The 115,343-nt window shown below is 71.5% G+C and carries 94 protein-coding genes, 2 pseudogenes and 1 riboswitch (2 of these 97 running past the window's edge); of the genes and pseudogenes, 69 read left to right on the forward strand and 27 right to left on the reverse strand.

Annotation, left to right across the window (positions count from 1 at the left end; all coding sequences use genetic code 11):
* Positions 1-208: the 3' portion of a GlxA family transcriptional regulator gene (locus ACWC94_RS21475; RefSeq protein WP_450798408.1), read on the forward strand. It extends 839 nt beyond the left edge of the window; 208 of the gene's 1,047 nt are visible here — the last part of the coding sequence; its start codon lies beyond the left edge, outside the window; the stop codon is at positions 206-208.
* Positions 209-365: 157 nt separating this feature from the next.
* On the opposite strand, the gene ACWC94_RS21480 is transcribed toward ACWC94_RS21475, so the two are convergent.
* Positions 366-644, reverse strand: coding sequence for an antitoxin (locus tag ACWC94_RS21480; protein WP_450798409.1), 279 nt, complete (start codon positions 642-644; stop codon positions 366-368).
* Positions 645-667: 23 nt separating this feature from the next.
* Positions 668-961 (reverse strand): hypothetical protein, encoded by a 294-nt coding sequence (locus ACWC94_RS21485; protein ID WP_450798410.1) that lies wholly within the window; start codon positions 959-961, stop codon positions 668-670.
* Positions 962-1,144: 183 nt separating this feature from the next.
* On the opposite strand from ACWC94_RS21485, the gene miaA reads away from it, so the two are divergent.
* The 6 genes from miaA to hflX all read left to right on the forward strand — a co-directional run bounded on the left by miaA (position 1,145) and on the right by hflX (position 9,721).
* Entirely contained in the window at positions 1,145-2,083 is a 939-nt protein-coding gene (miaA, locus tag ACWC94_RS21490) for a tRNA (adenosine(37)-N6)-dimethylallyltransferase MiaA (protein ID WP_450798411.1), read from the forward strand.
* A 107-nt stretch (positions 2,084-2,190) separates the two neighbouring features.
* Positions 2,191-2,817, forward strand: a complete 627-nt coding sequence (locus ACWC94_RS21495) for a hypothetical protein (RefSeq protein WP_450798551.1) — start codon at positions 2,191-2,193, stop codon at positions 2,815-2,817.
* 46 nt (positions 2,818-2,863) lie between these two features.
* A complete protein-coding gene (dapF, locus tag ACWC94_RS21500; protein WP_450798412.1) occupies positions 2,864-3,733 on the forward strand; it encodes a diaminopimelate epimerase in 870 nt (289 codons plus the stop codon).
* A gap of 284 nt (positions 3,734-4,017) precedes the next feature.
* Positions 4,018-6,288, forward strand: coding sequence for a RelA/SpoT family protein (locus tag ACWC94_RS21505; RefSeq protein ID WP_450798413.1), 2,271 nt, complete (start codon positions 4,018-4,020; stop codon positions 6,286-6,288).
* A gap of 131 nt (positions 6,289-6,419) precedes the next feature.
* Positions 6,420-8,072: a M1 family metallopeptidase gene (locus ACWC94_RS21510; protein ID WP_450798415.1), complete on the forward strand. Its 1,653-nt coding sequence runs from the start codon at positions 6,420-6,422 to the stop codon at positions 8,070-8,072.
* A gap of 158 nt (positions 8,073-8,230) precedes the next feature.
* The gene (gene hflX, locus ACWC94_RS21515; RefSeq protein ID WP_450798417.1) at positions 8,231-9,721 is read left to right on the forward strand and encodes a GTPase HflX; all 1,491 of its coding nucleotides are present in this window, start codon (positions 8,231-8,233) and stop codon (positions 9,719-9,721) included.
* Between the two features lie 120 nt (positions 9,722-9,841).
* Here the strand turns inward: hflX and ACWC94_RS21520 are convergent, their stop codons facing one another.
* Positions 9,842-11,065 carry a trypsin-like serine peptidase gene (locus ACWC94_RS21520; RefSeq protein ID WP_450798418.1) on the reverse strand — a complete coding sequence of 408 codons (1,224 nt, stop codon included), beginning with the start codon at positions 11,063-11,065 and terminating at the stop codon, positions 9,842-9,844.
* A gap of 445 nt (positions 11,066-11,510) precedes the next feature.
* Between ACWC94_RS21520 and ACWC94_RS21525 the strand changes: the two genes are divergently transcribed.
* The 4 genes from ACWC94_RS21525 (at position 11,511) to ACWC94_RS21540 (ending at position 18,377) form a co-directional block, all read left to right on the forward strand.
* On the forward strand, positions 11,511-12,947 hold the full coding sequence (locus tag ACWC94_RS21525) for a diaminobutyrate--2-oxoglutarate transaminase family protein (protein WP_450798419.1): 1,437 nt from the start codon (positions 11,511-11,513) through the stop codon (positions 12,945-12,947).
* Positions 12,948-13,242: 295 nt separating this feature from the next.
* The gene (locus tag ACWC94_RS21530) at positions 13,243-15,198 is read left to right on the forward strand and encodes an IucA/IucC family protein (protein ID WP_450798421.1); all 1,956 of its coding nucleotides are present in this window, start codon (positions 13,243-13,245) and stop codon (positions 15,196-15,198) included.
* Positions 15,199-15,265: 67 nt separating this feature from the next.
* Positions 15,266-16,066, forward strand: coding sequence for a GNAT family N-acetyltransferase (locus tag ACWC94_RS21535; RefSeq protein ID WP_450798422.1), 801 nt, complete (start codon positions 15,266-15,268; stop codon positions 16,064-16,066).
* Between the two features lie 319 nt (positions 16,067-16,385).
* On the forward strand, positions 16,386-18,377 hold the full coding sequence (locus ACWC94_RS21540; protein ID WP_450798424.1) for an ATP-dependent DNA helicase: 1,992 nt from the start codon (positions 16,386-16,388) through the stop codon (positions 18,375-18,377).
* Positions 18,378-18,551: 174 nt separating this feature from the next.
* Here ACWC94_RS21540 and lexA read toward each other — a convergent pair whose 3' ends face one another.
* Complete coding sequence (lexA, locus tag ACWC94_RS21545) at positions 18,552-19,331, reverse strand: transcriptional repressor LexA (RefSeq protein WP_055710152.1); 780 nt, start codon at positions 19,329-19,331, stop codon at positions 18,552-18,554.
* A gap of 565 nt (positions 19,332-19,896) precedes the next feature.
* On the opposite strand from lexA, the gene nrdR reads away from it, so the two are divergent.
* Together nrdR and ACWC94_RS21555 are read left to right on the forward strand one after the other, a co-directional pair.
* The gene (gene nrdR / locus ACWC94_RS21550) at positions 19,897-20,448 is read left to right on the forward strand and encodes a transcriptional regulator NrdR (RefSeq protein WP_450798426.1); all 552 of its coding nucleotides are present in this window, start codon (positions 19,897-19,899) and stop codon (positions 20,446-20,448) included.
* A gap of 165 nt (positions 20,449-20,613) precedes the next feature.
* On the forward strand, positions 20,614-23,508 hold the full coding sequence (locus ACWC94_RS21555) for a vitamin B12-dependent ribonucleotide reductase (protein WP_450798428.1): 2,895 nt from the start codon (positions 20,614-20,616) through the stop codon (positions 23,506-23,508).
* A 51-nt stretch (positions 23,509-23,559) separates the two neighbouring features.
* Here ACWC94_RS21555 and ACWC94_RS21560 read toward each other — a convergent pair whose 3' ends face one another.
* A complete protein-coding gene (locus ACWC94_RS21560; protein ID WP_450798429.1) occupies positions 23,560-24,087 on the reverse strand; it encodes a TerD family protein in 528 nt (175 codons plus the stop codon).
* A 153-nt stretch (positions 24,088-24,240) separates the two neighbouring features.
* On the opposite strand from ACWC94_RS21560, the gene ACWC94_RS21565 reads away from it, so the two are divergent.
* From ACWC94_RS21565 to ACWC94_RS21575, 3 genes are all read left to right on the forward strand, one after another.
* Complete coding sequence (locus ACWC94_RS21565; protein WP_450798431.1) at positions 24,241-24,846, forward strand: YdbC family protein; 606 nt, start codon at positions 24,241-24,243, stop codon at positions 24,844-24,846.
* A gap of 171 nt (positions 24,847-25,017) precedes the next feature.
* Complete coding sequence (locus tag ACWC94_RS21570; protein ID WP_450798433.1) at positions 25,018-25,677, forward strand: histidine phosphatase family protein; 660 nt, start codon at positions 25,018-25,020, stop codon at positions 25,675-25,677.
* A gap of 12 nt (positions 25,678-25,689) precedes the next feature.
* Entirely contained in the window at positions 25,690-26,595 is a 906-nt protein-coding gene (locus tag ACWC94_RS21575; RefSeq protein WP_450798434.1) for an ADP-ribosylglycohydrolase family protein, read from the forward strand.
* Positions 26,596-26,898: 303 nt separating this feature from the next.
* Here the strand turns inward: ACWC94_RS21575 and ACWC94_RS21580 are convergent, their stop codons facing one another.
* The gene (locus tag ACWC94_RS21580; RefSeq protein ID WP_450798436.1) at positions 26,899-28,446 is read right to left on the reverse strand and encodes an MFS transporter; all 1,548 of its coding nucleotides are present in this window, start codon (positions 28,444-28,446) and stop codon (positions 26,899-26,901) included.
* A gap of 185 nt (positions 28,447-28,631) precedes the next feature.
* Here ACWC94_RS21580 and ACWC94_RS21585 point away from each other — a divergent pair, with 185 nt between their 5' ends.
* The 3 genes from ACWC94_RS21585 (at position 28,632) to ACWC94_RS21595 (ending at position 30,739) form a co-directional block, all read left to right on the forward strand.
* Positions 28,632-29,255 (forward strand): TetR/AcrR family transcriptional regulator, encoded by a 624-nt coding sequence (locus ACWC94_RS21585; RefSeq protein WP_450798437.1) that lies wholly within the window; start codon positions 28,632-28,634, stop codon positions 29,253-29,255.
* An 81-nt stretch (positions 29,256-29,336) separates the two neighbouring features.
* Positions 29,337-30,038: a ribonuclease HII gene (locus ACWC94_RS21590; RefSeq protein ID WP_450798438.1), complete on the forward strand. Its 702-nt coding sequence runs from the start codon at positions 29,337-29,339 to the stop codon at positions 30,036-30,038.
* A 68-nt stretch (positions 30,039-30,106) separates the two neighbouring features.
* On the forward strand, positions 30,107-30,739 hold the full coding sequence (locus ACWC94_RS21595) for a hypothetical protein (protein ID WP_450798439.1): 633 nt from the start codon (positions 30,107-30,109) through the stop codon (positions 30,737-30,739).
* Positions 30,740-31,208: 469 nt separating this feature from the next.
* On the opposite strand, the gene ACWC94_RS21600 is transcribed toward ACWC94_RS21595, so the two are convergent.
* Together ACWC94_RS21600 and ACWC94_RS21605 are read right to left on the reverse strand one after the other, a co-directional pair.
* The gene (locus ACWC94_RS21600) at positions 31,209-31,829 is read right to left on the reverse strand and encodes a hypothetical protein (RefSeq protein ID WP_450798440.1); all 621 of its coding nucleotides are present in this window, start codon (positions 31,827-31,829) and stop codon (positions 31,209-31,211) included.
* A 269-nt stretch (positions 31,830-32,098) separates the two neighbouring features.
* Positions 32,099-32,984, reverse strand: a pseudogene (locus tag ACWC94_RS21605) (recombinase RecQ); the annotation flags it as partial.
* A 150-nt stretch (positions 32,985-33,134) separates the two neighbouring features.
* On the opposite strand from ACWC94_RS21605, the gene ACWC94_RS21610 reads away from it, so the two are divergent.
* The 6 genes from ACWC94_RS21610 (at position 33,135) to ACWC94_RS21635 (ending at position 41,459) form a co-directional block, all read left to right on the forward strand.
* The gene (locus ACWC94_RS21610) at positions 33,135-35,294 is read left to right on the forward strand and encodes a RecQ family ATP-dependent DNA helicase (RefSeq protein ID WP_450798441.1); all 2,160 of its coding nucleotides are present in this window, start codon (positions 33,135-33,137) and stop codon (positions 35,292-35,294) included.
* A 405-nt stretch (positions 35,295-35,699) separates the two neighbouring features.
* Entirely contained in the window at positions 35,700-37,964 is a 2,265-nt protein-coding gene (locus tag ACWC94_RS21615; RefSeq protein WP_450798442.1) for a hypothetical protein, read from the forward strand.
* Entirely contained in the window at positions 37,954-39,123 is a 1,170-nt protein-coding gene (locus ACWC94_RS21620; RefSeq protein WP_450798443.1) for a hypothetical protein, read from the forward strand. The genes ACWC94_RS21615 and ACWC94_RS21620 overlap by 11 nt, the downstream gene beginning before the upstream one ends.
* Before the next feature lie 11 nt (positions 39,124-39,134).
* Positions 39,135-39,971, forward strand: coding sequence for a hypothetical protein (locus ACWC94_RS21625; protein ID WP_450798445.1), 837 nt, complete (start codon positions 39,135-39,137; stop codon positions 39,969-39,971).
* 29 nt (positions 39,972-40,000) lie between these two features.
* Positions 40,001-40,648 carry a hypothetical protein gene (locus ACWC94_RS21630; protein WP_450798446.1) on the forward strand — a complete coding sequence of 216 codons (648 nt, stop codon included), beginning with the start codon at positions 40,001-40,003 and terminating at the stop codon, positions 40,646-40,648.
* Between the two features lie 202 nt (positions 40,649-40,850).
* On the forward strand, positions 40,851-41,459 hold the full coding sequence (locus tag ACWC94_RS21635; protein WP_450798448.1) for a CATRA conflict system CASPASE/TPR repeat-associated protein: 609 nt from the start codon (positions 40,851-40,853) through the stop codon (positions 41,457-41,459).
* Positions 41,460-41,463: 4 nt separating this feature from the next.
* Here the strand turns inward: ACWC94_RS21635 and ACWC94_RS21640 are convergent, their stop codons facing one another.
* Entirely contained in the window at positions 41,464-42,726 is a 1,263-nt protein-coding gene (locus ACWC94_RS21640; RefSeq protein ID WP_450798450.1) for a macro domain-containing protein, read from the reverse strand.
* Between the two features lie 157 nt (positions 42,727-42,883).
* Here ACWC94_RS21640 and ACWC94_RS21645 point away from each other — a divergent pair, with 157 nt between their 5' ends.
* Together ACWC94_RS21645 and ACWC94_RS21650 are read left to right on the forward strand one after the other, a co-directional pair.
* A complete protein-coding gene (locus ACWC94_RS21645) occupies positions 42,884-43,720 on the forward strand; it encodes a hypothetical protein (RefSeq protein WP_450798452.1) in 837 nt (278 codons plus the stop codon).
* A gap of 60 nt (positions 43,721-43,780) precedes the next feature.
* Positions 43,781-44,791: a M48 family metallopeptidase gene (locus tag ACWC94_RS21650; RefSeq protein ID WP_450798454.1), complete on the forward strand. Its 1,011-nt coding sequence runs from the start codon at positions 43,781-43,783 to the stop codon at positions 44,789-44,791.
* Between the two features lie 278 nt (positions 44,792-45,069).
* Here the strand turns inward: ACWC94_RS21650 and ACWC94_RS21655 are convergent.
* Positions 45,070-45,361 (reverse strand): annotated as a pseudogene (locus ACWC94_RS21655) (recombinase RecQ); the annotation flags it as partial.
* A gap of 134 nt (positions 45,362-45,495) precedes the next feature.
* Between ACWC94_RS21655 and ACWC94_RS21660 the strand changes: the two are divergent.
* From ACWC94_RS21660 to ACWC94_RS21690, 7 genes are all read left to right on the forward strand, one after another.
* The gene (locus ACWC94_RS21660; protein WP_450798455.1) at positions 45,496-47,046 is read left to right on the forward strand and encodes a DUF4192 family protein; all 1,551 of its coding nucleotides are present in this window, start codon (positions 45,496-45,498) and stop codon (positions 47,044-47,046) included.
* Positions 47,047-47,512: 466 nt separating this feature from the next.
* Entirely contained in the window at positions 47,513-49,696 is a 2,184-nt protein-coding gene (locus tag ACWC94_RS21665) for a glycogen debranching N-terminal domain-containing protein (protein ID WP_450798456.1), read from the forward strand.
* Between the two features lie 130 nt (positions 49,697-49,826).
* Positions 49,827-50,585, forward strand: a complete 759-nt coding sequence (locus tag ACWC94_RS21670; RefSeq protein ID WP_450798458.1) for an NUDIX hydrolase — start codon at positions 49,827-49,829, stop codon at positions 50,583-50,585.
* A gap of 144 nt (positions 50,586-50,729) precedes the next feature.
* Positions 50,730-53,735 carry an ATP-binding cassette domain-containing protein gene (locus ACWC94_RS21675; RefSeq protein ID WP_450798459.1) on the forward strand — a complete coding sequence of 1,002 codons (3,006 nt, stop codon included), beginning with the start codon at positions 50,730-50,732 and terminating at the stop codon, positions 53,733-53,735.
* A gap of 162 nt (positions 53,736-53,897) precedes the next feature.
* Positions 53,898-54,785: a FadR/GntR family transcriptional regulator gene (locus ACWC94_RS21680; RefSeq protein ID WP_450798461.1), complete on the forward strand. Its 888-nt coding sequence runs from the start codon at positions 53,898-53,900 to the stop codon at positions 54,783-54,785.
* Between the two features lie 435 nt (positions 54,786-55,220).
* Positions 55,221-56,762 carry an RNA polymerase sigma factor gene (locus ACWC94_RS21685; protein WP_450798463.1) on the forward strand — a complete coding sequence of 514 codons (1,542 nt, stop codon included), beginning with the start codon at positions 55,221-55,223 and terminating at the stop codon, positions 56,760-56,762.
* A gap of 120 nt (positions 56,763-56,882) precedes the next feature.
* The gene (locus ACWC94_RS21690; protein ID WP_450798465.1) at positions 56,883-57,743 is read left to right on the forward strand and encodes a serine protease; all 861 of its coding nucleotides are present in this window, start codon (positions 56,883-56,885) and stop codon (positions 57,741-57,743) included.
* 101 nt (positions 57,744-57,844) lie between these two features.
* Here ACWC94_RS21690 and ACWC94_RS21695 read toward each other — a convergent pair whose 3' ends face one another.
* Positions 57,845-58,075, reverse strand: a complete 231-nt coding sequence (locus ACWC94_RS21695) for a DUF7455 domain-containing protein (protein WP_450798467.1) — start codon at positions 58,073-58,075, stop codon at positions 57,845-57,847.
* Positions 58,076-58,513: 438 nt separating this feature from the next.
* On the opposite strand from ACWC94_RS21695, the gene ACWC94_RS21700 reads away from it, so the two are divergent.
* The 6 genes from ACWC94_RS21700 to ACWC94_RS21725 all read left to right on the forward strand — a co-directional run bounded on the left by ACWC94_RS21700 (position 58,514) and on the right by ACWC94_RS21725 (position 66,144).
* Positions 58,514-60,637, forward strand: a complete 2,124-nt coding sequence (locus tag ACWC94_RS21700; protein ID WP_450798469.1) for a DNA gyrase/topoisomerase IV subunit B — start codon at positions 58,514-58,516, stop codon at positions 60,635-60,637.
* A 941-nt stretch (positions 60,638-61,578) separates the two neighbouring features.
* Entirely contained in the window at positions 61,579-62,100 is a 522-nt protein-coding gene (locus ACWC94_RS21705; protein WP_450798471.1) for a DUF1453 domain-containing protein, read from the forward strand.
* Entirely contained in the window at positions 62,097-63,248 is a 1,152-nt protein-coding gene (locus ACWC94_RS21710) for a sensor histidine kinase (RefSeq protein ID WP_450798472.1), read from the forward strand. The genes ACWC94_RS21705 and ACWC94_RS21710 overlap by 4 nt, the downstream gene beginning before the upstream one ends.
* On the forward strand, positions 63,245-63,934 hold the full coding sequence (locus tag ACWC94_RS21715) for a response regulator transcription factor (protein WP_450798474.1): 690 nt from the start codon (positions 63,245-63,247) through the stop codon (positions 63,932-63,934). Before ACWC94_RS21710 ends, ACWC94_RS21715 begins: the two co-directional genes overlap by 4 nt.
* Before the next feature lie 69 nt (positions 63,935-64,003).
* Positions 64,004-64,555, forward strand: a complete 552-nt coding sequence (locus ACWC94_RS21720; protein WP_450798476.1) for a DUF485 domain-containing protein — start codon at positions 64,004-64,006, stop codon at positions 64,553-64,555.
* Positions 64,552-66,144, forward strand: coding sequence for a solute symporter family protein (locus tag ACWC94_RS21725; protein WP_450798478.1), 1,593 nt, complete (start codon positions 64,552-64,554; stop codon positions 66,142-66,144). Before ACWC94_RS21720 ends, ACWC94_RS21725 begins: the two co-directional genes overlap by 4 nt.
* 242 nt (positions 66,145-66,386) lie before the next feature.
* Here the strand turns inward: ACWC94_RS21725 and ACWC94_RS21730 are convergent, their stop codons facing one another.
* Entirely contained in the window at positions 66,387-67,079 is a 693-nt protein-coding gene (locus ACWC94_RS21730; RefSeq protein ID WP_450798480.1) for a response regulator, read from the reverse strand.
* A gap of 157 nt (positions 67,080-67,236) precedes the next feature.
* Here ACWC94_RS21730 and ACWC94_RS21735 point away from each other — a divergent pair, with 157 nt between their 5' ends.
* From ACWC94_RS21735 to ACWC94_RS21745, 3 genes are all read left to right on the forward strand, one after another.
* On the forward strand, positions 67,237-68,052 hold the full coding sequence (locus ACWC94_RS21735; protein WP_450798482.1) for an ABC transporter ATP-binding protein: 816 nt from the start codon (positions 67,237-67,239) through the stop codon (positions 68,050-68,052).
* Positions 68,042-68,917: an ABC transporter permease gene (locus tag ACWC94_RS21740; protein WP_450798483.1), complete on the forward strand. Its 876-nt coding sequence runs from the start codon at positions 68,042-68,044 to the stop codon at positions 68,915-68,917. Before ACWC94_RS21735 ends, ACWC94_RS21740 begins: the two co-directional genes overlap by 11 nt.
* A gap of 86 nt (positions 68,918-69,003) precedes the next feature.
* The gene (locus tag ACWC94_RS21745) at positions 69,004-70,062 is read left to right on the forward strand and encodes an ABC transporter substrate-binding protein (RefSeq protein WP_450798485.1); all 1,059 of its coding nucleotides are present in this window, start codon (positions 69,004-69,006) and stop codon (positions 70,060-70,062) included.
* A gap of 32 nt (positions 70,063-70,094) precedes the next feature.
* On the opposite strand, the gene ACWC94_RS21750 is transcribed toward ACWC94_RS21745, so the two are convergent.
* The 4 genes from ACWC94_RS21750 to ACWC94_RS21765 all read right to left on the reverse strand — a co-directional run bounded on the left by ACWC94_RS21750 (position 70,095) and on the right by ACWC94_RS21765 (position 74,956).
* Positions 70,095-70,775, reverse strand: a complete 681-nt coding sequence (locus ACWC94_RS21750; RefSeq protein WP_450798553.1) for a response regulator — start codon at positions 70,773-70,775, stop codon at positions 70,095-70,097.
* Positions 70,775-72,457: an ATP-binding protein gene (locus tag ACWC94_RS21755; RefSeq protein WP_450798487.1), complete on the reverse strand. Its 1,683-nt coding sequence runs from the start codon at positions 72,455-72,457 to the stop codon at positions 70,775-70,777. Before ACWC94_RS21755 ends, ACWC94_RS21750 begins: the two co-directional genes overlap by 1 nt.
* A gap of 120 nt (positions 72,458-72,577) precedes the next feature.
* Positions 72,578-73,519 carry a sucrase ferredoxin gene (locus ACWC94_RS21760; protein ID WP_450798489.1) on the reverse strand — a complete coding sequence of 314 codons (942 nt, stop codon included), beginning with the start codon at positions 73,517-73,519 and terminating at the stop codon, positions 72,578-72,580.
* A gap of 177 nt (positions 73,520-73,696) precedes the next feature.
* Positions 73,697-74,956, reverse strand: a complete 1,260-nt coding sequence (locus tag ACWC94_RS21765) for a citrate/2-methylcitrate synthase (RefSeq protein WP_450798491.1) — start codon at positions 74,954-74,956, stop codon at positions 73,697-73,699.
* A 112-nt stretch (positions 74,957-75,068) separates the two neighbouring features.
* Between ACWC94_RS21765 and ACWC94_RS21770 the strand changes: the two genes are divergently transcribed.
* Positions 75,069-76,235, forward strand: a complete 1,167-nt coding sequence (locus tag ACWC94_RS21770) for a citrate synthase (protein ID WP_450798492.1) — start codon at positions 75,069-75,071, stop codon at positions 76,233-76,235.
* 117 nt (positions 76,236-76,352) lie between these two features.
* The gene (locus tag ACWC94_RS21775) at positions 76,353-77,435 is read left to right on the forward strand and encodes a CobW family GTP-binding protein (protein WP_450798494.1); all 1,083 of its coding nucleotides are present in this window, start codon (positions 76,353-76,355) and stop codon (positions 77,433-77,435) included.
* Here the strand turns inward: ACWC94_RS21775 and ACWC94_RS21780 are convergent.
* Positions 77,432-79,891 carry a DNA gyrase/topoisomerase IV subunit A gene (locus ACWC94_RS21780; protein WP_450798496.1) on the reverse strand — a complete coding sequence of 820 codons (2,460 nt, stop codon included), beginning with the start codon at positions 79,889-79,891 and terminating at the stop codon, positions 77,432-77,434. The two genes, ACWC94_RS21775 and ACWC94_RS21780, sit on opposite strands and share 4 nt — an antisense overlap.
* A gap of 279 nt (positions 79,892-80,170) precedes the next feature.
* Here ACWC94_RS21780 and ACWC94_RS21785 point away from each other — a divergent pair, with 279 nt between their 5' ends.
* The 4 genes from ACWC94_RS21785 to ACWC94_RS21800 all read left to right on the forward strand — a co-directional run bounded on the left by ACWC94_RS21785 (position 80,171) and on the right by ACWC94_RS21800 (position 84,962).
* Positions 80,171-81,562: a M16 family metallopeptidase gene (locus ACWC94_RS21785; protein ID WP_450798498.1), complete on the forward strand. Its 1,392-nt coding sequence runs from the start codon at positions 80,171-80,173 to the stop codon at positions 81,560-81,562.
* Complete coding sequence (locus ACWC94_RS21790) at positions 81,559-82,947, forward strand: M16 family metallopeptidase (protein ID WP_450798499.1); 1,389 nt, start codon at positions 81,559-81,561, stop codon at positions 82,945-82,947. Before ACWC94_RS21785 ends, ACWC94_RS21790 begins: the two co-directional genes overlap by 4 nt.
* A gap of 214 nt (positions 82,948-83,161) precedes the next feature.
* Positions 83,162-83,322: riboswitch (cyclic di-AMP (ydaO/yuaA leader) on the forward strand.
* Positions 83,323-83,334: 12 nt separating this feature from the next.
* A complete protein-coding gene (locus ACWC94_RS21795; RefSeq protein WP_450798500.1) occupies positions 83,335-84,078 on the forward strand; it encodes a M23 family metallopeptidase in 744 nt (247 codons plus the stop codon).
* A 197-nt stretch (positions 84,079-84,275) separates the two neighbouring features.
* Positions 84,276-84,962, forward strand: a complete 687-nt coding sequence (locus ACWC94_RS21800; RefSeq protein ID WP_450798502.1) for a GntR family transcriptional regulator — start codon at positions 84,276-84,278, stop codon at positions 84,960-84,962.
* Positions 84,963-85,101: 139 nt separating this feature from the next.
* Here the strand turns inward: ACWC94_RS21800 and ACWC94_RS21805 are convergent, their stop codons facing one another.
* The gene (locus ACWC94_RS21805) at positions 85,102-85,383 is read right to left on the reverse strand and encodes an HPr family phosphocarrier protein (RefSeq protein ID WP_003993478.1); all 282 of its coding nucleotides are present in this window, start codon (positions 85,381-85,383) and stop codon (positions 85,102-85,104) included.
* A 177-nt stretch (positions 85,384-85,560) separates the two neighbouring features.
* On the opposite strand from ACWC94_RS21805, the gene ACWC94_RS21810 reads away from it, so the two are divergent.
* The 5 genes from ACWC94_RS21810 to ACWC94_RS21830 are packed head-to-tail and all read left to right on the forward strand — an operon-like array spanning position 85,561 to position 91,379.
* On the forward strand, positions 85,561-88,455 hold the full coding sequence (locus ACWC94_RS21810) for a bifunctional acetate--CoA ligase family protein/GNAT family N-acetyltransferase (RefSeq protein ID WP_450798504.1): 2,895 nt from the start codon (positions 85,561-85,563) through the stop codon (positions 88,453-88,455).
* Between the two features lie 18 nt (positions 88,456-88,473).
* Positions 88,474-88,887 (forward strand): hypothetical protein, encoded by a 414-nt coding sequence (locus ACWC94_RS21815; RefSeq protein ID WP_450798506.1) that lies wholly within the window; start codon positions 88,474-88,476, stop codon positions 88,885-88,887.
* A gap of 10 nt (positions 88,888-88,897) precedes the next feature.
* On the forward strand, positions 88,898-89,485 hold the full coding sequence (locus ACWC94_RS21820) for a DUF5998 family protein (RefSeq protein WP_450798508.1): 588 nt from the start codon (positions 88,898-88,900) through the stop codon (positions 89,483-89,485).
* Positions 89,485-90,675, forward strand: a complete 1,191-nt coding sequence (locus ACWC94_RS21825) for an alkaline phosphatase family protein (protein WP_450798510.1) — start codon at positions 89,485-89,487, stop codon at positions 90,673-90,675. The genes ACWC94_RS21820 and ACWC94_RS21825 overlap by 1 nt, the downstream gene beginning before the upstream one ends.
* Before the next feature lie 53 nt (positions 90,676-90,728).
* Entirely contained in the window at positions 90,729-91,379 is a 651-nt protein-coding gene (locus ACWC94_RS21830) for a thymidine kinase (protein ID WP_450798511.1), read from the forward strand.
* A gap of 86 nt (positions 91,380-91,465) precedes the next feature.
* Here the strand turns inward: ACWC94_RS21830 and ACWC94_RS21835 are convergent, their stop codons facing one another.
* Entirely contained in the window at positions 91,466-92,257 is a 792-nt protein-coding gene (locus tag ACWC94_RS21835; protein WP_450798513.1) for a VOC family protein, read from the reverse strand.
* A gap of 322 nt (positions 92,258-92,579) precedes the next feature.
* On the opposite strand from ACWC94_RS21835, the gene ACWC94_RS21840 reads away from it, so the two are divergent.
* Positions 92,580-93,431 (forward strand): sulfurtransferase, encoded by an 852-nt coding sequence (locus tag ACWC94_RS21840; protein WP_450798515.1) that lies wholly within the window; start codon positions 92,580-92,582, stop codon positions 93,429-93,431.
* 58 nt (positions 93,432-93,489) lie between these two features.
* Here the strand turns inward: ACWC94_RS21840 and sepH are convergent, their stop codons facing one another.
* The 3 genes from sepH to ACWC94_RS21855 all read right to left on the reverse strand — a co-directional run bounded on the left by sepH (position 93,490) and on the right by ACWC94_RS21855 (position 97,977).
* On the reverse strand, positions 93,490-94,530 hold the full coding sequence (sepH, locus tag ACWC94_RS21845; protein ID WP_450798516.1) for a septation protein SepH: 1,041 nt from the start codon (positions 94,528-94,530) through the stop codon (positions 93,490-93,492).
* A gap of 929 nt (positions 94,531-95,459) precedes the next feature.
* Entirely contained in the window at positions 95,460-96,779 is a 1,320-nt protein-coding gene (locus ACWC94_RS21850) for a D-arabinono-1,4-lactone oxidase (protein ID WP_450798518.1), read from the reverse strand.
* Positions 96,739-97,977: an MFS transporter gene (locus ACWC94_RS21855; protein WP_450798519.1), complete on the reverse strand. Its 1,239-nt coding sequence runs from the start codon at positions 97,975-97,977 to the stop codon at positions 96,739-96,741. The genes ACWC94_RS21850 and ACWC94_RS21855 overlap by 41 nt, the downstream gene beginning before the upstream one ends.
* A gap of 172 nt (positions 97,978-98,149) precedes the next feature.
* On the opposite strand from ACWC94_RS21855, the gene ACWC94_RS21860 reads away from it, so the two are divergent.
* A complete protein-coding gene (locus ACWC94_RS21860) occupies positions 98,150-99,277 on the forward strand; it encodes a ferrochelatase (RefSeq protein WP_450798520.1) in 1,128 nt (375 codons plus the stop codon).
* A gap of 8 nt (positions 99,278-99,285) precedes the next feature.
* A complete protein-coding gene (locus ACWC94_RS21865; RefSeq protein WP_450798521.1) occupies positions 99,286-100,101 on the forward strand; it encodes an inositol monophosphatase family protein in 816 nt (271 codons plus the stop codon).
* 81 nt (positions 100,102-100,182) lie between these two features.
* Here ACWC94_RS21865 and ACWC94_RS21870 read toward each other — a convergent pair whose 3' ends face one another.
* Complete coding sequence (locus ACWC94_RS21870; protein ID WP_023546087.1) at positions 100,183-100,356, reverse strand: hypothetical protein; 174 nt, start codon at positions 100,354-100,356, stop codon at positions 100,183-100,185.
* Between the two features lie 415 nt (positions 100,357-100,771).
* Between ACWC94_RS21870 and ACWC94_RS21875 the strand changes: the two genes are divergently transcribed.
* The 4 genes from ACWC94_RS21875 (at position 100,772) to ACWC94_RS21890 (ending at position 104,306) form a co-directional block, all read left to right on the forward strand.
* On the forward strand, positions 100,772-101,425 hold the full coding sequence (locus tag ACWC94_RS21875) for a response regulator transcription factor (protein WP_351208943.1): 654 nt from the start codon (positions 100,772-100,774) through the stop codon (positions 101,423-101,425).
* Positions 101,426-101,431: 6 nt separating this feature from the next.
* Positions 101,432-102,688, forward strand: coding sequence for a sensor histidine kinase (locus tag ACWC94_RS21880; RefSeq protein WP_450798522.1), 1,257 nt, complete (start codon positions 101,432-101,434; stop codon positions 102,686-102,688).
* 393 nt (positions 102,689-103,081) lie between these two features.
* The gene (locus ACWC94_RS21885; RefSeq protein ID WP_003997302.1) at positions 103,082-103,378 is read left to right on the forward strand and encodes a DUF4193 domain-containing protein; all 297 of its coding nucleotides are present in this window, start codon (positions 103,082-103,084) and stop codon (positions 103,376-103,378) included.
* 13 nt (positions 103,379-103,391) lie between these two features.
* Complete coding sequence (locus tag ACWC94_RS21890; RefSeq protein WP_450798523.1) at positions 103,392-104,306, forward strand: hypothetical protein; 915 nt, start codon at positions 103,392-103,394, stop codon at positions 104,304-104,306.
* Here the strand turns inward: ACWC94_RS21890 and ACWC94_RS21895 are convergent.
* On the reverse strand, positions 104,303-104,767 hold the full coding sequence (locus tag ACWC94_RS21895) for a DUF3093 domain-containing protein (RefSeq protein ID WP_450798524.1): 465 nt from the start codon (positions 104,765-104,767) through the stop codon (positions 104,303-104,305). The two genes, ACWC94_RS21890 and ACWC94_RS21895, sit on opposite strands and share 4 nt — an antisense overlap.
* 58 nt (positions 104,768-104,825) lie before the next feature.
* On the opposite strand from ACWC94_RS21895, the gene ACWC94_RS21900 reads away from it, so the two are divergent.
* From ACWC94_RS21900 to ACWC94_RS21930, 7 genes are all read left to right on the forward strand, one after another.
* Entirely contained in the window at positions 104,826-105,410 is a 585-nt protein-coding gene (locus ACWC94_RS21900; RefSeq protein ID WP_450798525.1) for a PaaI family thioesterase, read from the forward strand.
* Positions 105,407-105,958 carry a dUTP diphosphatase gene (gene dut / locus ACWC94_RS21905; RefSeq protein WP_450798526.1) on the forward strand — a complete coding sequence of 184 codons (552 nt, stop codon included), beginning with the start codon at positions 105,407-105,409 and terminating at the stop codon, positions 105,956-105,958. The genes ACWC94_RS21900 and dut overlap by 4 nt, the downstream gene beginning before the upstream one ends.
* 1 nt (position 105,959) lies before the next feature.
* Entirely contained in the window at positions 105,960-106,724 is a 765-nt protein-coding gene (locus ACWC94_RS21910) for a DUF3710 domain-containing protein (RefSeq protein WP_450798527.1), read from the forward strand.
* Between the two features lie 258 nt (positions 106,725-106,982).
* Positions 106,983-109,565 (forward strand): ATP-binding protein, encoded by a 2,583-nt coding sequence (locus ACWC94_RS21915; protein WP_450798528.1) that lies wholly within the window; start codon positions 106,983-106,985, stop codon positions 109,563-109,565.
* Positions 109,562-110,251: a response regulator gene (locus tag ACWC94_RS21920; protein ID WP_450798529.1), complete on the forward strand. Its 690-nt coding sequence runs from the start codon at positions 109,562-109,564 to the stop codon at positions 110,249-110,251. The genes ACWC94_RS21915 and ACWC94_RS21920 overlap by 4 nt, the downstream gene beginning before the upstream one ends.
* Positions 110,252-110,294: 43 nt before the next feature.
* Entirely contained in the window at positions 110,295-110,693 is a 399-nt protein-coding gene (locus tag ACWC94_RS21925) for an OB-fold nucleic acid binding domain-containing protein (RefSeq protein WP_360148167.1), read from the forward strand.
* Between the two features lie 3 nt (positions 110,694-110,696).
* Positions 110,697-111,458 (forward strand): DUF3159 domain-containing protein, encoded by a 762-nt coding sequence (locus ACWC94_RS21930; RefSeq protein ID WP_450798530.1) that lies wholly within the window; start codon positions 110,697-110,699, stop codon positions 111,456-111,458.
* A gap of 66 nt (positions 111,459-111,524) precedes the next feature.
* On the opposite strand, the gene ACWC94_RS21935 is transcribed toward ACWC94_RS21930, so the two are convergent.
* From ACWC94_RS21935 to ACWC94_RS21945, 3 genes are all read right to left on the reverse strand, one after another.
* The gene (locus tag ACWC94_RS21935; protein ID WP_053655268.1) at positions 111,525-112,196 is read right to left on the reverse strand and encodes a potassium channel family protein; all 672 of its coding nucleotides are present in this window, start codon (positions 112,194-112,196) and stop codon (positions 111,525-111,527) included.
* The gene (locus tag ACWC94_RS21940; RefSeq protein WP_450798531.1) at positions 112,196-112,867 is read right to left on the reverse strand and encodes a potassium channel family protein; all 672 of its coding nucleotides are present in this window, start codon (positions 112,865-112,867) and stop codon (positions 112,196-112,198) included. Before ACWC94_RS21940 ends, ACWC94_RS21935 begins: the two co-directional genes overlap by 1 nt.
* 127 nt (positions 112,868-112,994) lie before the next feature.
* The gene (locus ACWC94_RS21945; RefSeq protein ID WP_450798532.1) at positions 112,995-113,141 is read right to left on the reverse strand and encodes a hypothetical protein; all 147 of its coding nucleotides are present in this window, start codon (positions 113,139-113,141) and stop codon (positions 112,995-112,997) included.
* Positions 113,142-113,301: 160 nt separating this feature from the next.
* Between ACWC94_RS21945 and ACWC94_RS21950 the strand changes: the two genes are divergently transcribed.
* Positions 113,302-115,343, forward strand: the 5' portion of a protein-coding gene (locus tag ACWC94_RS21950) for an APC family permease (RefSeq protein ID WP_450798533.1). Its footprint extends 10 nt past the window's final position; the window shows 2,042 of its 2,052 coding nt (coding positions 1-2,042); its start codon is at positions 113,302-113,304; its stop codon lies beyond the right edge, outside the window.

Below are 115,343 nucleotides of genomic sequence, written 5' to 3' on the forward strand. Positions count from 1 at the left end.
CCATCTGCAGGCCTCCCGGGTCCGCCGCGCCCGCCATCTCCTGGAGACCACCGACCGAACCGTCGCCGCCGTCGCCGCGGCCGTCGGCTACCAGGACCCCGGCACCTTCGCGGCCCTCTTCGCCCGCCACACCGGCCACCGCCCCAGCTCCTACCGGGCCGCCTTCCGCCGCACGGCCCGGGCCTCCGACCCGGACGGCGGCGGCTAGGGCCTGTCGTCACATTCCCGTCTGCCTGGCGGCGCCATGCACATCAGACGCGCAGCGCACTCCTGGGCACCCCCGCCGCACGTGCGAAACGGCGGACGGCCGGGAGCGCCTGTGCTCCACGACCGTCCGCCGATCCATATGCCCTTCAACGGGAGACTCAGGAAGCCGGTGGCGGGCCCTCCGGACGGGCGGGGGGCGTCGCATCGCCGGTGACCGTGTGCGGGCCTTCCTTGTGCGCGAGGCGGTCCATCGCCTCCTTGGCCTTGCCGGTACCCGCCTGGATCCTGTCGCTGTACTTGTGCTTGGTCCGCTCGTCCACGACCTTCGCGGCCTTGTCGATGCCGTGCTGCACCTTGTCCCCGTGCTGCCGGGCGAGGTCCGACACCTTGTCCCTGGCCGGGCCGAGCTTGGCCTTCATGTTGTCCTTCAGACCCATGGTCCACCTTCCCTCGCGGGCAGTTACCTGCGGGCGCCCTCGCCGGCCTCGTTGTCGGCGGCTTCCTCGGCGGACTGCTGCTTGGGGATGCCGGAGCCGTCGGACGCGTCGTCCGCACCGGCGTCGGAGTCGGCCGCCACGTCCTCGCTCCCGTCCCCGGACGAATCCTTCGCCTCCGCCGAACCGGCCGCCTCCGTCTCCGCCGACTCCGCTTCCGCCGCCTCGGCCCCTGCCGACTCCGCGCCGGCCTCCGCCTCGGCGACCGACGCCTCCGGAGTCACCTTCGACCTGCCGAGGAGTCGTGCAAAAACGCCCATATCCACTCCATACGGTACTCGTGCGGGCGAATTCCCGCGTTACCCGGTGCGTACGGTTGCGCCGCCCGGGTCACCGCCTCCGGTGGGCCGGACGGCGGTATCTCGCCACGGGCAACGACCGGCGACCCCACCCGTCACGTAACTCGTTCGAGGCACCGCCAGGAGGTTTGCGAGACTGGTGCGGTGAGCAGTGCACCCCCCAGCCCCCGCGTCATCGCCATCGTCGGACCCACCGCGGCCGGAAAGTCCGATCTCGGCGTCTTCCTGGCCCAACAGCTCGGCGGGGAGGTCGTCAACGCCGACTCCATGCAGCTGTACCGAGGGATGGACATCGGCACCGCCAAGCTGACGCCCGAGGAGCGCGGCGGCATCCCGCACCACCTCCTGGACATCTGGGACGTGACGGTCACCGCCTCCGTCGCCGAGTACCAGAAGCTGGCCCGCGCCCGGATCGACGCACTGCTCGCCGAGGGCCGCTGGCCGATCCTGGTCGGCGGCTCCGGCCTGTACGTCCGCGGGGCCGTGGACAACCTGGAGTTCCCCGGCACCGACCCGGAGGTCCGGGCCCGCCTGGAGGAGGAGCTGGCCCTGCGCGGCCCCGGCGCGCTGCACGCCCGCCTGGCCGCCGCCGACCCGGAGGCCGCGCGCGCGATCCTGCCGAGCAACGGCCGTCGTATCGTCCGGGCGCTGGAGGTGATCGAGATCACCGGCCGGCCCTTCACCGCGAACCTGCCAGGTCACGACTCCGTCTACGACACCGTCCAGATCGGCGTCGACGTGGCTCGTCCGGAACTGGACGAGCGCATCGCGCGCCGCGTCGACCGGATGTGGGAGGCGGGCCTCGTGGACGAGGTGCGGGCACTGGAGGCGCAGGGGCTGCGCGAGGGGCGCACGGCGTCGCGTGCGCTGGGTTACCAGCAGGTCCTCGCGGCGCTCGCCGGGGAGTGCACCGAAATGGAAGCGCTGGCCGAGACCGTCCGTGCTACCAAGCGCTTCGCGCGCCGCCAGGATTCATGGTTCAGGCGCGATCCGCGGGTGCACTGGCTGAGCGGGGCCGTGGCGGATCGCGGGGAACTTCCGCAGCAGGCCCTGGCGTTGGTCGAACGACCGGTTACAGCCTGATCACGTCATGGCATCGGGATGCGCCGCCGGTCATCGCGGCCTTCGGGGCCGTGCCATCATCGAGCTTCGATCGACCAAGTGGAGCCTAGTTGGGAGGGCGCGTGGCGATGGAGGCCGGCCCTCGCGACACCGCACAGAGTGCCGAGCACGTCACCACCGAGGGTGACGAACCGGACCCGGCCGAGGGCCGTGCGACCGGAGACTGCCCGGGTGGGAACCGACGGACCGAAGGCCGTCCGGGCGGAGACCTCCTCGGTGGTCCGGAGCGGTCGGCCGGAGACCGGCGCGCCGAGGACGCCCTCGTCGAAGCCCGGCTGACGGACGACGGCCCCGACGAGACGCCGGACGGTGTGACCGACGACGGGCCGGAGCCCGAGGAGATGTACCCGGGCGGTCCGGAGGTCGAGGTCGAGCTGCGCCCGCAGCGCCGGCTGCGCCTCTGGCAGCTCGCCCCCATCGTGGGTCTGTCCGCCGTCGGCTCCCTGATGTTCGCCTTCCCGCTCGCCTTCGACTTCGGTGACAGCGGCGCCGTCATCGCCATGCTCGGCCTGCTGATCTGCTCCTGCGCCGCCGGCTGGGCCATGATGGCCGCCCGCAGGGTGGGCTACACCTGGCCCGGCCTGCCCGCACGGGGCTCCGACCGCCGCCCCGACTGGCGGGTCGTACTCGGGTACGTCCTCCTGGTGGCCGTGGTGGTGCTGCTCGCCGTCTGGCGAGTGGCACGGTTGCGCTGAACCTCCTTCGGCCGACCCGGGCGGAGTGAACCCGTACGATCGAGGAATGAGCACACGGATCGCCTTCCTCAAGGGCCACGGCACCGAGAACGACTTCGTGATCGTCCCGGACCCGGAGAACGCCCTCGACCTGAGCCCGGCCGCCGTCGCCGCCCTGTGCGACCGCCGAGCCGGCATCGGAGGCGACGGGGTGCTGCACGTGGTGCGCTCGGCCGCGCACCCGGAGGCCAGGTCGATGGCGGCCGAGGCCGAGTGGTTCATGGACTACCGCAACGGCGACGGTTCGGTCGCCGAGATGTGCGGCAACGGAGTCCGTGTGTTCGCGCGCTACCTCCAGCACGCCGGACATGTGCGCGAAGGTGATCTCACGATCGCCACGCGCGCGGGTGTGAAGACCGTGCACCTCGCGAAGGACGGTGACGTCACCGTCGGCATGGGCAGTGCCCGCCTGCCGGAGGGCGACGTCACGGTGAGCGTCGGCGCGCACAGCTGGCCCGCGCGCAACGTGAACATGGGCAACCCGCACGCGGTCGCCTTCGTCGACGACCTCGCGCACGCCGGCAACCTGTACGACCCGCCGCCGTTCAGCCCGGCCGACGCCTACCCCGAAGGGGTCAACGTCGAGTTCGTCGTCGACCGGGGCCCCCGCCACGTCGCCATGCGGGTGCACGAGCGCGGCTCCGGTGAGACCCGCTCGTGCGGCACGGGCGCCTGCGCCGTCGCCGTGGCCGCCGCCCGGCGCGACGGCGCCGACCCGGCCGTCACCGGCACCCCGGCGACGTACACCGTCGACCTGCCCGGCGGTCGCCTGGTCATCACCGAGCGGCCCGACGGCCAGATCGAGATGACCGGACCCGCCGTGATCGTCGCCAAGGGTGAGATCGACGGCGAATGGCTGGAAAACGCTCTTCGCTGACCCGGCGGAACCACGCGGAAGACGCTTGCCGACTCCCGGATCAGCGGTTTCCCGCGACCGGCGGTGCTCCCAACGGCGGGCGTTTCGAGGGCAGATGGCGCAAACCCTAAACCTCCTTTCCATCGCTCGAATGGGTGATCCGTTTCACGCTCGCCGAGAGGCGGTCGGTCGCACGTGGTGGGCTCGGTAGCATCAAGCACCGGCACGGACGGGGGAACGTCGCCATCCCTGAGCCGCGTACGCCCTGGGGCCCCCGTCCGCCGGTCCACGAGCCGGAGGTGCCCATGAGTGCGGAGGCCACGAACCCTGCGACCCCTGGCCCGGTAACGCCCACAGCATCCGCGGCGGCCACCGCCCCCGCGATGCCCCGGGCGGACCGCAGGAAGTCCCGGCCACGGCTCGATCTGCGAAGGCTGGGCCGGGCCGCGCTGCTCGGGCCCGCCGTCCGCGGCAAGCTGCCCGACGCCATCGGCCATGTCGTGGAGGCGCACCGCGCCCATCACCCCGACGCGGACCTTGACCCGCTGCGCCGCGCCTACGTCCTCGCGGAGTCCTCGCACCGCGGCCAGATGCGCAAGAGCGGCGAACCGTACATCACCCACCCGCTCGCCGTGACCCTGATCCTCGCGGAACTCGGCGCCGAGACCACGACCTTGACGGCCTCGCTGCTCCACGACACTGTCGAGGACACCGACGTGACGCTGGATCAGGTGCGGGAACAGTTCGGCGAGGAGGTTCGTTATCTCGTCGACGGCGTCACGAAACTGGAGAAGGTCGACTACGGAGCGGCCGCCGAGCCCGAGACCTTCCGCAAGATGCTCGTCGCCACCGGCAGCGACGTGCGCGTGATGTCGATCAAGCTCGCCGACCGCCTGCACAACATGCGCACCCTCGGCGTGATGCGCCCCGAGAAGCAGGCGCGGATCGCCAAGGTCACCCGCGACGTCCTCATCCCGCTCGCCGAACGCCTCGGCGTGCAGGCCCTGAAGACGGAGATGGAGGACCTGGTCTTCGCCATCCTGCACCCCGAGGAGTACGAGCACACACGGGAGCTGATCGCCGGGAACGCCGCCCGCCCGGACGATCCGCTGGCCGAGGTCGCCGACGAGATGCGCGGGGTGCTGCGCGAGGCCGGCCTCCAGGCCGAAGTCCTCATCCGCCCCCGGCACTTCGTCTCCGTCCACCGTGTGGCCCGCAAACGCGGACAGCTGCGCGGCACCGACTTCGGCCGCCTGCTGGTGCTGGTGGCGGAGGACGCGGACTGTTACGGCGTCCTCGGCGAACTGCACACCTGTATGACGCCGGTCGTCTCGGAGTTCAAGGACTTCATCGCCGTACCGAAGTTCAACCTGTACCAGTCGCTGCACACCGCCGTCGCCCGCCAGGACGGCCAGGTCGTCGAAGTCCTCATCCGTACCCACCAGATGCACAAGGTCGCCGAGGCCGGCGTCGTCGCCCTCGGCAACCCGTACGCCCCCGCCTCCGACGCTCCCGCCTCCGAGGTCCCCGCCGAAGGCGAGCGCGCCGACCCCACCCGCCCCGGCTGGCTCTCCCGCCTCCTCGACTGGCAGCGGGCGGCGCCCGATCCCGACACCTTCTGGTCCACGCTGCGCGAGGACCTCGCCCAGGACCGCGAGATCACCGTCTTCCGCCCCGACGGAGGCACGCTCGGCCTGCCCGAGGGCGCCACCTGCGTGGACGCCGCCTACGCCCAGTACGGCGAGGACGCGCACGCCTGCATCGGCGCCCGTGTCAACGGCCGCCTGGCCACCCTCAGCACCGTCCTGCGGGACGGCGACACCGTCCAGCTCCTCATGGGCCAGGACCCGGCCTCCGAGCCCTCCCGCGAATGGCTGGAGCACGCCCACACCCCGGCCGCCCGCATCGCCATCCAGCGCTGGCTGGCGACGCATCCCGGCGGCGGCAACGGGACGGACGAGACGACCGGCGCACGCGCCGAACCCGCCGAGGACGCCGCCGCGCCTCACCCCGCGCACGCCGCCGCCCCCGCCGACGGCACCGCCCCGCCCCGCCCTGCCGCCACTCCCGCCAACGACACCATCCCGTTTCGTCCCGGGGGAGCCCCGGCGTCCCGCCCCCGGCGCGCCGACGTGCTCGCGGACCGGCCCGGGGCCGCCGTGCGGCTCGCCGGGTGCTGCACGCCCGTGCCCCCGGACGAGATCACCGGCTTCGCGGTCCGCGGGGGAGTGGTGACCGTGCACCGGCTGGAGTGCGCTGCCGTGGCGCACATGAAGGGCCGGGGGCGCACGGAGATCGACGTGCGCTGGGGGGCCACCACCGAGTGCCGGGTCACGCTGGTCGCTGAATCGTTCGGCCGCCCCCATCTGCTCGCCGACCTGACCGAGGCGATCGCTTCGGCGGGCGTCGACATCGTCTCCGCCACCGTCGAACCGCCCAGCCAGCAGCGGGTACGGCACACCTACACCCTCCAGCTCCCCGACGCGGCCCGCCTGCCCGCCCTGATGCGCGCCATGCGGGACGTCCCCGGCGTCTACGACGTGGCCCGCGCCCAGCACCAGGCCCCCACCCCCTGACGGACGCCGGAGCGTGACGAACGGACGCCGGGCGTGACGCGGGTGCCCGGTACGGCCGTCACAGGACCCGTTCGGGTGGGTCGGGCGCGCGTCGCCGTCGTAGCGCCGGAGCGCACTGGTAGCGGTGGTGCATGCCGCTCACCCCACGCTTCAACCGCCGCGCCCGCTCCCGGGCGCGAACTCAGCCCCCTGTCTCCCGGCACCGCAAGGCCGCCCTGCTCGCCTCCGCCGTCTCCGTCTGTCTCCTCGCCGCCGGGACCCCGGCCAAGCCCCTCGGCGTCGGCGACCGGCTCTACCCGTACCTGGGCAACCCGGGCTACGACGTGACGTCGTACGACCTGTCGCTCACCTATCCCGGCACCAACGACAAGCCGCTCCAGGCCGTCACCACCATCGACGCCTGGACCACCGACGACCTGGACCGGATCAACCTCGACTTCGCGCACGGCACCGTGCGGTCCGTCGAGGTCGACGGACATCCCGCGGGCTTCACCAGCGCGGGCGAGGACCTGGTCGTCACCCCGGACCACCCCCTCGCCGAGGGCAGCTGGACCAGGATCACGGTGAAGCACACCAGCGATCCCGCCGCGGCCAAGGACCAGGACGGAGGCTGGGTGCGCACCTCCGACGGCCTCGCCATGGCCAACCAGGCCGACGCCGCCCACCTGGTCTTCCCGTGCAACGACCACCCGTCCGACAAGGCGATGTTCACCTTCCACGTCACCGCCCCGAACGGCTACACCGTCGTCGCCAACGGTCTGCCCGCCGGTGTGCACCGGGCCGGCCGCACGACCACCTGGACCTACCGCACCCGCCATCCCATGGCCACCGAGCTGGCCCAGGTGTCCATCGGCCGGTCCGCCGTGCTGCACCGCGAGGGGCCGCACGGACTGCCGGTCCGCGACGTCGTGCCCAGCGCCGACGCCAAGGCCCTCGAACCCTGGCTCGCCAAGACGCCCGACCAGATCGCCTGGCTCGAGGGCAAGGTCGGCCCGTACCCGTTCGAGACCTATGGCGTGCTCATGGCGCAGGCGTCCACCGGCTTCGAACTCGAGACCCAGACCCTGTCGCTCTTCGAGAAGAACCTGTTCACCGAGTCCTCCCTGCCCCAGTGGTACAAGGAGGCGATCATGGTGCACGAGTTGTCCCACCAGTGGTTCGGCGACAGCGTCAGCCCCCGCACCTGGTCCGACGTCTGGCTGAACGAGGGGCACGCCACCTGGTACGAGGCGCTGTACGCCGAGGAGACCGCGCACCGGTCGCTGGCGAACCGCATGAAGGCCGCGTACGCCGCCTCCGACGGCTGGCGCGCGGCCGGCGGCCCGCCCGGCCTGCCCAAGCCGCCCGACCCCGGCCAGAAGATCGGCATTTTCCGGCCCAACATCTACGACGGCGCGGCACTCGTCCTCTACGCCCTGCGGCAGGAGATCGGCCGGTCGGCCTTCGAGCGGCTGGAGCGGGAATGGGCCCGCGCGCACCGGGACTCGACGGCCACCACCGACGACTTCGTCCGGCTGGCCGCGACGGTCTCCGGCCGCGACCTGAGCGGCTTCTTCAAGGGCTGGCTGTACGGCGAGAAGACCCCGCCGATGCCCGGCCACCCGGACTGGAAGGCGTCGGACCCGGCCAAGTCGGGCAAGCCGGCCAGGAAGGCGTCGGGCCCGGCCAAGGCGCCGAAGGCGCACGGGAAGGCATCGGGGCAGGCCAGAGCACCGCAGCCGCACCGGAACCCCTCGGGACCGGTCGGGTCGCCGAAGCCGGCCGAGCCGAGGACCAGGCGATAACACGGTGACGAGACGTGCCGCCTCGTGCGACCATCGTCAGGTCGGCGCGAGACGGGACACGGGAATCTCCCGGGGTACTCGTGCGTTGACCCAAGCAGCGGTCCCGCGGGGGCCGCCGTACCGACGCCGTAACGGCATCCCATCGACGTAAGGATCCAATGACCTCCTCTTCTTCCCCTTCCCAGGACGCCAAGCGCCTCGCGCACGCCTATCCCGAGGGCCTTCGGGCCGATGCCCTGATGGAAGAGGACGTCGCCTGGAGCTACGAGATCGACGGCGAGCGGGACGGAGACCAGTTCGACCGTTCCGAGCGCGCGGCCCTGCGCCGCGTGGTCGGCCTGTCCACCGAGCTGGAGGACGTCACCGAGGTCGAGTACCGACAGCTCCGCCTGGAGCGGGTCGTGCTCGTCGGGGTGTGGACCACGGGCACCGCCCAGGACGCCGACAACTCCCTCGCGGAGCTGGCCGCCCTCGCGGAGACCGCGGGCGCGCTCGTGCTCGACGGCGTCATCCAGCGCCGCGACAAGCCCGACGCGGCCACGTACATCGGCTCCGGCAAGGCCTTGGAGCTGCGGGACATCGTCCTCGAAACGGGCGCGGACACGGTCGTCTGCGACGGTGAGCTGAGCCCGGGCCAGCTGATCCAGCTGGAGGACGTCGTCAAGGTCAAGGTCATCGACCGTACGGCCCTGATCCTGGACATCTTCGCCCAGCACGCCAAGTCCCGGGAGGGCAAGGCGCAGGTCGCGCTCGCGCAGATGCAGTACATGCTGCCGAGGCTGCGAGGCTGGGGTCAGTCGCTGTCCCGGCAGATGGGTGGCGGTCGCGGCGGCCTCGCCACGCGTGGCCCCGGTGAGACCAAGATCGAGACGGACCGGCGACGGATCCGCGAGAAGATGGCGAAGATGCGCCGGGAGATCGCGGAGATGAAGACCGGCCGCGAGATCAAGCGCCAGGAGCGCCGGCGCAACAAGGTACCGTCCGTCGCCATCGCGGGCTACACCAACGCCGGCAAGTCCTCCCTGCTCAACCGCCTCACGGGCGCCGGCGTCCTGGTCGAGAACGCCCTGTTCGCGACCCTGGACCCGACCGTCCGCCGGGCGGAGACCCCGAGCGGCCGGCTGTACACGCTGGCGGACACCGTCGGCTTCGTCCGGCACCTGCCGCACCACCTGGTCGAGGCGTTCCGCTCCACCATGGAGGAGGTCGGCGACTCCGACCTCATCCTGCACGTGGTGGACGGCTCGCACCCGGACCCGGAGGAGCAGCTCGCCGCCGTGCGCGAGGTGATCCGGGACGTCGGCGCCACCGACGTCCCCGAGATCGTCGTGATCAACAAGGCGGACGCGGCCGACCCGCTGGTCCTGCAGCGGCTGCTCAGGGTCGAGAAGCGCTCGATCGCCGTCTCGGCCCGCACCGGCCAGGGCATCGACGAACTGCTCGCCCTGATCGACAACGATCTGCCGCGCCCGTCGGTCGAGATCGAGGCGCTCGTGCCGTACACGCACGGCAAGCTCGTCGCCCGCGCCCACACCGAGGGCGAGGTGATCTCCGAGGAGCACACCGCGGAGGGCACCCTGCTCAAGGTCCGGGTCCACGAGGAACTGGCGGCGGACCTGGCACCGTACGCACCGGTCTCGGCGGCCTGACCCACGGCTGGACGAAAGGCCCGCTCCCTGTTCCCAGGGGGCGGGCCTTTCCGCGCCGTCAGGGGCGCGGGGCCGTATCAACAGGCGGCTCCGCAGCGTGGGCGCGGACGCTCCCCGGCCTTACCGGCCGGCGAACTTCTTGCTCACCGACTCGTACACACCCTTGGCCACGGAGCCCAGCCGAGGACCGGCGAGCCAACCCGAGGTCACCGGGCCGATGGACGTATTGGACACCAGGGCCGGCTTACCGTCGGAACCGGTCTCCACCCAGCCGCCGCCGGAGGAGCCGGCGGTCATCGTGCAGCCGATGCGGTACATCGTCGGGTCCGCCTGGGCGAGGGACAGCCGGCCCGGCTTGTCCGCGCACTGGTAGAGCAGCTGGCCGTCGAACGGAGCCGCCTCCGGGTAGCCGGACGCGGTGATGCTCTTCACCTTCGGCACCGCCGGAGCGTTGAAGTTCACCGGCAGCGCCCCGCCGACCGTCTCCTCCAGCGACTTGCCGCCGTTGCCCTGCTCCGGCGTCACATGGATCACCGCGTAGTCGTAGGAGGCACCGTTGCCGCCGGTCTCACCGCCCTGGTCGATCCACTGCTGCGAGGTCTTCGCCGCATCCGCCCACCAGACGCCGTACGGGGCGATCTCCGACCTGCTGGCGTTCTGCAGCTGGGCGACGGACTTGCCGGAGTTGTTGTACGACGGCACGAAGGCCATGTTGCGGTACCAGCCGCCGTTCTTGCCGGCGTGCACACAGTGACCCGCCGTCCAGACGAGGTTCGACTTGCCCGGGTGCGCGGGATCCTCCACGACGGTTCCCGAGCACACCATGTGACCCTCGGGGGAGTCGAAGAACACCTTGCCGGAGGTGGCCGCGTTGGTGTGGTAAGGCGGCGCCACCGCCCGGGCCTTCACGGGCTGCGGGGTCGGGTCCGTCACTCCCTGGTCACCGGAGATGTCGTTGTCGTTGACCCCCTTGTTGGGGTCGTTGGCGTGACGCATCCGGTCCGGGTCCCACAGGCCCTTGATGATCGGGTTGATGAAGTCGTTGGCCTCGCGCAGCCAGTCCTGCTTGTTCCAGTTCTGCCAGGCGCCGTGCTTCCACTTGTCGATGTCGATCCCGTGCTCCTTGAGCCTCTTCTTGAGGTCGTCCGGGATCTTGATCTTTCCGTCGCCGATGCCGGCCGCGGTCGCGGAGGCGGTCGGGGTGCCGCCGGCGTTGTCGTCGCCGTTGCAGGCGGTGGCGGTCAGCGCCAGCGTCGAGGCGAGCGCGACCGCCGCCAGTGCGGGGGAGGTGCGGCGGGGGCCCCTTCCTCGCCGAACGGTGAACGACGGCCGTATGGATCGCATGCTTGTGACTCCCCCTGTGATGAAGGTGTGTGGCGCTTCGGACGCGACACCGGCCCTGAACTCGCGGGGAGTTCACGCCGGTCCCACGACCGTCTGGGAACGGCATCACACACTATGCGCTCGCTGTGGGGGAGTTCCGACGGAACGGCAACGGTTCGGCTACAAGCCGTCTGACCTGGCCAATCATCCGGAGATCTACCGATTTGACATCCAGTCACCGCTATCGCCCCGCGAAACGCCGGCCCCATCCACCCGTCGAGCCCTCCCGCGCCGCGCACGACACGTGCCACCTCCCCGTCCTGCCAAGGATCTTGAGTGAACCCGTAACCCGTCGAACGGTCCGGGGTTGTAGCGGTGGGGGGCCAGCTGCCTTGCACCCGGTCCCCGCGGATCAACACGCTCTGAACAGCGGGGAGGACAGCGCGCCGTGGCCGTAACGGAGTCGATGGCTGGAGGCTTGCACGGGGAAACGCGTGCAGCGCACGAGGGGATCCTCAGACGCCAGTCGGCGCGTGAGTCCTCCGCCCGCACCTACGCCCGGGCCCTGCCCATCGTGCCGGTCCGGGCGCGAGGACTCACCATCGAGGGAGCCGACGGCCGCCGCTATCTGGACTGCCTCTCCGGCGCCGGGACACTCGCCCTCGGCCACAACCATCCGGTCGTGCTGGAAGCCATCCGCAGGGTCCTCGACTCCGGTGCTCCTCTCTCCGTCCTCGATCTGGCGACCCCCGTCAAGGACGCCTTCATCACCGAACTCTTCCGCACCCTCCCGCCCGGCCTCGCCGACCGTGCCCGGGTCCAGTTCTGCGGACCGGCCGGTACCGATGCCGTGGAGGCCGCCCTCAAACTGGTCCGGGCGGCGACCGGCCGCACCGGCATCCTCGCCTTCACCGGGGCCTACCACGGCATGACCGCCGGCGCCCTGGCCGCCTCCGGCGGCGCCCGTGACATCCAGGTCGCCCGCCTGCCCTACCCGCAGGACTACCGCTGCCCCTTCGGCGTCGGCGGACCGCGCGGCGCCGAACTCGCCGCCCGCTGGACCGAGTCCCTCCTCGACGATCCCAAGTCCGGCGTGCCCCTGCCCGCGGGGATGATCCTCGAACCCGTCCAGGGCGAGGGCGGGATGATTCCCGGGCCGGACGACTGGCTGCGCCGCATGCGGCAGCTCACGGCCGACCGGTCCATCCCGCTGATCGCCGACGAGATCCAGACCGGCGTCGGCAGGACCGGCGCCTTCTGGGCCGTCGAACACAGCGGCATCAGCCCCGACGTCATGGTCCTGTCCAAGGCCATCGGCGGCAGCCTGCCGCTGGCCGTGATCGTCTACCGCGACGATCTGGACGTCTGGCCACCCGGCGCCCACGCGGGGACCTTCCGAGGCAACCAACTCGCCATGGCCGCGGGCACCGCGACCCTCATCCATGTCCGCGAGAACGGCCTCGCCGAACGCGCCGCCGCCCTCGGCTCCCGCATGCTGGACCGACTCGGGGAACTCACCGGCACGTTCGCGTGCGTAGGGGAGGTGCGGGGGCGCGGGCTGATGATCGGGGTCGAAATGGTCGACCCGGAAGGCACCGGAGCCGGGCCCGACGACCACCGTCCCGTGCCCGCCGGACCTGAGCCCGTCCGCACACCGCGTCGGGCCGCGCCCGAACTCGCCGCGGCCGTTCAGCGGGAGTGTCTCCAGCGAGGCCTGATCGTCGAACTCGGCGGCCGGCACTCGGCCGTGGTCCGGCTGCTTCCACCGCTCACGATCAGCGACGAACAGGCGGAAGCTGTACTGGACCGCCTGACCGACGCGGTGGCGGCGGTGGCCCGCACCCACGAGGAACACGGCCCACACGGCAGCCGAGACCACGACTCCGCCCAGCACGCGGGCTGAGAGCCGCACCGACACCGCCCAGCCGTCGGGCGGCCACCAGCCCTCGCCACCGTTCCCTTCCTCACCCCGACTTCCCCCCTGTACAGAGGCTCCGGTCTGTAAAGAGATTCCGGCCGAAAGCGGCCTCCCCTGACCCACCCGCAGCCCTCTCGTTCACGCCCGCTCCCCGTGCCGGCTCGCTCCTCCCACGCGGCCCACGCAACCGTCGACGCCTCCGAGGACCACGCCGGCCACGCGGGATCGGCGACCGAGCGGCAGCACGAGCCCCGCACCACCCAGCCAACGAGGAGCTGTCATGAACGCCACCCCCACTCCCGACGGCAGCTCCGGTGCTCCCGACGAACAGGGAGACCCCGGCATCCCGGCCTCTCATGTGCCGCTCGCCGAGTCGGTTCCCCAGCAGAAGAGGCGCACCGTGGATCTCACCCGAGTGACCGAGCCCGGCGCCGACCTGCTGGAGGACCCCGACCCGCGCATCGCGGCCCAGGCCGCCGCCGTGGACAACCTGTTGCGGTGCTGGGTACGGGAGACCAACCTCACGGCACCCCACAGCGGCACGCTCTGCCTTCCGCTGCCGGCCAGCGGCACCTCCCTGCTCGTGCCGGTCCGCTACTGGTCGCCGACGGGCTCGCACCGCTTCGGCCCACCGCGCCTGATCGGCGTCCCCGCGGCCGCCCCCGCGGTCGACGCCGTCACCTTGGCGGCGCTGCTCGCCCGGGAGACGGCCGGCGACACGGGCCGTACCCCTCCCACCCAGGACCCCGGAGCCGCCGCCCACGCGGACGACGGCGACCTCGTGGCCAGGGTGGCGGACTCCCAGCGGCGCACCGCGACCTTCATCCGCGACCGGCGCGAGCACCCCGCGGACGTCCCCGACCTCTTCCTCTCCGCCGAGCAGGCCCTCCTCCTCGGACACCCACTGCACCCCACCCCCAAGAGCCGGGAAGGCCTGACCGAGACCGAGACCCGCCTGTACTCACCGGAGCTGCGCGGCTCCTTCCCCTTGCACTGGATGGCTGTCGCCCCCTCCCTTCTCGCCACCGACTCGGCCTGGACCGAGCGGGGCCGTCCCGTCCCGGCCGTTGACCTCATCCGGCGCCTCGCCGGGAGCGACCTCCCGGTGCCCGCGGGCTACGCCGCCCTCCCCCTGCACCCGTGGCAGGCCCGTGAGCTGTGCCACCGTGAACCCGTCGCCGCCCTGCTCGACTCCGGACTCCTGCGGGACCTCGGCCCCCTCGACACCGGCTGGCATCCCACCTCCTCCGTCCGCACGGTCCACCGATCGGGCGCCCCCGCGATGCTGAAGCTGTCGCTCGGCCTGCGCATCACCAACTCCCGCCGCGAGAACCTGCGCAAGGAACTGCACCGGGGAGTCGAGGTGCACCGGCTGCTGCGCACCGGCCTGTCCCAGCGATGGCAGGCCACACACCCGTCCTTCGACATCGTCCGCGACCCGGCCTGGCTCGCCGTCGACACCCCGGACGGACTTCCCCTGCCCGGACTCGACGTGGTGATCAGGCACAACCCGTTCGCCCCGGCCGACGACGTCGGCTGCGTCGCCGGACTCCTCTCCCTCCGGCCCCTGCCCGAACCGGACAGCAACTCCTCGTCCCACTCGACCACGTGGCCCATGCGCTCCCGACTGGCCCAGCTCGTCGAACGGCTCGCCGCACGCACCGGACGGCCCGTCCCAGCCGTTGCCGCGGAGTGGTTCCTCCGGTACCTGGAACAGGTCGTCCGTCCCGTGCTCTGGCTGGACAGCGAGGCCGGCATCGCCCTCGAGGCCCACCAGCAGAACACCCTGCTCCTGCTGGACGGCGAGGGCTGGCCCGCCGGCGGCCGGTACCGGGACAACCAGGGCTACTACTTCCGCGAGTCCCGGCGAGCCGAGCTGTCCGCCCGGCTGCCCGGTATCGGCGAGCGCAGTGACACCTTCGTCTCCGACGAGGTGACCGACGAACGCTTCGCCTACTACCTCGCCATCAACAACGTGCTGGGCCTGATCGGCGCGTTCGGCTCCCAACGCCTTGCCGACGAGCGGCTCCTCCTCGCGGCCTTCCGCCGCTTCCTCGCCCACGTCGCCACAGGGCCCACCGCACCGCGCACCTCCCTGCCCCGCCGTCTGCTCGACTCACCCGTCCTGCGCTGCAAGGCCAACCTGCTGACCCGGCTGCACGGCCTCGACGAACTCGTCGGCCCGGTCGACACCCAGTCCGTCTACGTCACCATCGCCAACCCCCTTCACTCCTGAGCGCACCCCGCCTCCCCCGCACTTCCCGAGGAACATGCCCCACCTCGTCTCCTGAGAGGAGCGCACCATGCCTCCCACCGACGCGAACGCCGACTCCGGCCCCGCCCAGCCGGGTGCTCCCGTCCCGCCGGGCGCCCCCGACCGCCGGGGCTCCTGCAGCCCACGAGCCGACGGTGTGGTCACCCGGGGCGCCCCCTACACCGGGTTCGCCGTCGAGGACGACGACGCGGACTGCGAGGACACGCTGGACCTGCATCTGCCCGCAGACTTCCTCGCTCGCTTCGCCCGGGGGACGGCCTACCTCCTGGACAAACTCCCCACGTGGGGCACCGTGCTCACCCGCGTCGGCTCCTTCCAGCTCGTGCCCGTGTGCATCGACGAAGACCTGCCGCTCATCCACCGCTGGATGAACGACCCCGCCGTCGCGGAGTTCTGGGACCTGGCCGGGCCCCGGCACCGCACGGAGGGCCACCTGCGCACTCAACTCGACGGCGACGGACGCAGCGTGCCGTGTCTCGGCGTACTGGACGGCACACCGATGAGCTACTGGGAGATCTACCGGGCGGACCTGGATCCCCTGGCCCGCCACTACCCGGCCCGCCCCCATGACACCGGGATCCACGTGCTCGTCGGCGGGGCCGCGGATCGAGGAAAGGGGCTGGGATCCGCCCTGCTGCGAGCCGTGGCCGACCTGATCCTCGACCGGCGCCCGACGTGCGCACGGGTCGTGGCGGAACCCGAGCTGCACAACACCCCCTCCCTCGCAGCGTTCCTGAGCGCCGGCTTCCGGTTCGCGGACGAGGTCGACCTGCCCGGCAAGCGGGCCGCCCTCATGATCCGGGACCGAGCCCTGCGCGATGTGCTGTAGCACCCTGTGACGACGTCTTCACCGGGTGCGCAGCTCGGGGACCCGTGCTTCCCCGCGGTCCCCGTCCCGCCTCGATCACAGCCGTCCCCCTGCACTCACCGACCACAGCCCCCGGCGCTTCCCCAGCCCCTTCGCCGGCAGCTCTCAGCCATCCCTTCCGCCCCCGGTTCGCGGCCCTCAGCCGCCCGCCCGCCGCGCCCAGCCCTCAGCGACTCAACCCTCCCGCCCCACCAGCCCCAAGGAGCCAGGCCGTGATCCCGCCGTCCCCATCCGCCTTGATCGCACCTTTGTCAGTGCCGGGCCGTAGGGTGGTTGGGCTATGACGAAGCCCTCACTCCCCGAACTCCTGCACGCCGCTGTCACAGCCGTCGGCGGTACGGAGCGCCCCGGCCAGGTGACCATGGCCGAAGCGGTCGCCGAGGCGATCGACGACGGATCCCACCTGCTGGTCCAGGCCGGCACCGGCACCGGCAAGTCGCTCGGCTATCTCGTGCCGGCACTCGCGCACGGGGAACGGGTGGTCGTCGCCACGGCCACCCTCGCGCTGCAGCGCCAGCTCGTGGAACGCGACCTGCCCCGCACCGTCGACGCCCTGCACCCGCTGCTGCGCCGCCGCCCGGAGTTCGCGATGCTCAAGGGCCGGTCGAACTATCTCTGCCTGCACCGCCTGCACGAGGGCATGCCGCAGGACGAGGAGGACGGCCTCTTCGACCAGTTCGAGGCCGCGGCGCCCACCAGCAAGCTGGGCCAGGACCTCCTGCGCCTGCGTGACTGGTCGGACGAGACCGAGACCGGCGACCGGGACGATCTCACTCCCGGTGTGTCGGACCGGGCCTGGGCGCAGGTGTCGGTCTCGTCGCGGGAGTGCCTGGGCGCGTCGAAGTGCGCGTACGGCGCCGAGTGCTTCGCCGAGACGGCCCGCGAGCGTGCGAAGCTCGCCGACGTCGTGGTCACGAACCACGCACTGCTCGCCATCGACGCCATCGAGGGCGCGCCGGTGCTGCCGCAGCACGAGGTGCTGATCGTGGACGAGGCCCACGAGCTCGTCTCGAGGGTCACCGGCGTCGCGACCGGCGAGCTCACACCCGGCCAGGTCAATCGCGCGGTGCGCCGCGCCGCCAAGCTCGTCAACGAGAAGGCCGCCGATCAGCTCCAGACCGCCGCCGAGGGCTTCGAGCGGCTGATGGAGCTGGCCCTGCCGGGCCGCCTGGAGGAGATTCCGGAAGACCTCGGCTACGCCCTCATGGCACTGCGGGACGCCGCCCGTACGGTCATCACCGCCCTCGGCTCGACCCGCGACAAGTCGGTGCAGGACGAGGACGCGGTGCGCAAGCAGGCGCTCGCCTCGGTGGAGACGGTCCACGACGTGGCCGAGCGGGTCCTGAACGGCTCGGAGTGGGACGTCGTCTGGTACGAGCGGCACGACCGCTTCGGCGCGTCCCTGCGGATCGCTCCCATGTCGGTCTCGGGCCTGCTCAGAGAGAAGCTCTTCGCCGACCGCGCCGTGGTCCTCACCTCCGCGACCCTCAAGCTGGGCGGCGACTTCAACGGCGTCGGCGCCTCCCTGGGGCTCGGCCCCGAGGGCGTCGAGGGCGATGACCTGCCGCAGTGGAAGGGCGTCGATGTCGGCTCGCCGTTCGACTACCGCAGGCAGGGCATCCTCTACGTCGCCAAGCACCTCGCACGCCCCGCGCGTGACGGCGAGCGCTCCGACATGCTCGACGAGCTGACCGAGCTCATCCAGGCGGCCGGTGGCCGCACCCTCGGGCTGTTCTCGTCCATGCGGGCCGCACAGCTCGCGGCGGAGGAGCTGCGCTCCCGGATCCCCGAGTTCCCGATCCTGCTCCAGGGTGAGGAGACCCTCGGTGAACTGATCAAGAACTTCGCGGCCGACCCGAAGACCTGCCTGTTCGGCACGCTGTCCCTGTGGCAGGGCGTGGACGTCCCCGGCCCGAGCAGCCAGCTGGTCGTCATGGACAAGATCCCGTTCCCCCGTCCCGACGATCCCCTGATGAGTGCCCGGCAGAAGGCGGTGGAGGAGGCCGGCGGCAACGGCTTCATGGCGGTGGCCGCCACCCACGCGGCCCTGCTCATGGCCCAGGGCGCCGGCCGGCTCGTGCGCGCGTCGGGGGACCGGGGCGTGGTCGCCGTACTGGATCAGCGACTGGCCACCGCACGGTACGGCGGCTATCTCAAGGCGTCACTGCCGGACTTCTGGTACACGACGGACCGTAACCAGGTGCGCAAGTCGCTTGCGGCGATCGACGCGGCGGCCAAGGAGACGGAAGCGGAGCAGGCGGAGGCGAAGTGATCGCGGGGTGGCCCGACCGGCGCCGGCCGGGCCACCCCGCGAGGGAAAAAGCGCCGAGGGCCCCCGGAGGCACAGGAGCTGGGGACCTGGATGCGGCAGGGCCCCGGAACCGGCGCAGGGGTTCCGGGGCCCGGTCAGGGAGCGAGCAGCCGTGTGGCACGCCCGCCGCGGGCGTCACACGCGCCGCAGCACCGCGACGACCTTGCCCAGGATGGTCGCGTCGTCACCCGGGATCGGCTCGTAGGCCGCGTTGTGCGGGAGGAGCCAGACATGGCCGTCCTCGCGCTTGAAGCGCTTGACGGTGGCTTCGCCGTCGAGCATGGCCGCCACGATGTCGCCGTTCTCGGCGACCGGCTGCCGGCGCACGGTGACCCAGTCACCGTCGCAGATCGCGGCCTCGATCATCGAGTCACCGACGACCTTGAGGACGAACAGTTCACCGTCGCCGACGAGCTGGCGGGGGAGGGGGAAGACGTCCTCGACGGACTCCTCCGCGAGGATGGGGCCACCGGCGGCGATACGGCCCACCAGCGGGACGTAGGACGCGGCGGGCTTGCCGGCGGTGTCCGTGGGCTGGACGGTCACGGCCTGGTCGGAGCCGCGCACCTCGTATGCGCGCGGGCGGTGCGGGTCGCGGCGCAGGAAGCCCTTGCGCTCCAGCGCCATGAGCTGATGTGCGACCGACGAGGTGCTCGAGAGGCCGACGGCCTGGCCGATCTCCCGCATCGACGGCGGGTACCCGCGCCGCTGGACGGAGTCACGGATGACTTCGATCACGCGACGCTGCCGGTCGGTGAGTCCGGAGCTGTCCGCCCGGATTCCTGGAGGTCGGCCCGGTAGGGAGCGCTTGTGCCCCTCGGGATTCGTGGCTTCGTTCATCACGTGTACCGGCTCGACTCGGCCCTGGGAGCGGTCCTGGGCGGTGATGGTGGCACTGTCTGCGGTGGTGGTCACGTCGGCCCCTCTCGATGGTCTCCCTGCTGGACAACGGTAGTTGGTTTCGAAAGGTTGCGCCAAACACACGTTCGAGTGAAAAAGTGCGATTCACCTGACGCGATGGCGTGTCTGGGTGTATTGCTGACGCGCTACCTGGCGGGCAAAAGTGCCCATTGTTGTACTCTTCACCGCCGGGGTTGCCGACCTCGTGGGCCGCCGCCCCAGTCTGTCATCCGGACCCCGGCCGTCCGGGCTTCGGGTCCCTTCTGTGCCGGAGCCCCACGTGTCCTCCGCGCGGCGCCCACGGTATCCCTGTAAGCGTCACAGTGATACGGCCCTGCGTCCGCGTGTCCCGGCGATCACCTGTGTGCGGGGTACGCGGCGCCCTTCCGTCGCGACACGCGACTCTGCCTCGGTGTATGAGCCAATCCCCACATCTAGTGGTTGGATGGCTACGGCAGCCCACAAGTTGTGGTCCCCCCGGTCCGAGGTGGCTCCGCGATCGCCTATGCTTAGGGCTGCTTCGCGGGGCCCATGAGGTCCGGTGGGGTTGTTGAGTCTGCTGTGAGGAGGGTTGGAGATCATGCACTGCCCCTTCTGCAGGCACCCCGACAGCCGTGTGGTCGACAGTCGTACGACCGACGACGGCACGTCGATCCGCAGGCGCCGCCAGTGCCCTGACTGCTCCCGTCGTTTCACGACCGTGGAGACGTGCTCGCTCATGGTGATCAAGCGCTCGGGGGTCACGGAGCCCTTCAGTCGCGCCAAGGTCATCAACGGCGTGCGCAAGGCATGCCAGGGGCGGCCGGTCACCGAGGACGCACTCGCCCAGCTCGGCCAGCGGGTCGAGGAGGCGCTGCGGGCCACCGGAAGCGCCGAACTGACCACGCACGACGTGGGGCTGGCCATACTCGGCCCGTTGCAGGAACTCGACCTCGTGGCCTATCTGCGATTCGCCTCCGTCTACCGGGCGTTCGACTCGCTCGAGGACTTCGAGGCCGCCATCGCGGAGCTGAGGGAGGCGACGCGGGGCCCCGTCGCGGACGAGGACGACGCGGGAACGGGGAGCCAGGAAGACGATCGCGGGCCCGGAGGGACCACCCAGGTCCCCGTGCCCGCCCACGCCGCCGACTGACCGGAGGGACGGAAACCGGGAGGAACACCGGGTTCCGGCCGGGAGGCGGCGACCGAAGACCTGTTGCGGGCGGCGGCTGAGGGTGCCCGCAACACAAGACAGAACACCGTGCCACGGGAACAAACGGGGCACTTCAGGGCGTTTTTGCCCGTACAGGGAGGCGGCATGACAGAGACGGCGAGCGGTCCGGCGCGAGGTTCCCGAGCCAAGGGCACCAAGGCCACCAAGGGGCTGCGGATCGAGCGCGTCCACACCACCCCCGGCGTGCACCCGTACGACGAGGTGGAGTGGGTGAGCCGTGACGTCGTCATGACCAACTGGCGCGACGGCTCGGTCAACTTCGAGCAGCGTGGCGTCGAGTTCCCCGACTTCTGGTCGGTGAACGCGGTCAACATCGTCACCAGCAAGTACTTCCGCGGGGCCGTCGGCACCCCGCAGCGTGAGACCGGCCTCAAGCAGCTGATCGACCGCATCGTGAAGACGTACCGGAAGGCCGGCGAGGACCACAAGTACTTCTCCTCGCCCGCCGATGCGGAGATCTTCGAGCACGAGCTGGCGTACGCCCTCCTGCACCAGATCTTCAGCTTCAACAGCCCCGTCTGGTTCAACGTGGGCACGTCGCAGCCGCAGCAGGTCTCCGCCTGCTTCATCCTGTCCGTCGACGACTCCATGGAGTCGATCCTCGACTGGTACAAGGAAGAGGGCATGATCTTCAAGGGCGGCTCCGGTGCCGGCCTGAACCTCTCCCGCATCCGCTCGTCCAAGGAACTGCTGTCCTCCGGCGGCAACGCCTCCGGCCCGGTCTCCTTCATGCGCGGCGCCGACGCCTCCGCCGGCACCATCAAGTCCGGTGGCGCCACCCGCCGGGCCGCCAAGATGGTCGTCCTCGACGTCGACCACCCCGACATCGAGGACTTCATCGAGACCAAGGTCAAGGAAGAAGAGAAGATCCGCGTCCTGCGCGACGCGGGCTTCGACATGGACCTGGGCGGCGACGACATCACCTCCGTCCAGTACCAGAACGCCAACAACTCGGTCCGCGTGAACGACGAGTTCATGAAGGCGGTCGAGGACGGCGGCCAGTTCGGCCTGCGCGCCCGGATGACCGGCGAGGTCATCGAGGAGGTCGACGCCAAGGCGCTCTTCCGCAAGATCGCCGAGGCCGCCTGGGCCTGCGCCGACCCCGGCATCCAGTACGACGACACCATCAACAACTGGCACACCTGCCCCGAGTCCGGCCGGATCACCGCGTCGAACCCGTGCAGCGAGTACATGCACCTGGACAACACGTCCTGCAACCTGGCCTCGCTGAACCTGATGAAGTTCCTGAAGGACGACGGCAAGGGCAACCAGTCCTTCGAGACCGAGCGCTTCCAGAAGGTCGTCGAGCTGGTCATCACCGCGATGGACATCTCGATCTGCTTCGCGGACTTCCCGACCCAGAAGATCGGCGAGAACACCCGCGCGTTCCGCCAGCTCGGCATCGGCTACGCCAACCTCGGCGCCCTGCTGATGGCCACCGGCCACGCCTACGACTCCGACGGCGGCCGCGCCCTGGCCGGCGCCATCACCTCCCTGATGACGGGTACGGCCTACCGCCGCTCCGCCGAGCTGGCCTCGGTCGTCGGCACCTACGACGGCTACGCCCGCAACGCCGACGCCCACAACCGCGTCATGAAGCAGCACGCCGCCGCCAACGGCACGGCTGTCCGCATGGACGACCTGGACACCCCGGTGTGGGCCGCCGCCACGGAGGCCTGGCAGGACGTCGTGCGTCTCGGCGAGAAGAACGGTTTCCGTAACTCCCAGGCGTCCGTGCTGGCCCCGACCGGCACCATCGGCCTCGCGATGTCCTGCGACACCACCGGAGTCGAGCCCGACCTGGCGCTGGTCAAGTTCAAGAAGCTGGTCGGCGGCGGCTCGATGCAGATCGTCAACGGCACCGTCCCGCAGGCCCTGCGCCGCCTGGGCTACCAGGAGGAGCAGATCGAGGCGATCGTCGCCCACATCGCCGAGCACGGCAATGTGATCGACGCCCCCGGCCTCAAGCACGAGCACTACGAGGTGTTCGACTGCGCCATGGGCGAGCGCGCCATCTCCCCGATGGGCCACGTCCGCATGATGGCCGCGATCCAGCCGTGGATCTCCGGCGCCATCTCCAAGACGGTCAACATGCCGGAGACGGCGACCGTCGAGGAGGTCGAGGAGATCTACTTCGAGGCCTGGAAGCTCGGCGTCAAGGCGCTCGCGATCTACCGCGACAACTGCAAGGTCGGCCAGCCGCTCTCCGCCAAGACCAAGGAGAAGGAGAAGGCCGAGGTCACGGAGAAGGCCGAGGCGGTCATCCGCGAGACGGTCGAGAAGGTCGTCGAGTACCGTCCGGTCCGCAAGCGCCTCCCCAAGGGCCGTCCGGGGATCACCACCTCCTTCACGGTCGGTGGCGCCGAGGGTTACATGACCGCCAACTCCTACCCCGACGACGGTCTCGGCGAGGTCTTCCTGAAGATGTCCAAGCAGGGCTCCACCCTCGCGGGCATGATGGACGCCTTCTCCATCGCGGTCTCCGTCGGCCTGCAGTACGGCGTGCCGCTGGAGACGTACGTCTCGAAGTTCACCAACATGCGCTTCGAGCCGGCCGGCATGACCGACGACCCGGACGTGCGGATGGCGCAGTCGATCGTCGACTACATCTTCCGCCGCCTGGCGCTGGACTTCCTGCCCTTCGAGACCCGCTCCGCGCTCGGCATCCACTCCGCCGAGGAGCGTCAGCGGCACCTGGAGACCGGTTCCTACGAGCCGGCCGACGACGAGGTCGACGTCGAGGGCCTGGCCCAGTCGGCGCCGCGCACCCAGGAGCTGAAGGCGGTCGCCGCGCCGAAGGTCGAGACCGAGGCGGCCAAGTCCGCCCCGAAGCAGGCCCACACCAGCGCCGAGCTGGTGGAGATGCAGCTGGGCATCCAGGCCGACGCCCCGCTGTGCTTCTCCTGCGGTACGAAGATGCAGCGGGCCGGTTCCTGCTACATCTGCGAGGGCTGCGGCTCGACCAGCGGCTGCAGCTGACGGTCCTGACATGACGTGAGGGGCGCCGGTCTCGACCGGCGCCCCTTGCCGTTACCGGATCCTGCCCATGATCCTGGTGAAAGTCGCCGGGTCCTCCTCGAAGCCGTGGACGCCGGGACGGAAGGTCCACTCCCCGGAGCCGTCACGGACGAATTCGGCGATGGTGGCCGCCGTCGCCCCGAGGGCGGAGCCGAAGTCGTCCTCGGCGAGCACGGTGTAGCCCTCCCGGACGCGCATGGCCGGATTGAGCACGTCGACGAACGTCTTGCGCCCGGGCCGCTGCTGGATGACGACGCCGACGACCACGCGCGCGTACCGGGTATCGAGCCGGTCCAGTTCCAGCGCCATGACCTCGTCCCAGCCGAAGCCCTTGCCGTCCGTGCTGTCCCGGTTGAGGAAGATCGTGCCGTCCGGTGAGCGGCTGTCGAAGTGCACCAGGTAGGCGGGATCCCCGTGGGGATCGCCCGAGACGAACGTCGCCGCGACGAGATCCAGATCGGTGGGCGGCCGGCCCGCCGGACTGGGGTCCCACTTGAGCCCGACCTCGACCTTGCGGATTCCCTTGCTGAAGCCGGTCAACAGGCCTCCCCTTCCCCCGGTGGTCGCCTCTCCCCCCAACTCCTCTGCAGCCAGGGGTCCTTGTCCATCGTGCCACGCGCGCGGGGGCAGATGCGCGGGTGATCTCCGCCGGAGCGTGACCGACGCCACGCCCGGTGGCCTTACGATGGCGCGGTGCTGGTCAAGTGGATTCGCTGCACCGTGGTGGACCGCCGCGGTTTCGAGCGGGGGCAGCGGAAATGGGCGGGGCTTCTGGGGGAGCCGGGTTTTCGGGGGCAGGGTGGAGGCTGGAGCCGGCAGCGGTCGGGCGTGGCGCACATCTTCGCCTTCTGGGAGAGCCGCGCCTTCTACGACTCCTTCATGGCCCGCTCCCACGACCGCCTGGCGGCCGCCCAGTCCGGCACGTTCAAGGACGCCCAGGTCAAGCTTTTCGAGTACCGCTTCGATGTGAAGACGGGGTTCGAGCCGCGGTTCACCGACACCGATCTGATCCGCGTGGCCCTGTGCCGGGTCCACGGGGAGCGCGTCGAGCACTTCACGCTCATGCAGGAGAAGGTCTGGAACCCCGCGATGGCCGGTTCGCCCGGGATGATCCGCGGGATGTTCGCCGAGGCACCCGAGCAGGAGTTCCTGGTCCTGTCGATGTGGCGGTCCGCGGCCGAGCACGGCAAGTACCGCACCGAGCGCGTGGAGCGCCTCGCGCTGCGCGCTCAGACCGAGGCCGACATCGCGGCGCTCTCCGGTGACATCGTGGATCTGGAGCCGTCCTGGACGGTCTGAGGTCACGGGGGCACGTTCGGTCACGGAGGTGCGTTTGAAGAACAAACTCTCTTCTCTCGAGGTGTGCATACTGTGTCCGGGAGCGGTCCGAGACGCGGGTTTCGTGTGACCTACGCCGTATGGGGCCCGTGCGGGTGCTCGACCGTCCCCCGTACGATCTAGGGTTTTGGCATGGCACGACCACGGCGCATCGTCCTTGTCCGGCACGGCGAGTCAACGGGCAACATCGACGACTCCGTGTACGAGCGCGAACCCGACCACGCTCTCGCGCTGACCGAGCGCGGCTGGCGGCAGGCCGAGGAGACCGGCAAGAGGCTCCGGGAACTCTTCGGCCGGGAACGCGTGAGCGTGTATGTCTCCCCGTACCGCCGCACGCACGACACGCTCGACGCCTTCCATCTCGCCCCCGACCTCATACGCGTCCGGGAGGAGCCGAGGCTGCGTGAACAGGACTGGGGCAACTGGCAGGACCGCGACGACGTGCGCCTGCAGAAGGCCTACCGCGACGCGTACGGCCACTTCTTCTTCCGGTTCCCGCAGGGCGAGTCCGGTGCCGACGTGTACGACCGGGTCGGCGGCTTCCTGGAGAGCCTGTACCGCAGCTTCGAGGCACCGGACCATCCGCCGAACGTTCTCCTGGTGACGCACGGTCTCGCGATGCGGCTGTTCTGCATGCGCTGGTTCCACTGGACGGTCGCGGAATTCGAGTCGCTGTCGAACCCGGGGAACGCCGAGATGCGGATGCTCGTTCTCGGAGAGGACGGCAAGTACACGCTCGACCGGCCTTTCGAACGCTGGCGTGAGCCGGTGCCGTACTGGGTGAACGGATAGAGTGGCAGAGCGATGACCGCTGACTCCTCTTCCTCCGGGCGCCTGGAGCGCGCCCTGGCGAGCCTGCGCGGACTGGCCGTGGGGGACGCCCTGGGCTCCCAGTTCTTCGTTCCCGCGCACTACCCCCTGCTGAAGCGACGCGAGCTGCCCCCCGGGCCCTGGCAGTGGACGGACGACACCGAGATGGCCTGCTCCGTGGTCGCCGTACTCGCCGCCCACCAGCGTATCGACCAGGACGTGCTGGCCCGCTCCTTCGCCGAGCACCACGACTTCGACCGGGGCTACGGCCCTGCCGTCAACCGTCTGCTGAGACTGGTCCGGGAGGGCGGGGACTGGCGTGAGCTGGCCGCCGCCCTGTTCAACGGACAGGGGTCCTGGGGCAACGGTGCGGCGATGCGCATCGCCCCCCTGGGCGCCTGGTACGCGGACGATCCGGAGCAGGCGACCCACCAGGCCGAGATCTCGGCCTACCCCACCCACCAGCACCGTGAAGCCGTCGTCGGCGCCATGGCCGTGGCCGCGGCGGCGGCACTGGCCGGTTCGCCGGGCGGCCCGCCGAGCCCCGAGTCACTCCTCGACGGCGTCATCGCCCTGGTGCCGAAGAGCGCCGTCGGCCAGGGACTGCGGCGCGCCCGGGACATGCTCGACTACGGTGACGGGGGCACCGTGGCTGCCGTGCTGGGATGCGGACGGCGTACGACCGCCCACGACACCGTGCCCTTCGCCCTCTGGTCCGCCGCACGGAGCCTCGGAGACTACGAGGCGGCCTTCTGGACGACGGCCGGGGTGGGCGGCGACGTGGACACGACCTGCGCGATCGTGGGCGGTGTCCTCGGCGCGGGCAAGGCGGGGGCTCCGCCCCCCGAGTGGGCCGCACGCACCGAAGCGCTGCCGGACTGGGTGCCGACCGGGCCCTGAGAGGCCCTACGACGGAACCACAACTCTCCGTGTTTGCTGGGAACTCTCCGTCACCACCGTCCGTTCTCCCCCTGTCCGCCGTACATCGCGGCTTTCGGATGCGAGGGCGGCGGACACGAGGGAAGGACGCCGGTCGGAGGGGGCGGGGAGATGGTGCGCGCGGTGCCTGTGCTGATGCTGGCCACCGTTCTGGTTCTCGTGCGGGCGCTGCTGCGCACGATGCGGCGGGCCGGACCGCCGCAGGGTCCGACCGTCCCCCGGCGGCAGTCCGGCCGGCCGCGGCTCGGCGCGGCCCGGACCGGATCAGCCGACGCCCGGACCCGCCACGCCGGCGAGGGAGTCGAGGTCGCTCTTGCGGACCCTGATCACCACCCAGGCGGTGACGAACCCGACAGCGGCCATCGCGGCAGCCGGCACGAAGGCGGTCGAGATGCCGTGGGCGAGCACGTCGTGGCCCCAGGGGGCGGGCAACTGGTGCGTTGTGGCGAAGTGGGCCTGCTGCTCCGGCGAGCTGGTGGCGAGGAATTTCGGCAGCTGCTTCTTCGTCTCGTCCTTTGCCGCCGACCCGAACACGGTCGTCAGGATGGACAGTCCGAGCGAGCCGCCCACCTGCTGCATGGCGTTGAGGAGCCCGGAAGCCGCCCCCGCCTCGTGCTGGGCGACGCCGGACACCGCGGTGACGGTGGCCGTCACGAAGTTCAGACCCATGCCGAAGCCGAACACCAGCATCGGCCCGAGCACTCCGCCGAGGTAGGAGCTGTCCGGCCGGATGAAGGTCTGCCAGACCAGCCCGATCGCCACGAGCGCCGAGCCGGCCATCATGAACGGCTTGGGGCCGAGCCTCGGAAGGAAGCGCTGGGACAGGCCCGCACCGACCGCGATCGCGACCGTCACGGGGAGGAAGGCCAGACCGGCCTTGATGGCGCTGTAGCCGAGTACGTTCTGCACGAACAGCACGATGTAGAAGAACATGCCGAACATCGCCGCGGCGAGGCTCAACATGATCACGTACGTGCCCCAGCGGTTGCGGTCCGCGAACATCTTGAGCGGGGTGATCGGTTCCTTCGCCCGCACCTCGGTGAGGACGAAGGCGAGCAACAGCACCACGGCCGCGCCGAACGAGCCGAGGGTGAGGCCGTCCCGCCAGCCGTTCTCGGAGGCGCGGATGAACCCGTAGACCAGCAGTGCCATGCCCGCCGTCGAGGTCAGCGCGCCCGTGATGTCGAAGCGGCCCGGATGCCGCTGGGACTCGTTGATGTACAGCGGCGCGAGCGACGCGATCAGCACGCCGATCGGCACGTTCACGAACAGCACCCACCGCCAGTCGAGCCAGTCGGTGAGCATGCCGCCCGCCAGCAGACCGATGGCGCCGCCGCCCGCGGACACGGCGGCGAACACACCGAAGGCCCGGTTGCGTTCCGGGCCTTCGGGGAAGGTCGTGGTGATCAGCGCCAGCGATGTGGGCGAGGCTATCGCGCCGCCCACGCCCTGCAGGGACCGGGCGGCCAGCAGTTGCCAGGGTTCCTGGGCGAGACCGCCCAGCAGCGAGGCGAAGGTGAACAGCAGGATGCCGGTCATGAACACCCGGCGGCGGCCGAGGATGTCACCGGCTCGCGCACCGAGCAGCAGCAGGCCGCCGAAGGTGAGCGTGTAGGCGCTGACCACCCAAGTGAGGTCCGTGGTGCTGAACTTGAGTGCGGCTTGAATGTGCGGGAGCGCGATGTTCACAATCGTCGCGTCGAGTACCACCATGAGTTGGCAGGCCGCGATGACGGTGAGTGCGATGCCGGGATGCCCCTCCCGGCGGGCCACGCCCGGTTTTGGTTCCTGGAGCAGCTGAGAGGTCGTCACTATGGGTCCCCCATAAAGGCGTTAGTGAACGCTTGCGTTCACTGTCGCGCCCACGGTAGTGAGACTCCGACAGTGAACGCAAGCGTTCACTTAATCCCGCGCCCCGCCTCGCGTCCCCCTGTTGCTGCAGCGCGGCGCCACCCACCCCGTAACCCCCGCTTCCCCTGCCTGCTGGAGAGACACAGATGGTTTCCTCGCGCTGGACGGCCGCCCCCGCCCCGGCGGCCACTCCCCGTCGGCGCGGCGTGGTGCTGGAGCGTGCGATCCTCGACGCCGCGCTGGAACAACTCGGCGAGGTCGGCTGGAAAGGGCTGACCATGGAGGGAGTCGCGGCCGGCGCCCAGACCGGCAAGGCCGCGGTGTATCGCCGCTGGCCCTCCAAGGAGGACCTCGTCGCTGACGCGCTGGTGGCCGGACTGCCTCGGGTCGAGACCGCCCCGGACCTCGGCAGCGTGCGCGAGGACCTCCTCTCCCTGTGCCGTCAGGTTCGGCGGATCATGTACTCGCGCCCTGGTGTGGCGCTGCGCTCGGTGATTCACGAATGCGATCAAGCCCAGGCGGAGCGCTTCCAGGAAGTGATTGTCGGAGGGGTGGTCGAGCCGACCGTCAAGCTCATCAGTGAGGTCATCGTCCGTGGAATGGAACGTGGAGAGGTGCGGTCGGATGCGGCCAACGGCTATGTCCTCGATGCCATCCCGGCCATGATGATGTACCGCTCGAAGATGTGCACTAGTGAATGGAGTGATCGGGATCTCGAAGAGATGATCGACCAGTTGATGCTCCCGCTGCTCCGGCCCCACGGAGGCTGAGCCCGCACGCCGGTGACCTGTACGGCGGTCGGGCGACCGGGGTGTCGGGTGACGATCCCGGCGGCGTACGCTAAGGGCGCCATGCCGTACGAACCACCTACTCACACCGTCGAGCGCTCCCTGCGCGCCACGACCGGAGCGAAGGTCATTGCCGGTGTCGACGAGGTGGGTCGCGGCGCCTGGGCCGGACCTGTCACCGTCTGCGCGGCGATCACCGGGCTCCGCCGTCCACCGGAGGGGCTGACCGACTCCAAGCTGCTGACGATCAGACGGCGCACGGAACTGGCCGGGATCCTGCAGACGTGGGTGACGGCCTATGCGCTGGGGCATGCTTCCCCCGAGGAGATCGACAACCTGGGGATGACGGCCGCACTGCGGCTCGCCGCCGTCCGCGCCCTGGACGCCCTGCCGGTATGCCCCGACGCCGTGATCCTCGACGGAAAGCACGACTACCTCGGCGCTCCCTGGAAGGTGCGCACGGTGATCAAGGGCGATCGGTCGTGTGTGGCGGTCGCCGCGGCGTCGGTGATAGCCAAGGTCCAGCGCGACAAAATGATGGCCGAACTGGGTATCGACCATGCAGACTTCGGATTTGCGGACAACGCCGGGTATCCGTCGCCCGTGCACAAGGCCGCACTGGAGGAGTGGGGGCCCACCCCGCACCACCGCTTGTCGTGGGCGTATCTTGATGCGTTGCCTCAGTGGCGGCACCTCAAGAAGGTCCGCAGCTGGGCGGACGGAAGTGTTCCGGAAATCGAGGGTCAGCTCGGCTTCGATTTCTGACGGTTCCGGTCGCACTGATGTGCCACCCGGTCGCCCACACCGCACCAATGTTTGATAAATATCAGCTCATGCCTCTCATTCCCGAGGAGCCTCAGATTCACGAGAGTGCCCAGGGTCCCCGCGCCACTCCGGCCAGCGGCCGTACCGCGCCGACCCCCCGCCCCGTACCCGGCCCCCGCCCCGCGGCTCCGTCCCGCCCCGGTCGCCCCGGCCCTCCGCGGCCCGTGCCGCCGGTGCAGCGCACGCCGCGTGACGTGGCTCCGGCCAAGCCGGGCCCGTCGGGTCCGGCCGCTCCCGCCGCTACGCCGGCCACCCCGCAGATCCAGCTGATCCCGGCTTCGGCCGAGGGCGCGCTCGACGCCGCCGAGGAGGCGGTGGACCTGCTGCTGGACTCGGGTCGTGCCCCCGGTGACGTACTCGTGCTCACCACCGGGTCCCAGCACCCGTGGGCCGAGCACGAGTTGTCCTTCGGCGAAGCGTCCTACTGGGCGCAGCACGATGCCGGTGACGACGTCTTCTACGCGGACGCCGCCACCGTCTCCCGTGCCGCGTCCCGCCCCGTGGTCGTCGTGGCCGTCAACGGAGGCCCCGCTTCCGCTGCTGCCACGGCCCTTCCGCTGGCCCATGCCCGGGCCGGCGCCCTGTTGATCGTCTGCGGCGACCCGCAGCAGATCAACTCGGTGCTGGGCGCCGGCGTCTGAGCCGCGTCCCGCAGCTCGGGGCGGCCCGGGGCGGCGAAAGAGCCGCTCCGGCGGTAGTCCGCACGGCGTGGCTTTCGGCATGCCCGGACGACCGGCTGCCGTACCGAGCACGGGCCGGCTTCCCGGCGGACGCCGCAGCACCAGGTGCGGAGCAGTGGTCGTCAGGCAGAGGGTCGATCTCGGACGACGATCCTGTGCCCGGTGGGACCGCCCCCGGAGAGTCGCCCGCGCGGCCACGCCGCGGGGTCCCGGCGGAGCGGATCTCGCACGCCTCGTACGACTGCTGGGCGCGGCGCAGGCGTCGGCCTGGTCCCGGCGGGGACCCGCGTGTCACGGCACGGGCCTCGTTGTGCGGCGTCCTGACGGTCACCGCGGCGGGCGATCGGCGTACGGCCGGCTCTCTGTCCGCGCGGCCCCGTCCGGGGTGCGGACGACCGTCGGGCGCAGGGTCTGGCTGCTGCCGCGTCCGTCAGCGGGCCGCCGCGCGGCGCAGGACCTCGGAGACCGGGCCGCCGGTGCGCGGTGCGAGTGGCGGGGCCTCGGACAGGGCGAGGGGCTCGGGTGCGGAGTCGGCGTTGGGGCGGCGTCCGCTGCGCCCCTCGCCGAGCACGTGCCAGCCGTCGTGGGTCAGCGTGATGTACGCCCCGCACCGCAGCCCGTGCAGTGTGCAGGCGTCACGCAGGCCCCACATCCAGGCGCCGTCCTCCTCCGTCCAACCCGCGTCGCCCTCACGGCAGTAGACGAGTATCGCCGTACGCACCGGGGTGCGGCGGCGCAGGTCGTGCGGAATGACCCGGCGCAGCTGTGCGAGCAGCGCGTTGCGGAACATCCAGCCGTCGGCCGGGGACGGGCGACGCGTGAACGACGCGCTGGCGCACAGCCGCTCCTCCGGATCGAGCACGGCCACGATCGCCGTGGAGGGCCTCGGCCCATGGCGGGCGTGCAGTCCGCTGACGACCTCACGGGGGTTGCGCAGCAGGGGGATTCCGGCGGCGGCCCATTCGGCCGGCTCGAGCAGGCGGCTGGCGGAAGCGGCGGACGCGGACGTCGACAACGAGGCCGCCGAGGACGAGGCGAATCCGAAGGTCACGTTCCTCCCTTCGGCTACGCGCCCACACTGCGGGCGAGGTCGGATTCGGGGGACCGCGCACCGCAGCAGAGCCCAACCTGATCACGCACGAGCCGTGCGGGGAGCGGACCTCAATTCTTCCTGTCGAACTTGGATGCGGCAACGATCAATTGGGGCCACCGACTGTTATCCGACGGTGCGTGGCTTATATCCCTACCCAAAGGTTGGACCCCTGACGCCTGGGGTGCGGGGCGTGCCCGTACGCCCGCCGCAGGCGGGTGCGCGGTCACCCCTGAACATGCCAGGAGCAGCGGCGATACCGCCCGTGCGCCGGACCTTTGAGCAGACGGGCTGAGACCGCCGGCGTCCGGCCCGTCTCCGTGAGGTCGTCGACCAGCAGCACCGGGCCGCCGGCTGCGGCGAGCGCAGAGGCGAGGGCGGGCGGCACCGTCAACGCACCGTCGAGGCCTTCAGCCGCTGCGCGCTGTTGCTGCGCGGCACCCGCGGCACGTCCTCGGCGTACTCGAGGGAGCCGAGCAGAGGGCAGCCGGCCGATCTCGGCGATCCGGGAACCCAGGGAATGGATCAGCGCAGGCCGGGTCCGCGAGGCCACCGTGCCGACACCCACCGGCCGGGCCAGGGTGTCGGAGGCGCCGGAAGCCCGGCCGCCGGGGCCCTTCGCCCAGTCGGCCAGAACACCCACCACGGCCCGCGCCACGTCGTCCGGCACGGCAGTGTCCGGCGCCTGGAGGCCGAGGAGCGGACGCGGTTCGGTTGCCCCGGCCGATGTCCGGCAATCGACCCGGAGCCCGTCCCGCCGCAGCCTGCCCACCGGCCGGAATGCGCCCCTTGAGATCGATGCCGATGGCTGGCAGCTCCGTCGGCCGCACACGACGGGGCTCCACCTCGACGCCGGCACGGCCCGGATCGCTGCGCGCGGCGCCCACCGCCGTCACGGACGTGCCGGCGGCGAAGCGCGGACCCGCGCAGGTGTCGCAGCGGCCGCACGGTTGGGCACCCTCATCGTCCAGCTGGCGCCGCGGGAACTCCATGGGGCACTCGGTAGTGGACGCGGAGGCACGTATCCCCTCCTGTGCGGCCGCGCTGCCGGGCCACCCGGTCGTAGCGCTCCGTGTCGTACGACCAGGGCTGCCCGGTGGCGATCCAGCCACCCTGACCTGCGTAAACACGCCGACCGAGGACGGTCGTGGCCGTGTGCTCCGTCCTGGCGTTCCTTGATCGGTGCCCGACGTGTGGCCGTTCGCGTGGGAATCTTCACTCCGAGTGAATTGGCCGACTGTCCGTGCCATCCGGTTGCATGGGGGCATGGACGATCTGGAGCTCCGTACCGAAGCCGATGCCATCCTCGCCGAGCTCGTCGGAGCCCCAGGGGGTTCGGCGCGGCTTCGGGAGGATCAGTGGCAGGCGGTCGCGGCCCTGGTGAAGGAGCGCAGACGTGCGCTGGTGGTGCAGCGCACCGGCTGGGGCAAGTCGGCGGTCTACTTCGTGGCCACCGCTCTGCTGCGGCGGCGCGGCTCGGGCCCGACCGTGATCGTCTCGCCGCTGCTGGCGCTGATGCGCAACCAGGTCGAGGCGGCGGAGCGGGCCGGTATCCGGGCGCGGACCATCAACTCGGCGAATCCGGAGGAGTGGGACGCGATCTATGAGGAGATCTCGCGCGGCGAGACCGATGTTCTCCTCGTAAGTCCGGAACGCCTGAATTCCGTGGATTTCCGGGAGCAGATCCTTCCCAAGCTCGCGGGCACGACCGGCCTGCTGGTTGTCGACGAGGCCCACTGCATCTCGGACTGGGGCCATGACTTCCGCCCCGACTACCGGCGGCTGCGCACCATGCTCGGCGACCTCCCGCCCGGCGTCCCGGTGCTGGCCACCACCGCGACCGCCAATGCCCGGGTGACGGCAGACGTGGCTGAGCAGCTGGGTACCGGTGCCGGTGAGGCTCTGGTGCTGCGCGGCTCCCTGGACAGGGAAAGCCTCCGGCTCGGCGTGGTCCGGCTGCCGGACGCCGCGCACCGGCTGGCCTGGCTCGCTGAACACCTGGACGAGCTGCCGGGCTCCGGGATCATCTACACGCTCACCGTCGCCGCGGCCGAGGAGGCCACCGCCTTCCTGCGGCAGCGCGGGTTCCCGGTGGCCCCGTACACGGGGCGCACGGAGAACGCCGACCGGCTGCAGGCCGAGGTCGACCTCCAGGAGAACAGGGTCAAGGCGCTCGTGGCGACCTCGGCGCTCGGCATGGGCTTCGACAAGCCCGACCTGGGCTTCGTCATCCATCTCGGCTCGCCGTCCTCACCGATCGCCTACTACCAGCAGGTGGGCCGGGCCGGCCGCGGGGTGGAGCACGCGGAGGTCCTGATGCTGCCCGGCAGGGAGGACGAGTCGATCTGGCGCTACTTCGCCGACACGGCCTTCCCGCCCGAGGTCCAGGTCCGCCAGACCCTCGCGGCCCTCGCCGACGCAGGCCGGCCGCTGTCCGTGCCGGCCCTGGAGGCGGTGGTGGATCTGCGGCGCACGCGTCTGGAGACGATGCTCAAGGTCCTCGACGTGGACGGCGCCGTCAAGCGGGTCAAGGGCGGCTGGGAGAGCACAGGGCAGCCATGGGCGTACGACGCGGAGCGGTACGCGTGGGTGGCCCGGCAGCGGGCGGCCGAGCAGCAGGCCATGCGCGACTACGTGAGCACCTCCCAGTGCCGCATGGAGTTCCTGCGGCGGCAGTTGGACGACGAGGAAGCGGCCCCCTGCGGCCGGTGCGACAACTGCGCCGGCACCTGGATCGACTCCTCCGTCTCGGCCGAGGCGCTGACGGGGGCCACGAAGGAGCTGGACCGCCCGGGCGTGGAAGTGGAGCCGCGCCGGATGTGGCCGACCGGCATGCCCGCCCTCGGTATCGACCTCAAGGGCCGCATCCCCGCCGGCGAGCAGTGTTCCGCCGGCCGCGCCCTGGGCCGGCTCTCGGACATCGGCTGGGGGAACCGCCTGCGCCCGCTCCTGGCCGAGAACGCACCCGACAGGCCAGTGCCCGACGACGTCTTGCGGGCCGCGGTGGCGGTCCTCGCCGACTGGGCACGCTCCCCGGGCGGCTGGGCGCCGAATGCCCCGGACGCAACTGCCCGGCCGGTGGGAGTAGTTGCTGTGCCGTCCCTGACGCGCCCGCAACTGGTCGGCTCGCTCGCCCAGGGCATCGCCACCGTCGGCCGCCTTCCCTTCCTGGGCACCTTGTCGTACACCGGGCCGAACGGCGCGCACGCGGCGCGCCGCAGCAACTCCGCGCAACGTCTCAGGGCACTGTCCGGCACCTTCACCGTCCCCGCGGGTCTGGCCGGTGAGCTGGCCGGCTCTCCCGGCCCTGTCCTGCTCGTGGACGACTACACCGACTCCGGATGGACCCTCGCAGTCGCTGCCCGCCTGCTCCGCCAGGCAGGCAGCGGACAGGTTCTTCCGCTGGTCCTCGCTGCGGCAGCCTGAGCCTTCTCATTCCGCGAGTGCGGACGACCTCCTCCCTCCCGCACCCGGCGTGCGGGTTGTCAGCGACATCGACTGCACCCCGACCGGCGAGGCCGGCTCTGTCCGGTGGACGCTGCGGGGGCCGAGCGTCCGAGCCTCCGTGGGCGAGGAGCAGGGGCGACTCCGCGATCTCCACGCCCACGTCGCCGTGGGAGAACCCGACCCTCACCCGCTGACGCCCCTGCGCACGGCCGTCCCGCGGGCGACTCCCGCTGTCGCGTCGGGCGGAGGGGTGCAGTACCGACCGGACGGCGGATGCGAATGTGCATGCGCCGATGGCGGCCGGAGGTGTTCCAAGGACCCTCGATGGGTTGCGATATTGCCTCGTGCCGAGGGGGTTCGGTGCGTCGCAGGGGAGGACGTGGCATGGAGGACGTGGGGCGCCGTCTGGAGGAGGTCCTGCGGCGACGCCGGACGCTGCTCCCGCGGGTCGACGCGGAGGTCGAGCGGTGGGAGGCGGTCCGGGACGGCGTGTCGGTCCTCCGGAAGGCGGTCACGGACGCCGCCGCGGAACTGGACGCGGCCGGACTGGGCGAGCTGGACGTCGAGGAGCTGGCACGGCTGGCCGACGGCTCCCTCGCCGAACTGCGGATCGTGCGGGCCCGCCTGGTGCGCCGCACGGTGAACATCGGGGTCAGCGGCCAGGCCCGCAACGGCAAGAGCACGGCGTTGCAGTCGATGTCGAACCTCGGCGACGACCAGATCCCGACCGGCGCGGGTGGCCCCGTCACGGCCGTACGCAGCCGGATCCTCCACAGTGCGACGCGGCGCGAGGCGCTGCTCACGATGCACACCGAGGCGTCGTTCTGCGAGCTCGTGCTGGCCCCGTACGCCACCGCGCTGTCGATCGGCCCGCTCCTGGCCGACCTCGACGACTTGGCGCGGTTCGACTTCGCCCGGCACCGTGCCGAGCTCGCCGACCACGAGGACAACTCTGTGCTCGGGCCGATGCTGGTGCGCCTGGAGGAGATGCGTGACGGCCTGCCCTCGTTCCGGCGGCTGCTGACCGGCCAGACCCTGCGGGTGGAACTGGAGGAACTGCGGGCCTGGGTCGCGTATCCGAAGGAGAACACCCCCGACGCGGACCGGCGGTATCTGGCGGTGCGGGACGCCGAGATCCACTGCCCTTTCCCGCTCCCGGAGCTGACCAGCCTGGGCCTGTACGACCTGCCGGGGCTGGGCGAGATCGTGCCCAGCGCCGAGGAGCACCACCTGGCCGGCCTGCAGAACGACGTGGACTTCGTCCTGGTGGTGAAGCGCCCGACCGACGGCAACCAGCTGTGGAAGACCGAGGACGCCAAGGCCCTCGGGCTGATCGGCCGGGCCCGCGGCGCGGCGGCGCTGCAGGACTTCGCCACCATCCTGATCAACAACGGCGCGATCGACGAGGAGCCGCTCCACGCGCTGAAGGACGACATCCTCAAGCGGGTGAACAACGGCGTACCGGACTCGGCGCTGCGGGTCCGGGAAGCCGACGCGGCCGACCGCGGCGGTATGCGGGGCATCCTCGCCGACAGTCTGGAGCACCTCTGCGAGGCCCTGCCGCGCATGGACGCCGCGGTCGTCGAGCGCGGGTCCGGGGTCTGCAGGGCCAATGCCGCCGCGCTGGCACGAACCACGGAGGACGCGCTCACGCTGCTCCGCTCGGTGATCACCCCGACGCCCACCGAGGTCCTGATCGACCGGGCCGCGGGGCTGCGCCGCGGGCTGGTGGCGGCGCTGGGGGCCTGGGTGGCCGAACTGGCCGTCCGCGCGTCGGCGACCTTCGACGACGCGGAGTTCCGGATGCGTGCCGAGGGCATCCACGACGAGGTCTGCACCTGGGCCGAGCACGGCTTCGGCGAGGGAGTCGACACATGGGCCGAGCGTGCCCTGGCGGAGATGAACGTCGAGGCCGGCGCCGCGGTCTTCGCCGAGCGCGCGCTGAACGCGGTCCGCGTCGACATCGCGCAGCGGTTCGCGGAGATGGACGCGATCATGGCGGCTCGCCGTGAGGAGTTCTGGCAGGGGCTGGTCGACGCGCTGGCGAAGGAGCTCGGCGGCCTGCTCGACCTCGCAGGCGGGCCGTCGGTCACGCTGCGGACGCTGGCCGACCAGCTCCGCGACGCCGACGCGGTGTGCCCCACGCTGGTCCGCTCGCTGGACTTCGCCCTCGACATCCACCTGGACTACCGGACCCGCGCGCTGCCCAAGGTGCGGTACGCCCTGTCGGCGCTCCAGCCGGAGCCGGCCGCGGGGACGCCCGGTGCGCTGGGGCAGCTGCTCCCGGTCGAGCGGTCCCTGGCCGGCGTACGCGAGCTGCATCGCAAGCTCAGCGAGCAGGCCGTGGGGGCGAGCTACGACGCGAGCCGGTCGGTCGTCGAGGAGGGGCGGACGATCGCACAGGCCCTGTTCGCCTACGGCGAGCAGTTCGAGGACGCGTTCATCCGCTCCGAGGACGCGGAGAAGGAGTTCCGCCGTCTGGCCGAGTCCTTCCGGGACCAGCTGTGGCCCCACGGGGACACGTCCGGCTCCGGGCTGGCGACGCTGCGGATCCAGCGCGTACGGGGAGCGCTGACGACGATCAGACGGTCGCTCGGTGAGGCGGGCGGCCGGCACGACTTCGCGGGGGAGGCCGCTGATGGAGGCTGAGGAGCCGACGCCCTTCAACCTGGCCCTGGTCGGGCCGTCCGGGGTGGGCAAGACGACTGCTCTGACCGCGGCGTTCAGCGATACGGAGGAGCATCTGGCGGGCAGGTCGGTGCGGGTCGTGCCCGACACCGGCACGGAGATCCGGATCCGGGAGCACAAGGAGGCGCTGCGCGCGGCCGAGGACACGGGGGTGTTCAACGCGGGCGCGATCGGCGGGAACGAGGGCTATGAGTTCCTCGGCTTCTCCCTGCGCTCGGCGGGGACGAGCAGGGTCGAGGTCCCCTTCAGGATCCTCGACTACCCCGGCGGCTGGCTCGACCCCGCGTACCGCGCGCGCCTGGGGATCAGTGAGGACGACTGGCGCACGGTCGAGGACCACTTGGCGAGCAGCGTCGTGGCGGTGGTCCCGATCGACGCCGCCCTGCTCATGGAGGCCGGCAGCGAGCGCCGGGCGCTGGCCTCCCACTGGCTCGGTGTGGTCGCCGTGGAGGACGCCGTACGGCTGTGGGCCCGGACCCGGAACCTGCCGGAGAACCGCGCCGAGCCGGCGGTGCTGGTGTTCGCGCCACTCAAGTGCGAGACCTATCTGCGCCCGGGGCGTCCCGCGGGCAAGGACGCCGAGGCGCTGCGCGACCGCGTCAGGGACATGTACAAGCACGTGCTCGACGTGGTGGCCAAGGAGGCGAAGGACCGCGACATCCGGGTCGTCTACGCGCCGATCGAGACGTATGTCAACGTCACCCTGGTCGACGGGCGGTGGGCGCGGCCGTCCGCGACGGAGAAGCGGGAGGCGTTCACGGCACGCTACCGGTTCACGGTCTCGCCGCCGCGCTGTGAGGTGCGTGGCGCGGTGGACGTGATGCGGGAGCTGTGCGCGTGCGTGTTCGAGGGGCGGCGCAGACTGGCCGAACTGGAGGAGCAGGAACGCCTGGAGGAGCAGTACGGCATCAAGGTTCGCCGCTATTCCCGCAAGGGCTTCTTCGGCACGCTCGCCTACCACTTCTCCGGCGCGGCGCGGCGCGACGACATCGCCATCGGCGCGGCGGGGCGGGCGGCGGACCGGGCACGGATGGAACGCGACCAGCTTGAGGAGGACATGAAGATGCTGGCCGAACTTCCGGCCGGGCCGCATGTGGAGCAGTGGGAGGTCGTGCGTTGAGGCTGCACGTGATGACGCGGGGAACCGTCAAGGACTACGTCTTCCTGGGCGGTGCGCCGGAGCGGGAGTGGTGGCGGCCGCTGACCCATGGCTACCCCGCGTACGTGTTCCAGGACAAGGCGGGTATCGCGGTGTCCGGCACGGGGGATGCCTGGTCGGCCGTGTTGTTCGGCATGCCCTCGGCGAGGATGGACTACAAGCCCCGCGCCATCCGCTACACCCTGGTGGTCGAGTCCGAGCCCGACGAAGCCTCCCTGGCCGCAGGGTTGGTACGGCTCGCCTGCGACGCCTCCGCGCGCACCGCGCTCGGTGCGGCGCTGGACGAGGTGCTCACCGCGGAGTTCGTCGACGCCCTGCTCGGGGACGACCCGACCACCGAGCCCGTACCGATCGAGAAGCTCACCGCGGTCGTACGGGACGCGGCGTACGAACGGGCCGCCGACATCCGGGAGCCGAGCATCGAGCTGCCGTGGGTGGGGCCGGCGCCCGACCCGCAGGCTGTCGAGGAGCTGGCGGCGGCGGCCCACCGGCTCGCGGAGGGCGCGGAAGGGCTCTGCTTCGTGGCGCACGCCCTCAAGTCGCGCAAGGATGCGGGGCGCCTGCTGGTCGTCCTCGGCCAGGACCTCGCGGTCCTGCTCACCGAGGCGGACTTCACCGGGCTGCACACGGTGCATCCGCCCCGGCCCGGCAGGCGGGAGTCCGCCGACCCCGGGGAGGACCACACTGGACCGAGAGCCGCGAAGGACGCCGCCGCCCTGCTGGACCTGGTCCGCAGACACCCGTGGGCTTCGGCGGGGTGCGGCGTGCTCGGTCTGCTGCTGATCTTCTGGACGATCCGCAGGATGTGAGGCGCAAGGGCAGCCCGGTCACTGTCACCGTGGCGGGTGACAGCTGGACGGGACGGGTCCTGGTGGAGGCGCCGGTGATCATTGGACTGCTGCGTCCGGAGGGCCGGCAGGCCGGGGAAGTACAGGAGGCTGAGGAAGTCCTCCTGACGGCGCTGTGCGACTTCCGGGAAGAGGCGGGCCGACTCGTGATCGGCGTGCGCGACGCCCGGCTGGACGGTCAGGAGTTCTGCTGGCGGCCCGCCGAGTTCGGGAACGCGGTGCGCGCGGCCCACGAGTCGGCTGCCAGGGAGTTCACCGGGCTCACCATGCGGACGCCCCCTCCGTCCTCCCGGCACGACGAGGACGCGAGGCATTGGGCCCGAAGAGCGGAACTCTCGCTGCGCAGCGGCCGCTTCGAGGAGGCCGTGGACTACGCCGAGGTGCTACTGGACCGCAAATGGCTCGGTGACTTCGCCCGGTCTCCGCTCGGTGACTTCAGCCGGTCTCCGCTCCGCAGGCTCACCCCGACCCGGATCAGCAACCTGGTGCAATCCGTCACCGACAGTCTGGACGGCTCCTCCGACGCCGTACGCGACGCACGACGGGAGGTCGCCTCGCATCTGCGTCGGGTGGCCGGACGGCTGGAGGACGACAGGCCCTTCACCGCGCTGGCCCACCGGCTGGAGGCCGCGCCGTGAGGCGCCCGTACCCGGCCGGTATCTCGACAGGGAGACCCCTGTGACCGAGCACCCGGCCCCGCCACCCGGCGCGCCGCCACGCTGCTGTCCGACCTGCAGCTGACGGCGATTCCTGAAAACGGCTCTGGCCGCGGGCCGGACCCGGTTGCTCAGGCTGGTGACGGCGCCGGCGGTGCAGGACCGTGCCCCGCTGGTGCTGGGGGTGGATGAGTTTGCCTTCCGCAAGGGCTGCCCCTACGGCACCGTGCTGGTCGATGTCGAGGCCGGGCGCGCCGCCCCGGTGTTCTGCGCCCTCCAGGACGCCGCGGGCGACGCCCGGATCCTGCTGCGCCGCCACCTGGACCTGGTGGCGCTCTCGGCCATCGTCCCCGCGCGGCCCGGCGCCGCCAAGCAGTGGCGCGAGCCGGAGGACCGCTTGAACACCGTCATGGCTACCGACGGCGAAGCGTTCCCGGGTCGGACCCGGCTCTTCCTGGCCTCGGTGGACCAGGCCGGCGAGGACATCCGTACGCCCGGACTGGCGGCGACGCTGGACCGGATCGACGCGGCCATCGTCGAGCTGCGCGCCGACGGCGGATCCTTCGGGCTCGCAAGCGCCGTGGGCAGGCCCGACGGGGCGGAGGCCGAGCCCAAGTGGTACGCCAGTCGGCGGCGACCATGGCGGTCAACGGCATCCTGGGCCGGAACTGCGTCCAGCTGGAGGACACGAAGCGGTGCCGCTCGAAGATCGTCGCTCGGCTGCGCAGCGCCGGCTGCCCCGTCGTCGAGCCGCAGACGACGGGAGGCCGACGGTGGTTCGCCGGCCTCGTAGCACTTCACCGCACCACCGGGCCGCCCAGGGATCCGCCGAGCTGATCGCTCACCCCCCGGCGCAGCGCAGGCAGATCGAGGCGGCGCACGTACGACGGCCGCACCACCAGCCGCAGTTCCCGGCTGACGACGCCGAGCCGGGTCTGCTCCGCGAACGACCGGCACACCAGCAGAGCCAGCTCCTGGGGGTCGGCGTCGTCGATCCGGGCCAGCCCGGCGCCGACCAGCGCCATCGCCACGGGTTTGCGCTGCCCGTGGAGGAAGATCTGGTCCCAGAGCCGGTCCAGACTGGCCGAGAGCCTTTCCAGGGACGAGCGGCAGATCAGGTCGTTGCCCATGCTGCTGTAGGCCACGGCGAAGACCCGCCGCTTGGGCAGGTCGAGCACCGCCACGGTGCCGAGCGGGTAGCGCCGCAGCTTACCGCGCGGCTTGTCGCGGCGGCTCTCGACGGCGGTCGGCGTCGACCGGGCCAGCGCGGCCTTGAGCGCCCGGTCCAGCCGGGCCTGGTCGCCGTCGAAGCAGCGGGTCAGCAGCTGACCCTGGACGCTGCGGCTGTCGATGATCCGGTCGTCCTTGACGCTGGTGTCGAAGGTGTCGCTGAACCCGACCACCAAATGCGCGTCCTGCTGGTCGAAGAGGTCGCCCGCGACGACGGTGACCTGGACGCTTGGTCGTACGGCGAGCACCTCCAGCACCGCCGCCGGAGGTCCCGGGCGCGTCGCGAGGCCGCGCAGCCTGGGATCGTCGGGGTCCTCGGCGAGCAGCTCGTACGCCAGACCGGCGGCGTCGGCCGTGCGGCCCACCTCGGCCAGCAGCTTCGCGAGGCTGTGCCGGGCGCCGTGGCGCAGCATCTCCAAGGTCCGGGCGCGGCCGAGGGCGAAGGGGAACGACGGCAGCGGTCCGCGCCAGAGGGCGAGTGCACGCTCCAGCCTGGTGATGGCGCCGTGCGCCGTCTGCGAGTGGGCGGAGCGTATGAGTTTCTCGAACTGGAAGAGGTCGATGCGGTGTTCGTCCACGGCGAGGCGGTAGCCGGTGTCGACGCCGTCGAGTGTCTCGATGAGGTCGGGTCCCAACAGGGCCCGCAGCGCGGTGATGCGCTGGTGCACCTTGGTCCGGTCCGGCGGTCCGGAGCGGTACGAAGGCTGGTGCCGCCAGATGTCGGTGTACAGGGTGTCCAGGGGGACCGCCTCGCCGTGCGCGAGCGCGAGCCGCAACAGCATTCCGGCGTTGAGCCGGGTGAGAGGCAGCGACCGCCCGTCCACCTCCACCCGCGCGGGCCCCAGAAACCTAATGACCGGTTCGTCCACATGATCCTTCCACGCTTGCCGGAATCCCCCCGAAGGAACCGGGATCGGGCCAATTGAAGCGAAAATGAAGCGGTTGCGCCATCGCCGCTGAAGGACGCCTTCAGCTGTCCTGTGACGCATGGACGAAACCCCGAAACGCCGGGCCAGCAGGTCCTACGAGGCCGACCCCAAGACCAGGCAGATGCTCGAAGCCGGACTCGAACTCATCTACGGTGATCTCGACGAGGCGACCCGCAGCCGCGAGGGCATCCTGAAGTTCCGTTGGCCCTCACGGGACCGGGTGATGCGCCGCTACCGGATCCGCACCGCGGACGACACAGCGACCCGCGGGCTGTTCGCCACCCGCTGGCCGACGATGGACCTGTTCTACGCGGACATGTTCCGGATGGCGTTCGACTCGAGCGGATACGCGAGCCACGAGGACATCGCCAAGCGCCTCGCACCGGCCCTGCTCGGCGCGACCGACATGCTCGACGTGGCGACGAACGTCGCACTGGAGAACATGAAGGTCTACCTCGACTCCCCGATGTTCCGGATGAAGCTGCTGGCCACCGCGGTGGACCCGGCAGGGCCGGTCTTCGGGGCCGTGCTCGACGACTTCTACGAGGCTGCCACGGTGTGGTGGAGCGCGGCATACGCCTCGATCATGGACGCCGCCGGCCTCGTGCTGAAGTCCGATGTGACCCCACGGATGTTCGCAGCCTGGATGACCGCCCTGATCGAGGGACTGACCTATCGCTACGTGTCGAAGCCCGGCGACTTCGACGGTGAACTCCGCGCGGCGGCGGTCATGTTGGCCCGTGCCGCGATGGCACTGTTCCTCGGAGCCACCACTCCGGAGGCCCAACCGCATCGTGTGGACGGCGACTTTGCCGTCCTGCTCACCGGCCCGCGGATGGGGAACGCCCCCACCCCCGCCGGTCCGGATGCCAATGTGCATCGGCTGCGACCTTGAGTTCCGCCCCGGCCGAGAAGACCCTCGGCATGTCAACACACGATCCTGTGGGGGGATGGCATGGACGACACCACGAGCAGGTCCGTCACCGTCAAGGTGCTGCCGTCGGGGCGTAAGAGTTTCCCGGGAATCTCCTCCTTCGCCTATGAACACCCGTCGGCGAAGACCGCGCTCCTCGCCATGCAGAAGATCAAGGGATTCGACTTGCTGCTCCGCAAGATCCACGGGGCCATCGGCGAGCCGCGGATCCGGATGGAGCATCTGTCGTCGGCGGTTCGGGTCACTCCCCGGCAGTTCACCCGGCTGCACCGGATCAGGACCGAGGTCGTCGAGATCCTGGACCTGCAGGACGAACCCGAGCTCTACGTCCGGGCCATGGGCGTCCCCAACGCGATGACCATCGGCATGGACCGGCCGTTCGTGGTGATGAGCTCGGAGATCATCGACATCATGAACGACGCCGAGCTGCAGTTCGTGATCGGTCACGAGCTCGGCCACGCGTTCTCCGGCCACGCCCTCTACCAGACGATGGCCAGGATCCTCGCCACCGCCGGCTTCGCCGGCTTCCCCGTGGCCGGGCTGGCCGTCGAGGCGGTCGAGCAGGCCCTGCTCGACTGGTGCCGCAAGTCGGAACTGTCCTGCGACCGCGCGGGTCTGCTCGCCGTGCAGGACCTCGACGTGGCGCTGCGCGCGCTGATGAAGCTGGCTGCGGGCGCACACGTTGACGAGATGGACACCGCCGAGTTCCTGCGCCAGTCCGCCGAGTACGAGCTGGAGGGCGGGATCAAGAACAAGCTCATCAAGCTCCTGATGCCGTCCGGGTCCCACCCGATCCTGGTCAAGCGGGCGGCCGAACTCGACCGCTGGGTACGCCGCGAGGGGTCCTACGCCGACATCCTGCGGGGCGTCTACCCCCTGCGCGCGGACGACCGGAATCAGACGATCCGAGGCGCCGTCCGGGACAGCCGCCAGGAGCGGGCCGAGACCCGGGAGGTCAAGCGCACCGACCGGATCACCAGGCTCGGTTCCCTGCCCGGCCAGTTCGGGCGCGGTCGCAGCGCGGGCGACTGACCGTGCCCGGGCCCGGCAGGCAAGGAGCCGGCGCCAAGCTGTCCCGAGATCCACGTCGACCGGGTGGACGTCGGCCTGCTCGCCGGCCGGTTGCTGGCCTGGCTCGACGAACGGGCTGTGAAGTCCCAGCGTATCGACCGCGGCGGCGGCGTCCTCCCGCAGGTGAGGGACCGGTTCCTGCTCCGCATGGCGGGAGCCGGTGGGGCGGCCGAGGTGGCGCTGCGTGCTGACCCGTTGAGGGTGTCCGTCGCCATCGGCGTCGGTACCTGGAAGGGGAAGGCCGCCCCGGCCTGGTTGCGCATGAGCGCGAGCAGGGGCGAGACGGTCTCCGTGGGCCCGCTTCCTCTCACCCGCGGCAGCGAGGTGGCCACGAAATGCACCGCGGACTTGTCCCATCCCGTGTGCTGCACGACCAGGGCCCGGCGCCGCTCGGCGACCAGCGCCTCGATCGCCGGCCAGTGGTCCTCGCGCAGCCGGGCCGCAGCCCGTGGGATCCCCGACGAGCCGGGCGAGGACGGCGTCCGCCTGCGCCCGGACGTCCGCGTTGCTCGTGTGTTCCATGCGTTCCATGCAACAGGACGGGACCGACAAGCGGGCGGGCCTCGGGCACGGGGTGTGGACAACCCCGACGGCCTTGTCGTGCCCCTGACTTGACTTGTCCACAGGCGCAACCGGAATCCCGAGATCCGCGAGATCGTCGGCGCATGACGAATCACAGCGAAACCACCGGACCGTTCGAAAACAGCGACATCTCGGGCCGGAAGCCGTTCACCGACCTGTCCGCGCACGACACACAGGTCACGCTGCGCACCCCCGCCGAACTGGCCGACGCCCTGCCCTACCTCCTCGGCTACCGACCCGAGGACAGCATGGTGCTGGTGGCCCTGCACGACCGGGAAGGCCGGGGCAGGTTCGGCGGCAGGGCCCGGCTCGGCATCCCCGCGAACGAGGAGGACTGGGAGGCGGCCGCACGCCAGCTGGCCCGGGGACTGATGACCGGCAGCGAGCGACGAGGCGCCCGGCCCGAGCAGATGGTGGCCTACGTCTGCCAGGAACCCGCCCCGGGCGAGTCCGGCCGCGACGTCAAACGACGGCTCGAGCGGCTGGCCCACCTCCTGCGTACCCAGTGCGGGGACCTCGACGTGCCCGTCATCGAGGCACTGTGCATCTCCGACGGCCGATTCTGGTCCTACTGCTGCCCGGGCGAGGGGTGCTGCCCCGTGGACGGCTCCCCGATGGGCCTTCCCGGCACGTCCGTGGTCGCCGCCGCGGCCACCTACGCCGGCATCCAGGTGCGCGGCACCCTCCGGGAGTTGCGCGCCAGGCTGCAGCCCTGGGAGACGACTGCGGCCCTGGAGCAGGAGATCGCCCTCGACGCGGCCGGGATGGCCTTGGTGCCCCGCATTCTCGACGAGGGGTCCCGCGCGGAAGTGGCGGAGGAGACCCTGGGCCTCGCCGAGCAGCTCATCCACCGCTTCGCCGCCGCGGCACCCGTGTCCGGCACGCATCCGGCCGACCTGCGCGACGACGGCCTCCTGGCACACGACGAGGCGGCGACGCTGATCCTGGGACTCCAGGACCGCACGACCCGCGACCGGGCGGCCGTCTGGATGGAGGACGACGAGGCGGCTCCCGCTCTGCGGCTCTGGCGCGCCCTGGCCCGCCGCTGCGTCGGGCCCTACGGCGAGCACGCCGCGGCCCCGCTGACCCTGGCCGGCTGGGTGGCCTGGTCCATGGGCGACGAGTTGGAGGCCCGTGAGGCACTGGCCATGGCACTGGGCGCGGATCCCGACTATCTGTTCGCCCGGCTGCTTCACCAGGCCTGCAACGACGGCATCGACCCCGAAGCGATCCGCCGCTGCCTGCGCGCGGGGCGTGCACGGACGGACGGCACCGCACAGCCGCATCCGGAGGGGAAGGCGGTTCGGGCCGCGCTCCCGGCGACCGAAGACGCGACGCCCGGCGCGAGCGCGGGTGCGGACGGCAAGGGCCCCGAGGAGGTCCCGGCCGCGGGCACGCGCCGACGGCGTCGTGTGCGATCCGCCGACGGCGATGGTGCCTCCGGCGCGGCTCGCTCAACCGGCGGCCGGCGGAGGCCGGCCGGCTCCCACCCGGGCTCCTCGGCAGCCGTGCACGCGCGCCCCGGCAGCCGTGGCCAGGGCGGCACGCGCAGGCGGGCGGCGGAACCGGACGGCCCCACGACCAGCGCGGCCCCGTCGGGAAGCGACCGCCGCAAGGTCGAGGAGGAAGGGTGAGCCTCGTACGGGGGCGCGCGGGCGCATCCCTGGTACAGCGGGTCCGCGGGAGGAAGACGCGCAACCCGCCAACGGAATCCGCGGGATCCGGCGCACGTCCCCGGAGGCCGCCGCGGAACCGCTCTCGAGCGAGCCGGTGCGGCTGTCATGACGGCGGCGGTCTTGTCGCCCGCTCGGCCGGCAGAGCCCACCGGGCACGCTCGACCGCTCCGGCCGTATGCGAGGGTCCGTCGCGCGTCCGTCGGTGGCAGCGGTTCACCACGGGCTGTACGGCACCGCCGCCCTCGCACGCCGCCACTGGGCCGGCTTCCCCGAGGCGAGCCGTGACCCGGACGACTCTCCCTCCGTTCACCTGAGTGGCGGAACGCCCGGACGGGGCCTGCCGCCGTACGACCCTTGTTCTCCGGGGCGTCCCTCCGGTCGCCCAGCGCGGCACAGGCGCACCGAGCGCAGAGGAAGCCATCCCATGCACCAGCAGCCGACTCCGCCCTCCATCGCCGACGACGAACGTCCGCCCTGGGACAGGCACGACTGGTTCCGGCCGGACGGTGCCGCCACGGCACGGCGGACGGTCGGTGCTCCGGCCTCGTCCAAGCACCCGGGGCCGAACGCCTCGGCAGGTCATGCAAGGCCGCCGGCGCCGGGCCGCGGCAGCCGGCCCGCCGCAGCCCCGCCGGTGCGTGCACCGCGGGGCAGCCGCCCGGCGCCCGAGCTGCCGCCGACGCACGCGGCCTTGATCTGTGTCGCCCTGCCCGGCCTCGCCATCTCCGGTGACGGGCAGCTGGCCGGACGGGGACTGGAAGGGTTCTACCGAGGCGGCAGGCGCCTGCTCGCGCGTTGTCAGGTCCGCGTGGCCGGCCGCGAACCGTTGGCCGTACAGGCGAGGATGGCCGGTGCCGACAGCGCCCGTTTCGTGGGGACACTGCGCGTTTCGCCGTCGGCGGGTCCCGATCCGGATGTCCTGGTCGAGCGGATCCGTCGTGCCGACGGAACCGAACGGATCACGTTGCGCAACGCCGCCACGCGACCGCTGAAGCTTCCCCTCGAGATCGCCCTGGGTACGGATCTAGCCGAACTCGGCACCATCGCCTCCGGCAGGGCGGAGCCCGAACTCCGGGCCACCGTCCGCGACTCGGGCCTGCGCTGGGCCACCGCTGGTGCCGCCGTCTCCGTCACCGCCGACCCGCCGCCCTCCGACGCCCTCGCGTCGGCCGGCCTGTTGCGCTGGGAACTGGAAGTGCCTCCGGGCGGCACGGCGGCAGTGGAGCTCCGGGTGCGGCTCGACGGCGCGGGTCCGCTGCGCGCGGCGGGCCATGTCACGACCAGTCCGTTCGCTCCCGCCAGGGCGACAGGAGATGATCACCGAGTGGCTCCGCTGCTGCACGCGGCGGTGGCCGACCTCCAGGGCCTGCTCCTGCGCGACACCGGCCACCCTGCCGACACCCACCTCGCGGCGGGTGCTCCCTGGCGCTGCGGAATGGCCCCTGCCGAGGCCCTGGCGGCGGCCCGCATGGCGCTGCCGCTCGGTACCCGGCTCGCCGCCGGCACCCTGCGCACCCTGGCCCGCACCCAGCTCCCGGACCGGAGTCCACGGCCCGGCATGATCCCCGGGCCACGACGCGACGCCGGCCCGTTCCTCCCACCGGGATGCACAGGCACGGAGGCCACCCTGCTCTTCCCCGTCCTGCTCGCCGAGGCCCGCCGCTGGGGACTGCCCGAGCAGGAGACGAGGGAGCTGCTGCCCGCGGCGGAACGCTGTCTCGCCTGGCTGCGGGCCACCGCCGGCGACGGCCCCTACGTTCACGACCCCCAGCCCGCAGGTCCGGCGCGTTGCGAGACGCAGGCGTACGCGTACCGGGCGGCCCTGCTCGGCGCGGATCTCCTGGACGCGTACGACCGGCCCGGCGCCGTCGGGTTGCGCCAGTGGGCCCAGGCCCTGCAGACCGCCTTCCGGGCCGACTTCTGGGTCGCGGACCGCGGCGGCGGACGTCCGGCCGCAGCCCTGGCACCGGACGGCCGCCCCGTGCCGCACCTCTGCTCCACCACCGTCCACCTCCTCGACACCGGCCTGCTCGGTTCCGGCCGGCTCGCCCCGGGCCTGCTCGACCCCGTACAGACCGGACACCTCGCGCGGCTGCTCGGCACCCCCGCCATGGACGCGGGCTGGGGGCTGCGCGGTCTCGGTGCCAAGGAGACGGGACACAACCCGTTCGGCCACCGGACCGGAGCCGTCCGGGTGCACGACACCGCCCTCGCCATCGCAGGACTGGCCGCCGCCGGCTACGAGAAGGAAGCCGGCGGCCTGCTGAGAGGCCTGCTGGACGCGGCAGAGCACTTCGGCCACCGGCTGCCGGAGATGTTCGCCGGTGAGCAGCGCACCACCGGGAGCGCTCCCCTTCCGCACCCCGCGGCCTGCCGGCCGGCGGCCACCGCGTCGGCCTCTGTGATCATGATGCTCACCTCGCTCGCGGGTATCCGCCCCGACACCCCCGCCCGCACGGTCACCCTGTGTCCCCTGCGGAGCGCGCCGCTCGGCGAACTCGGCCTGACCGGGCTGAGGGTCGCCGGTGCGCCGTTCGCCGTGCGGGTCAGCCGGCTGGGGCTCGCCATGGTCGAGGAGGCGGCGGAGGGCCTGCAACTGGGAGTGTGACCTCGTATGACGGCGCTGGGCCCAAGAACGGGCGCCGGTACCGCGCCCCGTACCGGAACGAAGCGGAACCACCATCGATGCGCCCGGCGAAGGGAGTGTTTATCGTCAGGAAGACGACTATGATCGCCGCATGCCCTACGACCCGTCAGCCTTTCCGCCCTTCGCCGTCACCGTGGACCTGGTCGTGCTGACCGTGCGCCGTCATGCCCTGTGCGCGCTGGCGATCCGCAGGGGCGAGCCACCGTTCCAAGGGCGCTGGGCGCTGCCCGGCGGTTTCGTGCGGGACGACGAGGACCTCACCCAGGCGGCGGCGCGTGAGCTCGCGGAGGAGACCGGGCTGTGCGCACACGACCCCGAGGCTCCGGCCCAGGACAACGGGGCCCACCTCGAACAGCTCGCCACCTATGGCGACCCCAAGCGGGACCCGCGCATGCGTGTGGTGAGCGTCGCGCACCTCGCGCTCGCGCCCGACCTGCCCGCCCCGCGCGCGGGAGGCGACGCCAGCAACGCACGCTGGGCACCGGTCGAGGAACTGCTCCAGCAGGGCGGTTACGGGCGCGACGGCGAGCCTGTGGCACCGCTGGCCTTCGACCACGCCCGGATTCTCGCCGACGGGGTGGAGCGGGCCCGGTCCAAGATCGAGTACTCGTCACTGGCCACCGCGTTCTGCCCGAGCGAGTTCACCGTCGGCGAGCTGCGCAGGGTGTACGAGGCGGTGTGGGGGGTGGCGCTCGATCCGCGCAACTTCCATCGCAAGGTCACCGGGACCCCCGGGTTCCTCGTCCCCACCGGAGGCACGACCACGCGCCAGGGCGGCCGGCCGGCGCAGCTCTTCCGGGCCGGTGGCGCCACCCTGCTCAATCCGCCGATGCTGCGCCCCGAGGTCTGAGGCGTACAAGCTGCCGGGCCGAGTGCACATGGCCCAGCCGGGCTCCGTCGAACGGCGGACGTGAACCGGTTCGGCCCACATTGCATGCGACAGCAGATCGGGTTATACCGGGAAAACCGGACATGGCGCGCTATCTTGCTGCAGGTGATCCATGCCTTCGGACTGACCAGCAATCCCCGCAAGGCGCAACCGCCAGCCGTCGACGACGTCTCCTTCGAAGCCTGCGCGGGAGATGTCACCGTGCTCCTCGGAGGCGCCGGCGCGGGCAAGACGACGGCGCTCAGACTGATGCTCGAGCTTCAACAGGGGCGCGGCATCACCTACTTCAGAGGGCGGCCCCTGCACCGGATCGCCCATCCGGCACGGGAGGTCGGCGTGCTCCTCGGCGACGTCCCGGGGCATCCGGCCCGCTCGGTCCGTGGCCATCTGCGCATGTTGTGCGCGGCCTCGGGAGTTCCCGCGCGACGGGCCGACGAGGTCCTCGAAGCGGTCGGCCTCGTCAGCCTCCGCGAGGAGCGCCTCGGCACGCTCTCGCGCGGTATGGACCGCAGACTCGGCCTGGCCTGTGCCCTGCTGCCCGACCCGCACACGCTCGTCCTGGACGAACCCACCGACGGTCTCTCCGCCCGTGAGGCGCAGTGGGTGCACGACATGCTGCGAGCCCACGCCCGGCAGGGCGGCACCGTGCTCCTCACCTCCGCCGATCCCAAGGAAGCCGCGCGCACGGCCGACCGGGTCGTCACCCTCGACGGCGGCAGACTCGTGGCCGACCAGGACGCGCGGGAGTTCGGCCGTACCCGGCTGCGTCCGCGTGTGGCCGTCCGCAGTCCGCACGCGGCGCGACTCGCGGCTCTGCTCGCCAAGGAGGCCCGTACCGGCCGCCGCTCCGTCGAAGTCGTGCACGAGGGCGGCAACCGCCTCTCGGTGTACGGCTCCACGACCGCCGACATCGGCGAGGCGGCGTTCCGCCACGGCATCCTCATCCACCAACTCGCCGGCGAAGTGGGCGACATGGGGCCGGGTGCCGGTGCCCGGCGCGACGCCCTGGCGTCGGGGGAGCCGGGCGGGACGGCGAAGGAATCGGCGGTGGAGCGCGACCGGACTGCCACGCCGGGCTCGTCACCGGCGGAGCCCGAGCCGGCCGTGCCGGGCTTGCCGACGGGGGAGTCGGCTTCCTCGGGTGCCGGCATGGAGCCGGGTGGCGGTGCGGGACTCGGTGTCGTCCTGTCGGGGGAAGCGGACGCGGAGGTGGCGAAGAAGCCGGCGGTGGCGCGGGACCAGGCTGCCGTGCCGGGCTTTTCGCCGGTGGAACCCGAGCCGATCATGAGCGGCTTGCCGATGGGGGAGTCCGAGACGGCCGTGTGCGACTTGCCGACCGTGAAGCCGGGCGCCTCAGGGGTGGGTGTATCGGCGTCGGCGTCGAACACCTCGGCGCCCGGCCTGTCGGCGACGGGGCCAGGTGGGTCGACGCTCGGCTCCGTCGCGCCGGAGCAGGCCACTGCGGTGTCCGGCCTCGCGTCAGCGGAGCCGGGCGTCACGGCGCCGGGTGCCTCCGCGAGAGAGCGCGACACCATGCCGTTCGGGTTCTCGGTGGACAACCGTGAGAACCCCACAGCGGACACGGCGCTGCCGCGGACTGTGCCCAGCTGCTCCCCCGGCGAGGAACCCTCGGCGGCGGAAGAACTGCCGTCGGGGCAGGGGGAGCGGGTCCTCGGCGGCGAGGCTGCGTCGCCCGGGCAGGCATCCGACGGCTGCTCGGGCGAAGAGCCATCGGCGGAGGAGAGGGCGCAGGCCCTCAGCAGTGAGGCGCCGTCGCTCGGAGAGGCATCCGATTCCCGGCCGGACACCGAGCGAACCGAGACCTCTCGGCCTGCACCGGCCGGCGGCGCCTCGCCAACCGACTCCGTCACGGAAACCAGCGGCTCGGCGCCCGGCGGCGCCGAGCCGGACGGCGTGGACGCGCCAGGCGGCGTGGACGGCCCCATCGGAGACACCGCGCGCGACGAGAGCACATCCGACGGCGTCCCGTCCGGTGACGAGAACGCGCCCGACGGCGACGACGGGCTCCTCGGTCAGGGCGCGCCCGGCCGGGGCGGAGCCGGAGCCGTCCCCGCCGAAGCGCTCGCGCGGGCCGGCGGCAGCCGGACCGAGGCCGCGACCACGGCGGGCACCCGGCAGGACGCGACCTCGGCGGCCCAGGTGCCGCAGACCGGCGGCACGAACACCCCGGCCCGCGCTCTCACCGCCCTCCGCGCCCGTCTCCCCGGCGCCAGGAATCCCAGCAACCGTCAACCGCACTTCCTGCCCCCAGCCCGCCCCGACAACGGCAGCGCCCTCGACGCCCTGCCCCCGCTCCCGCCCCCCATCTGCGTCCGCCCCGCCCCCAGCCCCCTCCGTCCCCTGCGCTACGAGATCCGGCGCGCCACCGGCATCGGCGTCGGCTTCCTCACCTGCGGTGCCGTACTGGTGGTGTCCGCGCTCACCGCCGTACTGCTGGCCAGGCTCGGTCACACCCCCCAGGCGCGGCTGTTCGGCGCGTGGCCGCGGGAACTGCCACTGCCGCCCGCGGCCCTCGCGGCAGGGCTGCTCGGTGCGCTGGCCTTCGGGGACGAGTTCCGCCACCCCGCCCTCGCGGCGGACCGCGGCACCGTGCCCCGCAGGCTGGGACTGCTCACCGCGAAACTGCTCGTCTCCGGAGCCACCGCGGTGCTGCTGGCCTTCCTCACCGTCGGCTGCGACGCCGAAGCGCTCTACCTCGTCTACGGACGGGAGCTGACACAAGTTCCCGCCGACTGGCTTTCACTGAGCGCCAGTTGGTTCGGTCTGGTCCTCGGCTGCGCCTGGGCCGGTGTTCTGGCGGCCGGTGTGTTCCGGTCCACCACGGGCGGCCTGGCGGCCGTGCTCGCCGTGCCCGTGGTCGTCGTCCCCCTCGTGCACGAGGTGACGCGGGGGCCGGCCCCGCGCGTGGCGGCCGGATTCCCGGTACGGATGCGGGAGGTCTACCTGCTGCAGTGGCCCTTCGGAGGCGAGCGCTACCTGCTCGGGCTGGCACGCGTGCTCGCCCAACCCGTGGGAAGCGCAATGGCGTTGTCGCTGGCGGCACTGCTGTGCGCGTATCTGTTCACGACACTGCGCACCCGGTTCCGGTGACGCGCATGAGCGCACTTCCGACCCCGCCGTGTGCACAACTCCCCACGGAAAGCCCATTTCTTTCCGATAAGGCGTCAATTGCGACGGGGTGAGCGATCACCCTTTCGTGTGCTTTTCACCAAAGACCTCAAGGGAGTTGGAGGCGGCGCCGACAAAGGATCCGTGAGTACCCTTGCGCACACCATGATGACCGCCGCCCGCTCCACCGACTCCGGTCTGGCCGGCCCGGGCGATCTCGACCGCTACCCCTACGCAGAGTCCCAGGTGGGTGATCGCGTCGCGGCACCCTCCTGGGAAGGCGCCGACCCGGACCTGGGTCGCGTCGGCCGGCGTGCCGCGGGCAGCCGCGGACGAGGACTGCACGGCCAACTCGTTCAGCAGCTGGGACAGATGATCGTCTCCGGCGACCTCGGCGCCGACCGTCCGCTGGTGCCCGAGGAGATCGGCCAGCGCTTCGAGGTCTCCCGCACCGTCGTCCGCGAGTCCCTCCGAGTCCTCGAAGCCAAGGGCCTGGTCAGCGCCCGCCCGAACGTCGGCACGCGCGTGCGGCCCGTCAGTGACTGGAACCTGCTCGATCCGGACATCATCGAGTGGCGGGCCTTCGGCCCCCAGCGCGACGACCAGCGCCGTGAGCTGAGCGAGCTGCGCTGGACGATCGAGCCGCTCGCCGCCCGACTCGCCGCCGGGCACGGGCGCGAGGAGGTGCAGCAGCGCCTCTGCGACATGGTCGAGATCATGAGCCACGCCATGGCGCAGGGCGACGCGCTGACGTACTCGCGGGCCGACGGCGAGTTCCACTCCCTGCTCATCCAGATCGCCGGCAACCGCATGCTGGAGCACCTCTCCGGCATCGTCTCGGCGGCGCTGCAGGTCTCGGGCGGCCCGGTCACGTCCTGTGACCGGCCGAACGAGGCGTCCCTCGCCCAGCACGCGCGGATCGTCGACGCGCTCGGCACCGGCGACGGCACGGCGGCCGAGGCGGCCATGCGTCAACTGCTCACGGTCCACCCCGAGGTCGAGCGCGTGGTACCCGCGCCGCGGGAGCACTGACCCCGCGGCCGAGGCGGTGCGGTCGCCGGTGCGTGCGTCCTCGTGGTGCTCGTGGTGGCGCCGGGCTCGGACACCGGCCGTCGCCGGACCCTGCCGGACCCTGTGCGGTCCGGCGGGGTCCAGCGGTGCGACGGGGCCCCGAGGTCATGCACGCGACCGGGTAAGACACCGAGACTGAGCTGATCTGTCCATGTCTGTCTGCTTTTGCTCGCTTACGGGGTGTGACTCGGGCCACGCAGATTGGGCGTAACGCTCCGGGAAACAGCGCGATGACCTAAGAGGTGACAGCCGCGGAGGGAATACGGACGCCATGACAGGCGCTGTGCATCTTCCCGGCCCCCGCCCGCGCCGTCGGCCACCCCCAGGCCGGTGGTCGGCTCCTGTCCGCAGTGGACGGTGCCGGAAGCCGTTTTCCAACGTTCCGAGAGGTTGTTCGTGTCGGCCAGCACATCCCGTACGCTCCCGCCGGAGATCGCCGAGTCCGTCTCTGTCATGGCGCTCATTGAGCGGGGAAAGGCTGAGGGGCAGATCGCCGGCGACGATGTGCGTCGGGCCTTCGAAGCTGACCAGATTCCGGCCACTCAGTGGAAGAACGTACTGCGCAGCCTCAACCAGATCCTTGAGGAAGAGGGTGTGACGCTGATGGTCAGTGCCGCAGAGCCCAAGCGCACCCGCAAGAGCGTCGCAGCGAAGAGTCCGGCGAAGCGCACCGCCACCAAGACGGTCGCGGCGAAGACGGTGACGACCAGGAAGGCCACCGCCACCACGGCCGCCCCCGCGGCGCCCACCGCTCCGATCGCAGCCGATTCCGCCGAGGAAGCCGCATCCGCCAAGAAGGCCGCGGCCAAGAAGACGACCGCCAAGAAGGCGGTCGCGAAGAAGACCGTCGCCAAGAAGACGGCCGCAAAGAAGACCACGTCCAAGAAGGACGACGTCGAGATTCTCGAGGACGAGGTTCTCGAGGACACCAAGGTCGCCGACGAGCCCGAGGGCGCCGAGAACGCGGGCTTCGTCCTGTCCGACGAGGACGAGGACGACGCGCCCGCGCAGCAGGTCGCCGCGGCCGGTGCCACCGCCGACCCGGTCAAGGACTACCTGAAGCAGATCGGCAAGGTCCCCCTGCTCAACGCCGAGCAGGAGGTTGAGCTCGCCAAGCGCATCGAGGCGGGTCTGTTCGCCGAGGACAAGCTGGCCAACGCCGACAAGCTGGCGCCGAAGCTGAAGCGCGAGCTGGAGATCATCGCCGAGGACGGCCGCCGCGCCAAGAACCACCTGCTGGAGGCCAACCTCCGTCTGGTGGTCTCCCTGGCCAAGCGCTACACCGGCCGCGGCATGCTCTTCCTGGACCTCATCCAGGAGGGCAACCTCGGTCTGATCCGCGCGGTCGAGAAGTTCGACTACACCAAGGGCTACAAGTTCTCCACGTACGCCACCTGGTGGATCCGTCAGGCCATCACCCGCGCCATGGCCGACCAGGCCCGCACCATCCGTATCCCGGTGCACATGGTCGAGGTCATCAACAAGCTCGCGCGCGTGCAGCGCCAGATGCTCCAGGACCTGGGCCGCGAGCCCACCCCGGAGGAGCTGGCCAAGGAGCTCGACATGACCCCGGAGAAGGTCATCGAGGTCCAGAAGTACGGCCGCGAGCCCATCTCGTTGCACACCCCGCTGGGTGAGGACGGCGACAGCGAGTTCGGTGACCTCATCGAGGACTCCGAGGCCGTCGTCCCCGCCGACGCCGTCAGCTTCACGCTCCTGCAGGAGCAGCTGCACTCCGTTCTGGACACCCTGTCCGAGCGCGAGGCCGGCGTCGTCTCCATGCGGTTCGGTCTCACCGACGGTCAGCCGAAGACCCTCGACGAGATCGGCAAGGTGTACGGCGTGACGCGTGAGCGCATCCGCCAGATCGAGTCCAAGACCATGTCGAAGCTGCGTCACCCGTCGCGTTCGCAGGTGCTGCGCGACTACCTCGACTAGGTCGCAGTCGTACGACGGCGAAGGCCCGGCCCCCTGTGGGAGCCGGGCCTTCGGGCTGCGCACAGCCGTGTCGTGGATCACTCTGGGTGTTCCAGTACCAGCCCGGAGTGAGGAGCCTGCATGCGTCGTTCCGTTGCCCGGTCACTGATCCGGCCGCTTGCCCTGGCGGCCGCCATGACCGTGATACCCCTGGTCAACGCGACACCCGTGGCCGCCGACAGTGTCGTCGTCGGGGGCTTTTCGATAGACGTCTCCCAGGCCCCGTGGACGGTCGCGCTGTCCAGCCGTGACCGGTTCGGCGGTACCCGGGCAGGCCAGTTCTGCGGCGGCGTGGCGATCGCCCGGACGACGGTGCTCACCGCGGCGCACTGCATGGGTGATGACGTCCTCGGGGCCCCGCCGAACCGCGTGCGCGACCTGAGGGTCATCGCGGGCCGCACCGATCTGCTGTCGGACGGGGGCCAGGAGATCGCCGTACGCGACGTCCGGATCAACCCGGGATACGACAGCGAGACCCACGCCGGCGACTTCGCCGTACTCACCCTCGCCAAGGAACTGCCGCAGAGCGCGGTCGTCGCCATGGCGGGCGCGGGTGACCCGGTCTACGCGCCGGGCACCCAGGCCCTGGTCTCCGGATGGGGGGACATCACCGGGGCGGGCGCCTACCCGCACACGCTGCACGCCGCACGTGTGCAGGTGCTGGCCGACGACCTCTGCACCCGTGCCTACCCGGGCGGCCCGGACGGCACCTACCGCGCCGAGAGCATGCTCTGCGCCGGAGAACCCGCCGGTGGCCCGGACGCCTGTCAGGGCGACAGCGGTGGCCCGCTGGTGGCCGCAGGGCGGCTGGTCGGGCTGGTGTCCTGGGGGAGTGGCTGCGGAAGGCCCGGCAAGCCCGGCGTCTACACGCGCGTATCCGAGGTAGTACGGGGCCTGGAGGCGGGCTCAGGGAGCCAGAAACGTCCCCACGGGCGCGCCTGAGGCGTGCGCACGGGGCATGAGCGCGGGCGGTCGCTCCTCGAGAGGAGCGGCCGCCCGTTCACCGGCCTGGTGCCGGGGCTGGCTCGTCGTGTGTGCGAGATTCAGCGCTCTTCTTCGGAAGTGGTACCCGGAACGGACGTCAGCCGCTCCGTCTCGTCCTGTATCTCAGCGGCGATCTTCTTGAGTTCCGGCTCGAACTTGCGACCGTGGTGGGCGCAGAAGAGCAGTTCTCCGCCGCTGAGCAGGACGACGCGCAGGTATGCCTGGGCGCCGCAGCGGTCGCAGCGATCGGCGGCCGTCAACGGGCTCGCGGGGGTCAGAACAGTAGTCACGTCGCCTCTTCTCTAGCTCGACGAGCTGTCGTACCAGGGTCAACATCCAACCAGCCCGAAAACGTTCCCGCTCGTGGCTTTTCCTGGAAAAAATCTTCCGGGGCGGTTGGCTGCTGCCGGTTGGCGGCGAATGTGCCGTAGTGCGTCTCTTGGGTGCTTACGGTTTCGCGCTGTGGTGGTCTCGGTCCTCCCGGCTGGGTTGCCGGTTGTTCATGAGGACGTGCCCGGAGCCTAAATGGTTCATGCCTCCAAGGGAACGTGATGTGTACTTCACTCCATCGAGGGATCGAACGTGTATGCGAGTGTGGACTAGTCTGAGTTCTCGACGAGGGTGGCGTTACACCGGCTCTACCAGGCCTCGGTACCCTCTGAGCGGCGACCGAAGCCGCCCCCTTACCCAATAGGGGGCCCATTGAAATTCAGCGAGGAGCGAACCGCGTGACCGCCGATACGTCCGTGCCGTCCACAGCGCTGCTGGCAGGAGCAGACCGGGACGGTTCCAACTACACCGCGCGGCACCTGCTCGTCCTCGAGGGCCTCGAGGCCGTGCGCAAGCGCCCGGGCATGTACATCGGCTCGACCGACAGCCGCGGTCTGATGCACTGCCTGTGGGAGATCATCGACAACTCCGTGGACGAGGCCCTCGCGGGCGTCTGCGACCGCATCGAGGTGGTCCTGCACGACGACGGCTCCGTGGAGGTGCGCGACAACGGCCGCGGCATCCCCGTGGACGTCGAGCCCCGGACCGGCCTGTCCGGCGTCGAGGTCGTCATGACCAAGCTGCATGCCGGCGGCAAGTTCGGCGGCGGCTCGTACGCCGCCTCCGGCGGTCTGCACGGTGTCGGCGCCTCCGTGGTCAACGCCCTCTCCGCCCGCCTCGACGTCGAGGTGGACCGTGGTGGCCACACGCATGCCATCAGCTTCCGGCGCGGCACGCCGGGCGCCTTCGCGGCCGACGGCGCCGACGCGAAGTTCGAGGCCAAGAGCGGCCTGCGCAAGACCAAGAAGATCCCCAAGACCCGCACCGGCACGCGCGTGCGCTACTGGGCCGACCGGCAGATCTTCCTCAAGGACGCCAAGCTCTCCCTGGAGACCCTGCACCAGCGCGCCCGCCAGACCGCCTTCCTGGTGCCGGGCCTGACCATCGTCGTCCGCGACGAGTTCGGCCTCGGCGAGGGCGGCAGCAAGGGCGAGGAGTCCTTCCGCTTCGACGGCGGCATCAGCGAGTTCTGCGAGTACCTGGCGGGCGACAGGCCGGTCTGCGACGTGCTGCGCTTCTCGGGCCAGGGGACCTTCAAGGAGACCGTCCCGGTCCTGGACGAGCACGGTCAGATGACCCCCACCGAGGTCACCCGCGAGCTGGGCGTCGACGTCGCGCTGCGCTGGGGCACGGGCTACGACACCACCGTCCGCTCCTTCGTCAACATCATCGCCACACCCAAGGGCGGCACCCATGTCGCCGGCTTCGAGCAGGCCCTCACCCAGACGATGAACGACGTGCTGCGGGCCAAGAAGATGCTGCGGGTGGCCGAGGACAACATCGTCAAGGACGATGCCCTGGAGGGCCTCACCGCCGTCGTCACCGTGCGCCTGGCCGAGCCGCAGTTCGAAGGCCAGACCAAGGAGGTCCTCGGCACGTCGGCGGCCCGCCGCATCGTGAACAACGTGGTCACCAAGGAGCTGAAGGCGTTCCTGACCGCCACCAAGCGGGACGCCGCCGCCCAGGCCCGGGTCGTCATGGAAAAGGTGGTGGCCGCCGCTCGTACACGTGTCGCGGCCCGCCAGCACAAGGACGCCCAGCGGCGCAAGACCGCTCTGGAGTCCTCGTCCCTGCCGGCGAAGCTCGCCGACTGCCGCAGCGACGACGTCGACCGCAGCGAGCTGTTCATCGTCGAGGGCGACTCCGCGCTGGGTACGGCCAAGCTGGCGCGGAACTCCGAGTTCCAGGCCCTGCTGCCGATCCGCGGCAAGATCCTCAACGTCCAGCGGTCATCGGTGACCGACATGCTCAAGAACGCCGAGTGCGGCGCGATCATCCAGGTCATAGGAGCGGGCTCGGGCCGTACCTTCGACATCGACCAGGCCCGCTACGGCAAGATCATCATGATGACCGACGCCGACGTGGACGGCTCCCACATCCGCTGCCTGCTGCTCACGCTGTTCCAGCGCTACATGCGGCCGATGGTCGAGGCCGGCCGGGTCTTCGCCGCGGTGCCGCCGCTGCACCGCATCGAGATCGTCCAGCCGAAGAAGGGCCAGGACAAGTACGTCTACACGTACTCGGACCGCGAGCTGCGCGACAAGCTGATGGAGTTCCAGAGCAAGGGCGTCCGGTACAAGGACTCCATCCAGCGCTACAAGGGTCTGGGCGAGATGGACGCCGACCAGCTGGCCGAGACCACGATGGACCCCCGTCACCGGACCCTGCGGCGGATCAACCTCTCCGACCTGGAGGCCGCAGAACAGGTCTTCGACCTGCTGATGGGCAACGACGTGGCACCGCGCAAGGAGTTCATCTCGAGCTCGGCGGCGACGCTGGACCGGTCGCGCATCGACGCGTAGCCGCTGCGTCGGGCTTTGGCGGACGGGGCTTCGGTCACCCGGGTTCGGTCGACTTGCCTCGGCCGCCCGGGCTTCGGCCGACGGGAGCCCCGCTTTCGTTGGGCGGGCTGAAAAGGGCTTGCCTGAGGCGTGCGGCGCGAGCGCGGGTGACCGGAGCGCGACCGACGGGGCGTGTGGGCCGACGGAGGGTGACAGTTGGCCGTTTTTCGCCGGTCGGGTGGTCGTGCTCAGGGGGCGTTCGGGTTCGGGCCGGGTGTGGACGGTCGTGGCCGAGGTCTTTCGGGTCGTACGTCGGCTTACCCATCTTTGGTCGTACGCCGGCTCACCCATTCCGAGCCCACCTCGCCCCTCCTGCCACGGTCGGTCGGGCGTCCGCGTCGTCGTCGGCACGGGGCAGCCGGAGGTCCGCGCTGTCGGTACCGGTTGGCCGGAGGTCCTCTGACGCGGGTACCGGTTGGCCGGAGGTCCCCTGACGCGGGTACCGGTTGCCCGGGAGACCGTGCTGTCGGCACCGGTTGGCTGCGAGATCACGTCACCGCACTGGCTCGCCTGGAATCCGCGGCGTCGGCGCCGGTCGGGCGCTGGTCCGTGTCGCTCCACCGGTCGGCAGGAAGTCCGCGTCGTCTGCGCAGGCTGGCAGGGAGACCGTGCGGCCGGCGCCGGTCGAAGGGAGACCGTCCTGCTGGCGACGGTCCGGCAGAACCCCTGCTGCCAGTGGCGGTCGCGGTCGGCCCGGTACCTCGCCGTGTCCGACCACCGCCTTCGTTCCATTCCGCTTCCGCCCCTGCCCGGTTTCTACACCCGTGGGTGGAGACCGACCGCTCCAGGTTTCCACCCCTGATCCACCCCGGCGCCGATCTCCCGACCTGCGCTTTTCCGTAGCTTCGTAGGGGTCGGCAGCGTCCGCTCCCGGCACCACCTTCTCGCTCACGGAGGCTCTGATGTCCGGGCTCGTCAACGCGCTGGTGATCGTGGCCGTCGCCGCCACAGTGATCGCGCGGCAGTTCCGCGCCCGTGCGATCACCACCGACCGGCGCTGGTGGCTCATCCCAGTGGTCGTCGCCGTCGTGGCGCTGCGCGAGCCCGGCATCCTCGACGCCCACCACCGCGAGGAATCCGCCGTACTCCTCGCGGTCGAGCTGCTCATAGGCGTGGCCACCGGCGCCGGCTGGGCCTGGACGACTCGCATCTGGACGGCCCCGGACGGCGTCGTGTGGACCAAGAGCACCAAGGCAAGCCTCGCCGCATGGGGTGTGGGCATCGCCCTGCGGATCGGTCTCGTCGCCCTCGGCCTCGCGCTCGGTCTGCACCAGAGCAGCTCCGCCCTGATGCTCACCCTCGGCACCACTCTGCTGGTCCGCGACGGCATCCTGGTCTGGCGGGTGCAGTCCCTCGGCACCGCGGACCGCCCGGCCCCGGCGTACGGTGACGGCATGCGGCCTGCCCGGAAGGAGCGCGTGTGACGGACTACGCCTTGACCCGCTGGCCGTCGCGAGAGGCGCTCGGCCGTGAGGGAACCTCCCGCCCCCGGCGCCTGATCGCCTGGGCCGTGAGACTTCTCGTACTCGCACTGCTGCTGTGGAGCGCCTTCAGCCAGAGGCATGTCGGCGTCTGGAGCGGACTCGTGGCAGCGGCGGGAGTCCTCGTAGCCGCTCTCGTCTCCTGGGCCTTCTTCCGGACCACCTACCAGCACCGGCTGGTGCCCTCCCTCGCGCTCATCGGCATCCTCCTGGGGATCGCCGTCGCCGCCGAGGCAACGGGGTTCAGAGCGCCGGCCCTGGTGCTGTGGTGCGGCTGCGGAATCAGCGCCCTGGAGCGGCTCCCCCTGGGTGCGGCAGTCCCCGTGACGTCGGTCGCGCTGACCTCGTACTCCGTGTTCAACAACGACGCGTGGCTGACCACGGCCGCCACCGTGGCCGGCATGGCCCTCGCCGGATACGTCCTGCGGTTGGACGCGGAGGCCCGCGGCAACGCGCAGCGGCTCCTTGCCCAGGAGCGCGCCGCCCGGGCGGCGGAAGCGGAGTCCGCAGCACTGGCCGAGCGAGCGCGGATCGCCCGAGAGATCCACGACGTGCTGGCCCACAGCCTCTCGGCGCAGCTGGTGCACCTGGAGGCGGCCCGGCTGCTGATCGAGAACGGCGCGGACCGCGAGCGGATCCTGGAGCGGGTGGTGGCCGCGCGGGGCATGGCTCGCGACGGACTCGCCGAGACCCGGCAGGCCCTGTCCGCGCTGCGGGGCGAACTGACCCCGCTGGAGGACTTCCTGAGTGAACTCGTCAGCGGAGCGGACGGCGCCGAGGTCACCGTGACGGGTGAGCGCAGGCCCCTTTCGGCCGAAGCCTCCCAGGCCGTGCGCAGAGTGGCCCAGGAAGCACTGACGAACGTCCGCAAGCACGCGCACGGCGCCAAGGTGCAGCTGCGGCTCGACTACAGCGAGCACGAAGTGACCCTGGCCGTACGGGACTCGGGGGGTCGGCCAGGTGAACTGAGCGGCGCGGGAGGGGGATACGGTCTGCTGGGCATGCGGGAGCGTGCCGAGCTGCTGGGCGGCTCTCTGGACGCGGGGCCGGGCGAGGAGGGGTTCGTGGTGACGCTGAAGGTGCCTGTATGACGGAGACGGAGGGGGAGAAGAAGCCGGCACGGGTGGTGGTCGCCGACGACCAGACCGTGGTCCGGGAGGGCATCGTGATGCTGCTCGGGCTGCTGCCCGGTGTGGAGGTCGTGGGTGCCGCGGGAGACGGCGAGGAGGCGGTGCGACTGGTGGCGGAACTGGCCCCGGACGTCGTCCTGATGGATCTCAGGATGCCCCGCTGTGACGGCGTGGAGGCCACCCGGCGGATCCGGGATCAGTACCCCGGGACCCAGGTCGTGGTGCTCACCACGTTCGCGGACGACGAGTCGTTGTTCCCCGCGCTGCGCGCCGGGGCCCGGGGCTATCTGACCAAGGACGCGGACGGTGACGAGATCGTGCGTGCCGTGGAGAGCGTGCTGTCGGGGGACGCGGGTCTGTCGCCGAGCGTCCAACGCCGGTTGCTGGAGCGGCTGTCGCAGCCGGAGCCCACCCCGCCGGTGACCGCCGACGCGCCGCCCGACGGACTGACCGCGCGGGAGACCGAGGTCCTGCTGCTGATCGCCGAGGGACTCAGCAACCAGGAGATCGCCCGCAAGTTGCATGTGTCGACCGCGACCGTGAAGACACACATCAACAATCTCTTTTCCAAAACGGGACTCAAGGACCGGGCGCAGGCGGTGCGTTACGCCTACAGCAAGGGGCTGGTGCGGCCGCCCGCGCCGTGAATCACCTGATGGGGTGAAGAGCCGAGGGAAGAAGAGTCAGGGATCTGCCCGGTCTGTCCATCCTTGGGCATGCAGTCAAGCAATGATCGTCCACGGGGAGCCGGGGACGGTCCCGAGAGTTCGGCCGAGAACCGGGAAGACCATGACGCGCCGCCCTCCCGCGACGCGGCGTACGAGGACCCTTGGTACGACGCGTTGGCCTCCGGCTGGGGCGAGCTGGACGGCACCGGTGCACCGGCGCCTGCCGTGCCGCCCGCGCGCGGGGAGCGGAGCGGAACGGCGGTCCGGGCCCGGGACGTGTACGTCGAGGTGCAGCGCAGCGTGGCCTTCCAGGAAGTGCGCGCCAGGTACCGGCGGTTCGTCGTACCGGGAGTCGCCGTCTTCCTCGTCTGGTACGTGAGCTATCTGGTCACCGCCACAGCCGCTCCCAGGCTCATGGCCCGGTCCGTGGCCGGGGCGGTGAACGTGGGCATGCTGGCCGGGCTGGGACAGTTCCTCACCACGTTCCTGCTCACCTGGGCCTACGCCCGGCATGCGCGGCTGCGCCGGGACCGTGCGGCGCTGGAACTGCGCTGGGACACCCAGGAAATGACCCGCGGAGCACGGGAGGGCGCCTCGTGACCGGTCACCACCAGACGCTGGCGCTGCTCCTGTTCAGCGGCTTCGTGGCCGTCACCCTCGGGATCACGACGTGGGTGAGCCGTCACCGGCACGGTTCGGCGGAGGAGTTCTATGCGGGAGGACGGTTGTTCTCTCCCATGGAGAATGGTTTTGCCATCGCGGGTGACTACATGTCGGCCGCCTCGTTCCTCGGGGTCACCGGGCTGATCGCGCTGTACGGGTACGACGGGATGCTGTACGTCGTGGGGTTTCTCGTGGCCTGGCTGGTCGTGCTGTTCCTGGTGGCCGAACTGGTCCGCAACTGCGGGCGGTTCACGCTGGCCGACGTGGTGGCCGCGCGGATGCGTGAGCGGCCGGTGCGGATCGCGGCGGGAACGTCCTCGGTCACGGTGTCCGTTCTGTATCTGGTGGCGCAGATGGTCGGTGCCGGCAGCCTGGTGGCGCTGCTGCTGGGGCGGACGAGCGGGACGGCCGGGGCCTGGGCGGTCATCGGGGTCGGCGCGCTCATGGTGATCTATGTGTCGCTGGGCGGGATGCGGGCCACCACCTGGATCCAGATCGTGAAGGCGGTCCTGCTGCTGAGCGGCACGGTTGTGCTGACCGTCCTCCTGCTGCTGCGCTTCCACGGCGATGTCGACCGGTTGCTGCTCACGGCCGCCGAGCGCAGCGGTCACGGAAGGGCGTTCCTGGCGCCGGGCCTCAAGTACGGCGGCACCTGGACCGCCCGCCTGGACTTCATCAGCCTGGGACTCGCCCTCGTGCTGGGCACGGCCGGGCTGCCGCACATCCTGTCGCGCTTCTACACCGTGCCCACCGCGCGGGCCGCCCGCCGTTCCGCGGTGTGGTCCATCGGGCTGATCGGCGGCTTCTACCTGATGACGATCGTGCTCGGTTTCGGAGCTGCGGGGGTCGTGGGGACGGATGCGGTACGCGGTTCGAACGCGGCGGGGAACACGGCGGTGCCCCTGCTCGCGCTCGAGCTGGGCGGCGGCGCGGGCTCCACTGGCGGAACGGTTCTCTTCGCGGTCGTCGCCGCCGTCGCGTTCGCCACGATCCTCGCCGTGGTCGCCGGCATCACGCTCGCCTCGTCGGCGTCGGTGGCGCACGATCTGTACGCGTCGCTGCGGCGGTCGCGCCGCACGGTGCGCAGCGAGGTGGCGGTGGCGCGGTGGGCGGCGGTCGGCATCGGCGTCGTGGCGATCGCGCTCGGTCTGCTGGCCCGTGATCTCAACGTCGCCTTCCTCGTCGGTCTCGCCTTCGCCGTCGCCGCGTCGGCGAACCTTCCGGTGCTGCTGTACTCGCTGTTCTGGCGGGGTTTCACCACGCGCGGTGCGGTGTGGGCCGTGTACGGCGGGCTGATCCCGGCGCTGGGACTCGTGCTGCTCTCCCCGGTGGTGTCCGGCAGCCCCGCCTCGCTCTTCCCGGACGTCGACTTCCAGTACTTCCCGTTGCAGAATCCGGGCATCGTCTCCATCCCGCTCGGCTTCCTCGCCGGCTGGCTCGGTACGGTCACCTCGGTCGAGGCCGCGGACGAGGCCAAGTACGCCGAGACGGAGGTACGGTCGCTGACGGGTGCCGGGGCCGCATAGCGGGGCATACGGTGCACCCGGCGGCGGCGGACCGCTGGGCCCTGTCGTCACACTCCCGTCGTCGCCCGGAGGGCGGCCCTGCGGCGTCAGGTGCGTGCTCTCGCCGTGCCGGGCGCTGACCCTCGTACTGGATGTACTTGGGTCCGCGCCCGGTGCGGCGAGTGGGGGCACCTTCCACGCCCTTGAGGCAGTGGGGGAGCGTGCATGGCGTCGCGGGGCAGACGGGAGTGTGACGACAGGGCCTAGGGCGCCACCCAGGCGTACCGGTGCTCGGGCCGGCCGGTGTCGCCGTACTTCAGGAAGAGCCGGAGGCGGCCGGCCTGTTCCAGGTGGCGGAGGTAGCGCTGGGCCGTGGAGCGGCTCAGACCGGTCCTGGCGGCCACCTCGTGGGCCGACAGCGGCTGGTCGGAGCGGTGCAGGACGCCGCAGATCAGGTCGGTCGTGGGCTCCGAGTGGCCGCTCGTCGGGCCGGGCGCGGACGGTGCGGGAGCGGTGCGCAGCGCCCCGAAGATCCGGTCGACCTGCTCCTGTCCCGTCAGGCCCCGGCCGCCGACGCGGTCCACTGTGCGACGCAGGGCGGCGTAGGAGTCGAGACGGGCGCGCAGGGCGGCGAAGGTGAAGGGCTTGACCAGGTAGTGCAGGGCGCCCAGGCGCATCGCCTGCTGGACGGTCGTCACATCACTGGCCGCGGTGATCATGATGACATCCGTGCCGTGGCCCTGCTCCCGCATGCGGTGCACCAGGTCGAGACCGGTGCGGTCCGGCAGATAGTGGTCGAGCAGGACCAGGTCGATGCCGCCGCGGTCGACGGCGGTCAGGGCCTGGGCGGCGCTGTGCGCGCGGGCGGCCACCCGGAAGCCGGGAACCTTTCCCACGTACTTGGCGTTTATCTCAGCGACGCGGAAGTCGTCGTCCACGACCAGGACGTCAATCATCAGGCCTCTCCTAAGGCCGGCGAGCGTTAAGCCCGTGTTTCGTGCTCCGCAGTTGTAGCGCGAGCAAAATGAGCACAACAGGTCCTTGCGAGCAAAACAACGGCTTGTGCTCACAAGACTCCTGCTGTGGCCGGGGCCACACCTACCGTCCCGGCCCATGAGCGCACACACCAGCCCCGCCATCGAGCTGCGGGGCGCGAGCAAGACCTTCAGAACCCCGTCAGGGGGGCTGCACACGGCCGTGCGCGGTCTGGACCTCACCGTCGAAGCGGGCGAGTTCGTGGCCGTCGTAGGACCCACCGGCTGCGGCAAGTCCACCACGCTGACACTCGTCAGCGGCTTGGAGGAGCCCACCGAGGGCGAGGTGCTGGTGGCCGGCGAGCCGGTCGACGGCGTCGGCGACAAGGTCGGCTTCGTCTTCCAGCAGGACGCCACCTTCCCCTGGCGCACGGTCCTGTCCAATGTCATGGCCGGCCCGCGCTTTCGTGGCGTACCGAAGGCCGAGGCCAAGGAGAAGGCCCGGGAGTGGCTGGCCCGCGTCGGACTCGCCGCCTTCGAGGACCGCTACCCGCACCAGCTCTCCGGCGGTCAGCGCAAGCGCGTCGCCCTCGCCGCCACGTTCGTCAACGACCCCGAGATCCTGCTGATGGACGAGCCGTTCTCGGCGCTGGACGTGCAGACCCGGGCACTGATGTCGGACGAGCTGCTGGAGCTGTGGGAGGGCACGGGAGCCTCCGTCGTCTTCGTCACCCATGACCTGGAGGAGTCCATCGCGCTCGCCGACAAGGTCGTCGTGATGACCGCCGGACCCGCCACCGTGAAACAGGTCTTCGACATCGACCTGCCCCGGCCGCGCAAGGTCGAGTCGGTGCGCCTCCAGCCGCAGTTCATCGAGATCTACCGCGAGATCTGGGAGTCCCTCGGCGAAGAGGTCCGCATCACCCGCGAAAGAGGTGCCGCCCATGTCGCCTGACGTCATGCCCGAGGCCCAGGTCGCGCTGACCATGACCGAGCCCGCCAACAAGACGGACCGCACGCGGACCCGCGCCCAGGCCGCCCGCCGCCGCAAGGTCCTCGTCACCGCGGCGCGCGTACTGCTGCTGGTGGCCGCCCTCGGCCTGTGGGAGGGGCTGTCCCGGGCCAAGGTCATCGACCCGTTCAACTTCTCGATGCCCTCGCAGATCTGGGACCAGATCTCCACCTGGGTGATGCACGGAACGGCACAGGGCTCGCTGGGCGAGCAGATCTGGGCCACGCTGCAGGAAGCGCTGCTCGGCTGGATCCTCGGTGTCGTCGCCGGTGTGCTCTTCGGTATCGCTCTGGGGAGGATCGCCTTCCTCGCCGACGTCCTCGGCCCGTACGTCAAGGTGCTCAACTCCATCCCCAGGATCGTGCTGGCCCCGATCTTCCTGATCTGGTTCGGCCTGGGCCCCGCATCCAAGGTCGCATCGGCCGTGGTGCTGGTGTTCTTCCCGGTGTTCTTCAACGCCTTCCAGGGCGCCCGGGAAGTCGACCGCAACCTCGTCGCCAACGCCCGGATCCTCGGCGCGAGCAACCGCAGGGTGACGCTTCAGGTGGTCATCCCGTCGGCGACCTCCTGGATCTTCACCAGCCTCCACGTCAGCTTCGGCTTCGCCCTCATCGGCGCCATCGTCGGCGAGTACATCGGCGCCACCGAGGGCATCGGCCTGCTCGTCGCCGCGTCCCAGGGCACCTTCAACGCCGCCGGCGTCTACGCCGCGATGGTCATCCTCGCCGTCGTCGCCCTCGGTGCCGAGGGCCTGCTGACCTTCGCCGAGCGCCGCATCTTCCGGTGGAAGCCGGCGCACTCCGGCTGAGCCCGCCCCCACCGAGCGCCCCCGTGGCCCGGCGTTCCCAGACCCCACCCTCCCCGTACCGCCCTCTCACAAGGACGTGAACCGCCATGCGCAAGACCGCCAGATACGTCTCGCTCGCCGCCTCCGGCCTGCTGGCCCTCTCCTCGCTCACCGCCTGCGCCAATGACGCGGCGAGCGGCACTTCTGCCGACGCCGGCAGCAAGGGCGACGGCAAGGGTACGAAGGTCAAGATCATGGTCGGTGGCCTGGACAAGGTCATCTATCTGCCGGCGATGCTGACCCAGCGGCTCGGCTACTTCGACTCCGAGGGCCTCGACGTGGAACTCCTCAGCGAGCCCGCCGGTGTCCAGGCCGAGACAGCGCTCGTCTCCGGCCAGGTCCAGGGCGCCGTCGGCTTCTACGACCACACGCTCGACCTGCAGACGAAGGGCAAGTCGGTGGAGTCCGTCGTGCAGTTCTCGCACGCGCCCGGCGAGGTGGAGGTCGTCTCCGCCAAGCAGGCGAAGGACATCACCTCACCGAAGGACTTCAAGGGCAAGAAGCTCGGTATCACCAGCCTCGGTTCCTCGACCGACTTCCTCACCAAGTACTTGGCGGTCAAGAACGGTCTGAAGGTCAGCGACTTCTCGCCGATCGCCGTCGGGGCGGGCCCGACCTTCATCTCCGCGCTGCAGCAGGGCTCGATCGACGCCGGTATGACGACGGACCCGACCGTCGCCACGATCCTGGACAAGAAGGCCGGGAACGTCCTCCTCGACATGCGCACCCCCGAGGGCTCGCAGAAGGCGCTCGGCGGGCCGTACCCGTCGTCAAGTCTGTACATGCAGACGGACTGGGTGAACGGACACAAGGACACCGTCCAGAAGTTGGTCAACGCATTCGTCAAGACGCTCAAGTGGATGTCCACCCACAGCGCCGACGAGATCGCCGCGAAGATGCCCGCCGACTACTCGCAGGGCAGCAAGGCGCTCTACGCACAGGCCATCAAGAGCACCCTGCCGATGTTCACCGACGACGGTGTGATGCCCCAGAACGGCCCCGAGACCGTTGAGAAGGTCCTCAAGTCGTTCAACCCGAGCATCAAGAACGCCAAGGTCGACTTGAGCAGGACCTACACGACCGAGTTCGTCAACGCCGCCAAGTAGCTGCCGAGCAGCTGCCAAGCAGACGAGTCCGCTCAGCCGCGGGTCGCCCACACGTAACGGTGTTCCGGGCGGCCCGCGTCGCCGTACTTGAGGGTCAGCCGCGCCCGCCCGGTGCGCTCCAGGAGCTTCAGGTACCGCTGGGCCGTCTGCCGGCTCACCCCCGTCCGCTCGGCGACCTCCTGGGCGGACAGCGACCCGTGGGCGTTCATCAGGGCCTGGCGCACCAGCTCGGCCGTCGTGGGGGAGTGCCCCTTGGGCAACTCGGGTTCCGACGGCGCGGACAGGGCGCCGAAGATCCGGTCCACCTGAGCCTGTTCGGCCTCGCCGCCGCCGTCCAGGGTGCGCCGCAGTTGCGCATAGGCCTCCAGCTTGGCGCGCAGACCGGCGAAGGCGAACGGCTTGACCAGATACTGCAACGCCCCCTGCCGCATCGCGGCCTGGACGGTCGACACGTCCCGTGCCGCCGTCACCATGATCACGTCGGACTGGTGGCCGCGGCGGCGCATCTCCCGCAGGACCGCGAGACCGGTGTCGTCGGGCAGGTAGTGGTCCATGAGGACCAGGTCGAGCCGCGGCAGCGTCTCCACCTGGCGCAGTGCCTCGGCCGCGCTGTGCGCCTCGCCGGCCACATGGAAGCCCGGCATCTTCGCCACATATGCGGCGTTGACCCGGGCGACGCGGGTGTCGTCGTCCACGACCAGGACCTCGATCATCACGCCTCCTCCTCGGCGACGGCGACGGCGGCGGGTCCGGCGGGCTCCTCGCATCCCGCGGGTCCCGGTTCCGGCTCGGTCAGCGCCTCCGGCAGGACCACGGTGAACTCCGCACCGCCGCCGTCCGCCGCGCCCACCGTCGCGCTCCCGCCCTGTCGTTCGGCGAGCCGGCGCACCAGCGAGAGCCCGATGCCGCGCTTGCCGTGCGCGGGCGGCTCCTTGGTGGACCAGCCGTCAGCGAAGACCAACTCCCGCTGGTCGGCCGGGACCCCGGGGCCCGTGTCGCGCACCCTGAGCACGACCGTACGGCCCTCGGTGCGCAACTCGACCTCCACGCGCGCGTGCGGCGTGCCGGCGACCGCGTCGAGGGCGTTGTCCACCAGGTTGCCCACCACCGTGACCAGACCCCGCGGATCGATCAGCCGGTCGGGCAGCCGGGTGTGCTCGGACACCCACAGCGCGACACCGCGCTCGGCCGCCACGGTCGCCTTGCCGACCAGCAGTGCGGCCAGCAGGGGATCCTGGATCTTCTCGGTGACCTGCTCGGCGGTGGCCCGGTGGTCGCCGACCACCTCGCCGACGAACTCCACGGCGTCGTCGTACATCTCCAGTTCCAGCAGTCCGAGCAGGGTGTGCATGCGGTTGGCGTGTTCGTGGTCCTGGGCGCGCAGGGCGTCGATCAGCCCGCGCGTGGAGTCCAGTTCGCGCCCCAGCTGCTCCAGTTCGGTGCGGTCGCGCAGGGTGGCCACGGCGCCGCCGTCGTCCGTCGGCATGCGGTTGGCGACCAGTACGCGCTGTCCGCGCACGGTGAGCAGGTCCGTGCCGGTCACCCGGCCGGCCAGCACGTCCGTCGTACGGCCCGCGCCGAGCGCCTCGTCGGGGGTCTGCCCGACGGCCTCGTCGCCGATGCCCAGCAGCCGCCGCGCCTCGTCGTTGAACAGGCGGATACGGCCGCCGCGGTCGAGGGCGACCACGCCCTCGCGGATGCCGTGCAGCATCGCCTCGCGCTCCGCGAGCAGCGCCGAGATGTCGGAGAAGGCCAGGTCACGGGTCTGCCGCTGGACCCGGCGGGAGATCAGCCAGGCGGCCAGCGCGCCCACCGCGAGCGCCCCGCCTGCGTACGCGAACAGCCCCGGGATCGCACTGATCAGCCGCGCCCGCACACTGTCGTACGCGATACCGACCGAGACCGCCCCGATGATGCGGTGGTCGGCGTCGTACAGCGGTACCTTGCCGCGGGCCGAGCGGCCCAGGGTGCCCTTGTCGATCTCCATGACCTCCTTGCCCTTCAGGGCGTCCTCGGGACTGGTGGAGACCTTCTTGCCGATCTGCGAGGGCGTGGGATGCGACCAGCGCAGCCAGTGCTGGTCCAGCACCACGATGTACTCGGCGTGCGTGGCCTTCCGGATCCGCTCGGCCTCCTGCTGTACCGGGCCGTCGCTGGTCGGCGGGGTGGTCAGGACGCCCTCGGCGATCTGCGGGTCCTGGGCCGTGGTCTCGGCGATGGCCAGCGCGCGGCGCATCGCCTCCTGGTCCAGTTGCTTGCTCAGCGGCGCCAGGAACAGCCCGGTCGCGAGCACCGCCACTCCCGCGGCGATCGCCACCTGCATCAGCAGCACCTGCGAGAACACCCGCCGTGGCAGACCGAGGCGCAGACGGCGTGCGGGGGGAGTGGGGCGCATACCCACGACGGTACGTGGGAAGGCCCGACGCGCCCCAGGAGATGTGGTGGGGATCTCTTGACCAGTTCTTTGAACTTCACCCGTTCTTTGCAAGAGGTGGTCGCTGAAAGGGGCGGCCGCTCAGCTCGCCAGCGCCGTCGGCCTCAGCTCGCGTACGTCGACCACGTCCATCCGCGCGGGCGTCCCCAGCACCGCCGCGCCGCAGCTCTCCGGGCGGGGAGGCAGCGACGCGCCCTGCGCCACGGTCACCCGCCAGCGTCGGCCGTCGGCGTGTCCGACGGTGACCTCCCAGCGCGGAGCCCGGCCGTCGGTCCGTACGACGCTCAGCACCCCCGCCCGGTACTCGCCCGCGGCCGACCGGACGGCCAGCTCGGCCGCCTGGCCGGGCCGTTCCCAGGCCGAGCACCCGCGGCACCCCTCGACCACCACGCGCCCGTCCTGGACGCCGTGCAGCGCCTCCTTGACGGTGTGTGCCTCGGCGCGGCCGTAGGCGTAGCCGTACGGCAGGACGAGCACCGTCGGCGAGAAGCGATGTCCACCCAGATGGGTGACCTCCCAGACGCCGCGCACGCCCGAGGCGGCCAGCTCGGCGGCCAGGGGGCGGCCCAGAAGGGCGCAGCAGCGGTCGCGCTTGCCGTTGGTGCACACCAGCGCGAGCGGGTCGCCGCGGTGCGGTCGCCCGCCGAGCGCGGCCCCGAAGGAACGGTGGTCGCCCGCTCCGAGGGCGGTGAAGTCGAGCCCGAGCAGCCGCCGGGGATCGCGGGTCCTGGCGCTGTGCAGCCACACGCGGCCCGGCACGGTGTGGGCGGCGTACAGCTGCCGGACGGCCGTCCTGCCCGGGTCGGCGTGACGTCCGGGGCGCCGGATGAGCGCGACGCGTACGCCGGTTCCCTCGGCGGCCGACTCCAGGGCCCGGCCCAGTGCGGGGTCCAGGTGGCTCGAAGTGAGCGCCTTGGCGCCCCACGGGCCGGGCTGTTCCAGCAGCAGCCACGTCGTCGCCGTGGCAGCCGTACCGGCAACGGGCTCGTCGAGGCTCCGGGAGACGGTCGCACACCTACTCACAGAGGTGAGCCTAACCTGACTCTCCTCGGGGCGACTTCCGGCCGTGGTTGTGTCCTGGTCCGGGGGGATTACCCGGCGCGGGGCCGTCGATCGGCGGCCTGCTCGGGGCGCGGCTGATCGGCGGCCTGCCCGGGGCGCGGCTGGCCGGCGGCCTGCTCGGGGAGAGGCGGCGGAGGTCTACTCCGGGAGGGGCTGCGGGGGTCGTGGTCCGACGTAATGACCGATGGGGCGCATGCGCAGGGGGCGCTCGCCGTACTCCTCCAGGGCGTGCGCGATCCAGCCCGCCGTCCGTGCGACGGCGAAGATCGTCTCGCCGGCCGTGGCGGCCATGCCGCTGGACGCGGTGAACACCGCCAGGGCCAGGTCGACGTTGGCGTGCAGCGAGGTGTGCCGCGCGGTCGTGGCGACGACGTCGCGGGCGGCGAGCAGGGCGGACTCCGCGCGCGGGACCTGCTCCAGGAGCCCGAACAGCACGCGCGCGCGGGGATCGTCGCCGGTGTACAGCGGGTGGCCGAGTCCGGGGACGCGGCGGCCCGCGCGCAGTTCGTCGGCGATCACCGGGACCGCCGTGCCCTGGTCGAGCACGTCGAGCAGCATGCGGTGGGCCATGCCGCTCGCGGCACCGTGCAGTGGTCCCTCCAGGACGCCGAACCCGGCCGAGACGGCCGCGTAGGTGTGGGCGCGGGCCGAGGCGGCGACCCGGACCGCGAGCGTGGAGGCGGCCAGGTCGTGGTCGGCGAGCAGGGCGAGCGCGGTGTCCAGGACGCGCAGCGACGCCTCGTCGGCGGGGCGGCCGGTCAGCCGTGCCCACAGCCGGTGGGCGAGCGGGCCGTAGTCCTTGTGGGTGTGCAGGACCGGTGGCAGCGCGGCGACCAGGGTCGGGATGAGGATCCGCGCGGTGTTCAGCACGGCCTCCTCCGACAGGTCGAAGCGCAGCGGGTCCTCGGCCGCCGCAGCGATCGCCGCCACGCGCAGCCGGTCGGTGGGGGAGGCGTGCTCGCTCAGGGCGTTCACCGCGCGGCGGGCCACCTCCACGGTGGGTCCGGGTGCGGAGAAAGTGACGCCCGGGGTGAGCCGGCCCGTCCACAGCCATTCCGCGACCTCCTCGTAGGAGTGACGCAGAGACATCTCCGCGGCGTCCACGCCCCGGAAGAAGTACCGGTCCCGCTCGATCAGCGTGATGCGGGTCCGGACGGACAGGTCCCCGCCGGAGCCCGGGCTGACGGCCGCCTCGCGACGGTGGCGCCGGGCGAGGGCCTCGACCTCCTTCGCGTCGAAGGTGCTGGCACGGCCGCCGGGCTCGCGTCTGCTGCTGAGCAGGCCGCGGCTCACGTACGCGTACACGGTTTCGGGCTTCACGCCGAGCAGTTCGGCGGTCTCCTTGGTGGTCAGCCTCCGCCCGGGACGGCCGGGAGGAGCGGGTTCGTGATCGCGCATGGGGCCACCGTAGCCGCCTCGGCATACCTTGATCGCACTGCATTGATTCAATCAATATTGACAAGAAATTAGTCAAGCATGGACAGTCGGATCAAGTCCAGGGAGGAGAACCATGGCCATCAACAGGACCGCAACCGCACTCATCGACGCACCGCGCGGTCTCGCCGGCGTCGTCGTCACCGAGACCGAGATCGGCGACGTGCGCGGGCGGGAGGGTTTCTACCACTACCGCCAGTACTCGGCCGTCGAACTCGCGCGGAGCCGGGGCTTCGAGGACGTCTGGCACCTCCTGGTGCACGGCTCGCTCCCGGACGCGGCGCGCCGCGCCGCCTTCACCACCGAGACCGCGGCGCTGCGCCGGCTGCCCGAGGAGGTCCGGGCCGCGCTGCCCGCGATCGCCGCGGCCGGCCGCGGCCCCGGCCCGCTGTCCGGACTGCGCACGGCTCTGTCGCTGCTGGGTTCGGCGCGGGGGCTGCGACCGGTGTACGACATCGACGCGGACCGGCGCCGCGCCGACACGGTGGCGGTCTGTGCGGCCGTCCCCACGCTGCTCACCGCGCTGTACCGGCTCGGACAGGGCCTCGACCCGGTCGAGCCGCGCGACGACCTCTCCTACGCGGCCAACTACCTGTACATGCTGAACGGTGAGGAGCCCGAGCCGCGGCGGGCGCGTGCTGTCGAGCAATACTTGATATCAACCATTGATCATGGATTCAATGCGTCAACCTTCACCGCCCGCGTCATCGCCTCCACCGGCGCCGACGCGGCCGCCTGCCTGACCGGAGCCGTGGGCGCCCTGTCCGGTCCGCTGCACGGAGGCGCGCCCAGCCGGGCCCTGGACACCCTGGACGCCATCGGCACCCCGGACCGGATCGACCCCTGGATCCGGGAGCGGGTGCTCGCCGGTGACCGGATCATGGGCTTCGGGCACGCCGTCTACCGCACGGAGGACCCCCGTTCACGGATGCTGCGGGAGATCGCCCTCGGCTTCGGCGGTCCGCGCGTGGACTTCGCGGTGCAGGTCGAGCGCCGGGTCGAGGCGATCCTCGCCGAGCTGAAGCCCGGCCGCGAACTGCACACCAACGTCGAGTTCTACGCCGGTGTGGTCATGGAACTCTGCGGCCTGCCCCGCGAGATGTTCACTCCCACCTTCGCCGCGGCACGGGTGGTCGGCTGGAGCGCCAACATCCTGGAGCAGGCGGCCGACTCGAAGATCATCCGGCCGGTGGCGCGGTACGTGGGGCCGCAGCCGCCGGTCGCGGTACCGGCCGCCCGCTGACGGCACGAGGCGGCAGCGGCACCCTCTTATGCTGGTCCGGCAGCCGGTCCGCAGGGACCCGGTCCCCACGGACCCGGTCCACCGGGGCCACCCCGTCCACAGCAGAGAGGTCACCCGTTGGGGAACAGCAGCGGTCCGCAGATCCCGGTCGTCGTGCTCGCCGGTTTCCTGGGCTCCGGGAAGACCACGCTCCTCAACCACCTCCTGCACCGCAGCGGAGGCAGCCGTATCGGCGCGGTCGTCAATGACTTCGGGGCCATCGAGATCGACGCGATGGCCGTCGCGGGTGCCCTCGGCGACTCCACCGTCTCGCTGGGCAACGGCTGCCTCTGCTGTGCCGTCGACACCGGCGAACTCGACCTCTACCTGGACCGGCTCGCCGACCCGGACACCGGCATCGACGTGATCGTCATCGAGGCCAGCGGGCTCGCCGAGCCCCAGGAACTCGTGCGGATGGTGCTGGCCAGCGAACACCCGAGGGTCGTCTACGGCGGCCTGGTCGAGGTCGTGGACGCCGCCGAGTTCGACGACACCCGTGCCAGGCACCCCGAGATCGACCGGCATCTGGCCCTCGCCGACCTGGTGGTGGTCAACAAGCTCGACCGTGCAGCGGACGGTGACCGGGTCCTCGATCTGGTCCGGTCCCTCACGGACCGCGCCGCCGTCGTCCCCGCCACCTACGGCCGGATCGACCCGGAGTTCCTCTTCGACTGCAGGCCGAGCGAGGAGCGCATCGGGCAGCTGTCCTTCGACGACCTCCACGAGCACACCGAGGACGAGCCCGAGGAACACGCCGGGCACCTGCACACCGGCTACGACAGCCTGTCCTTCACCTCCGAGGTCCCCCTGGAACCCCGCCGCCTCATGCGGTTCCTGGACGGCCGGCCCGAGGGGCTGTACCGGATCAAGGGATACCTCGACTTCGGGCCGTACGACCCCGTCAACCGGTACGCCGTGCACGCAGTCGGCCGGTTCCTGCGCTTCTACCCCGAGCCCTGGGGTGCTGCCGGCGACCGCCGCACCCAGCTCGTGCTGATCGGCTCCGGCATCGACACCGAGGCCCTCGGCCAGGAGCTCAAGGGGTGCCGGAACGACGCCCCGCACACCGACGAACACGGCATGTGGGGCGTCCTGCGCTATGTCCGGGGCTCCGAGGAGGAGCCCGACGCGGAGTCCTGCGAGGCGTCGTACGAGGCCTAGAGCACCGGCCCCGCGACCACCGACACCGTCTTCGCCAGCGATGTGCCCGAGCCGTCCCGGCGCGGGTCCGGCTCCGGCAGCTCCACCGGGCTGCCGGTCTTCTGCGCCGCGCGCGCGGGAGCCGGTCCCGCCCAGGCCAGTGACAGGCAGTCCTCCCCCTTCAGGAACCGCTGGCAGCGCACGCCGCCCGTGGCCCGGCCCTTGCGCGGGTACTGGTCGAACGGCGTCAGCTTGGCCGTCGTCTGTACCGAGTCGTCCAGCGTGCCGCGCGAACCCGCCACCGTGAACACCACCGCGTCGGCCGCGGGGTCGACGGCCGTGAAGGAGATCACCTTCGCGCCCTCGGTGAGCTTGACCCCCGCCATACCGCCCGCCGGGCGGCCCTGCGGGCGCACGATGGACGCCTGGAAGCGCAGCAGCTGCGCGTCGTCGGTGATGAAGACCAGGTCCTCCTCGCCGGTGCGCAGCTCCACCGCGCCGACGATCCGGTCGCCCTCCTTCAGCGTGATGACCTCCAACTCCTCCTTGCTGGACGGGTAGTCGGGCACCACACGCTTGACGACACCCTGCTCGGTGCCCAGCGCGAGGCCCGGCGACGACTCGTCCAGCGTGGTCAGACAGACCACCGTCTCGTCGTCCTCCAGGGAGACGAACTCCGCCAGCGGCGCCCCTCCGGACAGGTTCGGGGCCGTCGCCGTCTCCGGCAGCTGGGGCAGGTCGACCACGTTGATCCGCAGCAGGCGGCCCGCCGAGGTCACCGCGCCGATCTCGCCGCGCGCGGTCGCCGGGACCGCCGAGACGATCACGTCGTGCTTGACGCGCCTGCCGCCCTCCTGCTCCGGGAACGGCTCGCCGGTCGACGTACGGGCCAGCAGACCCGTCGAGGACAGCAGCACCCGGCACGGGTCGTCGGCGACCTGCAGCGGCACCGCGGCCACCGGGGCGCCCGCCGACTCCAGCAGGACCGTACGCCGGTCGGTGCCGAACTTCTTCGCCACGGCGGCCAGTTCGGCCGAGACCAGCTTGCGCAGCTCCGCGTCGGAGTCCAGGATCCGGGTCAGCTCCGCGATCTCCGCGGTGAGCCTGTCCTTCTCCGCCTCCAGCTCGATGCGGTCGTACTTGGTGAGCCGGCGCAGCGGCGTGTCGAGGATGTACTGCGTCTGCACCTCGCTCAGCGAGAAGCGCTCCATCAGGCGCTCCTTGGCCTGCGCGGAGTTCTCGCTGGACCGGATCAGCCGGATGACCTCGTCGATGTCGACCAGCGCGGTCAGCAGGCCCTCGACCAGGTGCAGCCGGTCGCGGCGCTTGCCGCGGCGGAACTCGCTGCGCCGCCGGACGACGTCGAAGCGGTGGTCGAGGTAGACCTCCAGCAACTCCTTCAGACCCAGCGTGAGCGGCTGGCCGTCCACCAGGGCGACGTTGTTGATGCCGAAGGACTCCTCCATCGGGGTCAGCTTGTACAGCTGCTCCAGGATGGCCTCCGGCACGAAGCCGTTCTTGATCTCGATGACCAGGCGCAGGCCGTGCTCGCGGTCGGTGAGGTCCTTGACGTCGGCGATGCCCTGGACCTTCTTCGAGTTGACCAGGTCCTTGATCTTCGCGATGACCTTCTCGGGGCCGACCGTGAAGGGCAGTTCGGTGACGACCAGGCCCTTGCGGCGGGCCGTCACCGTCTCCACCGACACCGTGGCACGGATCTTGAAGGTGCCGCGGCCCGTCGCGTACGCGTCCCGGATGCCGTCCAGACCGACGATCCGGCCGCCGGTGGGCAGGTCCGGGCCGGGGACGTGCTTCATCAGCGTGTCCAGGTCCGCGTTCGGGTACCGGATCAGGTGGCGGGCGGCAGCGATCACCTCGCCGAGGTTGTGCGGCGGCATGTTCGTCGCCATGCCGACGGCGATGCCCGAGGAGCCGTTGACCAGCAGGTTCGGGAAGGCGGCGGGTAGCGCCACCGGCTCCCGCTCCTGGCCGTCGTAGTTGGGCGCGAAGTCGACCGTGTCCTCGTCGATCGACTCGGTCATCAGGCTCGTCGCCTCGGCCTGGCGGCACTCGGTGTACCGCATGGCGGCCGGCGGGTCGTCGTTGCCCAGCGAGCCGAAGTTGCCGTGCCCGTCGACGAGCGGCACGCGCATGGAGAAGGGCTGCGCCATGCGCACCAGGGCGTCGTAGATCGACGCGTCGCCGTGCGGGTGCAGCTTGCCCATGACCTCGCCGACGACACGCGCGCACTTCACGTAGCCGCGGTCGGGGCGCAGGCCCATCTCGTTCATCTGGTACACGATCCGGCGGTGCACCGGCTTGAGGCCGTCACGGGCGTCCGGCAGGGCGCGCGAGTAGATGACCGAGTACGCGTACTCGAGGTAGGAGCCACGCATCTCGTCCACGACGTCGATGTCGAGGATCTTCTCCTCGTACGAATCGTCGGGCGGCGGGGTCTTCGTGCTGCGGCGGGCCATCGCTGCCTGGCTCCTTCTGATCTGTTCGGTCGCCTTGCTGAAGCGTGGGACGGATCTGACGCCGACCATTGTGGACCGAGGCACTGACAGCCTGTGCCACGCCCCGGTCCCGGCAAGCTCCCCGGCCCCGGGGGCCGGGTCCGGGGCAGGCTACGCGATCCGCTGTGGGCGTACGTCCCGCGGGAACTTCGCCGAGCCCCCGCACGCTGTGCATACAGTGGCAGGAACGGCAGGAAGACCGCGGTTTCCACAACCGCATCCGCTCGCGAAGGGATGTACATGCCCATGGGTCACACGACCACAGCCGAGGCAGGCTCCGGGGGCCTGACAGCGACCGAGCACCGCCTGGCCAACGGTCTGCGCGTGGTGCTTTCCGAGGACCACCTGACCCCGGTGGCGGCGGTCTGCCTCTGGTACGACGTCGGCTCCCGCCACGAAGTCAAGGGACGCACCGGTCTGGCTCACCTTTTCGAGCACCTGATGTTCCAGGGTTCGGCGCAGGTCAAGGGCAACGGTCACTTCGAGCTGGTGCAGGGCGCCGGCGGCTCGCTGAACGGCACCACCAGCTTCGAGCGCACCAACTACTTCGAGACCATGCCCGCCCACCAGCTGGAGCTCGCCCTCTGGCTGGAGGCCGACCGCATGGGCTCGCTCCTCGCCGCCCTGGACGACGAGTCGATGGAGAACCAGCGGGACGTCGTCAAGAACGAACGCCGTCAGCGCTACGACAACGTCCCCTACGGCACCGCCTTCGAGAAGCTGACCGCGCTGTCGTACCCGGAGGGCCACCCCTACCACCACACGCCGATCGGCTCGATGGCGGACCTGGACGCGGCCACCCTGGAGGACGCCCGCCAGTTCTTCCGCACCTACTACGCGCCGAACAACGCGGTGCTCTCCGTGGTCGGCGACATCGACCCCGTGCAGACGCTGGCCTGGATCGAGAAGTACTTCGGTTCGATCACCGCGCACGACGGCAAGCCCGCGCCGCGTGACGGCTCCCTGCCGGAGATCATCGGCGAGCAGAAGCGCGAGGTCCTCGTCGAGGAGGTCCCGGCGCGCGCCCTGATGGCCGCCTACCGGCTCCCGCACGACGGCACGCGCGCGTGCGACGCGGCCGACCTCGCCCTGACCGTCCTCGGCGGCGGCGAGTCCTCCCGCCTGTACAACCGGCTGGTGCGCCGCGACCGCACGGCCGTCGCGGCCGGCTTCGGCCTGCTGCGGCTGGCCGGCGCACCCTCGATGGGCTGGCTGGACGTGAAGGCCTCCGGTGACGTCGAGGTGCCGGTCATCGAGGCCGCCATCGACGAGGAGCTGGCCCGGTTCGCCGAGGAGGGCCCCACGCCCGAGGAGATGGAGCGCGCCCAGGCCCAGTTGGAGCGCGAGTGGCTGGACCGGCTCGGCACGGTCGCCGGCCGCGCCGACGAACTGTGCCGGTTCGCCGTCCTGTTCGGCGACCCGCAGCTCGCCCTCACGGCCGTGAAGCGCGTCCTGGAGATCACCCCGGAGGAGGTCCAGGAGGTCGCCAAGGCCCGTCTGCGCCCCGACAACCGCGCGGTCCTGGTCTACGAACCGAAGTCCCCGGAGGCCCCCGACGCCGACGTCCCCGAGGACCCCGAGCAGGAAGCGACCGTAGAGGCCGGTAACGAGAACGAGGAGACGGCCAAGTGACCGAGCTCGCCACCATGGACTTCCACCCCCAGCCGCAGCCCGGCGAGGCCCGTCCCTGGGCGTTCCCGGCGCCCGAGCGCACCGCGCTCGACAACGGCCTGACGGTGCTGCGCTGCCACCGCCCCGGCCAGCAGGTCGTCGCCGTCGAGGTGCTGCTCGACGCACCCCTGGACGCCGAGCCGGCCGGCCTGGACGGCGTTGGCACGATCATGGCGCGGGCCTTCTCCGAGGGCACCGACAAGCACTCCGCCGAGGAGTTCGCCGCCGAGCTGGAGCGCGCGGGCGCCACGCTCGACGCGCACGCCGACCACCCCGGCGTCCGGCTCAGCCTGGAGGTCCCGGCCTCCCGCCTGGCCAAGGGCCTCGGCCTGCTCGCCGACGCCCTGCGCGCGCCCGCCTTCGCCGAGAGCGAGGTCGAGCGGCTGGTCCGCAACCGCCTGGACGAGATCCCGCACGAGCTGGCCAACCCCTCCCGCCGGGCCGCGAAGGAGCTCTCCAAGGAGCTGTTCCCGGCGACCTCGCGCATGTCGCGTCCGCGCCAGGGCACCGAGGAGACCGTCGAGAAGATCGACGCCGCCGCCGTACGCGCCTTCTACGACCGGTACGTTCGCCCCGCCACGGCCACGGCCGTCGTGGTCGGTGATCTCACCGGCACCGACCTGGACGCGCTGCTCGGCGACACCCTGGGCGCCTGGACCGGCACCCCGGGCGAGCCGCGGCCCGTGCCGCCGGTGACCGCGGACGACACCGGCCGCGTGGTCATCGTGGACCGGCCCGGTGCCGTCCAGACGCAGCTACTCATCGGCCGCGTCGGCCCCGACCGGCACGACCGCGTGTGGCCCGCCCAGGTGCTCGGCACGTACTGCCTCGGCGGCACCCTCACCTCCCGCCTGGACCGCGTCCTGCGCGAGGAGAAGGGCTACACCTACGGGGTGCGCGCCTTCGGGCAGGTCCTCAGGTCCGCTCCGGACGGTACGGGTGCCTCGATGCTCGCCATCAGCGGCTCCGTGGACACCCCCAACACCGGTCCCGCGCTGGAGGACCTGTGGAAGGTGCTGCGCACCCTCGCGGCGGACGGCCTGACCGACGCCGAGCGGGACGTGGCCGTGCAGAACCTCGTCGGGGTGGCGCCGCTGAAGTACGAGACCGCGGCGGCCGTCGCGAGCACGCTGGCCGACCAGGTCGAGCAGCACCTGCCCGACGACTTCCAGGCGACGCTGTATCAGCAGCTGGCCGCGACGGGCACGGTGGAGGCCACGGCGGCCGTCGTGAACGCCTTCCCGGTGGACCGCCTGGTGACCGTCCTCGTCGGTGACGCCGCCCAGGTCAAGGCGCCGGTCGAGGCACTCGGCATCGGCGAAGTGACCGTGGTGGCGGCCGAGTAGCGGCACACGCGCGTGGGGCCCTGGCGACCGACGGGTCGTCAGGGCCCCTTGTGCGCTCCGCTCTCCACCTCCCAGATGTCCGAATTGGGGCGGAGGTTGCCTGTCTGCCCTGTGGGATGCGCTACAAAAGCCCGGATCCGTTTGGGGTTGGAAAGCGGGCTTCCGTAGCGTCGTCCGGGCTGTTCGTCAGGCAGTGCGCCGCACCCGCGGCACCGGACAGCCATCGCCGAGTCCCCGTACGGCGCGAGCCAGGGGAGCCGGGGACCCACCGTCCCTGGGGTGAATCGGGCGCCCGCGCGCGAGCGAGGGGGCCCGTAGGAGACCTTCCTGCTCCGAACCCGTCAGCTAACCCGGTAGGCGAGAGGGAAGGAAAGGACCAGCCACTTCATGGCGTTCATGTGCGCCACCGGGAAGCACCGCAAGCCCGGCCGGGTCAAGCGCACCACCGCCCAGGCGGCCGGCATCGCGGCCCTCACCACCACCGGCGTCATCGGCACCGTCGCGGCGCCTCATGCGTTCGCCGCCGAGAACACCGCCGAGCAGACCGGCCTCACCCCGGTGGTGAGCGTCGGGGACGACATAGCCGAGCAGATCGACGCGCAGGCCGCCGCCCAGCAGCAGGTCGCCGAGCAGAAGGCGGCCGAACAGGCCGCGGCCAAGAGGGCCCGGGAGGTCCGCGAGGCCAGGGCGCGCGCCGCCCGCGAGGCCGAGCGCAAGCGTCTGAACGCCTTCGTCGCCCCGATCGCGCACTCCTACGTGTCGACGGCCTACAAGGCCAGCAGCTCCCTGTGGTCCTCCGGCTCGCACACCGGCATCGACTTCCACGCGGCCAGCGGCACACCCGTTCACGCGGTCGGCGTGGGCACCGTCGTCTCCACCGGCTGGGGCGGCGCGTACGGCAACGAGATCGTGATCCGGATGGCCGACGGCATGTACACCCAGTACGGCCATCTCTCGTCGATCGGCGTCACGGTGGGCCAGCAGGTCACCCCGGGCCAGCAGATCGGTCTGTCCGGCGCGACCGGCAACGTCACCGGTCCGCACCTCCACTTCGAGGCCCGCACGACCCCCGACTACGGCTCGGACGTCGACCCCGTCGCCTACCTGCGCCGGCACGGTGTGAGCGTCTGACGTCCCAGGCTCCGCCCGCGCAGCCCCGGCCCGCACCGGCCGGGGTTTCGCTGTTTTCTGGGGCGTCCACCGGACCCGCCGACCAAAAAATATCCATGGATTCCGGCCCGCCGTCGGAATTTCCGACGCATTGGAATAGAGTCACGGAACACGCGTCCATCGTCGACGTTTCACGGGGATTAAGGCGGAGGTCGGTCATGCGTATTCCGGCGCACTCGGTGTGCACGGCGATCCGGGACGACATCGTCGCCGGTGTCCACGAGCGCGGCGGCCGCCTCACCGAGGAAGTCCTGGCCCGCCGCTACGGCGTCTCGCGCGTCCCCGTCCGCGAGGCCCTGCGCACCCTGGAGGCGGAGGGCTTCGTGGTGACCCGCCGGCACGCGGGCGCGTGCGTGGCCGAACCGACCGAGCAGGAGGCCGCCGACCTGCTGGAGATGCGCGTGCTCCTGGAGCCGCTCGGGGCCGCCCGGGCCGCCCAGCGCCGCACGGAGGCCCACCTCAAGGTGCTGCGCGGCCTGGTCAGGATCGGTCAGGAGCGGGCCAGGAGGGGGCACAGCGACGATCTGCGCTCACTGGGCGGCTGGTTCCACGAGACGCTCGCCCAGGCCTGCGGCAGCCCCTCGCTGACCGCGATGCTCATCCAGCTGCGGCACAAGATCGCCTGGATGTACGCGGTGGAGGCGCCGCCGAGTCCGGTGGAGTCCTGGGCGGAACACGGCGCCATCGTCGACGCGGTGGCGCGCGGTGACGGCGAGCGCGCGCGGGCGGTCACGGCGCTGCACACCGAGCGTGCGGCGGCCGCGCACCGGTTGCGTCGTCCCGGGGCCGCCGAGCGTGTGAGGACCTCGCAACGTGCCGTAAACATGCCGAGTCTCCGGCATTAACACGGGAGCCGTATACAAAGAAGGGGTATTCGGTGGACCTGGATTTCCGCTGCCCCTTTCCCGTGCGCCCTGAATTCAACGGCCGAAAAACGCGGAAGCCGCGCCACCCGGAATGGGCGGCGCGGCTCCCTCGCCTTGCTCAGACGGTCTCGGGCAGCTCTTCCAGGCCCTCGGAGACCAGCTTGGCCAGACGGTCCAGGGCGGCGTCCGCGCCCTCGGCGTCGGAGGCGAGGACGATCTCCTCGCCACCCTGGGCGCCCAGACCCAGGACAGCCAGCATGGAGGCCGCGTTGACGGGGTTGCCGTCAGCCTTGGCGATCGTCACCGGGACGCCTGCGGCCGTGGCGGCTCGGACGAAGATGGAGGCGGGGCGGGCGTGGAGGCCCTCGGCCCAGCCGACGTTGACGCGGCGCTCAGCCATGTGTTGCTGCCCTTCAGTCTTCAGGGTTGTCTAGACCAGTTTCCCATATCGCGAAGCATGCCCGGAGCGGACCTCCGTCCAGCCCCGGCGTGTCGTCGGACCGCGGCCTCGGTCCGGCTTTCGTCCCCCACAGACTGCCCCGCGCCGTTGTCGTACGCGAGCCGTACTCTGGGGCCCATGCAGACCTCGGCGGACCGGCAGGACCGGCACCAGTACCCCGCCCACTGGGAGGCGGACGTGGTGCTGCGCGACGGGGGAACCGCACGCATCCGGCCCATCACCATCGATGACGCCGACCGCCTGGTCAGCTTTTACGAGCAGGTCTCGGACGAGTCGAAGTACTACCGCTTCTTCGCGCCGTACCCCAGGCTCTCCGCCAAGGACGTCCACCGCTTCACGCACCACGACTTTGTGGACCGGGTGGGACTCGCTGCCACCGTGGGCGGCGAGTTCATCGCCACCGTACGCTATGACCGCATCGGCGCCGACGGCCTGCCCGCCTCCGCGCCCGCCGACGAGGCCGAGGTCGCCTTCCTCGTGCAGGACGCCCACCAGGGCCGCGGGGTCGCCTCCGCCCTGCTGGAGCACATCGCCGCCGTCGCCCGCGAGCGCGGCATCCGCCGCTTCGCCGCCGAGGTCCTGCCGGCCAACACCAAGATGATCAAGGTGTTCACGGACGCCGGCTACACCCAGAAGCGCAGCTTCGAGGACGGCGTCGTACGCCTGGAGTTCGATCTCGAACCCACCGACCGCTCCCTCGCCGTGCAGCGCGCGCGGGAACAGCGCGCCGAGGCCCGCTCGGTACGGCGGCTGCTCGTGCCCGGCTCGGTCGCGGTCGTCGGCGTCGGCCGCGCCCCCGGCGGAGTCGGCCGCAGCGTCCTCGGCAACATCCGGGACGCCGGCTACGGCGGCCGGCTGCACGCCGTGAACAAGGCCTTCCCGGAGGACCTCGAGGAGGTCGACGGGGTGCCGGCGCACCGGTCCGTGCGGGACATCGACGGCCCGGTGGACCTCGCCGTCGTCGCCGTACCCGCCGCGTACGTGCCCGCCGTGGTCGCCGAATGCGGAGAACACGGCGTCCAGGGGCTCGTCGTGCTCTCCGCCGGGTACGCGGAGAGCGGGCCCGAGGGGCGCGAGCGGCAGCGGGCGCTCGTACGGCAGGCGCGCGCGTACGGCATGCGGATCATCGGCCCGAACGCGTTCGGGATCATCAACACCGCACCGGACGTCCGGCTGAACGCCTCCCTGGCCCCGGAGATGCCCCGCCCCGGCCGCATCGGCATGTTCGCCCAGTCCGGCGCCATCGGCATCGCCCTGCTGTCCCGGCTGCACCGGCGCGGGGGAGGGGTCACCGGGGTCACGGGCGTGTCCACCTTCGTGTCCGCCGGCAACCGCGCGGACGTCTCCGGCAACGACGTCCTCCAGTACTGGTACGACGACCCCGAGACCGACGTCGCCCTCATGTACCTGGAGTCGATCGGCAACCCCCGCAAGTTCACCCGCCTCGCGCGGCGGACGGCGGCGGCGAAGCCGCTGGTCGTGGTGCAGGGGGTCGGTTCCGCGCCGCAGGGGCACGCGGTACGGGCCACCCGGCTGCCGCACGCCACCGTCTCCGCGCTGCTGCGGCAGGCCGGGGTGCTCCGGGTCGACACGATCACCGAGCTGGTCGACGCGGGGCTGCTGCTCGCGCGGCAGCCGCTCCCCGCGGGGCCGAGAGTGGCGATCCTCGGGAACTCCGAGTCGCTGGGGGTGCTGGCGTACGACCGCTGTCTCGCCGAGGGGCTACGGCCCTCGCGTCCGGTGGATCTGACGACGGGGGCGACCGCGGAGGATTTCCATCGGGCGTTGACGCGAGCGCTGGCCGACGACACCTGCGACTCCGTCGTGGTGACGGCGATACCGGCCATCGGGGAAGCGTCGCCGGGGGACGCGGAGTTGGCGGAGGCGCTGCGGTCGGCTGCGGCTGCGGTCCCGGGCAAGCCGGTGCTGGTGGTGCATGTGGAGCTCGGGGGTCTCGCCGAGGCGTTGTCGGCCGCGGCCAGTACGGCACCCCGGGCCGTCGACAGGGCACCCGGTACTGCGGGCGGTGCCCACCCTGGCCCGCCCTCGGTTCCGCTCGAGCGGGGGGACCCCCGTCGCCCCGCGGAACGACCGTCCACCGCGGGAGCGGACGGCCTGCCCGCCGCACCTGCGGCCCCGCCCGAAGGCACACATCTCATCCCCGCCTACCCTGCCGCCGAACGCGCCGTGCGGGCTCTCGCCGAGGCCGTCAAGTACGGGCAGTGGCGGCGGGAGGCCGCGGACCCGGGGAAGGTGCCCGAGTACGACGACATCGACGAGAAGGGTGCCGCGCGGCTGATCGGTGAGCTGCTCGCGCGTGGGGAGGGGCTCACGATCTCCGACGCCGAGACCTGCGAGCTGCTCGGGAAGTACGGCATCCCGCTGCGGCGAGCGCTCCCCGCCCCCACGCCCGACGACGCCGCCGAGGCCGCCCGCGCCCTCGGCTACCCGGTGGCCCTCAAAGCCACCGCCCCGCACCTCAGGCACCGTGCCGACCTGGGCGGCGTACGCCTCGACCTCGCGGACGAGGAGCAACTGCGCCGCGCGTACGCCGAGTTGACCGAGCTGTTCGGCAAGCCGGAGGAGCTGCGGCCGGTGGTGCAGGGCATGGCGCCGCGCGGTGTCGACACCGTCGTACGGGCGGTGATCGACCCGGCGGCCGGAGCCGTCCTGTCCTTCGGGCTCGCCGGGGCCGCCTCGCAGCTGCTCGGGGACATGGCGCACCGGCTCGTCCCGGTCACCGACCGGGAGGCGACCTCCCTGGTGCGCTCGATCCGTACGGCGCCGCTGCTGTTCGGCTGGCGCGGCTCCACACCCGTGGACACCCCGGCGCTGGAGGAGCTGCTGCTGCGGGTGTCCCGGCTGGTCGACGATCACCCGGAGGTGGTCGCCGTCACCCTGGAACCGGTCGTCGTCGCCCCGCACGGCGTGAGCGCCCTCGGCGCCACGGTACGGCTCGCGCCCCCGCCCGCCCGCGACGACCTCGGCCCGCGCACGATGCCGGCCTACTGAGCGGGGGAGGGGGAGCACATGGAGATCGCCGGCCGGCGGCTGCCCGGGGGCAGCTGGTGGGGCTGCGAGGTGCCCGGCCGGGACGCCGCGCGGCTGCGGCCGGCCACCGGGTGCGGCCTCACGGACCCCCACGGCCCGGAGGCCGACTCGGCCGCCCCCGCCCGGCTCTCCCGCCGGCTCGCTGTCCGGGAGCCGGTCCTTCGCGCGTCCACGGCCGGGGAGACTGCTTGCCCGGGTCGGACCCCGGGCGGGGCATCGCGGCTCGTCGTCGTCTTCGGGACGGACGCCGGTGGCCCGGAGCCCGTCTCCTGTCCGGTCGCCGCCGAGTGGCTCGGCGTCCGCCAGGGGCTCGTCCGCAGGCCGCCACGCGCGCGTGCAAAGGCCTCCCCGGGTCTGCGTGACTGGCCCGGACCCCCCTTGCCCACGGATTAGGATGGACGCCATGGCCAAGACCAGTACGACGACCCAGGGGCTGCGCGCGGCGATCGAGCGCAGCGGCTACTACCCGGCCCTCGTGGCCGAGGCGGTGGAGGCCGCTGTGGGCGGCGAGCCCATCCGGTCGTACCTGGTCCACCAGGAGACGACGTTCGACCAGAACGAGGTCCGCCGGCACGTCACGGTGCTGGTCCTCACCGGCAACCGCTTCATCGTCAGCCACACCGACGAGCAGGCCGCCGACAGCACCTCCCCGACGCCGTACGCCACCACCTCCACCGAGTCCGTGAAGCTCGGCCGGATCTCCTCGGTCGTGGTCAGCCGCGTGGTCGCGAACCCGGAGCAGTACGCGCCGGGCACGCTGCCCCGGGAGGTCGTGCTGACCATCGGCTGGGGCGCGGTCAGCCGTATCGACCTGGAGCCCGCCGCCTGCGGCGACCCCAACTGCGACGCCGATCACGGCTACACGGGCAGCTCCACGGCGGACGACCTCAGCCTGCGCGTCAGCGAGGCCGGGGACGGCCCGGAGACGGTGCGCCAGGCGCTCGCCTTCGCACAGGCCATCTCGGAGGCGACCGCGGACGTCGCCCGCTGATGTCCCAGCTCTCCGCCTGGGACCACCCGGAACCCCTCGCCCTGGACACCGCGCCGCTGCCCGAGTACGGCAGCGGCTCCCTCGCCGATCTGCTGCCCACCCTGGCCGCCGGAATGGGCGTCCCCGGCATGACCGCGACGATCCCGGAACTGACCGCCGCCGACCGCGTCTGTGTCTTCCTGATCGACGGGCTCGGCTGGGAGCAGCTGCTGGCCCACCGGGACGAGGCGCCCTTCCTGACCTCGCTGCTCGGCACCTCGCGGGGTGGCACCGGCCGCCCGCTCACCGCCGGCTACCCGGCGACCACCGCCGTCTCCCTCGCCTCCGTCGGCACGGGCCTGCCGCCCGGCGCCCACGGCCTGCCCGGCTACACGGTCCGCAACCCGGCCACCGGCGAGCTGATGAACCAGCTCCGCTGGCAGCCGTACACCGACCCGCGGGCCTGGCAGCCGTACCCGACCGTCTTCCAGCTGGCCGAGCGAGCCGGGGTGCACGCGGCTCAGGTGACCTCGCCCGCCTTCGAGCACACTCCGCTCACCAGGATCGCGCTCAGCGGCGGCGGCTTCCACGGCCGGCTGAGCGGCGAGGAGCGCATGGATCTCGCGGCCGGGCAACTGGCCGCCGGGGACCGCTCGCTGGTCTACACGTACTACTCCGAGCTGGACGGCGCCGGACACCGCTACGGGGTCGCCTCCGACACCTGGCGCGGCCAGCTGATGTACGTCGACCGGCTCGCCCAGCGCCTCGCCGAGCAGCTGCCGCCGCGCAGCGCGCTCTACGTCACCGCCGACCACGGCATGGTCGACATCCCGTTCGACGACGAGCACCGCCTCGACTTCGACACGGACTGGGAACTGCGCGCCGGGGTCGCCCTGCTGGGCGGCGAGGGCCGGGCGCGGCACGTGTACGCGGTGCCGGGCGCCGAGAACGACGTACTGACCGTCTGGCGCGAGGTGCTCGGCGAGCAGTTCTGGGTGGCCTCGCGGGACGAGGCGATCGAGGCGGGCTGGTTCGGGCCGCACATCGACGAGCGGGTGTATCCACGGCTCGGGGACGTGGTGGCGGCCGCGCACGACGACGTCCTGATCATCGCGTCCGAGCGGGAGCCGAAGGAGTCGGCGCTGGTCGGCAACCACGGTTCGATGACGCCCGCCGAGCAGCTGGTCCCGCTGCTCGAAGTACGCTCCTGACGCCCCCCTGGCGCTCCCCCTGTGACTACTCGCCGAAAGGTGCTCAACTCCTCATGCCCGAGCTGGTGTTCTTCTCCGGAACGATGGACTGCGGGAAGTCGACCCTGGCTCTGCAGATCGAGCACAACCGCTCCGCGCGGGGCCTCGTCGGCATGATCTTCACCCGCAACGACCGCGCGGGCGAGGGCAAGCTGTCCTCGCGGCTCGGCCTGGTCACCGACGCGGTGGAGGTCGCCGACGACCAGGACCTGTACGCCTCTCTCGTGGAACACCTCTCGCAGGGCCGCCGGGCCGACTACGTGATCGCGGACGAGGCGCAGTTCCTCGCGCCCGGGCAGATCGACCAGCTCGCGCGCGTGGTGGACGATCTCGGCCTGGACGTGTACGCCTTCGGGATCACCACCGACTTCCGCTCCAAGCTCTTCCCGGGCTCGCAGCGGCTGGTGGAGCTGGCCGACCGCATCGAGGTGCTCCAGGTGGAGGCGCTGTGCTGGTGCGGCGCCCGCGCCACGCACAACGCCCGCACGATAGGCGGCGAGATGGTCGTGGAGGGCGCCCAGGTGGTCGTCGGCGACGTCAACCAGGCGGCGGGCGAGGTCGGCTACGAAGTGCTGTGCCGCCGTCACCACCGCCGCCGGATGACCGCCGCGACGGCCCGCGCGGCGGCCCTGTCCCCGGACGTCCTCCCCGTCTCGTCGTCCTGACCCCTCCGACCACCCCGAGCCCCTCCCGGCCCGGCCCGAGCCCCCTCCCGGCCCGGCCGGGCACGTTCTGAGGTGTGCCGTCTCGCTCAGTGCGGGTTCTGGACCACCGAGAACTCCGCGCCCTCCGGGTCCGCCACCGTGGCCACCCGGCCGTGGGGGCTGTCATGCGGCGGCCGGATGACCCGGCCGCCGAGGTCCGCGACCTGACGCGTCGTCGCGTGGGTGTCGGCGACCTCGAAGTACGTCTGCCAGTGCGGTCCGCGATCGCGGGGCAGGGCGTGGCCCACGCCGTGCAGTCCGGCCACCGGGCGGCCGGCGAGGTGGAGGGTCACGTAGTCGAAGTCGGCGGACACCACCGGCACCTGCTCGTACCCGAACACGGTCGCGTAGAACTTGGCGACGCTCTCGGTCTCGAAGGTCACCAGTTCGTTCCACGCGGGTGTCCCGGGCACACCGGTGAGCGCGGTGCCGAGGTGCGCGGAACCCTGCCAGATGCCGAACACCGCCCCGGAGGGGTCCGCGGCGATGGCCATCCGCCCGGCCTCGGCCGCGTCCAGCGGGCCGACCGCCACCGTGCCGCCGCACTCCCGTACCGTGTCGGCCGTGTGGTCCACGTCGTCCGAGGCGAAGTACGGCGTCCAGGCGATCGGCAGCCGGCGGTCCGGGGGCAGCTGGCCCATGCCCGCCACCTCTTGCCCGTCCAGCAGCGCCCGCACATACGGGCCGAGCTGCTGCGGGCCCGGCCGGAACTCCCAGCCGAACAGCTCACGGTAGAACTCCTCGGTGGCGGCCAGCCCGTGCGCCATCAGGCTCACCCAGCAGGGCGTGCCGGGCGCGCGCCGCGCGTGCGGACCGGCCGGCTCCCGTGCCTCGGTCATCGATCACTCTCTCCCCGGCCCCTCGCGGTGGCCGTGTCGCTTCCGCTCCCCGGAAGGGGTGTCCACGCCGGCGGCGGGTAACGCCCGTGCCGGTGCCCGCATCCTCCACTGCGCCGCGAGCGATACCGCGCAGCCGCCCGGCGCTACTTCCGGGAGGATGCCCGATCTATCGCCTTTCGCCGCTTCCTGACGATGGCCGGCGGGTGTCCGCCGGCTGTACAGCCCGTGCCCGATCCCGTACGCCTCGTGATCGAGCGTGTCCGGCCGAGCAGAGTAGCCGGACCTGGACGCCGCGGCCACCCCTGGCGTATGGATGGACGCCATGACAGCCATCATCACCGCAACCGATCTCGCACTCGAGCTGACCGGGGACCGCCCCCCGCGGCTGCTGGACGTGCGCTGGCAGCTGAGCCTGGCCAAGGCGGCGGGCGAGCCGGCCTTCGACGGGCGGGCCGAGTACGCGGCCGGTCACCTCCCCGGCGCGGTCTTCGTCGACCTGGACCGCGAACTGGCCGGAGAGCCGGGGGAACAGGGCAGGCATCCACTCCCGGACCTCGCGGTGTTCGGTGCCGCGATGCGCCGTGCGGGCGTGTCGGCCAGTCGCCCGGTCGTCGTGTACGACGGCGGCCAGGGCTGGGCGGCGGCGCGCGCCTGGTGGCTGCTGCGCTGGACGGGTCACCCGGACGTGCGGGTCCTCGACGGCGGCTTGGCGGTCTGGGAGGGCGAGCTGTCCACCGAGGTGCCGGAGGTGGCCGAGGGCGACTTCCGGCCGGCGCCGGCCCCCGCGGGGCTGCTGGACGCGGACGGGGCCGCGGCCCTGGCCCGTGCGGGCGTGCTGGTGGACGCGCGCGCGGGGGAGCGGTACCGCGGGGAGGTGGAGCCGATCGACCGGGTCGGCGGGCACATCCCGGGCGCGGTGTCCGCGCCCACGACGGAGAACGTGGGCCCCGACGGCCGGTTCCTGCCCGCGGCGGAGCTGCGGGACCGCTTCAAGGCGCTGGGTGTCTCCGCGGGCACCGAGGTGGGCGTGTACTGCGGTTCGGGCGTCTCCGGTGCCCACGAGGTCCTCGCCCTCGCCGTGGCCGGTATTCCGGCGGCCCTGTACGTCGGTTCGTGGTCGGAGTGGTCCTCGGACCCGTCCCGGCCGGTGGCCGTCGGGGCGGATCCGCAGTAGCGGCAGCCGGAAGGGCGGGGGCCCGCACGCGTGCCCCCGCCCTTCCCCTACGGCCTGCTCACTCCTGCTTCTTGCGCCGTGTGCCGAACACGATCTCGTCCCAGCTCGGGACGGCCGCGCGGCGGCCGGGGCGGACGCCGTCGGCCTCGGCCTGCCGGTCGGTCGCGCCGATGAGCCGGTCGCGGTGGCTGCCGACGGAGCGGGGCATGAGGACGTCCGCGTAGGCCGAGCCGGCCGAGGCGGCCGGAGCCGGCGGCTCCTCGGCGGCCGGTTCGTCGGCGGGTTCCTCCGGCGTCTCCGCCGGGCGCTCGGGAACCACCAGGTCGCCCCGGAAGCTCGGCACGGCCTCCAGCAGGCTGGTCAGCGAGTCGCGTTCGCCCGTGCTCTCCTCGGTGGGCTCGGACGGCTGCGCGGGCAGGCCGGGCCGCTCCCGGTCGCTCCGGTCGAGCGCGCGGTCCATCGAACGCTCGCGTGGCAGCCGGGCGATGCGCGGGACGAACGGGAAGCTCGGCTCGGGCACGGCGAGGTCGTCGGACTCGCCGATGAGGGAGCGCGCCTCGTCGTCCACGGCCTGGACGAGCCGCCGGGGCGGGTCGTACGTCCAGCTCGCCGAGTGCGGTTCGCCCGCGACCAGGTAGACGAGGAGCACCTCCCAGGTGCCGTCGTCGCGGCGCCAGGAGTCCCACTGCACGGAGTCCTTCTCGGCGCCGCGCAGCAGCAGCCGCTCCTGGACGGCCTCGCCGAGCAGCGGTCCGGAGTTCTCGCCGGGACGGCGGACCGGGGTCTTGCGGGCGCGCTCGGCCATGAAGGCGCGCTCGGCCAGCACCGGGCCCTCGAACCGCCGTACCCGGTCGACGGGGATGCCGGCGAGCTGGGCGACCTCTTCCGCGGTGGCCCCGGCGCGTATACGCGCCTGGATGTCACGCGGGCGCAGATGGCTCTCGACCTCGATCTCGATCTGACCGAGACGGGGCCGGTCGCCGCGCACGGCGGCGCGGAGCCGTTCGTCGATCGGAAGCGTGTACTCCGTAGAGTCGGCAGCCTTGAGCACCAGCCGTGTGCCGTCATTCGAGACGGCCACGACACGCAGTTCGGGCATGGGGACCTCCCGGGTGGTGCCTGCCGACGTCACGTGCGTCGCTGCTTCCGCTAGTCGAGTGTGGCCTGCCCGGGTGCAGCCTGCCACAACCTTGCCGAGTTGCCCGGCGTGTCGGGCACGGACCCTGGGTCGCCGTTATGGCACGGTTACCTGTTCGCAACGCTAAGTGACCAAGTCTGTCACCCTGTGCAACTAGCCCCCCTCCCGGCGGTCCTGCAAGGCCGCGGACACCCTGGTGGGAGACCGGACCCAGGGCTCGCAACAGTACTCCATTTGGACCATGTGCGTGGATGGGCGCGCCGCCCAACTTCTGGCAAGGCTTGCGACTTGGCCCTTGGCAACCGGTTTTACCGATCATGAACGTGGCGAACTTCACGCAATCCGCAGAAACGGAACTATTGGTTTCGTTCGTACGTCCCTCTCTCGTGCAGTTGGTCGGTCAATGTCATCAAGTGCACCGTCAGGTACGAGAAGGGCGGGCAAGTTCCGGGTATGCGTGAAACGCCCGATGCGGGTCGCAAGCGGGTCGACCTGAGCGTCCCCCAGGTCGCGGGCAGTGCCCTGGCGGCCGTCGTGGCGGCCAGACTCGCCTCGTGCTTCGGACCGGGGAGCAGTTCCGTGGGGCGACGGTCGCGACCCGCCCCCGGGGGCAAGTGGCACGGGCTCCGGGCGAGTTCAGCGACGGGACCGGGGTTCGTCCTCCGCCCCGGCCGATTCCCCCTCCACGACCGAGTCCCCCTCCACTTCCCCCGCCGCGACCGGCGACGTACCGGCCCCCTCGGGCACGCCGTCCCGCGGACACACGCCCGATGCGGGCGGCGGCACGGCGCACAGCACGGCCCCGACGTCCGGCGGCTCCCCGGGCGGGGAGCCGAGCGACGCTCCTGGCCCGTCCCCGACCCCCACGCCCAGCGGATCCGCCACGGGGCCTACGACCCCAGAACCCTCCGCAAGTAGTCGTTCTGGAACAGCCGTTCCGGGTCAAGGCGGTCCCTCAGCGCGGTGAACTCCGCGAAGCGCGGGTAGACGCGCGCGAAGTACTCGGCGTCCCGGGTGTGCACCTTGCCCCAGTGCGGCCGGCCCTCGTGCGCGGTGAGGATCCGCTCGGCGGCGGTGAAGTAGGCCTGGTACGGCGTGCCCCGGAACATGTGGACGGCGACATAGGCGCTGTCCCGGCCGGACGCGGTGGACAGGGTGATGTCGTCGGCCGGTGCGGTGCGCACCTCCACGGGGAAGCTGACGCGCAGGCCCGAGCGGTCGACCATGGTCCTCAGCTCGCGCAGGGTCTCCGCCAGGGCCGCGCGCGGGACGGCGTACTCCATCTCCACGAAGCGCACCCGGCGCGGCGAGGTGAAGACCTTGTAGGGGATGTCCGTGTACGTCCGCGCGGACAGGGCCTTGCTGGAGATCCGGGCGATGGCCGGGACGGTGGCGGGGGCGGCGCGGCCGACCCACTGGGCCACCTGGAATACGCCGTTGGAGAGGAACTCGTCCTCGAACCAGCCGGCCAGCCGCCCCACGGGCTGCTCGGGGCCGGCGCTGCGGTTGTTCCGCTTGGTGTTGGTGTTGCCGGTGTGGGGGAACCAGTAGAACTCGAAGTGCTCGTTCTCGGCCCACAGCTGATCGAACTCGGCGAGGACCCGGTCGAACGGCATCGGCTCCTCGCGCGCGGTGAGCAGGAACAGCGGCTCCACGGCGAAGGTGATCGCGGTGACGACGCCGAGGGCGCCGAGGCCCATGCGGGCGGCCGCGAAGACCTCCGGGTTCTCCTTCTCGGAACAGGTGAGCACCGAGCCGTCGGCCGTGACGAGTTCGAGTCCCTTGATCTGGGCGGCGATGGAGCCGGACTCACGGCCCGTGCCGTGCGTGCCGGTGCTGGTGGCCCCGGAGACGGTCTGCTCCATGATGTCGCCCATGTTGGTCAGCGACAGACCCTCGCGCGCCAGCGCCGCGTTGAGTCTCTTGAGCGGGGTGCCGGCCTCCACCGTGACCGTCATGGACGACCGGTCGATATTGCGGATACCGGTCAAGAGTTGAGGCCGGATCAACACACCGTCGGTGGCGGCGATCGACGTGAAGGAGTGGCCCGTCCCGACCGCCTTCACCTTCAGGCCGTCCTCGGCCGCCCGGCGCACCGCCGCGGCCAGCTCGTCCACCGACGCCGGCGCGACCTGCCGGGCGGGCCGGGCGGAGACGTTCCCGCCCCAGTTACGCCAGGTGCCGTTCTTCCCGCTCGCTGTGCTGCTCAACGGTGCCTCCCCGACCCGCGGCCGGCCTGCGCAGCCGGCGGTACCCGAGGAAACCGACCGCGACCGCGACGGCCCCGGAGACGGCCGGGACCCCGTACCCGGCCCGCGCCCCGGCGGCGTCGATCACCCAGCCGGCCGCGGAGGAGCCGAGCGCGACACCGACCGCGAGGCCGGTGCTCACCCAGGTCATGCCCTCGGTGAGCTGTGCGCGAGGTACGTGCTCTTCTATGAGGGACATCGTCGTGATCATCGTCGGTGCGATGGACAGCCCCGCAACGAACAGCGCCACGGCCAGAAGCGGCAGGTTTCCGACCAGTAGGAGGGGGATCATACTCACGGCCATGGCCGCCACGCCCAGGAGCCAGCGACGCTCCGGCGCCCCGGCGAACCGCAGCAGCCCGAAGACCACGCCGGCCGCACAGGAACCGGCCGCGTACAGAGCGAGGACCACGCTCGCGGCGCCCTTGTGGCCGCGCTCGTCGGCGAAGGCGACGGTGACCACGTCCACGGACCCGAAGATCGCGCCGGTCGCCATGAAGGTCGCCACCAGCACCTGGAGCCCGGCCGAGCGCAGGGCCGTACCGCCGCCGTGCTTCTCGCGCGGGTGCGGCTCCGGCTCGGTGGCGCGCTGGGCGGTGAGCCAGAAGACGCCGGCGGCCAGGAAGCAGGCGGCGAGCAGCGGCCCGGCCTCCGGGAACCAGACCGTGGACAGCCCGATGGAGATGATCGGGCCGAAGATGAAGCAGACCTCGTCGACGACCGACTCGAAGGAGTAGGCGGTGTGCAGCTTCGGGGTGCCCCGGTACAGCGCCGCCCAGCGGGACCGGATCATCGCGCCCAGGCTCGGCACCGAGCCGATCCCGGCCGCGCACACGAACAGCACCCAGTCCGGCCCCCGGAGGTGCGCGGCGAGCAGAAGCCCGGCCGCCGCCGAGAGGGCCACCAGGGTGGCGGGGCGCAGCACCCGGCGCTGCCCGTGCTGGTCGACCAGCCGGGAGATCTGCGGGCCGGTCGCCGCGGCGGACAGCGCCATGGTGGCCGACAGCGCGCCCGCGAGCCCGTACCGCCCGGTCAGCTGCGAGACCATCGTGACCACGCCGATGCCCATCATCGACAGCGGCATCCGGCCGAGGAATCCCGCGACGGAGAAGGCCTTGGTGCCGGGCTCGGCGAACAGGGCTCTGTAGGGGCTGGGCACGTGGTCTCCGAAGCGGCTTGGAAAGGCGCGAATGCGGCCGGTACAGGTTACGAGTTAGGGCACCCTAATCGCACCTCGTTTATCCCTGGGAAAAACAGGCATAAACCGACTGGAATCCGACTCTTCACCCCGCTGTTGCCCGGCTGTCAGTACCGGGTGGCAGGATCGAGACATGCCAGACGCGCTCGATGCCACCCCGTACGACGCCCTCCTCCTGCTCTCCTTCGGCGGCCCCGAAGGCCCGGACGACGTGGTCCCGTTCCTGGAGAACGTCACGCGCGGGCGCGGCATCCCGAAGGAACGCCTGAAGGAAGTCGGGCAGCACTACTTCCTGTTCGGCGGGGTCAGCCCCATCAACGACCAGAACCGCGCCCTGCTGGACGCCCTGCGCAAGGACTTCGCCGAGCACGGCCTGGACCTGCCGGTCTACTGGGGCAACCGCAACTGGGCGCCGTACCTCACGGACACCCTGCGCGAGATGGCCGCCGACGGCCGCCGCCGCATCCTGGTGCTCGCCACCAGCGCCTACGCCTCGTACTCGGGCTGCCGCCAGTACCGCGAGAACCTCGCCGACGCCCTGGCCACGCTGGAGGCCGAAGGCCTGGAGCCGCCGAGGATCGACAAGCTGCGGCACTACTTCAACCACCCCGGCTTCGTCGAACCCATGGTCGACGGCGTGCTGCGCTCCCTCGCCGACCTCCCCGAGGACACGCGCGCGGGCGCCCACATCGCCTTCACCACGCACTCCGTCCCGACCGCCGCCGCCGACACCTCCGGGCCCGTCGAGGCCCACGGTGAGGGCGGCGCGTACGTGGAGCAGCACCTGGACGTGGCCCAGCTGATCGCCGACGCCGTCCGCGAGCGCACGGGTGTGGACCACCCCTGGCGGCTGGTCTACCAGTCCCGGTCCGGCGCCCCGCACATCCCGTGGCTGGAACCGGACATCTGCGACCACCTCGAGGAGCAGCACGCGGCGGGTGTCCCGGCCGTCGTCATGGCGCCCATCGGCTTCGTCTCCGACCACATGGAGGTCCTCTACGACCTCGACACCGAGGCCACGGCCAAGGCCGGGGAACTGGGCCTGCCGGTGCGCCGCTCGGCCACCGTGGGCGCCGACCCGCGGTTCGCCGCCGCCGTGCGCGAGCTGATCACCGAGCGCGCCGCCGTGGAGCGCGGCCAGGAGGTCACCCCCTGCGCCCTGGGTGCCCTCGGCCCCAGCCACCACGTCTGCCCCGTCGGCTGCTGCCCGGCTCGCACGCCCCACCCGGCCGCCGCGGGCGCCGACAGCCCCTACGCCTGAGGAGACCCGTGACCGACCCCCTGCACCGGGAACTGCTGGAACTGGCTCAGGAGGCCGCCCGCCGCGCCGGTGAGCTGCTGCGCGACGGCCGCCCCGCGGACCTGGCCGTGGCGCGGACCAAGTCCAGCCCGATCGACGTCGTCACCGAGATGGACATCGCGGCGGAGAAGCTGATCACCGACCTGATCTCCGGCCGGCGGCCCGACGACGGCTTCCTCGGCGAGGAGGGCGCCTCCGCCCCGGGCACCAGCGGCGTCCGCTGGGTGATCGACCCGCTCGACGGGACGGTGAACTACCTGTACGGCTTGCCGACCTGGGCGGTGTCCATCGCGGCCGAGCAGGACGGCGAGACGGTCGCCGGGGTCGTCGCGGCCCCGATGCGCGGCGAGACGTACCACGCCGTGCGCGGGGGCGGCGCATGGGCCACCGGCGCGTGGGAGGGCGAGCGGGCGCTCGCGTGCCGTCCCGCGCCCCCGCTGGAGCAGGCGCTGGTCTCCACCGGATTCAACTACGTCACCGAGGTACGCGCGCATCAGGCCGAGGTCGCCGGCCGGCTCGTCCCGCTGCTGCGGGACATCCGGCGCAGCGGCTCGGCGGCGGTCGACCTGTGCGACGTGGCCTGCGGCCGGCTCGACGGGTACTACGAGCGGGGGCTCAACGCGTGGGACTACGCGGCGGGTGACCTGATCGCCCGGGAGGCGGGGGCGCTGGTCGGCGGGCGGCCGGGGGAGCGTCCGTCACGGGACCTGACCGTTGCCGGACCGCCGGGGGTGTTCGAGCCGTTGCAGGGGCTGCTGGAGGAGTTCGGGGCGTGGCACGACTGAGCGCGACCGTCACCGGCCGCTGAACGCAAAGGGACCCCGGCGCTGGATTCGCCGGGGTCCCTCCTTGCGCTTTCGAGCCGATCAGACGCGTGACGCGCCGACCTCCACACCGTGTTCGGCGGCGAGGCGTCGCAGGTCGTCGAGCTCTGCCTGCTCCACTTCGACGAGGAAGTCGTCACCCTCGTCACGAGCCCGCGACAGGTCGGACTCGGTCGCCCTTATGCGCTGCAGAAGTCCTGCGGTGAAAGCGTCCATGCTGCGCCCCCTCGTCCTGGGTCGTGGGTCGGTGGCACGGGGGTGTGCCTGTTGGGAAAAGGGCGATCACGTCTCTCGCAGGTGCCCAGCGCTGCCCTGCTGGGCGGCGACGGTGCCGGACACCCGCGCCCACTCTGCGGCAAGCGGGTCGCGGAGTACCGCATGGTGCTGCGGCACATGCAGAGCGTGATCGCGGGGTGTAAAGCCGTCCTCCCCCCACTCCCTTGCCCGGAAACCTCAACCGGAGGAGAAAATCTCGTATTCCCGCCCCGGGCGCCGGCCCGTGCGGTCCGCAACCCGCCTTACAGCCGACTTACGGCTGAAAAGGGCAGGATGGAGGTCACACCCCACGAAGACCCCTGCCCGCGGGCGCCCACGGCGCACTGTGCGGGCGGACAGAGGAAGGACTTGCGACGTGCGCGTACTCGTCGTCGAGGACGAGCAGCTGCTCGCCGATGCGGTGGCCACCGGACTGCGCCGGGAGGCCATGGCCGTCGACGTCGTGTACGACGGTGCGGCCGCCCTGGAGCGCATCGGCGTCAACGACTACGACGTGGTCGTCCTCGACCGCGACCTCCCGCTCGTGCACGGCGACGACGTCTGCCGCAAGATCGTGGAGCTGGGCATGCCCACGCGCGTGCTCATGCTCACCGCCTCCGGCGACGTCAGCGACCGGGTCGAGGGCCTGGAGATCGGCGCCGACGACTATCTGCCCAAGCCGTTCGCGTTCAGCGAGCTGATCGCGCGCGTGCGCGCCCTCGGCCGCCGTACGAGCGTGCCCCTGCCGCCGGTCCTGGAGCGCGCCGGCATCAAGCTGGACCCCAACCGTCGCGAGGTCTTCCGCGAGGGCCGGGAGATCCAGCTAGCGCCCAAGGAGTTCGCGGTCCTGGAGGTGCTCATGCGCAGCGAGGGCGCGGTCGTCTCGGCCGAGCAGCTGCTGGAGAAGGCCTGGGACGAGAACACCGACCCGTTCACCAACGTCGTGCGCGTCACCGTGATGACCCTGCGCCGCAAGCTCGGCGAGCCTCCGGTGATCGTCACCGTTCCCGGCTCCGGCTACCGGATCTGATCCGCCATGGCCGCCACCCCCGCGCCGCCCCAGGCCCCACCGAAGCCCACCTGGGACCCCAGGAGGCCGCAGCCCCCCTTCCCGTGGCTGCGCCCCACCATCCGGATACGGCTGACGCTGCTGTACGGCGGCATGTTCCTGATCGCCGGCATCCTGCTGCTGTCGATCATCTATCTGCTGGCCGCGCAGGCGATCAGCACCGGCAACCAGCCCCTGTTCAAGATCGTCAGCGGTTCGCAGATCCGGGTCTCCAGCGACAACTGCCCCGCGATCACCGCGATCAATTCCAGTCCGCTGCCGCTGTCCGACTTCAACGACGCCATCGCCCACTGCGTGGACCAGCAGCGCCAGACGGCCCTGGACGACCTCCTCAGCCGCTCGCTGCTGGCCCTTCTGGGCCTCGCCGTGATCGCGTTCGCGTTCGGTTACGCGATGGCCGGCCGCGTACTGTCCCCGCTCGGCCGGATCACCCGTACCGCCCGCCAGGTGGCCGGATCCGACCTGTCCCGCCGGATCGAGCTGGACGGCCCGGACGACGAGCTGAAGGAGCTAGCGGACACCTTCGACGACATGCTGGAGCGGCTGCAACGGGCCTTCACCGCCCAGCAGCGCTTCGTCGGCAACGCCTCGCACGAGCTGCGCACCCCGCTGGCGATCAACAGAACGCTGCTCGAGGTCCACCTGTCGGACCCGAACGCCCCGGTGGAGCTGCAGCAGCTCGGCAAGACGCTGCTGGCGACCAACGAGCGCAGCGAACAGCTGGTCGAGGGCCTGCTGCTGCTCGCCCGCAGCGACAACCAGATCGTCGAGCGCAAGCCCGTCGACCTGGCCGAGGTCGCCACCCAGGCCATCGACCAGGTGCACGGCGAGGCCGATGCCAAGGGCGTGAAGATACGCGGTGAGCGCAAGCCCGCCGTGGTGCAGGGCAACGGCGTGCTGCTGGAGCGGATCGCGCTGAACCTGGTGCAGAACGCCGTGCGGTACAACGTGACCGAGGACGCGTGGGTCGAGGTGAACACCGACGTCCAGCACGGGCAGGCGGTGCTGACCGTCACGAACACCGGACCGGTCGTGCCGGCGTACGAGATCGACAACCTTTTCGAGCCCTTCAGACGGCTCCGCACGGAGCGCACGGGCAGCGACAAGGGCGTCGGACTCGGCCTGTCCATCGTCCGGTCGGTGGCGCGGGCGCACGGCGGTCACATCGTGGCGGAGCCCCGCGAGGGCGGCGGCCTGGTGATGCGTGTCACCCTGCCGTTGTGATCCGGAATGGACACACGCGGAGGATGTTCGCTTTGCGCGGAATTTTCAGGACGCTGGACGGGGTTCACGCTGTGTGATCAATCACATGGGTGGATTTCCAGCCATGTACGTTCCGTGATCATGACAGATGCCAGAAAGCCGGGAAAGTCCTGGTTTTCAGGGCTCTTGATCACGGGAAGTACACGGTGAGGCGCCTTTGAGGCGCGGCATTCGAACCGTGTACGGTCCTCACCGCCATCCAAGCCGATCACTCTTGAGGGGTCGGGTTGGGTGTCGATTGAGTAACAGACCTTGATGTGAGGCAAAATCTCCGCCTCAGGTCGGGCACAAGTCCGGCCTCTCACGCGTTACGTGCGCTGGAGACACCGCAGACACCCAGAGGGGGAGAGCGATATGGCAACCGATTACGACACTCCACGCAAGACCGACGACGACGTCGACTCGGACAGTCTCGAAGAGCTGAAGGCCCGGAGGAACGACAAGTCCACCTCGTCGGTGGACGTCGACGAGTTCGAGGCCGCCGAAGGCCTCGAACTGCCCGGCGCCGACCTCTCGAACGAGGAGCTGGCCGTCCGGGTCCTGCCGAAGCAGCAGGACGAGTTCACCTGCATGAGCTGCTTCCTGGTGCACCACCGCAGCCAGCTGGCCCGTGAGAAGAACGGTCAGCCGATCTGCCGCGACTGCGACTGAGGTCGGGTCGGCCGTGACTGGCTCGACCCCTCCGCGGAAGCACCGCTTCTCCCTCGGGAAAGCGGACGAAGGGCCGTCCGACGGCCCGCACGGCGCGCGTGACGACGAGCGGGGCTCACCCGGAGCGGTGGCCCCGCTCGCATCGGCGACCGACCGGGCAGACCACCCGGCGCCGGTGCGGCAGCCCGCGCCCGTCGCTCGGCGACGGGCCGGGGTGATGCGCGACAAGGCCCGGGACATGGCCCGGGAAGGGGCCCGTAGGGGCGGCAGCCGCGCTCGCGCGGGCCTGGCGTACCTCGCGGACCGCATCATCGAGATCGCCCCGCGTGTCCCCGTACGCGACCTCGCGACCCTGCGTCGGCAGTTCCCGGACCTGGGGCCCGAGGAAATCGCCGACAAACTCGTGGCGGGCGCGGCGGCCGGCACCTCGACGATCGGGGCCGGGGTCGGAGCGGCGGCGATGCTGCCGGTGCCGCCGGCCATGCCGACCGAACTGGCCGCGGAGATCACCGGGGTCGCCGCGATCGAGCTGAAGCTCATCGCCGAACTGCACGAGGTCTACGGCGTACGGGCGCCCGGGAACCTGAAGGCCCGCAGTACCGCGTATCTGTCCTCCTGGTCGGGGGAGCGCGGGATCGACGTGATGAAGCCGTCGACGTACGACACGGCCCTCGGTGGCCGTATGAAGCGCGAACTGCGCCAGCAGATCATGAAGCGGGTGGTCCGCGACCTGCCCAACCTCATGCCGTTCATGGTGGGCGCCGCGGTCGGGGCGGTCCTCAACCGCAGGGACACCAGGAGGCTCGCCACCCGCATCCGGGCCGACCTGCGCAAGATCCAGGTCCCCTGGGAGGAACTGCCGGAGCTTCCTCCGCTGGACAAGCCGGCGGAGCCGCTGAGGCTGCGCGACCTCCCGGAAGAGCTCTAGGCGTTGGCCGTGCGCGCCGCCTCGATCGCCGCCGCCAGCCTCTCCGGCTCCCGCGTCGACAGGTACAGGTACGGCGTCGGGTCCTCCGGGTCCGTGACCTCCACGCGCAGGGCCGTCGGGATGTAGGCGCGCAGCAGCAGGAACGCGCGCGTGTCGGCCTTGTACGTCCGCCAGGCGCGGGCCTCCTCCGCGTCCAGCACCTCCGAATCGCCCAGCGCCGACACCGGGACCTTCGCCTCGCCCGCGATCAGCGAGTCGCCCACCACGCGGATGCGCGGGGAGCCGTACGCACTGGCCACCACCGCCGCGGCCGCCGTACCGCCGACCAGGCCGCCGAGCAGCGGCAGGGTGCCGAACGGAAGCAGGATCAGGGCGAACGAGACACCTACGAGAAAGCTGACCAGCCACCACGAGCGGGGGGCAGTGAGGCGTTCTTCGTAGGGGGTGGCGGAGAGCTGCATGGAGCCAAGCTTGGCACGGGATCGGCACTTCGCCGACGCGCGGGTAAGGTCTGCGGCTGTGAGAGGTAGTTCCGCAAGCCTTCAGCCCCCCGCCGACGCGGTGAAACCGGTACGGCACCCCGAGGCGCCCGCGCCCGGGGAACTCCTCGGTGCCCACTACGAACACTGTTTCGGTTGCGGCCCCGGGCAGTCGCACGGCCTGCACCTGGAGGCCCGCGCCGGCGACGGTGTCTCGCTGACCGCCGAGTTCACCGTCCAGCCCGCCCACCAGGGCGCCCCGGGCCTCGCCCACGGCGGAGTGCTGGCCACGGCACTGGACGAGACCCTCGGCTCGCTGAACTGGCTGCTGCGGACCATCGCCGTCACCGGCCGGCTGGAGACCGACTTCGTACGACCGGTCCCGCTGGGCACCACGCTGTACCTGGAGGCCGAGGTCACCGCCGTCGCCGGGCGGAAGATCTACTCCACCGCCACCGGACGCATCGGCGGCCCCGACGGGCCCGTCGCCGTCCGCGCCGACGCCCTCTTCATCGAGGTCAAGGTCGACCACTTCATCGACCACGGCCGCGAGGAGGAGATCCAGGCCGCCATGAGCGACCCCGACCAGGTCAGGCGCGCCCGCGCCTTCGAGGTGAACCCGTGAGCCGCGATCCCCTGAACGTACTGCTGCGGCGCATTGATCCGGACGTACCGCTTCCGGCGTACGAGCACCCGGGTGACGCCGGCGCCGATCTGCGCACCACCGAGCCGTGCGAGCTCGGGCCGGGGGAGCGGGCCGTGCTGCCGACGGGGGTGTCGATCGCCCTGCCCGAGGGGTACGCGGCCTTCGTGCATCCGCGCTCCGGTCTCGCCGCCCGCTGCGGTGTCGCCCTCGTGAATGCCCCGGGGACGGTTGATGCCGGGTACCGTGGGGAGATCAAGGTGATCGTGGTGAATCTCGATCCGCGCGACAGTGTGCGGTTCGAGCGTTTCGACCGGATTGCCCAACTGGTCGTCCAACAGGTCGAGAAGGTCCGCTTCCAGGAGGTCGCGGAACTTCCCGATTCGGCGCGGGCCGAAGGGGGCTTCGGGTCCACCGGTGGCCATGCCGCGGTGGGCGACGAGAGCGGCACAAGCGGTCAGGCCGCCGTGAGCGGCCTGACGGGTGGGAATCGATACGCTTCGGTCGTATCCGACCGGGAAGGACAGTGACGTGTTCGGACGTCGCAACAAGAAGGGTGCCGCCGAGGACGCGGCCGGCGAGGCCGAGCAGGTCGTCGACAACGTCGACACCGAGGCGGACGAGGAAGCAGAGGCCGAGCGCGAGCGCGTCCGGCTGGAGCCCGGGCCGCGGCCCGACGGGCCGTGGGACAGCGAGGAGGTGCGCGACCCGGGCGAGGGCCGCGTGGACCTCGGCGGGCTGTTCATTCCGGGCGTCGACGGCATGGAGCTGCGGGTCGAGGTGGCCGGTGACGCGATCGTCGCCGCGACGGTCGTGCTGCGCGACAGCGCCGTCCAGCTCCAGGCCTTCGCCGCGCCCAAGCGTGAGGGCATCTGGGGTGAGGTCCGCGAGGAGATCGCGAGCGGCATCACCCAGCAGGGTGGCATCGTCGACGAGGTCGAGGGGCCGCTGGGGTGGGAGCTGCGGGCCCAGGTGCCGGTGCAGCTGCCGGACGGCACGGGTGGTTTCCAGGTCGTGCGGTTCGTCGGCGTGGACGGTCCGCGCTGGTTCCTGCGCGGTGTGATCTCCGGGCAGGGCGCGGTGCAGCCGCAGGCCGCCGGGCTGCTGGAGCAGATCTTCCGCGACACGGTCGTGGTGCGCGGTGAGGGGCCGATGGCGCCTCGCGACCCGATCGTCCTGAAGCTGCCCAACGACGCGCAGATGGTGCCGGAGGGGGTTCAGCAGGAGGAGTCCTCGCGGTTCTCGGGGGGCATGGGACAGCTGCAGCGGGGGCCGGAGATCACAGAGGTCCGCTAGGCGCTCCGCTGGGTTCAGCAGGGATACACGGGCCGTGCCTCCGAGGGGGCGCGGCCCGTTCTTCGCGGGTCGCGCCGCCGGGGGAGCCTGTTCACTGCCGGGTGCGGGTCCGTCGCGGTCGCTCGCGCAGTGCCCCGCGCCCCGTCATCAGGGTTGCGTCAAAGTTGCCCCCGGCCCACCCCCCTGTCCCGTTTGCCGTGATTGTTGGCCGTAAGGTCGACGCTGCGTAGGCAGCAGTCACCGGAAGACAATGGAGCCATGGCACGCGGCAAGCTTCGGATCTACCTCGGCGCGGCACCGGGCGTGGGCAAGACCTACGCCATGCTCTCCGAGGCGCATCGCCGGGTGGAGCGGGGCACGGACTGTGTCGTGGGCTTCGTCGAGCACCACGACCGGCCGCGCACCGAGGTGATGCTGCACGGCCTGGAACAGGTGCCGCGCAGGCAGCTGGAGTACCGGGGCACCGCCTTCGGCGAGATGGACGTCGACGCCGTGCTGCGCCGGGCCCCCGCCGTCGCCCTGGTCGACGAACTCGCCCACACCAACATCCCCGGCTCACGCAACGCCAAGCGCTGGCAGGACGTGGAGGAACTGCTCGCCGCCGGCATCGACGTCGTCTCCACCGTCAACATCCAGCACCTGGAGTCACTCGGCGACGTCGTGGAGTCGATCACCGGGGTGCGGCAGCGCGAGACCGTCCCGGACGAGGTCGTACGACGCGCCGACCAGATCGAGCTGGTCGACATGTCCCCACAGGCCCTGCGCCGCCGCATGGCCCACGGCAACGTCTACCAGCCGGACAAGGTCGACGCGGCCCTGTCCAACTACTTCCGCCCCGGCAATCTCACCGCCCTGCGCGAGCTGGCCCTGCTGTGGGTGGCGGACCGGGTCGACGAGTACCTGAACGAGTACCGCAGCGAACACCGGGTCTCCAGGATCTGGGGTTCACGCGAGCGGATCGTGGTCGGGCTGACCGGCGGCCCCGAGGGACGCACCCTCATCCGCCGGGCCGCGCGGCTCGCCGAGAAGGGCGCCGGCGGCGAGGTGCTCGCCGTGTACATAGCGCGCAGCGACGGCCTGACCGCGGCCTCCCCGAAGGAACTGGCCGTCCAGCGCACCCTGGTCGAGGACCTGGGCGGCACGTTCCACCATGTCGTCGGGGACGACATACCGGCCGCCCTGCTGGCCTTCGCGCGCGGGGTCAACGCCACCCAGATCGTGCTGGGCTCCTCGCGCCGCAAGGTCTGGCAGTACGTCTTCGGGCCCGGCGTCGGCGCCACCGTCGCCCGGGACTCCGGTCCCGACCTCGACGTCCACATCGTCACCCACGAGGAGGTCGCCAAGGGCCGCGGACTGCCCGTGGCCCGCGGCGCACGGCTCGGGCGGGCCCGGATCATCTGGGGCTGGGCGGTCGGCCTGGTGGGCCCGGCGGTCCTCGCGGTGCTGCTGAACACGATCGATCTCGGCCTCGCCAACGACATGCTGCTGTTCCTCGCCGTCACCGTCGCGGCGGCGCTGCTCGGCGGTCTGCTGCCCGCGCTGGCCTCGGCGGGCTTCGGCTCGCTGCTGCTGAACTACTTCTACACCCCGCCGCTGCACCGGCTGACCATCGCCGATCCCAAGAACATCGTCGCCATCGCGATCTTCTTCGGCGTCGGCATGTCGGTCGCCTCGGTGGTGGACCTCGCGGCCCGGCGCACCCACCAGGCCGCCCGGCTGCGCGCCGAGTCGGAGATCCTCTCCTTCCTCGCGGGGAACGTGCTGCGCGGCGAGACCAGCCTGGAGGAGCTGCTGGAGCGGGTCCGGGAGACCTTCGCGATGGAGTCCGCCGCGCTGCTGGAACGGGCGGGCGACGTCGAGCCGTGGACCTGTGCCGGCCGCGCCGGATTCGGGCGCCCGCTGGAGCGGCCCGAGGACGCCGACGTCGACGTGCCCGTCGGCGACCACATGGCGCTCGCGCTGACCGGCCGGGTCCTGCCCGCCGAGGACCGCCGGGTGCTCGCCGCGTTCGCCGCGCAGGCCGCCGTCGTCCTGGACCGCCGGCGGTTGCAGGAGGAGGCCGACCAGGCCCGCACCCTCGCCGAGGGCAACCGCATCCGCACCGCCCTGCTGGCCGCCGTCAGCCACGACCTGCGCACGCCCCTGGCCGGCATCAAGGCCGCGGTGTCGAGCCTGCGCTCCGACGACGTGGCCTGGTCCGAGGAGGACCAGGCGGAGCTGCTGCAGGGCATCGAGGAGGGCGCCGACCGGCTCGACCACCTCGTCGGCAACCTCCTCGACATGTCCCGCCTGCAGACCGGTACGGTCACCCCGCTGATCCGCGAGATCGACGTGGACGAAGTGGTCCCGATGGCCCTGGGCGGCGTACCCGAGGACAGCGTCGAGCTGGACGTGCCCGAGACCCTGCCGATGGTCGAGGTCGACCCCGGGCTGCTGGAGCGGTCCGTGGCCAACCTGGTGGAGAACGCCGTCAAGTACAGCCCGCGCGGGCGGCTCGTGCTGGTCTCCGCGAGCGCCATGGCCGACCGGGTGGAGGTGCGGGTGGTCGACCGCGGGCCGGGTGTGCCGGACGAGGCCAAGGACCGCATCTTCGAGCCCTTCCAGCGGTACGGCGACGCCCCGCGCGGCGCCGGGGTCGGGCTCGGTCTCGCGGTCGCCCGGGGCTTCGCGGAGGCCATGGGCGGCACCCTCAACGCCGAGGACACACCGGGCGGGGGGCTGACCATGGTCCTGAGCCTGCGGGCCGCGGGATCGGGTCCCGAGCCCCCGGAGGCGGGCGTCGACCTCGCAGAACCTCCCATGGGGGAGGACCTCGCAGAACCAGAAAGGCAGACCCTATGACGACCCGGGTGCTCGTGGTCGACGACGAGCCGCAGATCGTGCGCGCCCTCGTGATCAACCTCAAGGCACGCAAGTACGAGGTCGACGCGGCCCCCGACGGCCGTACGGCCCTCGAACTCGCCGCCTCCCGGCACCCCGACGTGGTCGTCCTCGACCTGGGTCTGCCCGACATGGACGGCGTCGAGGTGATCAGGGGCCTGCGCGGCTGGACCCGCGTGCCCATCCTGGTCCTGTCCGCCCGGCACTCCTCCGACGAGAAGGTCGAGGCGCTGGACGCGGGCGCCGACGACTACGTCACCAAGCCCTTCGGCATGGACGAGCTGCTGGCCCGGCTGCGGGCCGCCGTACGCCGGGCCGAGCCGGTCGGACCCGGCGAGGACGACCTGACGACCGTGGAGACCGAGGGCTTCACCGTCGACCTGGCCGCCAAGAAGGTCAACCGCGCCGGCAAGGACGTCCGGCTCACCCCGACCGAGTGGCACCTGCTGGAGGTGCTGGTCCGCAACACGGGCCGCCTGGTCAGCCAGAAGCAGCTGCTGCGGGAGGTGTGGGGGCCGTCGTACGGGACCGAGACCAACTACCTGCGCGTGTACATGGCCCAGCTGCGCAGGAAACTGGAGACGGACCCGTCGCACCCGGAGCACTTCGTCACCGAACCCGGCATGGGGTACCGCTTCGAGAAGTGAGCTGGGCTACGGAGCCGTCGGTGGGCCCCGGTACGCTTCAGGTATGAGTGCTGTTCCTCGTTCCGAAAAGCCGGCCGGCCGGTTCCGGCGCATGCTCGACCGGCTCTCCTCCTCGCAGGAGGACCTGGAGTCAGAGGAGCTGCGGGAAGATGCCGAGACAGCAGGCTGTACCAAGATCGGTGACTGCCATGACCGGCAGATCGTCACCGTAACTGGTACCTTGCGCACGGTCACCTTGCGACCGCGCGCCGGGGTCCCGGCCCTGGAGGCCGAGCTGTTCGACGGCTCCGCCGCGCTGGACGTGGTGTGGCTCGGCAGGCGTTCCATCGTGGGCATAGAACCGGGGCGCAGGCTGATCGCATCGGGCCGGATCTCGATGAGCCGGGGCCGCCGGGTGCTCTTCAACCCGAAGTACGAACTGCGACCCCTCGGACGGGAGTAGCCGGTGACGTCCCTCGACAAGCCGACCGAAAGCACCGACCAGAATCCCCCCGACGAGCCCGGCGACGCCCGCGCGGTGACCGAGGCCGCGTTGTTCGAGGCGTTCGGCGGTGTCCGCGGCATGGTCGAGACGGTCGTGCCGGGCCTGCTCTTCGTCGCGATCTTCACGGTCGACAAGGACCTGCACGTGTCGGCGATCGCGGCGCTGATCGTCTCCCTGGTCCTGGTCGTGATCCGGCTCGTGATGAAGGACACCGTCAAGCACGCGTTCAGCGGTGTGTTCGGCGTGGCCTTCGGCGTGGTCTTCGCGATGTTCACCGGCAACGCCAAGGACTTCTACCTGCCCGGCATGCTCTACACGCTGGGCCTGGCGCTGGCGTACATCGTCACGACCCTCGCCGGGGTGCCCCTGATCGGCCTCATCCTCGGTCCGGTCTTCAAGGAGAACCTCTCCTGGCGCACCCGCAACCCCGGCCGCAAGAAGGCCTACGCGAAGGCCAGTTGGGCCTGGGGTCTGATCCTGCTCGCCAAGTGCGCGATCCTCTTCCCGCTCTACTGGTGGTCCGACACCACCCGGCTCGGCTGGGTCCTGATCGCCCTGAAGATCCCGCCGTTCCTGCTGGCGGTCTGGCTGACCTGGGTCTTCCTCGCGAAGGCGCCGGCCCCCATCGACGTGTTCGCGGAGATGGAGGCGGAGGAGAAGGCGGCCGAGGAGAGGAAGGCGGCCGCCGAGGCCGCCGGAGGCCGGCACCGCCGAGAGGCGTAGACGGCCCTCGTACGCCGAAGAAGGGCGCCCTTGCCGCCAAGGGCGCCCTTCTTCGTACCGGCTCGGTCAGGCCTCTTCCCGCCGCACCGACAGCAGTTCCTCCAACTGCTCCTCGCGGGCCTGGGCGGCCACGAACAGCAGCTCGTCGCCCGCCTCCAGGGAGTCCTCCTTGGAGGGGGTGAGCACACGGGTGCCGCGGATGATCGTGACCAGGGAGGTGTCCTCGGGCCACTCGACGTCCCCGACCTGGGTACCGGCCAGGGCCGACTCCTCGGGCAGGGTCAGCTCGACGAGGTTGGCGTCGCCGTGGCTGAAGCGGAGCAGACGGACCAGGTCGCCGACCGAGACCGCCTCCTCGACCAGGGCGGACATCAGACGCGGGGTGGAGACGGCCACGTCCACGCCCCAGGCCTCGTTGAACAGCCACTCGTTCTTCGGGTTGTTGACGCGGGCGACGACGCGCGGGACGCCGTACTCCGTCTTGGCGAGCAGCGACACGACCAGGTTCACCTTGTCGTCGCCGGTCGCGGCGATGACGACGTTGCAGCGCTGCAGCGCCGCCTCGTCCAGGGACGTGATCTCGCAGGCGTCGGCCAGCAGCCACTCCGCCTGGGGCACCCGCTCCACCGAGATGGCGGTCGGGGCCTTGTCGATGAGCAGGACCTCGTGGCCGTTCTCCAGCAGCTCGCCCGCGATCGAGCGGCCGACGGCGCCGGCTCCGGCAATGGCGACCCTCATCAGTGACCGCCCTCCTCTTCCGGGCCCTGGGCGAACGCCGCCTCGACCTTCTCGATCTCGTCCGTCCGCATCATCACGTGCACGAGGTCACCCTCCTGCAGCACCGTCTGCGAGGTAGGCAGGATCGCCTCGCCCAGACGGGTCAGGAACGCCACGCGGACGCCCGTCTCCTCCTGCAGCTTGCTGATCTTGTGACCGACCCACTTCGCGGAGGCGTGCACCTCGGCGAGCTGGACGCCCCCGGTGGGGTCGCGCCACAGCGGCTCGGCGCCCGAGGGCAGCAGACGGCGCAGCATCTGGTCGGCGGTCCAGCGGACCGTGGCCACGGTCGGGATGCCCAGGCGCTGGTAGACCTCAGCACGGCGCGGGTCGTAGATGCGCGCGGCCACGTTCTCCACGCCGAACATCTCACGGGCCACACGCGCGGAGATGATGTTGGAGTTGTCACCGCTGGAGACGGCGGCGAAGGCGCCGGCCTCCTCGATGCCCGCCTCGCGCAGGGTGTCCTGGTCGTAGCCGACGCCGGTGACCCGGCGGCCCCCGAATCCCGGGCCCAGCCGGCGGAAGGCGGTGGGGTCCTGGTCGATCACGGCGACCGTGTGCCCCTGTTGCTCCAGGGTCTGGGCAAGAGTGGAGCCCACTCTTCCGCAGCCCATGATGACGATGTGCACGACCGTCCTTCCAGTGTCCAAAAGTTACCGCTCAGCATCAGGGTCTCAGACCGACGCCCAAAGCTACACACGGGCGCCGGGGGGCGGGCACCCCCGTGCGCCGGTTCCCCTTGATCACCCTCCGCGATCACGCGTCGGCGGAGTCGGCGGTCCGCGTCCCCGCGATCACCGGGGGCGGGCGCCGGCGAGTGATGCTGCGCACGCTGCACAGGGTCAGGATTCCGAGGCCGAGGAGGGCGAGGGTCGCCCCGATCAGCTCCGCGGTGGCGGGCATGGGACCTCCGAGGTGCGACGACAGGCGGGTCTGCCATCTAGGCACGGGGAGCGCGCGGACCGCGGAATCCGCAGTTCAGTGCGCCTGTGATTTCACTCGTGAGGCAGAACACCGGCACCGGGTGGGCGGCAGCCTGTTCGAAGGCCTACCATCCTCTGTCGTGTCCAAACTGACCGACGTGCCCAAACGGATCCTGATCGGGCGCGCACTGCGCAGTGACCGGCTGGGCGAAACGCTCCTGCCGAAGCGCATCGCACTCCCCGTCTTCGCCTCCGACCCGCTGTCCTCTGTCGCCTACGCGCCGGGGGAGGTCCTGCTGGTCCTGTCCATCGCGGGCGTGTCGGCGTACCACTTCAGCCCCTGGATCGCCGTCGCGGTCGTCGTGCTGATGTTCACGGTCGTCGCCTCCTACCGGCAGAACGTCCACGCCTACCCGAGCGGCGGCGGCGACTACGAGGTCGCCACCACCAACCTGGGCCCCAAGGCGGGCCTGACCGTGGCCAGCGCCCTGCTCGTGGACTACGTCCTGACCGTCGCCGTCTCCATCGCCTCCGGCATCGAGAACCTCGGCTCGGCGGTCCCCTTCGTGGTCGAGCACAAGGTGCTGTGCGCGGTCGCCGTGATCGTCCTGCTGACGCTGATGAACCTGCGCGGCGTGAAGGAGTCCGGCAAGCTCTTCGCGATCCCGACCTACGTGTTCGTCGGCGGCGTCTTCATCATGATCGCGTGGGGTGCCGTACGCGGCCTGATCCTCGGCGACAGCATGCACGCGCCGACCGCCGACTACCACATCAGGGCCGAGCACCAGGGCCTCGCGGGCTTCGCCCTCGTCTTCCTGCTGCTCCGCGCCTTCTCCTCGGGCTGTGCGGCGCTCACCGGTGTCGAGGCGATCTCCAACGGCGTCCCCGCCTTCCGCAAGCCCAAGTCGAAGAACGCGGCGACCACGCTCGCGCTGATGGGCGGGCTCGCCGTCACCATGTTCTGCGGCATCATCGCCCTCGCCATGTCGACCAAGGTCCGCATGGCCGAGAACCCGGCCACCGACCTGATCCACAACGGCCACCCGGTCGGCTCCGGCTATGTCCAGAACCCGGTGATCTCGCAGGTCGCCGAGGCGGTCTTCGGCAAGGGCAGCTTCCTGTTCGTCGTCCTCGCGGCGGCCACGGCCCTCGTGCTGTTCCTCGCGGCGAACACCGCGTACAACGGCTTCCCGCTGCTCGGTTCGATCCTCGCCCAGGACCGCTACCTCCCGCGCCAGCTGCACACCCGCGGCGACCGCCTCGCCTTCTCCAACGGCATCGTGCTGCTCGCGGGCGCCGCGACCCTGCTGACCGTCATCTACGGCGCGGACTCCACCCGGCTGATCCAGCTGTACATCGTCGGCGTGTTCGTGTCCTTCACGCTCAGCCAGACCGGCATGGTCAGGCACTGGAACCGCCACCTGGCGGTCGAGCAGGACCCGGCCAAGCGCCGCCACATGATCCGCTCCCGGGCGATCAACGCGTTCGGCGCCTTCTTCACCGGCCTGGTGCTGGTCGTCGTCCTCGTCACGAAGTTCACGCACGGCGCCTGGGTCGCCCTGCTCGGCATGTGCATCTTCTACGCGACGATGACCGCGATCCGTAAGCACTACGACGGCGTCGCCGAGGAGCTCACGGCACCCGAGGAGCCGGACGACGACCTGATCCGCCCGTCCCGCGTGCACTCGGTCGTCCTGATCTCCAAGATCCACCGCCCCACCCTGCGCGCCCTGGCCTACGCCAAGCTGATGCGCTCGGACACCCTGGAGGCGCTGACGGTCAACGTCGACCCGGCCGAGACCAAGGCGCTGCGCGAGGAGTGGGAGCGGCGCGGCATCGACGTACCGCTGAAGGTCCTGGACTCGCCGTACCGCGAGGTCACCCGGCCGGTCATCGAGTACGTCAAGGGCCTGCGCAAGGAGTCCCCGCGCGACGCGGTCTCCGTGATCATCCCCGAGTACGTGGTCGGCCACTGGTACGAGCACCTGCTGCACAACCAGAGCGCCCTGCGCCTGAAGGGCCGCCTGCTCTTCACCCCCGGCGTGATGGTGACCTCCGTGCCCTACCAGCTGGCGTCCTCCGAGGCGGCCAAGATGCGGGCCCGCAAGCGGCAGGAGTGGAGCGCACCGGGTGCCGTACGACGGGGTCCGGCGGCGGAGCGGCCCAAGGAGCCGTCGGCGGC

The sequence above is a fragment of the Streptomyces sp. NPDC001135 genome (assembly GCF_053598395.1).

Coding starts and splice junctions, on each gene's coding strand:
- ACWC94_RS21480 (WP_450798409.1), bottom strand. CDS start 644: ATGGGTCTGAAGGACAACATGAAGGCCAAGCTCGGCCCGGCCAGGGAC.
- ACWC94_RS21485 (WP_450798410.1), bottom strand. CDS start 961: ATGGGCGTTTTTGCACGACTCCTCGGCAGGTCGAAGGTGACTCCGGAG.
- ACWC94_RS21495 (WP_450798551.1), top strand. CDS start 2,191: ATGGAGGCCGGCCCTCGCGACACCGCACAGAGTGCCGAGCACGTCACC.
- dapF (WP_450798412.1), top strand. CDS start 2,864: ATGAGCACACGGATCGCCTTCCTCAAGGGCCACGGCACCGAGAACGAC.
- ACWC94_RS21505 (WP_450798413.1), top strand. CDS start 4,018: ATGAGTGCGGAGGCCACGAACCCTGCGACCCCTGGCCCGGTAACGCCC.
- ACWC94_RS21510 (WP_450798415.1), top strand. CDS start 6,420: ATGCCGCTCACCCCACGCTTCAACCGCCGCGCCCGCTCCCGGGCGCGA.
- hflX (WP_450798417.1), top strand. CDS start 8,231: ATGACCTCCTCTTCTTCCCCTTCCCAGGACGCCAAGCGCCTCGCGCAC.
- ACWC94_RS21520 (WP_450798418.1), bottom strand. CDS start 11,065: ATGCGATCCATACGGCCGTCGTTCACCGTTCGGCGAGGAAGGGGCCCC.
- ACWC94_RS21525 (WP_450798419.1), top strand. CDS start 11,511: ATGGCTGGAGGCTTGCACGGGGAAACGCGTGCAGCGCACGAGGGGATC.
- ACWC94_RS21530 (WP_450798421.1), top strand. CDS start 13,243: ATGAACGCCACCCCCACTCCCGACGGCAGCTCCGGTGCTCCCGACGAA.
- ACWC94_RS21535 (WP_450798422.1), top strand. CDS start 15,266: ATGCCTCCCACCGACGCGAACGCCGACTCCGGCCCCGCCCAGCCGGGT.
- ACWC94_RS21540 (WP_450798424.1), top strand. CDS start 16,386: ATGACGAAGCCCTCACTCCCCGAACTCCTGCACGCCGCTGTCACAGCC.
- nrdR (WP_450798426.1), top strand. CDS start 19,897: ATGCACTGCCCCTTCTGCAGGCACCCCGACAGCCGTGTGGTCGACAGT.
- ACWC94_RS21555 (WP_450798428.1), top strand. CDS start 20,614: ATGACAGAGACGGCGAGCGGTCCGGCGCGAGGTTCCCGAGCCAAGGGC.
- ACWC94_RS21570 (WP_450798433.1), top strand. CDS start 25,018: ATGGCACGACCACGGCGCATCGTCCTTGTCCGGCACGGCGAGTCAACG.
- ACWC94_RS21575 (WP_450798434.1), top strand. CDS start 25,690: ATGACCGCTGACTCCTCTTCCTCCGGGCGCCTGGAGCGCGCCCTGGCG.
- ACWC94_RS21585 (WP_450798437.1), top strand. CDS start 28,632: ATGGTTTCCTCGCGCTGGACGGCCGCCCCCGCCCCGGCGGCCACTCCC.
- ACWC94_RS21590 (WP_450798438.1), top strand. CDS start 29,337: ATGCCGTACGAACCACCTACTCACACCGTCGAGCGCTCCCTGCGCGCC.
- ACWC94_RS21595 (WP_450798439.1), top strand. CDS start 30,107: ATGCCTCTCATTCCCGAGGAGCCTCAGATTCACGAGAGTGCCCAGGGT.
- ACWC94_RS21610 (WP_450798441.1), top strand. CDS start 33,135: ATGGACGATCTGGAGCTCCGTACCGAAGCCGATGCCATCCTCGCCGAG.
- ACWC94_RS21615 (WP_450798442.1), top strand. CDS start 35,700: ATGGAGGACGTGGGGCGCCGTCTGGAGGAGGTCCTGCGGCGACGCCGG.
- ACWC94_RS21620 (WP_450798443.1), top strand. CDS start 37,954: ATGGAGGCTGAGGAGCCGACGCCCTTCAACCTGGCCCTGGTCGGGCCG.
- ACWC94_RS21625 (WP_450798445.1), top strand. CDS start 39,135: ATGACGCGGGGAACCGTCAAGGACTACGTCTTCCTGGGCGGTGCGCCG.
- ACWC94_RS21645 (WP_450798452.1), top strand. CDS start 42,884: ATGGACGAAACCCCGAAACGCCGGGCCAGCAGGTCCTACGAGGCCGAC.
- ACWC94_RS21650 (WP_450798454.1), top strand. CDS start 43,781: ATGGACGACACCACGAGCAGGTCCGTCACCGTCAAGGTGCTGCCGTCG.
- ACWC94_RS21660 (WP_450798455.1), top strand. CDS start 45,496: ATGACGAATCACAGCGAAACCACCGGACCGTTCGAAAACAGCGACATC.
- ACWC94_RS21665 (WP_450798456.1), top strand. CDS start 47,513: ATGCACCAGCAGCCGACTCCGCCCTCCATCGCCGACGACGAACGTCCG.
- ACWC94_RS21670 (WP_450798458.1), top strand. CDS start 49,827: ATGCCCTACGACCCGTCAGCCTTTCCGCCCTTCGCCGTCACCGTGGAC.
- ACWC94_RS21690 (WP_450798465.1), top strand. CDS start 56,883: ATGCGTCGTTCCGTTGCCCGGTCACTGATCCGGCCGCTTGCCCTGGCG.
- ACWC94_RS21705 (WP_450798471.1), top strand. CDS start 61,579: ATGTCCGGGCTCGTCAACGCGCTGGTGATCGTGGCCGTCGCCGCCACA.
- ACWC94_RS21715 (WP_450798474.1), top strand. CDS start 63,245: ATGACGGAGACGGAGGGGGAGAAGAAGCCGGCACGGGTGGTGGTCGCC.
- ACWC94_RS21720 (WP_450798476.1), top strand. CDS start 64,004: ATGCAGTCAAGCAATGATCGTCCACGGGGAGCCGGGGACGGTCCCGAG.
- ACWC94_RS21730 (WP_450798480.1), bottom strand. CDS start 67,079: ATGATTGACGTCCTGGTCGTGGACGACGACTTCCGCGTCGCTGAGATA.
- ACWC94_RS21735 (WP_450798482.1), top strand. CDS start 67,237: ATGAGCGCACACACCAGCCCCGCCATCGAGCTGCGGGGCGCGAGCAAG.
- ACWC94_RS21740 (WP_450798483.1), top strand. CDS start 68,042: ATGTCGCCTGACGTCATGCCCGAGGCCCAGGTCGCGCTGACCATGACC.
- ACWC94_RS21745 (WP_450798485.1), top strand. CDS start 69,004: ATGCGCAAGACCGCCAGATACGTCTCGCTCGCCGCCTCCGGCCTGCTG.
- ACWC94_RS21750 (WP_450798553.1), bottom strand. CDS start 70,775: ATGATCGAGGTCCTGGTCGTGGACGACGACACCCGCGTCGCCCGGGTC.
- ACWC94_RS21755 (WP_450798487.1), bottom strand. CDS start 72,457: ATGCGCCCCACTCCCCCCGCACGCCGTCTGCGCCTCGGTCTGCCACGG.
- ACWC94_RS21765 (WP_450798491.1), bottom strand. CDS start 74,956: ATGCGCGATCACGAACCCGCTCCTCCCGGCCGTCCCGGGCGGAGGCTG.
- ACWC94_RS21770 (WP_450798492.1), top strand. CDS start 75,069: ATGGCCATCAACAGGACCGCAACCGCACTCATCGACGCACCGCGCGGT.
- ACWC94_RS21780 (WP_450798496.1), bottom strand. CDS start 79,891: ATGGCCCGCCGCAGCACGAAGACCCCGCCGCCCGACGATTCGTACGAG.
- ACWC94_RS21785 (WP_450798498.1), top strand. CDS start 80,171: ATGCCCATGGGTCACACGACCACAGCCGAGGCAGGCTCCGGGGGCCTG.
- ACWC94_RS21795 (WP_450798500.1), top strand. CDS start 83,335: ATGGCGTTCATGTGCGCCACCGGGAAGCACCGCAAGCCCGGCCGGGTC.
- ACWC94_RS21800 (WP_450798502.1), top strand. CDS start 84,276: ATGCGTATTCCGGCGCACTCGGTGTGCACGGCGATCCGGGACGACATC.
- ACWC94_RS21805 (WP_003993478.1), bottom strand. CDS start 85,383: ATGGCTGAGCGCCGCGTCAACGTCGGCTGGGCCGAGGGCCTCCACGCC.
- ACWC94_RS21810 (WP_450798504.1), top strand. CDS start 85,561: ATGCAGACCTCGGCGGACCGGCAGGACCGGCACCAGTACCCCGCCCAC.
- ACWC94_RS21815 (WP_450798506.1), top strand. CDS start 88,474: ATGGAGATCGCCGGCCGGCGGCTGCCCGGGGGCAGCTGGTGGGGCTGC.
- ACWC94_RS21820 (WP_450798508.1), top strand. CDS start 88,898: ATGGCCAAGACCAGTACGACGACCCAGGGGCTGCGCGCGGCGATCGAG.
- ACWC94_RS21825 (WP_450798510.1), top strand. CDS start 89,485: ATGTCCCAGCTCTCCGCCTGGGACCACCCGGAACCCCTCGCCCTGGAC.
- ACWC94_RS21830 (WP_450798511.1), top strand. CDS start 90,729: ATGCCCGAGCTGGTGTTCTTCTCCGGAACGATGGACTGCGGGAAGTCG.
- ACWC94_RS21835 (WP_450798513.1), bottom strand. CDS start 92,257: ATGACCGAGGCACGGGAGCCGGCCGGTCCGCACGCGCGGCGCGCGCCC.
- ACWC94_RS21840 (WP_450798515.1), top strand. CDS start 92,580: ATGACAGCCATCATCACCGCAACCGATCTCGCACTCGAGCTGACCGGG.
- sepH (WP_450798516.1), bottom strand. CDS start 94,530: ATGCCCGAACTGCGTGTCGTGGCCGTCTCGAATGACGGCACACGGCTG.
- ACWC94_RS21860 (WP_450798520.1), top strand. CDS start 98,150: ATGCCAGACGCGCTCGATGCCACCCCGTACGACGCCCTCCTCCTGCTC.
- ACWC94_RS21870 (WP_023546087.1), bottom strand. CDS start 100,356: ATGGACGCTTTCACCGCAGGACTTCTGCAGCGCATAAGGGCGACCGAG.
- ACWC94_RS21880 (WP_450798522.1), top strand. CDS start 101,432: ATGGCCGCCACCCCCGCGCCGCCCCAGGCCCCACCGAAGCCCACCTGG.
- ACWC94_RS21885 (WP_003997302.1), top strand. CDS start 103,082: ATGGCAACCGATTACGACACTCCACGCAAGACCGACGACGACGTCGAC.
- ACWC94_RS21895 (WP_450798524.1), bottom strand. CDS start 104,767: ATGCAGCTCTCCGCCACCCCCTACGAAGAACGCCTCACTGCCCCCCGC.
- ACWC94_RS21915 (WP_450798528.1), top strand. CDS start 106,983: ATGGCACGCGGCAAGCTTCGGATCTACCTCGGCGCGGCACCGGGCGTG.
- ACWC94_RS21920 (WP_450798529.1), top strand. CDS start 109,562: ATGACGACCCGGGTGCTCGTGGTCGACGACGAGCCGCAGATCGTGCGC.
- ACWC94_RS21925 (WP_360148167.1), top strand. CDS start 110,295: ATGAGTGCTGTTCCTCGTTCCGAAAAGCCGGCCGGCCGGTTCCGGCGC.
- ACWC94_RS21935 (WP_053655268.1), bottom strand. CDS start 112,196: ATGAGGGTCGCCATTGCCGGAGCCGGCGCCGTCGGCCGCTCGATCGCG.
- ACWC94_RS21945 (WP_450798532.1), bottom strand. CDS start 113,141: ATGCCCGCCACCGCGGAGCTGATCGGGGCGACCCTCGCCCTCCTCGGC.